The sequence below is a fragment of the Achromobacter sp. HZ01 genome (assembly GCF_003267925.1).
Taxonomy (GTDB): domain Bacteria; phylum Pseudomonadota; class Gammaproteobacteria; order Burkholderiales; family Burkholderiaceae_B; genus Achromobacter; species Achromobacter pulmonis_A.
Window position 1 is genome coordinate 114195 of record NZ_LWKV01000003.1, and the last position, 112009, is coordinate 226203.

Annotated in this window: 98 protein-coding genes (2 of these 98 only partly in view); 41 read left to right on the top strand and 57 right to left on the bottom strand. The window is 69.0% G+C overall.

From position 1 onward, the window contains the following. Together A6B37_RS16565 and A6B37_RS16570 are read left to right on the top strand one after the other, a co-directional pair. Positions 1-248, top strand: partial view of a crotonase/enoyl-CoA hydratase family protein gene (locus A6B37_RS16565; RefSeq protein WP_102775481.1) — the final stretch only. 520 nt of this gene lie to the left of the window's left edge; only the last 248 of its 768 coding nucleotides appear in the window; the start codon falls outside the window, past its left edge; its stop codon occupies positions 246-248. A gap of 159 nt (positions 249-407) precedes the next feature. After that, positions 408-1931: a fumarate hydratase gene (locus A6B37_RS16570; protein ID WP_111826394.1), complete on the top strand. Its 1524-nt coding sequence runs from the start codon at positions 408-410 to the stop codon at positions 1929-1931. Here the strand turns inward: A6B37_RS16570 and A6B37_RS16575 are convergent, their stop codons facing one another. From A6B37_RS16575 to A6B37_RS16585, 3 genes are read right to left on the bottom strand one after another with little or no spacing between them, the layout of a single operon-like run. Continuing rightward, positions 1932-3164 (bottom strand): CaiB/BaiF CoA-transferase family protein, encoded by a 1233-nt coding sequence (locus A6B37_RS16575; protein ID WP_111826395.1) that lies wholly within the window; start codon positions 3162-3164, stop codon positions 1932-1934. Beyond that, positions 3161-4021 (bottom strand): MaoC/PaaZ C-terminal domain-containing protein, encoded by an 861-nt coding sequence (locus A6B37_RS16580; RefSeq protein WP_111826396.1) that lies wholly within the window; start codon positions 4019-4021, stop codon positions 3161-3163. Before A6B37_RS16580 ends, A6B37_RS16575 begins: the two co-directional genes overlap by 4 nt. Before the next feature lie 7 nt (positions 4022-4028). After that, positions 4029-4943 carry an SDR family NAD(P)-dependent oxidoreductase gene (locus A6B37_RS16585; protein WP_102775485.1) on the bottom strand — a complete coding sequence of 305 codons (915 nt, stop codon included), beginning with the start codon at positions 4941-4943 and terminating at the stop codon, positions 4029-4031. A gap of 134 nt (positions 4944-5077) precedes the next feature. On the opposite strand from A6B37_RS16585, the gene A6B37_RS16590 reads away from it, so the two are divergent. Next, a complete protein-coding gene (locus A6B37_RS16590; RefSeq protein WP_102775486.1) occupies positions 5078-5974 on the top strand; it encodes a LysR substrate-binding domain-containing protein in 897 nt (298 codons plus the stop codon). On the opposite strand, the gene A6B37_RS16595 is transcribed toward A6B37_RS16590, so the two are convergent. The 5 genes from A6B37_RS16595 to A6B37_RS16615 are packed head-to-tail and all read right to left on the bottom strand — an operon-like array spanning position 5940 to position 11088. After that, positions 5940-6932: a nitronate monooxygenase family protein gene (locus tag A6B37_RS16595; protein ID WP_111826397.1), complete on the bottom strand. Its 993-nt coding sequence runs from the start codon at positions 6930-6932 to the stop codon at positions 5940-5942. The genes A6B37_RS16590 and A6B37_RS16595 overlap by 35 nt on opposite strands. After that, positions 6933-7910 (bottom strand): tripartite tricarboxylate transporter substrate binding protein, encoded by a 978-nt coding sequence (locus A6B37_RS16600; RefSeq protein ID WP_111826680.1) that lies wholly within the window; start codon positions 7908-7910, stop codon positions 6933-6935. Between the two features lie 54 nt (positions 7911-7964). Continuing rightward, positions 7965-9485, bottom strand: coding sequence for a class I adenylate-forming enzyme family protein (locus A6B37_RS16605; RefSeq protein WP_111826398.1), 1521 nt, complete (start codon positions 9483-9485; stop codon positions 7965-7967). A gap of 17 nt (positions 9486-9502) precedes the next feature. After that, positions 9503-10675 carry a thiolase gene (locus A6B37_RS16610; protein WP_102775490.1) on the bottom strand — a complete coding sequence of 391 codons (1173 nt, stop codon included), beginning with the start codon at positions 10673-10675 and terminating at the stop codon, positions 9503-9505. Then, complete coding sequence (locus A6B37_RS16615) at positions 10672-11088, bottom strand: Zn-ribbon domain-containing OB-fold protein (protein WP_102775647.1); 417 nt, start codon at positions 11086-11088, stop codon at positions 10672-10674. The genes A6B37_RS16610 and A6B37_RS16615 overlap by 4 nt, the downstream gene beginning before the upstream one ends. A 201-nt stretch (positions 11089-11289) precedes the next feature. Between A6B37_RS16615 and A6B37_RS16620 the strand changes: the two genes are divergently transcribed. Next, entirely contained in the window at positions 11290-12480 is a 1191-nt protein-coding gene (locus A6B37_RS16620; protein ID WP_111826399.1) for an acyl-CoA dehydrogenase family protein, read from the top strand. Between the two features lie 13 nt (positions 12481-12493). Beyond that, positions 12494-13606: an acyl-CoA dehydrogenase gene (locus tag A6B37_RS16625; RefSeq protein WP_111826400.1), complete on the top strand. Its 1113-nt coding sequence runs from the start codon at positions 12494-12496 to the stop codon at positions 13604-13606. Positions 13607-13625: 19 nt separating this feature from the next. Here the strand turns inward: A6B37_RS16625 and A6B37_RS16630 are convergent, their stop codons facing one another. After that, positions 13626-14519, bottom strand: a complete 894-nt coding sequence (locus A6B37_RS16630; protein ID WP_111826401.1) for a LysR family transcriptional regulator — start codon at positions 14517-14519, stop codon at positions 13626-13628. Between the two features lie 131 nt (positions 14520-14650). Here A6B37_RS16630 and A6B37_RS16635 point away from each other — a divergent pair, with 131 nt between their 5' ends. From A6B37_RS16635 to A6B37_RS16650, 4 genes are read left to right on the top strand one after another with little or no spacing between them, the layout of a single operon-like run. Beyond that, positions 14651-15481 (top strand): MaoC family dehydratase N-terminal domain-containing protein, encoded by an 831-nt coding sequence (locus A6B37_RS16635; protein WP_111826402.1) that lies wholly within the window; start codon positions 14651-14653, stop codon positions 15479-15481. Beyond that, positions 15478-16671, top strand: coding sequence for a CaiB/BaiF CoA-transferase family protein (locus A6B37_RS16640; RefSeq protein WP_111826403.1), 1194 nt, complete (start codon positions 15478-15480; stop codon positions 16669-16671). The genes A6B37_RS16635 and A6B37_RS16640 overlap by 4 nt, the downstream gene beginning before the upstream one ends. After that, on the top strand, positions 16668-17498 hold the full coding sequence (locus A6B37_RS16645) for a CoA ester lyase (RefSeq protein ID WP_111826404.1): 831 nt from the start codon (positions 16668-16670) through the stop codon (positions 17496-17498). The genes A6B37_RS16640 and A6B37_RS16645 overlap by 4 nt, the downstream gene beginning before the upstream one ends. 24 nt (positions 17499-17522) lie before the next feature. Further along, positions 17523-18419, top strand: coding sequence for a sugar kinase (locus A6B37_RS16650; RefSeq protein ID WP_102775496.1), 897 nt, complete (start codon positions 17523-17525; stop codon positions 18417-18419). 194 nt (positions 18420-18613) lie between these two features. Here A6B37_RS16650 and A6B37_RS16655 read toward each other — a convergent pair whose 3' ends face one another. Genes A6B37_RS16655 through hda form a run of 4 tightly spaced genes read right to left on the bottom strand, consistent with a single transcriptional unit; the run spans position 18614 to position 21856 of the window. Beyond that, positions 18614-19099, bottom strand: coding sequence for a 2-amino-4-hydroxy-6-hydroxymethyldihydropteridine diphosphokinase (locus A6B37_RS16655; RefSeq protein WP_111826405.1), 486 nt, complete (start codon positions 19097-19099; stop codon positions 18614-18616). A 1-nt stretch (position 19100) separates the two neighbouring features. Then, a complete protein-coding gene (pcnB, locus tag A6B37_RS16660; protein ID WP_102775498.1) occupies positions 19101-20459 on the bottom strand; it encodes a polynucleotide adenylyltransferase PcnB in 1359 nt (452 codons plus the stop codon). Continuing rightward, entirely contained in the window at positions 20460-21158 is a 699-nt protein-coding gene (locus A6B37_RS16665; protein WP_102775499.1) for an HAD family hydrolase, read from the bottom strand. It abuts the gene before it with no gap. Next, positions 21155-21856 carry a DnaA regulatory inactivator Hda gene (hda, locus tag A6B37_RS16670; RefSeq protein WP_102775500.1) on the bottom strand — a complete coding sequence of 234 codons (702 nt, stop codon included), beginning with the start codon at positions 21854-21856 and terminating at the stop codon, positions 21155-21157. The genes A6B37_RS16665 and hda overlap by 4 nt, the downstream gene beginning before the upstream one ends. A 290-nt stretch (positions 21857-22146) precedes the next feature. Here hda and purM point away from each other — a divergent pair, with 290 nt between their 5' ends. Next, the gene (gene purM / locus A6B37_RS16675) at positions 22147-23196 is read left to right on the top strand and encodes a phosphoribosylformylglycinamidine cyclo-ligase (RefSeq protein ID WP_111826406.1); all 1050 of its coding nucleotides are present in this window, start codon (positions 22147-22149) and stop codon (positions 23194-23196) included. Positions 23197-23270: 74 nt separating this feature from the next. Here the strand turns inward: purM and miaA are convergent, their stop codons facing one another. Together miaA and mutL are read right to left on the bottom strand one after the other, a co-directional pair. Next, the gene (gene miaA / locus A6B37_RS16680; RefSeq protein WP_168202232.1) at positions 23271-24233 is read right to left on the bottom strand and encodes a tRNA (adenosine(37)-N6)-dimethylallyltransferase MiaA; all 963 of its coding nucleotides are present in this window, start codon (positions 24231-24233) and stop codon (positions 23271-23273) included. A 2-nt stretch (positions 24234-24235) separates the two neighbouring features. Further along, positions 24236-26155: a DNA mismatch repair endonuclease MutL gene (gene mutL / locus A6B37_RS16685; RefSeq protein WP_102775503.1), complete on the bottom strand. Its 1920-nt coding sequence runs from the start codon at positions 26153-26155 to the stop codon at positions 24236-24238. 97 nt (positions 26156-26252) lie between these two features. On the opposite strand from mutL, the gene A6B37_RS16690 reads away from it, so the two are divergent. Beyond that, positions 26253-26891 carry a VTT domain-containing protein gene (locus tag A6B37_RS16690; protein WP_111826681.1) on the top strand — a complete coding sequence of 213 codons (639 nt, stop codon included), beginning with the start codon at positions 26253-26255 and terminating at the stop codon, positions 26889-26891. Here A6B37_RS16690 and A6B37_RS16695 read toward each other — a convergent pair. Both A6B37_RS16695 and tsaE read right to left on the bottom strand, forming a co-directional pair. Further along, positions 26888-28273 (bottom strand): N-acetylmuramoyl-L-alanine amidase, encoded by a 1386-nt coding sequence (locus A6B37_RS16695; RefSeq protein WP_146196949.1) that lies wholly within the window; start codon positions 28271-28273, stop codon positions 26888-26890. The genes A6B37_RS16690 and A6B37_RS16695 overlap by 4 nt on opposite strands. Further along, positions 28201-28740, bottom strand: coding sequence for a tRNA (adenosine(37)-N6)-threonylcarbamoyltransferase complex ATPase subunit type 1 TsaE (gene tsaE, locus A6B37_RS16700; protein ID WP_102775504.1), 540 nt, complete (start codon positions 28738-28740; stop codon positions 28201-28203). The genes A6B37_RS16695 and tsaE overlap by 73 nt, the downstream gene beginning before the upstream one ends. A gap of 162 nt (positions 28741-28902) precedes the next feature. On the opposite strand from tsaE, the gene fumC reads away from it, so the two are divergent. Then, entirely contained in the window at positions 28903-30288 is a 1386-nt protein-coding gene (fumC, locus tag A6B37_RS16705; protein WP_111826408.1) for a class II fumarate hydratase, read from the top strand. Between the two features lie 118 nt (positions 30289-30406). Here the strand turns inward: fumC and A6B37_RS16710 are convergent, their stop codons facing one another. Further along, positions 30407-31300, bottom strand: a complete 894-nt coding sequence (locus A6B37_RS16710; RefSeq protein WP_102775650.1) for an AEC family transporter — start codon at positions 31298-31300, stop codon at positions 30407-30409. A gap of 242 nt (positions 31301-31542) precedes the next feature. Here A6B37_RS16710 and A6B37_RS16715 point away from each other — a divergent pair, with 242 nt between their 5' ends. Beyond that, positions 31543-32526 carry a tripartite tricarboxylate transporter substrate binding protein BugE gene (locus A6B37_RS16715; protein WP_102775506.1) on the top strand — a complete coding sequence of 328 codons (984 nt, stop codon included), beginning with the start codon at positions 31543-31545 and terminating at the stop codon, positions 32524-32526. 89 nt (positions 32527-32615) lie between these two features. Here the strand turns inward: A6B37_RS16715 and A6B37_RS16720 are convergent, their stop codons facing one another. After that, a complete protein-coding gene (locus A6B37_RS16720) occupies positions 32616-33521 on the bottom strand; it encodes a LysR substrate-binding domain-containing protein (RefSeq protein WP_111826409.1) in 906 nt (301 codons plus the stop codon). Between the two features lie 110 nt (positions 33522-33631). Between A6B37_RS16720 and ggt the strand changes: the two genes are divergently transcribed. Next, a complete protein-coding gene (gene ggt, locus A6B37_RS16725) occupies positions 33632-35398 on the top strand; it encodes a gamma-glutamyltransferase (protein WP_111826410.1) in 1767 nt (588 codons plus the stop codon). Positions 35399-35579: 181 nt separating this feature from the next. Here the strand turns inward: ggt and A6B37_RS16730 are convergent, their stop codons facing one another. The 3 genes from A6B37_RS16730 to A6B37_RS16740 are packed head-to-tail and all read right to left on the bottom strand — an operon-like array spanning position 35580 to position 39457. Further along, entirely contained in the window at positions 35580-36716 is a 1137-nt protein-coding gene (locus tag A6B37_RS16730) for a CoA transferase (protein WP_111826411.1), read from the bottom strand. An 11-nt stretch (positions 36717-36727) separates the two neighbouring features. Continuing rightward, complete coding sequence (locus tag A6B37_RS16735; protein ID WP_111826412.1) at positions 36728-37708, bottom strand: tripartite tricarboxylate transporter substrate binding protein; 981 nt, start codon at positions 37706-37708, stop codon at positions 36728-36730. Between the two features lie 48 nt (positions 37709-37756). Further along, positions 37757-39457, bottom strand: coding sequence for an acyl-CoA dehydrogenase family protein (locus A6B37_RS16740; RefSeq protein WP_111826413.1), 1701 nt, complete (start codon positions 39455-39457; stop codon positions 37757-37759). A 124-nt stretch (positions 39458-39581) separates the two neighbouring features. On the opposite strand from A6B37_RS16740, the gene A6B37_RS16745 reads away from it, so the two are divergent. Both A6B37_RS16745 and A6B37_RS16750 read left to right on the top strand, forming a co-directional pair. Continuing rightward, positions 39582-40490, top strand: coding sequence for a LysR family transcriptional regulator (locus tag A6B37_RS16745; protein ID WP_102775511.1), 909 nt, complete (start codon positions 39582-39584; stop codon positions 40488-40490). Between the two features lie 136 nt (positions 40491-40626). Then, on the top strand, positions 40627-42303 hold the full coding sequence (locus tag A6B37_RS16750) for a SulP family inorganic anion transporter (RefSeq protein WP_111826414.1): 1677 nt from the start codon (positions 40627-40629) through the stop codon (positions 42301-42303). Here A6B37_RS16750 and purU read toward each other — a convergent pair. The 6 genes from purU to A6B37_RS16780 form a co-directional block, all read right to left on the bottom strand. Beyond that, complete coding sequence (gene purU / locus A6B37_RS16755) at positions 42300-43154, bottom strand: formyltetrahydrofolate deformylase (RefSeq protein ID WP_111826415.1); 855 nt, start codon at positions 43152-43154, stop codon at positions 42300-42302. The genes A6B37_RS16750 and purU overlap by 4 nt on opposite strands. Positions 43155-43190: 36 nt before the next feature. Continuing rightward, entirely contained in the window at positions 43191-44300 is a 1110-nt protein-coding gene (locus tag A6B37_RS16760; protein ID WP_111826416.1) for an NAD(P)/FAD-dependent oxidoreductase, read from the bottom strand. A 3-nt stretch (positions 44301-44303) separates the two neighbouring features. Continuing rightward, positions 44304-44825 carry a flavin reductase family protein gene (locus tag A6B37_RS16765; RefSeq protein ID WP_102775515.1) on the bottom strand — a complete coding sequence of 174 codons (522 nt, stop codon included), beginning with the start codon at positions 44823-44825 and terminating at the stop codon, positions 44304-44306. Positions 44826-44854: 29 nt separating this feature from the next. Beyond that, on the bottom strand, positions 44855-45484 hold the full coding sequence (pdxH, locus tag A6B37_RS16770; RefSeq protein WP_111826417.1) for a pyridoxamine 5'-phosphate oxidase: 630 nt from the start codon (positions 45482-45484) through the stop codon (positions 44855-44857). A 112-nt stretch (positions 45485-45596) separates the two neighbouring features. After that, positions 45597-46247: a gamma-glutamylcyclotransferase gene (locus A6B37_RS16775; RefSeq protein WP_111826418.1), complete on the bottom strand. Its 651-nt coding sequence runs from the start codon at positions 46245-46247 to the stop codon at positions 45597-45599. Next, positions 46244-47371, bottom strand: a complete 1128-nt coding sequence (locus A6B37_RS16780; RefSeq protein ID WP_168202233.1) for an MFS transporter — start codon at positions 47369-47371, stop codon at positions 46244-46246. Before A6B37_RS16780 ends, A6B37_RS16775 begins: the two co-directional genes overlap by 4 nt. Positions 47372-47855: 484 nt before the next feature. On the opposite strand from A6B37_RS16780, the gene macA reads away from it, so the two are divergent. From macA to A6B37_RS16800, 4 genes are all read left to right on the top strand, one after another. Further along, entirely contained in the window at positions 47856-49037 is a 1182-nt protein-coding gene (macA, locus tag A6B37_RS16785; protein WP_111826419.1) for a macrolide transporter subunit MacA, read from the top strand. A 1-nt stretch (position 49038) separates the two neighbouring features. Then, entirely contained in the window at positions 49039-50997 is a 1959-nt protein-coding gene (locus A6B37_RS16790; RefSeq protein WP_111826420.1) for a MacB family efflux pump subunit, read from the top strand. Continuing rightward, complete coding sequence (locus tag A6B37_RS16795; RefSeq protein ID WP_111826421.1) at positions 50994-52421, top strand: efflux transporter outer membrane subunit; 1428 nt, start codon at positions 50994-50996, stop codon at positions 52419-52421. Before A6B37_RS16790 ends, A6B37_RS16795 begins: the two co-directional genes overlap by 4 nt. Positions 52422-52508: 87 nt before the next feature. Beyond that, positions 52509-53339 carry a tRNA threonylcarbamoyladenosine dehydratase gene (locus A6B37_RS16800; RefSeq protein WP_102775521.1) on the top strand — a complete coding sequence of 277 codons (831 nt, stop codon included), beginning with the start codon at positions 52509-52511 and terminating at the stop codon, positions 53337-53339. A gap of 3 nt (positions 53340-53342) precedes the next feature. On the opposite strand, the gene A6B37_RS16805 is transcribed toward A6B37_RS16800, so the two are convergent. Genes A6B37_RS16805 through A6B37_RS16815 form a run of 3 tightly spaced genes read right to left on the bottom strand, consistent with a single transcriptional unit; the run spans position 53343 to position 55419 of the window. Beyond that, the gene (locus A6B37_RS16805; RefSeq protein WP_102775522.1) at positions 53343-53654 is read right to left on the bottom strand and encodes a non-heme iron oxygenase ferredoxin subunit; all 312 of its coding nucleotides are present in this window, start codon (positions 53652-53654) and stop codon (positions 53343-53345) included. Between the two features lie 12 nt (positions 53655-53666). After that, on the bottom strand, positions 53667-54140 hold the full coding sequence (locus A6B37_RS16810) for a nuclear transport factor 2 family protein (RefSeq protein WP_102775523.1): 474 nt from the start codon (positions 54138-54140) through the stop codon (positions 53667-53669). A gap of 1 nt (position 54141) precedes the next feature. After that, complete coding sequence (locus A6B37_RS16815) at positions 54142-55419, bottom strand: aromatic ring-hydroxylating dioxygenase subunit alpha (protein ID WP_111826422.1); 1278 nt, start codon at positions 55417-55419, stop codon at positions 54142-54144. A gap of 158 nt (positions 55420-55577) precedes the next feature. Here A6B37_RS16815 and A6B37_RS16820 point away from each other — a divergent pair, with 158 nt between their 5' ends. Next, positions 55578-56480 carry a LysR family transcriptional regulator gene (locus A6B37_RS16820; RefSeq protein WP_102775525.1) on the top strand — a complete coding sequence of 301 codons (903 nt, stop codon included), beginning with the start codon at positions 55578-55580 and terminating at the stop codon, positions 56478-56480. Between the two features lie 15 nt (positions 56481-56495). Here the strand turns inward: A6B37_RS16820 and A6B37_RS16825 are convergent, their stop codons facing one another. The 3 genes from A6B37_RS16825 to uvrA form a co-directional block, all read right to left on the bottom strand. Further along, complete coding sequence (locus A6B37_RS16825; RefSeq protein ID WP_111826423.1) at positions 56496-57128, bottom strand: aminotransferase class IV family protein; 633 nt, start codon at positions 57126-57128, stop codon at positions 56496-56498. A gap of 73 nt (positions 57129-57201) precedes the next feature. Then, entirely contained in the window at positions 57202-58338 is a 1137-nt protein-coding gene (locus tag A6B37_RS16830) for an aminodeoxychorismate synthase component I (RefSeq protein ID WP_102775527.1), read from the bottom strand. Positions 58339-58354: 16 nt separating this feature from the next. Next, on the bottom strand, positions 58355-64117 hold the full coding sequence (gene uvrA / locus A6B37_RS16835; RefSeq protein WP_111826424.1) for an excinuclease ABC subunit UvrA: 5763 nt from the start codon (positions 64115-64117) through the stop codon (positions 58355-58357). 240 nt (positions 64118-64357) lie between these two features. Between uvrA and A6B37_RS16840 the strand changes: the two genes are divergently transcribed. From A6B37_RS16840 to A6B37_RS26305, 4 genes are all read left to right on the top strand, one after another. Next, the gene (locus tag A6B37_RS16840) at positions 64358-65143 is read left to right on the top strand and encodes an IclR family transcriptional regulator (protein WP_246842503.1); all 786 of its coding nucleotides are present in this window, start codon (positions 64358-64360) and stop codon (positions 65141-65143) included. A 19-nt stretch (positions 65144-65162) separates the two neighbouring features. Beyond that, positions 65163-65804, top strand: coding sequence for a bifunctional 4-hydroxy-2-oxoglutarate aldolase/2-dehydro-3-deoxy-phosphogluconate aldolase (locus A6B37_RS16845; protein ID WP_111826426.1), 642 nt, complete (start codon positions 65163-65165; stop codon positions 65802-65804). Next, positions 65797-66729: a sugar kinase gene (locus tag A6B37_RS16850; RefSeq protein ID WP_111826427.1), complete on the top strand. Its 933-nt coding sequence runs from the start codon at positions 65797-65799 to the stop codon at positions 66727-66729. Before A6B37_RS16845 ends, A6B37_RS16850 begins: the two co-directional genes overlap by 8 nt. A gap of 158 nt (positions 66730-66887) precedes the next feature. After that, positions 66888-67016, top strand: a complete 129-nt coding sequence (locus tag A6B37_RS26305; protein WP_006226408.1) for a hypothetical protein — start codon at positions 66888-66890, stop codon at positions 67014-67016. A gap of 94 nt (positions 67017-67110) precedes the next feature. Here the strand turns inward: A6B37_RS26305 and A6B37_RS16855 are convergent, their stop codons facing one another. Then, complete coding sequence (locus tag A6B37_RS16855; protein ID WP_102775532.1) at positions 67111-68076, bottom strand: LysR family transcriptional regulator; 966 nt, start codon at positions 68074-68076, stop codon at positions 67111-67113. Between the two features lie 224 nt (positions 68077-68300). On the opposite strand from A6B37_RS16855, the gene A6B37_RS16860 reads away from it, so the two are divergent. Next, positions 68301-69236: a glycosyltransferase family A protein gene (locus A6B37_RS16860; RefSeq protein ID WP_102775533.1), complete on the top strand. Its 936-nt coding sequence runs from the start codon at positions 68301-68303 to the stop codon at positions 69234-69236. Positions 69237-69267: 31 nt separating this feature from the next. Here A6B37_RS16860 and A6B37_RS16865 read toward each other — a convergent pair whose 3' ends face one another. The 14 genes from A6B37_RS16865 to A6B37_RS16930 all read right to left on the bottom strand — a co-directional run bounded on the left by A6B37_RS16865 (position 69268) and on the right by A6B37_RS16930 (position 86579). Further along, the gene (locus A6B37_RS16865) at positions 69268-70002 is read right to left on the bottom strand and encodes an ABC transporter ATP-binding protein (protein ID WP_111826428.1); all 735 of its coding nucleotides are present in this window, start codon (positions 70000-70002) and stop codon (positions 69268-69270) included. After that, positions 70003-71796 (bottom strand): branched-chain amino acid ABC transporter ATP-binding protein/permease, encoded by a 1794-nt coding sequence (locus A6B37_RS16870; protein WP_111826429.1) that lies wholly within the window; start codon positions 71794-71796, stop codon positions 70003-70005. Next, positions 71793-72833, bottom strand: a complete 1041-nt coding sequence (locus A6B37_RS16875; RefSeq protein ID WP_111826430.1) for a branched-chain amino acid ABC transporter permease — start codon at positions 72831-72833, stop codon at positions 71793-71795. The genes A6B37_RS16870 and A6B37_RS16875 overlap by 4 nt, the downstream gene beginning before the upstream one ends. Positions 72834-72960: 127 nt before the next feature. After that, complete coding sequence (locus A6B37_RS16880) at positions 72961-74112, bottom strand: ABC transporter substrate-binding protein (RefSeq protein WP_111826431.1); 1152 nt, start codon at positions 74110-74112, stop codon at positions 72961-72963. Between the two features lie 171 nt (positions 74113-74283). After that, positions 74284-75012, bottom strand: coding sequence for an SDR family oxidoreductase (locus tag A6B37_RS16885; RefSeq protein ID WP_111826432.1), 729 nt, complete (start codon positions 75010-75012; stop codon positions 74284-74286). Between the two features lie 25 nt (positions 75013-75037). Further along, a complete protein-coding gene (locus A6B37_RS16890) occupies positions 75038-75823 on the bottom strand; it encodes a cyclase family protein (RefSeq protein ID WP_102775539.1) in 786 nt (261 codons plus the stop codon). Between the two features lie 38 nt (positions 75824-75861). Further along, a complete protein-coding gene (locus tag A6B37_RS26310) occupies positions 75862-77103 on the bottom strand; it encodes an SDR family NAD(P)-dependent oxidoreductase (protein ID WP_111826433.1) in 1242 nt (413 codons plus the stop codon). Next, complete coding sequence (locus A6B37_RS16900) at positions 77100-78272, bottom strand: thiolase family protein (RefSeq protein ID WP_102775541.1); 1173 nt, start codon at positions 78270-78272, stop codon at positions 77100-77102. Before A6B37_RS16900 ends, A6B37_RS26310 begins: the two co-directional genes overlap by 4 nt. Continuing rightward, the gene (locus A6B37_RS16905; protein ID WP_111826434.1) at positions 78269-79918 is read right to left on the bottom strand and encodes an AMP-binding protein; all 1650 of its coding nucleotides are present in this window, start codon (positions 79916-79918) and stop codon (positions 78269-78271) included. The genes A6B37_RS16900 and A6B37_RS16905 overlap by 4 nt, the downstream gene beginning before the upstream one ends. Positions 79919-79927: 9 nt before the next feature. Beyond that, positions 79928-80419, bottom strand: coding sequence for an aromatic-ring-hydroxylating dioxygenase subunit beta (locus A6B37_RS16910; protein ID WP_111826435.1), 492 nt, complete (start codon positions 80417-80419; stop codon positions 79928-79930). After that, the gene (locus tag A6B37_RS16915; RefSeq protein WP_111826436.1) at positions 80416-81735 is read right to left on the bottom strand and encodes an aromatic ring-hydroxylating dioxygenase subunit alpha; all 1320 of its coding nucleotides are present in this window, start codon (positions 81733-81735) and stop codon (positions 80416-80418) included. Before A6B37_RS16915 ends, A6B37_RS16910 begins: the two co-directional genes overlap by 4 nt. Positions 81736-81758: 23 nt before the next feature. Beyond that, entirely contained in the window at positions 81759-82736 is a 978-nt protein-coding gene (locus tag A6B37_RS16920; RefSeq protein WP_111826437.1) for a PDR/VanB family oxidoreductase, read from the bottom strand. 62 nt (positions 82737-82798) lie between these two features. After that, the gene (locus tag A6B37_RS16925) at positions 82799-84343 is read right to left on the bottom strand and encodes an indolepyruvate oxidoreductase subunit beta family protein (RefSeq protein WP_111826438.1); all 1545 of its coding nucleotides are present in this window, start codon (positions 84341-84343) and stop codon (positions 82799-82801) included. 13 nt (positions 84344-84356) lie between these two features. Next, on the bottom strand, positions 84357-86579 hold the full coding sequence (locus tag A6B37_RS16930) for an indolepyruvate ferredoxin oxidoreductase subunit alpha (protein WP_111826439.1): 2223 nt from the start codon (positions 86577-86579) through the stop codon (positions 84357-84359). A 303-nt stretch (positions 86580-86882) separates the two neighbouring features. Here A6B37_RS16930 and A6B37_RS16935 point away from each other — a divergent pair, with 303 nt between their 5' ends. From A6B37_RS16935 to A6B37_RS16960, 6 genes are all read left to right on the top strand, one after another. Beyond that, a complete protein-coding gene (locus tag A6B37_RS16935) occupies positions 86883-87383 on the top strand; it encodes a MarR family winged helix-turn-helix transcriptional regulator (protein WP_111826440.1) in 501 nt (166 codons plus the stop codon). Positions 87384-87557: 174 nt separating this feature from the next. After that, complete coding sequence (locus tag A6B37_RS16940) at positions 87558-89132, top strand: ABC transporter substrate-binding protein (RefSeq protein WP_111826441.1); 1575 nt, start codon at positions 87558-87560, stop codon at positions 89130-89132. A gap of 73 nt (positions 89133-89205) precedes the next feature. Next, positions 89206-90192 (top strand): ABC transporter permease, encoded by a 987-nt coding sequence (locus A6B37_RS16945; protein WP_102775550.1) that lies wholly within the window; start codon positions 89206-89208, stop codon positions 90190-90192. Further along, positions 90192-91106 carry an ABC transporter permease gene (locus A6B37_RS16950; RefSeq protein ID WP_102775551.1) on the top strand — a complete coding sequence of 305 codons (915 nt, stop codon included), beginning with the start codon at positions 90192-90194 and terminating at the stop codon, positions 91104-91106. The genes A6B37_RS16945 and A6B37_RS16950 overlap by 1 nt, the downstream gene beginning before the upstream one ends. Positions 91107-91116: 10 nt before the next feature. Further along, a complete protein-coding gene (locus A6B37_RS16955) occupies positions 91117-92097 on the top strand; it encodes an ABC transporter ATP-binding protein (RefSeq protein ID WP_111826682.1) in 981 nt (326 codons plus the stop codon). After that, entirely contained in the window at positions 92094-93089 is a 996-nt protein-coding gene (locus A6B37_RS16960; RefSeq protein ID WP_111826442.1) for a dipeptide ABC transporter ATP-binding protein, read from the top strand. Before A6B37_RS16955 ends, A6B37_RS16960 begins: the two co-directional genes overlap by 4 nt. A 14-nt stretch (positions 93090-93103) precedes the next feature. On the opposite strand, the gene A6B37_RS16965 is transcribed toward A6B37_RS16960, so the two are convergent. Then, positions 93104-93613, bottom strand: coding sequence for a hypothetical protein (locus A6B37_RS16965; RefSeq protein ID WP_102775553.1), 510 nt, complete (start codon positions 93611-93613; stop codon positions 93104-93106). A 116-nt stretch (positions 93614-93729) separates the two neighbouring features. Beyond that, a complete protein-coding gene (locus tag A6B37_RS16970; RefSeq protein ID WP_102775554.1) occupies positions 93730-94515 on the bottom strand; it encodes a helix-turn-helix transcriptional regulator in 786 nt (261 codons plus the stop codon). Between the two features lie 97 nt (positions 94516-94612). On the opposite strand from A6B37_RS16970, the gene A6B37_RS16975 reads away from it, so the two are divergent. The 4 genes from A6B37_RS16975 (at position 94613) to A6B37_RS16990 (ending at position 98472) form a co-directional block, all read left to right on the top strand. Beyond that, positions 94613-95533, top strand: coding sequence for a DMT family transporter (locus A6B37_RS16975; protein WP_102775555.1), 921 nt, complete (start codon positions 94613-94615; stop codon positions 95531-95533). Between the two features lie 74 nt (positions 95534-95607). Next, on the top strand, positions 95608-97281 hold the full coding sequence (gene ettA / locus A6B37_RS16980; RefSeq protein ID WP_102775556.1) for an energy-dependent translational throttle protein EttA: 1674 nt from the start codon (positions 95608-95610) through the stop codon (positions 97279-97281). A 238-nt stretch (positions 97282-97519) separates the two neighbouring features. Beyond that, positions 97520-98053, top strand: coding sequence for an isochorismatase family protein (locus A6B37_RS16985; RefSeq protein ID WP_102775557.1), 534 nt, complete (start codon positions 97520-97522; stop codon positions 98051-98053). Between the two features lie 191 nt (positions 98054-98244). Next, the gene (locus A6B37_RS16990; RefSeq protein ID WP_102775558.1) at positions 98245-98472 is read left to right on the top strand and encodes a glycine zipper 2TM domain-containing protein; all 228 of its coding nucleotides are present in this window, start codon (positions 98245-98247) and stop codon (positions 98470-98472) included. A 68-nt stretch (positions 98473-98540) separates the two neighbouring features. Here the strand turns inward: A6B37_RS16990 and minE are convergent, their stop codons facing one another. From minE to A6B37_RS17010, 4 genes are all read right to left on the bottom strand, one after another. Next, positions 98541-98798 (bottom strand): cell division topological specificity factor MinE, encoded by a 258-nt coding sequence (gene minE / locus A6B37_RS16995; RefSeq protein ID WP_102775559.1) that lies wholly within the window; start codon positions 98796-98798, stop codon positions 98541-98543. Between the two features lie 3 nt (positions 98799-98801). After that, positions 98802-99617: a septum site-determining protein MinD gene (minD, locus tag A6B37_RS17000; protein WP_102775560.1), complete on the bottom strand. Its 816-nt coding sequence runs from the start codon at positions 99615-99617 to the stop codon at positions 98802-98804. A 128-nt stretch (positions 99618-99745) separates the two neighbouring features. Next, a complete protein-coding gene (gene minC / locus A6B37_RS17005; protein ID WP_102775654.1) occupies positions 99746-100594 on the bottom strand; it encodes a septum site-determining protein MinC in 849 nt (282 codons plus the stop codon). 174 nt (positions 100595-100768) lie between these two features. Then, positions 100769-102535, bottom strand: a complete 1767-nt coding sequence (locus tag A6B37_RS17010; RefSeq protein WP_102775561.1) for a glutamine--tRNA ligase/YqeY domain fusion protein — start codon at positions 102533-102535, stop codon at positions 100769-100771. A gap of 136 nt (positions 102536-102671) precedes the next feature. Here A6B37_RS17010 and A6B37_RS17015 point away from each other — a divergent pair, with 136 nt between their 5' ends. Next, positions 102672-104015, top strand: coding sequence for a cytochrome ubiquinol oxidase subunit I (locus A6B37_RS17015; RefSeq protein ID WP_102775562.1), 1344 nt, complete (start codon positions 102672-102674; stop codon positions 104013-104015). Continuing rightward, entirely contained in the window at positions 104012-105064 is a 1053-nt protein-coding gene (locus A6B37_RS17020; RefSeq protein ID WP_102775563.1) for a cytochrome d ubiquinol oxidase subunit II, read from the top strand. Before A6B37_RS17015 ends, A6B37_RS17020 begins: the two co-directional genes overlap by 4 nt. 262 nt (positions 105065-105326) lie before the next feature. Here A6B37_RS17020 and recQ read toward each other — a convergent pair whose 3' ends face one another. Together recQ and A6B37_RS17030 are read right to left on the bottom strand one after the other, a co-directional pair. Next, positions 105327-107156: a DNA helicase RecQ gene (gene recQ, locus A6B37_RS17025; protein WP_102775564.1), complete on the bottom strand. Its 1830-nt coding sequence runs from the start codon at positions 107154-107156 to the stop codon at positions 105327-105329. 80 nt (positions 107157-107236) lie between these two features. Continuing rightward, complete coding sequence (locus A6B37_RS17030) at positions 107237-108544, bottom strand: fimbrial protein (RefSeq protein ID WP_111826443.1); 1308 nt, start codon at positions 108542-108544, stop codon at positions 107237-107239. Between the two features lie 199 nt (positions 108545-108743). Between A6B37_RS17030 and A6B37_RS17035 the strand changes: the two genes are divergently transcribed. The 3 genes in view from A6B37_RS17035 to ruvB are tightly spaced (at most 47 nt apart) and all read left to right on the top strand, a layout consistent with a single transcriptional unit that may run on beyond the window. Continuing rightward, a complete protein-coding gene (locus A6B37_RS17035; protein ID WP_102775566.1) occupies positions 108744-109445 on the top strand; it encodes a response regulator in 702 nt (233 codons plus the stop codon). Positions 109446-109457: 12 nt separating this feature from the next. Further along, positions 109458-110993, top strand: coding sequence for a HAMP domain-containing sensor histidine kinase (locus tag A6B37_RS17040; RefSeq protein WP_168202234.1), 1536 nt, complete (start codon positions 109458-109460; stop codon positions 110991-110993). Between the two features lie 47 nt (positions 110994-111040). Further along, positions 111041-112009, top strand: the 5' portion of a protein-coding gene (gene ruvB / locus A6B37_RS17045; protein WP_102775567.1) for a Holliday junction branch migration DNA helicase RuvB. Its footprint extends 105 nt past the window's final position; 969 of the gene's 1074 nt are visible here — the first part of the coding sequence; its start codon is at positions 111041-111043; the stop codon falls past the right edge of the window.

A 112009-nucleotide genomic window follows, 5' to 3' on the forward strand; every position in this document is an offset into this window, starting at 1 on the left:
TGAACCGCCTGACCGAGCCGGGCGGCGCCCTGGCCGGCGCGCTGGAACTGGCCCGCACCATCGTCGAGAACGGGCCCCTGTCGGTGCAGACCGCCAAGAGCATCGTGTCGCAGTCCGGCGACTGGACGCAGGAAGAAATGTTCGACCGCCAGCGTCCGCTGGCCGCCCACATCTTCACGTCGGCCGACGCGAAAGAGGGCGCCACCGCTTTCGCCGAAAAGCGCAAGCCGGTCTGGCAGGGGAAATGAGCCCCCACGCCGCGCACGCTATCGCGCGCTTGCTGCCCCCCGAGGGGGCGTTTTTTGCCTTGGGGCGGCCCGGCGGCAAAAAAGCTTTCTATTTCGCGTGTCTGACTGCTCCAGCTGGCCGCGCGTTCTTTTCGTTATTTCTTTAGATCGTATATAGCCATGTCCGTCATCATCAAAGAAGAAGACTTCATCCAGTCGATCGCCGACGGGATCCAGTTCATCAGCTACTACCATCCGGTGGACTACATCCGCCATCTGGCCCGCGCCTACGAGCGCGAGGAAAGCCCGGCCGCGCGCGACGCGATGGCCCAGATCCTGACCAACTCGCGCATGTGCGCCGAAGGCAAGCGTCCGCTGTGCCAGGACACCGGCATCGTCAACGTGTTCCTGAAGGTCGGCATGGACGTGCGCTTCGACACCAAGCGCACCCTGCAGGAACTGTGCGACGAAGGCGTGCGCCGCGGCTACCTGAACCCGGACAATCCGCTGCGCGCCTCCGTGCTGGAAGACCCGCTCTTCACGCGCAAGAACACCCGCGACAACACGCCCTGTATCCTGCACGTCGAACTGGTCCCGGGCGACAAGGTCGACGTGCAGCTGGCCTCCAAGGGCGGCGGCTCCGAGAACAAGTCCAAGTTCGCCATGCTCAACCCCAGCGACTCGCTGGTGGACTGGGTGCTCAAGACGGTCCCGACCATGGGCGCCGGCTGGTGCCCGCCGGGCATGCTGGGCATCGGCGTCGGCGGCACCGCCGAAAAAGCCATGCTGATGGCCAAGCAGTCGCTGATGGAAGACATCGACATGTACGAGCTGCTGGCGCGCGGCCCGCAGAGCAAGCTGGAAGAGCTGCGCATCGAGCTGTACGAAAAGGTCAACGCGCTGGGCATCGGCGCCCAGGGCCTGGGCGGCCTGACCACGGTGCTGGACGTCAAGATCAACACCTTCCCCACGCACGCGGCCTCCAAGCCCGTTGCCATGATCCCGAACTGCGCCGCCACCCGCCACGCGCATTTCGAGCTGGACGGCTCCGGCCCGGCGCGCCTCGACCCGCCGGCCCTGTCGGAATGGCCGGAAGTGCACTGGGCGCCCGACTACAACAAGTCCAGGCAGGTGGACCTGAACACGCTGACCAAGGAAGAAGTGGCCAGCTGGAAGCCGGGCCAGACCCTGCTGCTGTCGGGCAAGATGCTGACCGGCCGCGACGCCGCGCACAAGCGCATCCAGGACATGCTGGCCAAGGGCGAGCCGCTGCCGGTGGACTTCACCAACCGCGTCATCTACTACGTCGGCCCGGTCGATCCGGTGCGCGACGAAGTGGTCGGCCCGGCCGGCCCCACCACCGCCACCCGCATGGACAAGTTCACCGGCATGATGCTGGAGCAGACCGGCCTGATCGCCATGATCGGCAAGTCCGAGCGCGGCCCGGTCGCCATCGACGCCATCAAGAAGCACGGCTCGGCCTACCTGATGGCCGTGGGCGGCGCGGCCTACCTGGTGTCCAAGGCCATCCGCGGCGCCAAGGTGCTGGGCTTCGCCGACCTGGGCATGGAAGCCATCTACGAGTTCGACGTGAAGGACATGCCGGTGACGGTGGCGGTCGACGCCCAGGGTACCTCGGTCCACACGACGGGACCGAAGGAATGGCAGGCCCGGATCGGCAAGATTCCGGTCGCCGTGGCGTAATTACGGGGCCTTCAACCCGGCGCGGTATGCGGCGATGTCCCGCGGCGATTTGCCCAGGACGTCGCGCAGCACTTCCTCGGTGTGTTCGCCCAGCAGCGGCGGCGCATTGCGGTACCGCACCGGGGTTTCCGACAGGCGCAGCGGGCTGGCCGTCACGGCCGCCTGTCCGCCCGCGGGATGCGGCAGGTCGCGGCGCAGCTGCCGCGCCTCGGCCTGCGGATGCGCGAAAGCCTGCGCGATGTCGTTGATGGGGCCGCAGGGCACGCCCGCGGCTTCCAGTTTCGCGATCCACTCGTCGCGCCGTCCCTGGCGCATAATCGCGGCCAGCATGCCGACCAGCAGCTCGCGGTTGGCGATGCGCAATCGGTTGGTGGCGAAACGCGGATCGTCGCCCAGCTCCGCCGCGCCGATGGCGGCGCAATACGCGCGGTACTGCGATTCATTGCCGGTGGCCACGATCAGATGGCCGTCGCTGGCGGCGAACACCTGGTAGGGCACCACGTTCTGGTGCGCGTTGCCGGCGCGCGAGGGCGCCACGCCGGAGTTGAAGTAATTGGAGTTCTGGTTGGCCAGCATCGCCACGTGGCTGTCGAACAGCGCGATGTCCAGGTGCTGGCCCAGGCCGCTGCGATGGCGCTCGTTGAGCGCGGCCAGTATCGCCACCGTGGCGTACATGCCGGTGATGATGTCGGTCACCGCCACGCCGGCCTTTTGCGGCCCGCCGCCGGGCAGGTCGTCGCGTTCTCCGGTGATGCTCATCAGGCCGCCCAGGCCCTGGATCATGAAGTCATAGCCGGGACGGCCGGCATACGGGCCGTCCTGGCCGAAGCCGGTGACCGAGCAATAGATCAGGCGCGGGTTGATTTCCCTGAGGCTGGCGTAGTCCAGGCCGTACTTGGCCAGCCCGCCCACCTTGAAATTCTCGACCAGGATGTCGCTGGCCGTCGCCAGCTCGCGGATCAGCGCCGCGCCCGCGGGCGTGGCCATGTCGGCCTCGATCGAGCGCTTGTTGCGGTTGGCGCTGAGGTAATAGGCGGATTCCTCGGTGTCGCGGCCCTCGCCATCCTTCAGGAACGGCGGGCCCCAGGCGCGGGTGTCGTCGCCCACGCGCGGACGCTCGACCTTGATGACGTCGGCGCCCAGGTCGGCCAGGTTCTGCGTGCACCAGGGGCCGGCCAGGATGCGCGAAAGGTCCAGCACGCGGATGCCGTCCAGGGCGGGAGCGCGCGTCATGGCCGCAGCTCCGCGGTGCCGTTGCTCAGCACCACCACGTCGCGCTCGCGGGCGCGGGCCAGGAAGCGGATCTGCCCGTCCGGCATGCGCCAGATGTCGCACTGCAGGGTCTCGCCGGGATAGACCGGCGCCGAGAAGCGCGTGTTCAGGCTGACCAGGCGCGAGGCGTCGTAGTCGCAGCAGCTCCTGACGATGGCGTGCGCCGCCATGCCGTAGGTGCACAGCCCGTGCAGGATGGGGCGCGGATAGCCGGCGCGGCGCGCCACTTCCGGATCGGCATGCAGCGGATTGCGGTCGGCGTTCAGGCGATACAGCAGCGCGGCGTTGGGCGCGATGCGCAGCTCGCAGCGCAGGTCCGGATCGCCGTCCGGGGCGGCCGGAAGCGGCGGCGGGCCGGCGTCGCCCTGGCCGAAGCCGCCGTCGCCGCGGCAGAAAGTGCTTTGCTGCAAGGTCGCCAGGCAGGCGCCGTCCTCGCCGTGCAGCGTGCGTTCGGTGACGATGAGCGCGCCCTTGTCCGCGCCCTTGTCGATCACGTGGGTGTTGCGGCTCCTGCCGACGACCACGCCGCTTGCCGGCAGCGGCGCGTGCAGCGTCAGGCGCTGCTCGCCGTGCACCACCTTGACCCAGTCGATGCCGGCGCGCGGGTCCTGCACCCAGAAGCCGGGATAGCCCAGCACCACGCTCATGGTGGGAAAGGCCTGCAGGCCCTGTTCGTAGACGTAGCGCAGCTGGCCGGCGTCCTCGGGGTCCTGCCCCAGGCCGATGCCCAGCGCATAAAGCATGGCGTCTTTCTCGTCGTAGCGCTGGCGCACTTCGTCGAAGCGCCAGTTCTTCACGGTTGCATAGTCCAGGGGCATGGCGGCCTCAGATGGGGTCCCAGTCGATCACGTCGGGCGAACGCTCCAACGCATAGAAGTGCTTGCGCATCGCAGGCACGGCGATTTCGGCGATCAGTTCGGGCGTCCAGCCCTCGCCGTGGTGCACGCTGCGCAGCGGCCGCGGCTGGCTCATCAGCATGATCTCGTTGGCGCGCACCGCGAAGATCTGCGCCGTGACTTCGCGGGCCGCGTCGCTGGCCAGGTAGACCGCCAGCGGCGCGACCTTGCCGGCCTCCATTTTCTTGAGCTTCTCGACGCGCGCCTTCTCCGCGTCGGTTTCGGCGGGAATCGAGCTGGTCATGCGGCTCCAGGCGAACGGCGCGATGCAGTTCGAGCGCACGTTGTAGCGCGCCATGTCCAGCGCGATGGACTTCGACAGCGCGACGATGCCGAGCTTGGCCGCCGCGTAATTCGCCTGGCCGAAGTTGCCGATCAGGCCGGAGGTGGACGTCATGTGCACCAGCGCGCCGGACTCCTGTTCGCGGAAATAGGGGGCGGCGGCGCGGCTCATGTAGAACGAGCCGTTCAGGTGCACGTCCAGCACCTGGCGCCATTCCTCTTCGCTCATCTTGTGGAAGACGCGGTCGCGCAGGTTGCCGGCGTTGTTGACCACCGCGTCGATGCGTCCGTACGCGTCGATCGCGGTCTGCACGCAGCGGCTGGCGCTGTCGTAGGCGGCGACGCTGTCGGTGTTGGCCACCGCCTGGCCGCCGGCCGCCACGATCTCCCTGACCACCGCCTGCGCCGGACCTTCCGTGCCGCCTTCGCCCGTCAGCGATACGCCGATGTCGTTGACGACCACCTTGGCGCCGGCCTGCGCCATGGCCAGCGCGATGCTGCGGCCGATGCCGCCGCCCGCGCCGGTAACGATCACCACCTTGCCGGAAACGATACCGCTCATTGAAGCTGACTCCTGTGCCATGTGAAAACAGTTCCGCATCATCCCTTCTGGTTTGCGGGCATGGCCCATGGTAGATTCGTGACGGCATTCGCAGAATTCAAAATTAGAAATGCCCCCCTTCTGCGTGGTGGAACATGAGACATGACCTGACCGACCTGCGTTTGTTTCTGAACGTAGGCGAGACCCTCAACCTGACCCGCGCGGCCGAGCGCACCTTCCTGTCCCTGCCCGCCGCCAGCGCCCGGGTCAAGAACATGGAAGAAGCCTTCAAGGCCCGGCTGCTGGTGCGCATGGCCACGGGCGTGGCGCTGACCCCGGCCGGCGAAGTGCTGCTCAAGCACGCCAACGCCATCTTCCGCCAGCTCGAATGCCTGAACGCCGACCTGCAGCCCTACGCAAGCGGCCTCAAAGGGCGTCTGCGCCTGCTGGCCAACACCACCGCCACCAATTCCTTCCTGGCCGACGCGCTCTCCACGTTCCTGGCCGAGAACCCGGACGTGGACGTGGAGCTGGAAGAGAAGATCTCGGGCGACATCGTCATCGCGATCCGCGCGGGCGCCGGGGACCTGGGCCTGGTGGCCGGCAATATCGACGTCGAAGGGCTGGACGTCACGCCGCTGTTCCGCGACGAGCTCACCGTGGTGACGGCGCTGGACCATCCGCTGGCCGCGCAGGCGTCGGCGCATTTCGTGGACCTGGTGGACAACTACCAGTTCGTCGGCATCCATCCCAACAGCGCCATCCAGAGCTTTCTCGAAGACATCGCCAGCGGCCTGGGCAAACGCCTGTGCCAGCGCGTGCACGTGGGCAGCTTCGAGGCGGTGTGCCGCATGGTCGAAGCCGGCGCCGGCATCGCCGTGGTGCCGCGCGCCTGCGTCGCGCGCTACAGCCGCGCGGACGCGCTGCACGTGCTCCGGCTGGAGGACCCCTGGGCGCTGCGCGACCGCCTGCTATGCCGCCAGCGCGGCCGCGACCTGCCCAGTTTCGCGGAGCGCTTCATCGAGCATCTGCAGCGGGCGGCGCAGGCGTAGGCGCGCCAACCCGCAGCAAGGCCTCCCGGTACTCCGCCGCCAGCTGATCCACCAGCGTCTCCACCGGCAGAATCTCCTGCGCCGCGCCGACTCCCTGGCCCGCGCTCCACACGTCCTTCCAGGCCTTGGGCCGTGAGCTCTTGTCCAGGTTCGGCTCGCGGTCCGCGCCCGCGCCGGCAAGCGCGGCCGGGTCCAGACCCGTGGCCTGGATGCTGGCCGCCAGGTAGTTCGCCGGCACTCCGGAAAAATACGGCGTGTAGACCACGTCGGCGGCCTGCGCCTGCAGCACCATCTCGCGGTAGGCGTCGCCGGCCAGCGATTCCTGCGTGGCGATGAAGCGCGTTCCCATGTAGGCGAAATCGCAGCCCATCACCTGCGCGGCCAGGATGTCCTTGCCGTGGCTGATGCAGCCCGACAGCGCCAGCGGGCCGTCGTAGAAGGCGCGGATCTCGTTGACCAGCGCGATCGGGTTGACCTGGCCGGCATGGCCGCCGGCGCCGGCGGCCACCAGGATCAGGCCGTCCACGCCGGCGGCCAGCGCGCGCTTGGCATGGCGCACCGTGGTCACGTCATGGAACACCAGCCCGCCGTGAGCGTGCATGGCGCGCACCACGGCCTCGGGCGGATGCAGCGACGTGATCACCAGAGGCACCCTGCGCTCGGCGCAGATCGCCAGATCGCCTTCCCAGCGCGCATTGCTGGGATGGACGATCAGGTTCACGCCGTACGGCGCCACCCTGGCCGACGGGTCCGCGCGGCGCCGCGCGGCCAGCCCGTCCTCGATGCGGCTGATCCAGGCGTGCAGCTGTTCCTGGGGCCGGGCGTTGAGCGACGGAAACGTTCCGACGATGCCGGCGGCGCATTGCGCGATCACCAGCTCGGGGCCGGAGACCAGGAACATCGGCGCGCCGATGACCGGCAAACGGGTTTGGGCGTGCAGCGAGGAGGGATTCGTCATCTAGTTGGCCTGAATGTTGGCGGTCTTGATCACGTCGGACCACAAGGCGTACTCGCGGTCGATGCGAGCCTGCAATGCCTTGGAATCGCCGTTGTTGATGGTGTAGCCGCCGTCGGTCATGGCCTGGCGGAACGCGGGATCGGCGGATACCTCGGCCAGCGCGCGCGTCAGCCGCCCGGATACGGCCTCGGGCAGTTTCCTGGGCCCGACCAGCGCGTACCAGCCGACCACTTCGTAGTCCTTCATGCCGGCCTCCATCATCGTGGGCACGTCCGGCAGCTCGGGGTTGCGCGTGCGCGAGGTGACCGCCAGCGCGCGCGCCTTGCCGCTCTTGATGAACGGAATGGCGGTGCTGGTGATGTCGAACATAAAGGTCACCTTGCCGCTGACCACGTCCATCATGGCGGGCGAATTGCCGCGATAGGGCACGTGCAGCATCGGCGCCTGGGCCTGCGATTTCAGCAGCTCGGCCGACAGGTGGTTGGAGGCGCCGATGCCGGCCGACCCGAACGAGACCGCGTCCGGATGCGCGCGCGCATAGCTCACCAGTTCGCCCACGTTTTTGGCCGGGATCTGCGGCCCGATCAGCAGCACGTTGGCGTAGTCCACCACCAGTCCGATCAGCGTGAAGTCCTTGCGCGGGTCGAACAGCGTGCTGCGCTGGACCAGCGGCGACATGGTGAGCGTGGGGCTGGCGGCGAAGCCCAGCATGTAGCCGTCCGGCGCCGCCTTGGCGGTCGCGTCCGAGGCGATCATGCCGCTGGCGCCGGCGCGGTTCTCCACCACCACGGGCTGGCCCAGCTTGTCGCCCAGGTACTTGGCGAACACGCGCGCCGTGGTGTCGACGGGGCCGCCGGGGGAATAGCCCACCAGCAGGCGGACAGGGCGGTCGGGATAGGCGGACTGGGCCCAGGCCGCCTGGCCGGTGGCGATCGTCGCCGCGGCGGCGGCCGCGGCGAACAAGGTCTTGATGCGCATGCTCATGTCTCCTTGTGTGCGTGGCCGGTCGTGCCGCGTGGCGTAGCGCCCGCCTTACGCCAGCCTTTCTCTCAGCGGCTGCTTCAGGATCTTGCCGCTGACTGTGGTGGGAATCGTGTCGATCGGAATGATCTGCGCCGGCCGCTTGTACGGCGCCAGCTGGTTCTGCAGGTGCAGCGCCAGCAGCCGCAGGTCGAGCGCCGCGCCCGGCAGCGGCTCGACGAAGGCGATGACTTCCTCGTTGTGGTCGGCAGTGGCGCGGCCCACCACGGCGGACAGGCGCACGCCGGGAAAGGCGTTGATCACGGACTCGACTTCCAGCGGATAGACGTTGAAGCCGGAGCGGATGATCAGGTCCTTGGAGCGCCCGGAGATGAACAGCGCGCCGTCGGCGTCCACATAGCCGATGTCGCCGGTATGCAGCCAGCCGCCGGGCAGCAGCGCCTGGGCCGTCTGCGCCGGGTTGCGGTAGTAGCCCAGCATCACGCCGGGGCCGCGGATCAGGATGTCGCCGCGTTCGCCGGGCTGGGGCGCGCCGCTGTCGGGCGTGCCGATGCGCAGCTCCACGCCGTCGACGGCGTAGCCGGCGGAGCAGTCGGCGCGCGGCGCGTCGATCGGCGTGATGAACATGGAGCCGGCGTACTCGGTGATGCCGTAGCCGTGGTGCATGGGCACGCCGAAATAGCGTTCCACGTCGCGCTTCTGGGTCGGGTCCAGCGCCGCGCCGCCGGTGTACACGTAGCGCAGCGCGGGCGCGCGCAGCGCGGCCTTGGGTGGGGCCGCGGCCAGCATGCGGCTGAACATGGTGGGCACGCCCTGCAGGATGCTGATGCCCGGGGTGGCGAGCGCGCGGAACGCGTCCTCGGGATCGAAGCGGCTGCGCAGCACCAGGCTGGCGCCGGCCTGCACGGTGGCCATCAGCACCGTGGCGATGCCGAAGATATGCGACATGGGCAGCGCCGCGTAGCCGATGTCCTGCGGACTCAGGCGGCGCGAGGCCGCCGACACCCGGGCGAAGTGCAGCAGGCCCCGGTGCGGCACCATGACGCCCTTGGGCGCGCCGGTGGTGCCGGACGTGTAGATCAGGGTGGCCACGGCCTCGGCCTGCTCGCCCGTCTCCGGCTCGGTGGGCGCGGCGGCCCGCCGCGCCCGGATGCCGGGGCCCCAGACTTCAGGATCGGCCTGATCGGCGCCGGCGGCGTCGGCATGGTCGCGCGCGGCCGGGGAAATGCCGCTGGTGTAGAGCGTCAGTTCCGGCTGCGCGTGCCGGCCGATGGCGTCGATCTCGCGCGCCGACAGCCGGGCGTTCACGCCCACCGGCCAGGCGCCGGCCAGGCTGCAGCCGAACAGGGCCGCGATCATGGCGCTGCAGTTTTCGCCCACGACCATGACGCGGTGGCCGGGCCGCACGCCCTCGCGCGCCAGCCAGGCGGCGACGTCCTGCACGCGCCGCCAGCATTGCGCGTAGCTCAGGATGCCTCCGCCTTCCTCGTACAGCAGGACGGCGTCGGGCTGGCGGCTCGCCTGCTGCGCCAGCAATTGGTGGATGCGGGTGCGGGGAGAAGTCTGCGGCATGGGACGTATCGTTTCGTTCAAAGCGTGGCCTGGGTGCCCAGGATGGCGGTGGACTGGCTCGACAGCGTGCCGCCGTTGCCATGCACCAGCGCCAGCTGCGCGCCGCCGACCTGGCGCGCGCCGCATTCGCCGCGCAGCTGCCGCACCGCCTCGATCATGATGAACACGCCGTACATGCCGGGATGCACGCAGCACAGCCCGCCGCCGTTGGTGTTCACCGGCAGCCGCCCGCCCGGGGCGATGGCGCCGTCGGCGATGAAGTCCTTGCTTTCCCCCTTGGCGCAGAAGCCCAGGTCTTCCAGGAACAGCAGGGTGTTGATGGTGAAGGCGTCGTAGAGCTCGACCACGTCGATGTCGGCCGGCGCGAGCCGCGCCATCTCGAAGGCGCGCCGGCCCGATTCGGCGGCGGCCGTGACCGTCAGGTCCTCCATGGACGAGATCTGGCGGTTCCAGACCGCCGTGGCGTTGCCCAGCACGTAGACCGGCGGGCGCGGCAGGTCGCGCGCGCGGTCGGCGCGCACCAGCACGTAGGCGCCGGCGCCGTCGGTCACCAGGCAGCAGTCGCGCACGCTCAAGGGGTCGGACACCATGCGCGCGGCCAGGATCTGCTCCAGCGTGGCCGGCTCGCGCAGCTGCGCCTCCGGATTCAGCTGCGCCCATTGGTTGGCCGCCAGCGCCACCTGCGCCAGGTGCTCGCGGCGCGTGCCGTACTGGTGCATGTGGCGCGAGGCGGCCAGCGCATAGGAAGACAGCGGGCTGAGCGGGTCGTAGGGCGTCTCGTAGGGCTGCGGGTCGAACTGCTTGCGGACCCGGCCGATCTCGGCGCGGCTCAGCGTGGACGTGCGCTGGGTGCTGCCGTAGCAGACCAGCACCGCGTTGCACTGGCCCGAGGCCAGCGCGTGCAGCGCCGGCAGCAGGTGCGCGACGAAGCTGGAGCCGCCCAGCATGGTGCTGTCGATGAAGCTGGGCCGGATGCCCAGGTGCTCGATGACGGGCATGGCCCACATCGGCGCGGCCACGCTGGCGGTGCAGATGCCGTCGATGTCGCGCATCGAGAGCCCGGCGTCGGCCACCGCGCGCTGCGCGGCCTGCACCAGGATTTCCATTTCGGTGAAGCCGTTCGCCTGTCCCAGGCCGGCGTGGCCCACGCCGGCCACCGCCACGGCGCCGCGCAGATCGTCGAGTGTCATTGCGCCTCCCGATTGGCAGTGGATGCGGGTACGAACACCACCAGGCCGCGCCCGTCCTGCTGCGCCACCTGGGCGCGCACCGCCATGCCGATCCGCACGGCCTCGGGCGCCACGCCCTCCACCCGGCTCATCATCCGGACGCCTTCCTGCAGGTCCACCAGGGCCACGTTGTAGTCGCCGCCGGCTTCGGGCTTGCGCCGCACCACGGTGGTGGCGTAGACGGTGCCGCGCCCGTCGGGCGCGACCCAGTCCAGCGCGCCCGCGCCGCAATGCGGGCAGATCATGCGGGGATAGAACACTGCGCGCTCGCAGCCGGCGCAGCGCTGGATGAGGAAGCGGCCCTGGTCCAGCGCCTGGCGGTATTGCGCCTCGGCGCCCTGGGGCGCGGTTTCCGGGATATCGGCAACGGTCATGATGCGATGGGACTCTTCTGGTGTGGACAGGCCCATAGTGTCGGCACAGGCGCGGCGCAGGGCCATTCTTCATTGCTGAAGCTGGGCTTTTGCCGGCCCGTAGAGTCCGCCGCCCTACGTCCCGCCCGAAGCCGGGCTTCGGCACAGGCAGATTGCCGCCGTGGCCGGGCCGTGGCTAGATAGCGGCAAAGGAGGTAGACCATGAACCTGACCTGGACGCCGCAAGAGCGTCGATTCCGCGAGGAGGTGCGCGCCTTCGCCGAGGCCAAGCTGCCGGCGGACATCCGCGACAAGGTGCTGCGGCACCAACGGCTGGAACGCGACGATTACGTGCGCTGGCACAACATCCTGGCCGACCAGGGCTGGGGCGCGCCGAGCTGGCCCGTCGAACACGGCGGCACCGGCTGGAACGCCTTGCAGCGCCTGATTTTCGAGGTGGAGTGCTTCAAGGCGGGGGCGCCGCGCCTGCTGCCGTTCGGGCTGTCGATGATCGGTCCGGTGCTGATGAAGTACGGCAGCCCCGCGCTGCAGGCCCGCTTCCTGCCGCGCATCCCCCGAGTCGAGGACTGGTGGTGCCAGGGCTATTCGGAGCCGGGTTCGGGCTCCGACCTGGCCTCGCTGAAGACGCGCGCCGTGCGCGACGGCGACGATTACGTGGTCAACGGCCAGAAGACCTGGACCACGCTGGCGCAGTATGCGGACTGGATGTTCTGCCTGGTGCGCACCGATCCCGAGGCGCGCGCGCAGCGCGGCATTTCCATGCTGCTGCTGGACATGGGCTCCCCGGGCGTCACCGTGCGGCCGATCCGCACGCTGGACGGCGGCCACGACGTCAACGAAGTGTGGCTGGAGAACGTGCGCGTGCCCGCGGCCAACCTGGTGGGCGAGGAGAACCAGGGCTGGACCTACGCCAAATACCTGCTGGGCCATGAGCGCACCGGCATCGCCGGGCTGGGCCACTGCCACCGGGAACTGGGCGTGCTCAAGCGCATGGCGGAAAACGCCCGCTCCCATGGACGTCCGCTGCTGTCGGACAGCCGCATGCGCGACCGCATCTCGCGCATCGAGGTGGACATCATGGCGCTGGAGATGCTGCTGCTGCGGGTCGCCTCCAGCAACGACGGCTCGCCCGGCCCGGAGGCCTCGGTGCTGAAGATACGCGGCTCCGAAATCCAGCAGGACCTGGCCATGCTGCAAATGGAAGTGGCGGGGCCGGACGCCTGGCCCTACGACCCGGACTGGATGATCGCCGAATCGGAATATCACGGCCCCGGTCCCGAGATGGCCGCGGCGGCGGGCGCGGGCTATGCCGACATGCGCAAGACTTCCATCTACGGTGGCACCACCGAGGTGCAGAAAGGCATCATCGCCCGCCAGGTGCTGGGCCTCTAGAGGAACGCGACGCATGGACTTCATCTATACCGAAGAACAGCGCATGCTGGCCGACAGCCTGCGCCGCCTGGTGGACCAGGCATGGACCTTTCCCCAGCGCCGCGCCCGGCAGGCCGCCGGCGTGCTGGACCCGCAGGCCTGGGGCGCGCTGGCCGAGCTGGGCGTGCTGGGCCTGAACATTTCCCAGGATTTCGGCGGCTTCGGCGAAGTGCCGGCCAGCCTGCTGCCGGTGCACCTGGAGCTGGGGCGCGGGCTGGTGTCCGAACCCGTCATCCCCAGCGCCGTCATGGGCGCGGCGCTGATCGGGGCCTGCGGCGAGGCGGCGCAGGCGCGCTGGCTGCCGCCGATCGCGGCGGGCGAGGCCATCGTCAGCGTGGCCTACCAGGAGCCGGGCCGCCGCTACGACACCGATCCGCAGGACTGCCGCGCTGTCGAGGCCGCCGACGGCTGGCGGCTGGACGGCGCCAAGCACCTGGTCTGGCACGGCGCGGCCGCCTCGGCCTGGCTGGTGAGCGCGCGCGCCGCCGACGGAACGCCGCTGCTGCTGGCGGTGCCGGCCGATGCCGGCGGGGGGCGCGTCACGGACACGCCCACGCTGGACGGCGCGCGCTGCGCCCGGCTGGATATGGATGGCGTGCGGGTGCCGTCCGAGGCCCTGCTGGCGCGCGGCGAGGCGGCGCAGCAGGCCCTGGCGCTGGCGCTGCAATGGGGCACGGCGGCCTTGTGCGCCCATGCGGCGGGCGCCATGGAGCGGCTGCTGGAGATCACGGTCGATTACCTGAAGACCCGCAAGCAGTTCGGCCAGCCGCTGGCCTCGTTCCAGGCCCTGCAGCACCGCCTGGCCGAGATGCTGGTGGCCAAGGAACTGGCCCTGTCCATGGCCTACGTGGCGGTGGCGGCCCTGACCGAGCCCGACGCCGCGCAGCGCCGGCGCATGATCGCCTCGGCCAAGCTGGAGGCCGCGCGCGCCGGCCGCCAGGTGGCGCAGATGGCGGTGCAGCTGCACGGCGGCATGGGCATGACGGACGAGCTGGAGGTGGGCGACTACTTCAAGCGCCTGACGATGGTGGACCAGCTGCTGGGCGACACCGCCGAACAGCTGGCCGTGCTGGAGGCGCTGGCCTGATGCGCCGCCGGCGCGGCCTTCAGGCCGCGCGCGGCGCCTGGATCTGCTCGATCAGTTCGCGCGCGCAGCCGGGCAGGGCGTCGATGTCGCGCACCAGCAGCTTGCGCTCGCGCACGACCCAGGGCTCGTCCAGCTCCAGCACGCGCAGCTTCATGTCCGCGCCGTAACGGCGCGCGGCCGAGTCGGGGATGACGCCGATGCCCACGCCCGCCTGCACCATCCGGCAGATCGAATCGAAGCTGTAGAGCTGGATGCGCTGCGGCAGGCGCTGCCCGACCCGTTCGAGCTGGTCGCGCAGGAACGCCACCAGCGTGGAGCCTTCGTGCATGGTCACGAACGGATAGCGCACGGCGTCGACCAGCTTGATTTTTTCCTGGTCCTGCAGGGGATGGCCGTTGGGCACCACCACCACCAGCCGGTCGGTGCTGAAGTGGATGGTCTGCAGTTCGGGCGCGTCGACCGGCCCGGCCACGATGCCCAGGTCGGTGGTGCCGTCGAGCACGCCGCGCACGATGTCGCGCGTCAGCCGTTCCTGCAGGTCCACCGTAACCCCGGGGTGGACCGACAGGAATTGCGCCAGGATGTCCGGCATGAACTCGGTGACCGCCGTGGTATTGGCGAAGATGCGGATGTGGCCCGCGTCGCCGTCGGCCTGTTCCTGGAAGTCGTGCTTCAGGTGGTCCACCTGGCGCATGATGACCCGGGCGTGCTGCAGCAGCTTCTGGCCGGCGGGCGTGATTTCCACGCCGCGGCTGTCGCGGTACAGCAGCCGGGTATTCAGCTGGTTTTCAAGCGCCTTGATCCGCACGCTGACCGCCGCCAGGGACAGGTGCGCCCGCTTGGCGGCCTGGGTCAGGCTGGGGGATTCGGCGATGTGGATGAACAGGCGGAGGTCGGCGAGGTCGAAGTGCATGGGCCATATATTACGGCGGGCGGGGCCGATTCAGGCGCCGCAAACCCCGCCTTGAGGAAAAACGAATTCACAACGGGAACGGCTTGCGGGCATGCTTCAGGCTGTGAAAAAACCCACCAGAGGACATGGGAATGACGACTAATGATCCGACCGCCTGGATCGGCAGCGGCGAACGCATGGCGGACGCCATGGACCCCGGCCACGCCGCGCGCATCGCGGCCACCCTGGGCGCGCCCGCGCCGGGCCAGGGCGAGGCCTTGCCGCCGCTGTGGCAATGGGCGTTCTTCATCAGCACGGTAGGCATGGACGGATTGGGGACGGATGGACATCCGGCGCGCGGCGGCTTTCTGCCGCCGGCCCACGACCGCAACCGCATGTGGGCCGGCGGGCGCGTGGAATTCCGCCAGCCGCTGAAGGTCGGCGTGCCGGCCGAGCGGGTGTCGCGCGTCATCGACGTCAAGGAAAAGACCGGCCGCACCGGCGCGCTGCTGTTCGTGACGGTGAGCCACGACTACCACCAGGCCGGCGAGATCGCCATCCACGAAGAGCAGGACATCGTCTACCGCCAGCCCACGCCGCCCAAGCTGGCGGGCAGCGAGCCGGCGCCCGAGGCGCAATGGCGCGACACGGTCGAGCCGTCCTCGGTGCTGCTGTTCCGCTATTCGGCGGTGACCTTCAACGGCCATCGCATCCATTACGACCATCCCTACGTGACCGGCACGGAAGGCTATCCGGGCCTGGTCGTGCACGGCCCGCTCATCGCCACGGAAATGGTCGCGGCCTTCGTGCGCGCCCATCCCAAGGCGCGCTTGACCCATCTTTCGTACCGCGGCCTGCGCCCGCTGATCGCGCCCAGGCCCTTCCAGGCGGCCGGCCGCTTGACCGAGCCGGGCGTGGCCCAGCTCTGGGCCGAGCAGGACGGCACCCTGGCCCACCAAGCCGAACTGAGGTTTTCCGAATGAGCAATCAGGCTCCCCGTCCGCTGGACGGCATCACCGTCGTCAGCCTGGAACACGCCATCGCCGCGCCTTTCTGCACCCGCCAGCTGGCGGACATGGGCGCGCGCGTCATCAAGATCGAGCGCCCCGGCAGCGGCGACTTCGCGCGCGGCTACGACGAACGCGTGCGCGGCCTGTCCTCGCACTTCGTCTGGACCAACCGCTCCAAGGAAAGCCTGACGCTGGATCTCAAGCGCGAGGAAGCCGGCGGCATCATGGAGCGCCTGCTGGCCTCGGCCGACGTGCTGGTGCAGAACCTCGCGCCCGGCGCGGCCGCGCGCCTGGGGCTGTCGTTCGAAACCCTGCACCAGAAGTATCCGCGCCTGATCGTCTGCGACATTTCCGGCTACGGCGAAGGCGGCCCCTACCAGGACAAGAAGGCCTACGACCTGCTGATCCAGAGCGAAAGCGGTTTCCTGTCGGTGACCGGCACCCAGGAAGATCCGGTCAAGGCGGGCAGCTCCATCGCCGACATCGCCGCCGGCATGTATGCCTATTCGGCCATCCTGAATGCGCTGCTGCTGCGCCAGAAGACCGGCCTGGGCAGCCGCCTGGACGTGTCCATGCTGGAGAGCATGGTCGAGTGGATGGGCTTCCCGATGTACTACGCGTTCGAGGGCGGCTCGCCGCCGGTGCGCGCCGGCGCCTCACACGCCTCGATCTATCCCTACGGGCCGTTCCCGGTGGGCGGCGGCGCCACCATCATGCTGGGCGTGCAGAACGACCGCGAATGGCGCGTGTTCTGCGCCCAGGTGCTGCGCCAGGCCGAACTGGCGGAAGACCCGCGCTTTACCTCGAATTCGCTGCGCACCGCGAACCGCGCGGACCTGCGCGCGCTGATCGTGGCGGCCTTCGCCGACCTGTCCATCGAGCAGGTGACCCAGCGGCTGGAGGACGCGCAGATCGCCAACGCCCGCGTCAACGACATGGCCGGCGTCTGGGCCCATCCGCAGTTGCAGGCGCGCGCGCGCTGGAGCCGCGTCGACAGCCCGGCCGGCGAGCTGCCGGCGCTGCTGCCGCCGGCCAGCAGCAGCGCGTTCGCGCCGCGCATGGGCGCCGTGCCGGCGGTAGGCCAAAACACGGATGCGGTGCTAGCATCCTTGGGATACGCGCCCGAGCAAGTGGCGCAATTCCATGCCTCGGAGGTCGTGTGACCCATCCTGTCGTCCGTAGCGCGCTGTTCGTGCCCGCCTCGCGGGCCGAGCGCATTCCCAAGGCGCTGGCCGCAGGCGCCGATACCGTCATCGTCGACCTGGAAGACGCGGTCGAGCACCTGGCCAAGGACGCGGCCCGCGAAGCGCTGTGCGATTTCCTGGGCACGCATCCGGGCGTGCGGCTGTGGGTGCGGATCAACGACGCCTCCACGCCCTGGCACGACGACGATCTCAAGGCCTGCCGGGGCAAGGCCGGCGTGGCCGGCATCCTGCTGCCCAAGGCCGAAAGCCTGGCGCAGGTGCGCCACGTGGCCCAGACCGGGCTGCCGGTGATCCCGCTGCTGGAAACCGCCCAGGGCATACTCAACGCCGCCGAGGTCGCGGCCACGCCCGGCGTGGCGCGGCTGGCCTTCGGCAGCCTGGACTACGGGCTGGATCTGGGGCTGGCGCCCGACACGCCGGGCGCCGCGGCGGTGCTGGACCAGGCGCGCGTGCAGGTGCTGCTGCACACCCGCGCCGCCGGCCTGGCGCCGGCGCTGGACGGCGTGTTCCCCGGCGTGCAGGACCAGGCCGGGCTGGCCCAGGCCGCCGGCCGCGCACAGCAGATGGGGTTCGGCGGCATGCTGTGCATTCATCCGACGCAGGTCGGCATCATTCATGCGGCCTTCGTGCCGGCGCCCGATGAGCTGGACTGGGCGCGCCGCGTCGTCGCCGCGCACCGCGATACCGCGGCCGGCACCTTCATGCTGGATGGCAGGATGGTCGACGCCCCGGTCGTCGCGCGCGCCCGCGTGGTGCTGGCGCAGGCGGGGGAATCCGGCGCCTAGCCGGCAGCTCTTTCCGGCGGCCCCATGCGAGAAGCGCTCTTCATCGGACATACCTACATCGACGTCACCGTGCTGGCCGACCATTGGCCCAGCGGCGACGAGAAGAGCGTGGCGCGCGACTACGCCGTGTCCTTCGGCGGCAACGCCGTCACGGCCGCGTTCGCCTGCGCGCGCCTGGGCATGCCGCCCGACCTGATCTGCACGCTGGCACCCGACTGGCTGGGCCACATGTACAGCGACATGGCGGCGGCGCATGGCGTGTCGGTGCACGCGCGCCAGGTGCGGCGCTCGTCGCTGTCGTTCATCATGCCCAACGGCGGCAAGCGGGCCATCGTGCGCGCCCGCGACACGGAATACCTGAACGATTTTCCGCGCCTGGACATCGGCGGCTACCGCGCCCTGCACCTGGACGGCCACCAGCCCGATGCCGCGCTGCACTACGCGCGCGCCTGCCGCGAGGCGGGCGTGCTGACCTCGCTGGACGGCGGCGGCGTGCGCGAGAACACCGATGAACTGCTGCGCTACATCGACGTGGCGGTCTGCGCCGAGCGCATGTGCGAACAGCTCGGCCTGTCGCCGCAGGAAATGCTGGACCTGCTCAAGGCGCGCGGCTGCCGCATCGGCGCCGTGACGATGGGCGAACGCGGCATGCTCTGGTACGACGAGAGCGGCACGGTGGCCACGCTACCGTCGCTGGACGTGCCCGCCGCGCGCATCGTCGACACCTCGGGAGCGGGCGACGTGTTCCACGGCGCCTATGTCTGGTCCTATCTGAACCGGCCCGAACAGCCCTGGGCGGAACACTTCACCTTCGCGCGCGCCGCGTCCGCCCACAAGATCCAGCACCTGGGCAACGAGGCGGGCCTGCCGCGGGTCGAGGACGTGGAGCGGGCGATGATGCGTTTTGCGCCGAAGGCGTGAGGGTGTAGCGCGCGATTGTCTGAATAAGAACTCAAGTCTCGAGCGCGCGTAACCCATCGGCCGGCGCAAGCCGGCATTCTCCTGGTGAAAAGAACTGGCCTCTTGCCACGAAAATCGGCGGCTTGCGCCGCCTGATGGGTTACGCGCGGTTGAGATATGCGTTCTTGCTTAAGGATTCTCGCGCTGCACCCATCCTACGCAACCCGCGCTATCGCCTGGTCGTGGATTTCGCCGAGCCAGTCGTCCAGGCGCCTGCCTTGCAGCGTCAGGTCGGGGGCCAGGTCGCGCAGCGGCAGCAGCACGAAGGCGCGCTGGTGCATGCGGGGATGGGGCAGGGACAGGCGCTCGTGCGCCATGGCGGTGTCGCCGTACAGCAGCAGGTCCAGGTCCAGCGTGCGCGGCGCGTTCTTGTAGGGGCGCTGGCGGCCGTGGCGGTTTTCCAGCGCCTGCAGCGCATCCAGCAGCGCCAGCGGGGCCAGGCGCGTGTCCAGCGCCGCGACCGCGTTGACGAAGTCCGGGCCGGTCGCTTCCACCGGCGCGCTGCGGTAGAACGGCGAAGCCGTCACCGCCAGCACGCCTTCGGTGTCGCGCAGCTCGGCCAGCACCTGGCGCAGCGTGGCCGCGCCGTCGCCCAGGTTGGCGCCCAGGCCGACGTAGGCGCGCGCGGGGGCGGTCGCCATGTCAGCCGGCGCTGGGCGCGCTGCGCGGGCCGGAACGGCGCGGGCGGCGGCGCTTGCGCGGGGCCGGGGCGTCGCCGGCGTCGCGCGGCTGGCGCGCGACTTCTTCGATCATTTCGGCGCGGGCCACGTCGTCGGCGTTGGCCAGGTCCATCCACCATTGCGCCAGCACGCTGTCGAACTCGCCGGCGGCGGCGCGCAGCTGCAGGAAGTCGCAGGCCGCGCGGAAGCGCGGCTGCTCGATCATGCGGAAAATGCTCTTGCCCATGCGGCGCTCGAAACGCGGTTGCATGAACCAGATCTCGCGCATGTCCGAGGAAAAGCGGCGCTGGATCGCGAGCTTTTCGGTCTGTTCGTCGAGCACCGAGTCGGCCGCCTGCGACAGCGCCGGTATGGTGTGCTCGCCCTGGGCGCGCAGCTGCTTCCAGCGCACGTCCACCTGCTGCCACAGCAGCGCGGCGAACAGGAAGCTGGGGCTGATGGTCTTGCCCGCGCGCACGCGCGCGTCGGTGCGTTCCAGCGCCAGTTCCACGAAATGCTCGCCGCCGGGCTGCTCCAGCACCACGTCCAGCAGCGGCAGCAGGCCTTTGTGCAGGCCGTCGGCGCGCAGCTGGCGCAGGCAGTCCATGGCATGGCCGCAGGTCAGCAGCTTGAGCATTTCGTCGAACAGGCGCGAGGCCGGCACGTTCTCGATCAGGTCGGCCATCGTGCCGATGGGTTCGCGCGTGGCCGGGTCGATGGAGCCGTTGAGCTTGGCGGCGAAGCGCACCGCGCGCAGCATGCGCACCGGGTCTTCGCGGTAGCGCCGGGCCGGATCGCCGATGATGCGGATCTGGCGCTTCTTCAGGTCGGCCACGCCGTTGTGGTAGTCGATGACTTCCTCGGTATGCGGGTCGTAGTACAGCGCGTTCATGGTGAAGTCGCGGCGCTTGGCGTCTTCTTCCTGGGTGCCGAACACGTTGTCGCGCAGGATGCGGCCGTGCTCGTCGGTCTCCTGGTCTTCCGAGGCGGGCGCGCGGAAGGTGGAGGTCTCGATGATCTCCTGGCCGAACACCACGTGCACCAGCTGGAAGCGGCGGCCGATGATGCGGGCGCGGCGAAACAGCGGCCGGATCTGCTCGGGCGTGGCGTTGGTGGCGACGTCGAAGTCCTTGGGTTCCAGGCCCACGATCAGGTCGCGCACGGCGCCGCCGACGATATAGGCCTCATAGCCATGCTGGCGCAGGACCTCGCAGACCTTGATGGCGTGGCGCGACACGTTGCGGCGGTCGATGCCGTGCTTGTCGCGTGCGATGCGCTGGGGTCCCCGGGGAGCCGGCGCGAACAGTCGGCCGACGAATTTTTTTATGGTTTCTGTGATCATTTAGGACTTCGCATCTTCCATGTGGTCGAACAAGTCGATCACTTGCCAGCCGCGTTCCTGCGCGATCTTGCGCAGGGTGGGGCTGGGGTTGGCGGCGATCGGACGGGTGACTTTCTCGAGCAGCGGAACATCGTTTACCGAATCGCTATAGAAGAACGATTCGGAGAAATCCGCAAGTCCCAGGTCCATGCCGGCCAGCCAGTGGTTGACGCGCAGGACCTTGCCTTCCTTGAAACTGGGGATGCCGAGGATGCGGCCGGTGTAGCGCCCGTGCAGGTATTCCGCGTCGGTGGCCACCAGGTGGGGCACGCCGAAGGCGCGCGCGATGGGCGCGGTGACGAAGCTGTTGGTGGCGGTGACGACCGCGCACAGGTCGCCGGCTTCCAGGTGCGATTGCACCAGCTCGCGCGCCGCCGGCGTCATGGACGGGCGGATCACCTCGTTCATGAAGGACTCGTGCCAGGCGGCCAGGTCGTAGGGCGCGTGCGCGGCCAGCAACCCGAGCATGAACTCGGCGGCCTGTTCGGCGGTGAGTTCGCCGCGGTTGTAGCGGTCCATCAGGTCGTCGTTGCGGCGGCGGGCGGCGTCGGGATCGCCCGCGCGGCCCGTGCGTGCCAGATAGTCGGCCCATTGATAGTCGCTGTCGAGCGGCAACAGGGTGTGATCCAGGTCGAACAGGGCGAGACGTCGGGAGGTCATTTGGGTTGCGAATCAGGGTCTGCGAGCATGGCGCGCAGCAGGGGCAGGGTGATGGGACGGCCGGTGGCCAGGGAATAGCGGTCCAGCGCGTCGAGCAGCGCCGTCAGCTTGCGGATGTCGCGTTCGTGGTGCGTGAGCATCCAGTTGATGATTTCCGGCGCCAGCTGCATGCCGCGCTCGGCGGCCTTGGCCGACAGGGCCGCCAGCTTGTCGGCGTCGGAAAGCGGATCGAGGCGGAAGACCAGGTCCCAGCCCAGGCGCGTGCGCAGGTCCTCGCGCAGCGGCATGGACAGCGGAGCGCGGTCGCCGGCCAGCGCCAGCGCGAAGGCGCGGCCGGTGGCCGCGGATTCGCGCCAGCGGTTGTACAGCGCGAACAGCGCCGCCTGGCGGCTGTCGTCCATGCGGTGCACGTCGTCGACGGCCACGAACTTGGGCATGGGCGACTTGGAATCGGCCTCGGCCAGGCGGCGCAGCATGTTTTCGCCGGTGGGGGCGTCGATGTAGACGGCGTCGCGGCGCGCGGTCAGGGCGCGCAGCAGGTGGCTGCGGCCGCAGCCCGCGGCGCCCCAGATGTACAGGGCGCGGCCGGGCGCGAGCGCGCGCACGGCGGCGAGCGCTTCGCCGTTGGGGCCGGCAATATAGTTGTTCAGCGATGGCGCTGGCGCGGGAAGAACGTCGAGCAGCAGCTGGCGGTTCATGAGAGCTTATCAATCAGGCTTTTGCGAAAGCGGGCGGTCCACATGGCGGGATTTCCGCGAGCGACTGGCCGGGTAGCGCGTCACCGGGGCCGAAAAGCCAAAAAACGGGTCCGGCGAACCCTACACTTTAAACCACCTGGGGCAGCGGTGTCGCGCCGGCCGGAAAGGGCCTGCCGGCGCGCGTTCCCGGCGCCCCGGGCGGCTTATCCCTGCCCGGGCCCGCAACATCGTAAAATGCAGGGCGTTCCACCCAAATCCCAGCAATTGTTACATACCCCACGGCATTTCACATGACGAATCAACCTACCGCCCCTCTGACCTACCGCGACGCCGGTGTCGATATCGACGCAGGCGACGCCCTGGTCGACCGTATCAAACCGCTTGCGGCCCGCACCATGCGTGCCGGAGTGCTGGCCGGTATCGGCGGCTTCGGCGGCTTGTTCGAAGTGCCCAAGACCTTCAAGGAGCCGGTGCTGGTCTCGGGCACCGACGGCGTGGGCACCAAGCTGCGCCTGGCGTTCGACTGGAACCGCCACGACACCGTGGGCATCGACCTGGTCGCCATGAGCGTCAACGACATCCTGGTGCAGGGCGCCGAGCCGCTGTTCTTCCTGGATTACTTCGGCTGCGGCAAGCTCTCGGTGGACACGGCGGCGGCGGTGGTGGGCGGTATCGCCAAGGGCTGCGAACTGTCGGGCTGCGCGCTGATCGGCGGCGAGACCGCCGAAATGCCGGGCATGTACCCCGACGGCGAGTACGACCTGGCCGGCTTTGCCGTGGGCGCGGTCGAAAAATCGGCCATCATCACCGGCAAGGCCATCAAGGCCGGCGACGTGGTCCTGGGCCTGGCGTCCAGCGGCGCGCACTCCAACGGCTACTCGCTGCTGCGCAAGATCCTGGAACGCGCCAACGCCAAGCCCGACGACGATTTCCACGGCCAGCCGCTGGCCGACGTGGTCATGGCCCCGACCCGCATCTACGTCAAGCAGGTGCTGGCCGCGCTGGCCAAGCACGGCGCCGCCATCAAGGGCCTGGCCCACATCACCGGCGGCGGCCTGCTGGACAACGTGCCGCGCATCCTGCAGCCCGGCCTGTCGGCCAGGCTGCACCGCGCCAACTGGGAAATGCCCAAGCTGTTCCAGTGGCTGCAGCAGCAGGGCGGCGTCGAAGACACCGAGATGTACCGCGTGTTCAACTGCGGCATCGGCATGGTGCTGGTGGTGGACCCGGCCCAGGCCGAAGCCATCGCCGCCACGCTGCGCGAGCAGGGCGAAACCGTCAGCACGCTGGGCGAAATCGTCGAGCAGCAGGAAGGCATGGCGCAGACCTTCGTCGTCTGACCGCCGTTTTTCGCGGAAAGAAAACCGCAAGGCCCGATGAGGGGCTTGCGGTTTTTTTTCGTCCCGGCCGATCGTCAGTGCGGCAGGACGGCCGCCACCGCGTCTATGGTCCGCGCCACGGCGTCGGCCGCCAGGCAGTCCACGATGACGCGCCCGGGTTGGGCGCGCAGCCAGGTAATCTGGCGCTTGGCCAGCTGGCGCGTGGCGGCGATGCCCTGTTCGCGCGCGGCGTCCAGGTCGATCTCGCCGTCCAGGTGCGCCCACATCTGGCGGTATCCCACGCAGCGCACGGAAGGCAGGCCCGGATGCAGGTCGGCCCTGGCGTGCAGGCCGCGCACCTCGTCGAGCAGGCCCTGTTCCAGCATGGCGTCGAAGCGCTGCGCGATGCGCGCATGCAGCGCGGCGCGGTCCGAGGGTTCCAGGCTGATGGTGAGATAGCGGTGGGCGCCCTCATCGGGCTGGCGCTGGCCGCGCAGCAGCAGGGCGGACATGGGCTGGCCCGAAAGCATGCAGACCTCGAGCGCGCGCTGGATGCGCTGGCTGTCGTTGGGCGCCAGCCGCGCCGCGGTGGCCGGGTCGAGCCGCGCCAGTTCGGCATGCAGCGCCGGCCAGCCTTGCTGCGCCGCGCGCGCCTCGAGTTCGGCGCGCAGCGCCGGATCGGCCTGGGGCAGGTCGTCCAGGCCGTCGCGCAGGGCCTTGTAGTACATCATGGTGCCGCCGGCCAGAAGCGGAATGCGGCCGCGCGCGCGGACCTCGTCGATCAGGCGCAGCGCGTCGGCCACGAACTCCGCCGCCGAGTACGACTGGGCCGGATCGCGGATGTCCAGCAGGTGCTGCGGCACCAAGGCCTGTTCGGCCGGCGAGGGCTTGGCCGTGCCGATGTCCATGCCGCGATAGATGGTGGCCGAGTCCACGTTGACGATTTCCAGCGGCCAGCGCCGCGCCAGCGCCAGCGTGGACGCGCTCTTGCCGGCCGCGGTGGGGCCGGCCAGGCAGATCACCGGCGGCGCCGGATGGGATAGGGAAGCGGAAGACAAGGCTATTGCCCGCGCAGGAAGAGTTTGTCCAGGTCGGACACCGACCACTGCACCCAGGTCGGGCGGCCGTGGTTGCACTGGTCTGCGCGTTCGGTCGCTTCCATCTGGCGCAGCAGCGCGTTCATTTCTTCGAGCGTGAGCTTGCGGTTGGCGCGCACCGAGCCGTGGCAGGCCATGGTGGCCAGCAGTTCGTTGCGCTGTTCGGTCAGCAGGCGCGACACGCCCACCGCGCCCAGGTCGCGCAGCACGGCGCGCGCCAGGGTTTCGATGTCGCCGCGCGCCAGCAGCGCCGGCACGCTGCGCACCGCGATCGAGGTGGGGCCCGACGGACGCAGTTCGAAGCCGAGTTCATCGAGCTGCGCTTCGAACTCCTCGACCAGCGCCACGTCCTTTTCCTGGGCGTGGAACACCACCGGCACCAGCAGGTCCTGGCGCGGCAGGCTGCGCGCGTCCAGGGCCTGCTTGAGCTGTTCGTAGACCACCCGTTCGTGGGCGGCGTGCATGTCCACCAGCACCATGCCGCGGCGGTTCTGCGCCAGGATGTAGATGCCGTGCAGCTGCCCCAGCGCCATGCCCAGCGGATGCTCTTCGTCGGCGGGCAGGGGCGCGGCCGGCGCCGCCGCTGCCGGAGCGGGCTCGCGCAGGGTCTGGGCCTTGGGAGCCATGCCGTCGTCCAGCGGGCGGTAGAGCGATTTCCAGTCAGCCGCCGGTATGCCGGCGGGCTCGGCGTGCAGCCGGAACGGGACCTGGGTGTGCGGGCGTTGCGGCGCGGGCGAGGGCCGCAGGCCGTAGGATGCCGCGGCGCCGCCGTCGTGGGACGGCCTGGCGGGCTCGGCGGGACGGGGCGCGGGGGCCGGGGTCGAAGCCGGCGGCGCAACGGCCTGCGTCTCGAAGCCGGCGTCGTCCGGTTCGTTTGGCGTCACCGCCGACGAGCCGCCGGTCTGCGCCAGCGTCTGGCCGACGGCATGGGACACGAAGCGATGCACCGCGCCGCTGTCGCGGAAGCGCACCTCGTGCTTGGCGGGGTGGACGTTGACGTCGACCGCGGCCGGATCGATGTCCAGGAACAGCACGTAGGCCGGCTGGCGGTCGCCGTGCAGCACGTCCGCGTAGGCCGCGCGCAGCGCGTGGCTGACGGTGCGGTCGCGCACGTAGCGGCCGTTGACGTACAGGTACTGGCGGTCGGCCCGGGCGCGCGCGGCGGTGGGGCGGGTGATCATGCCGGCCAGGCTGACATTGCCCACCGAGTGCGACAGCAGCAGGCCGTGCTCGGCGAACTCGGCGCCCAGCACGTCGCGGATGCGCTGCGGCGGCTCGGCCGGCAGCCATTGGCGCTGCGCGCGGTCGTGGTGGAACAGGCGGAACGCGATCTGCGGGTGCGCCAGCGCGATGCGCTCCATCGCGTCGACGCAATGGCCGAACTCCGTGGCCTCGGAACGCAGGAACTTGCGGCGGGCCGGCACGGCGTCGAACAGCTGGCGCACGTCCACCGTGGTGCCGGGCGGGCCCGAGGCGGGGCTGACCTGCATGCTGCCGGCGTCGATCTGCCAGGCATGCTCGCCGTCGCGGGTGCGGGAAATGATGCTTACCTGCGCCACCGACGCGATCGAGGCCAGGGCCTCGCCGCGAAACCCCATGGAAGCCACCGACTCCAGCTCGTCGAGCGAGCGGATCTTGCTGGTGGCGTGGCGCGCCAGCGCCAGCGGCAGTTCCTCGGGCGGGATGCCGCCGCCGTCGTCCGTGACGGCGATGCGGCGGATGCCGCCGCCTTCGAGCCGCACTTCGATCGCGCGCCCGCCCGCGTCGATCGCGTTCTCGAGGATTTCCTTGAGCACGGAAGCGGGCCGCTCGATGACCTCGCCGGCAGCGATCTGGCTGATCAGCAGGTCGGGAAGCGCAAGAATGGAACGGCGGTCGGTCATGTGGCTGGATATTTCTGGCATGGCTATGCGGACGATTTTAGCGTCATGGATGCCTGGGCTATAGTCGCTGACACGTTCCCACCTCAAGGTTGGCTTGATGCTCGAATTTTTCAATATGGTGCTCCACATCGACCAGACGCTGGGCGTCTGGGTCGAGCAATACGGCATGTGGGTGTACCTGGTGCTGTTCCTGATCGTCTTCGCGGAGACGGGGCTGGTGGTCCTGCCCTTCCTGCCCGGGGATTCGCTGCTCTTCATCGCCGGGGCGTTCGGCGCCACCGGCCACATCGATCCCTTCCTGATGGCGGCGCTGCTGATCGCCGCGGCCATCATCGGCAATACCGTCAACTACACGATCGGCCGCTATATCGGGCCGAGAGTATTCTCGATGAACCTGCGGTTCCTGGACCGCGGCGCGCTGATGCGCACGCACGCGTTCTATGAAAAGCACGGCGGCAAGACCATCGTGATGTCGCGCTTCATCCCGGTCGTGCGCACCTTCGCGCCCTTCGTGGCCGGCGTGGCCGACATGTCGCTGGCGCGCTTCCAGATGTTCAACATCCTGGGCGCGCTGCTGTGGGTGGTGAGCCTGGTGGCCGCGGGCTATTTCTTCGGCAACATCCCGCTGGTGCGCGAGCACCTGAACACCATCGTGCTGATCGGGCTGGCCGCGGCCATCGTGCCGGTGGTGGGCGCCGGGCTGTTCAAGCTGATCAAGGCCCGGCGGGGCAGCTAGCTCACATCCCCCAGCCGCGCCAGCGGCGGGTTGGCGGTGAAATACCGCTGGATGCCGGTCATCATGGCCTGCGCCAGCTTGTCCTGGTGCGAGGCGCTGCGCAGCAGCGCTTCTTCCTGCGGGTTGCTGATGAAGGCGGTCTCGACCAGCACCGAGGGGATGTCCGGCGCCTTCAGCACCGCGAAGCCGGCCTGTTCGACGCTGTTCTTGTGCAGCCGGTTGATCTTCTTGATTTCGTCCAGGAAGGCGCTGCCGACCTTGAGCGAATCGTTGATCTGCGCGGTGGTGGACAGGTCCAGCAGCACCTTGGCGACCTGGCGGTCGTGGCCGCCCAGGTTGACGCCGCCGATCAGGTCGGCCGCGTTTTCCTTGTCGGCCATCCAGCGCGCCTGGGCGCTGGTGGCGCCGCGCTGCGACAGCGCGAACACCGAGGAGCCGTTGGCCGAGGGCTTGACCCAGGCGTCGGCGTGGATCGAAATGAACAGGTCGGCGCGCACGCGCCGCGCCTTCTGCACGCGCACGTGCAGCGGCACGAAATAATCGTCGTCGCGCGTCAGGTAGGCGCGCATGTAGGGCTGGCTGTCGATCAGCGCCTTCAGGCGCCGGGCGATGCGCAGCACCACGTCTTTCTCGCGCAGGCCGCTGCGGCCGATGGCGCCGGGGTCCTCGCCGCCGTGGCCCGGGTCCAGCGCGATGGTCAGCATGCGCTGCTTGCCGCGGCTGGCGGTGGCCGGCGGCGGCTTGGGCGTGGAGGGCAGGGGCGCGGCGGGCTGCTGGCCCGGCACGCGCGGCGGTTCGGGCGGATCGGCGCGGGTCACCGGATTGCGCTGGATGTCTTCGAGGATGCGCGCCAGCGGGTCGTCCACGTCGGGGCCGCTCTGCTTGTTCAGGATGGCGATCAGCGGGTCCTGGGCGATCTTCGGGTACAGGTCCAGCACCAGCCGGTACTGGTAGTCGGCCACGGGCTTGAGGGTGAACACCTGCGGCGCCACGGGCTGCTTCAGGTCGAACACCAGGCGCACCACGTTGGGGCGGTTCTGCGCCACGCGCAGGCTCTGGATGTAGGGATCGTCCGGCCGCACCTTGGAGATCAGGTCGTTCAGCGCGGCGCTGATGGTCAGCCCTTCGATGTCCACCACCAGGCGGTGGGGGTTTTCCAGTGTGAATTGTTCGGCCTTGAGCTCGCTGTCGAGTTCGAGCGTGACCCGGGTGTATTCGTCGGCCGGCCAGGTCCGCACGGCGAGGATGGTCGCGGCCTGGGCCAGGCGCGGCAGGACCGGCAGGACGAGCAGGGTGGCTGCGACGCTGATCAGGCGGCGCCGGGTGGCGCCTGCCGAGGGGAGGGCGCCGCTGGGGGCGGGGGGACAATCGCGTTCAACCATGTTTGTCCTCGGGCGGTGTACGCGGTCAGGGTGGCGTCGCGTCCCTCGCCGGCGTAGGCCAGGGAAATCAGCAGGTCGGGCGGGGGTAAAAGACCCTCCGCCCGTTCAGGCCATTCGATCAAAACGACCGCGTCGTCACGCAGCAAATCCCGGAATCCTGCGTCCAACCATTCGCGCGAATCACTAAATCTATAAAAATCAAGGTGATAGAAGTATAAGTTAGAAACTTTATAGGATTCAAGTAGGGCGTAGCTCGGACTTTTGATTCGGCCGGTGATGCCGCATTCGCGCAACAATGCCCGTGTGAACGCCGTTTTTCCGGCTCCGAGGTCTCCGCGCAGGTGGATATGGGCGCCCGCCGGTCCGCCCTGGCGGCCGGACACCATGGGGGCGAGCTGGCGCGCCAGCGACTCGGTGGCGGCCTCGGAGGGCAGGTGCAAGGTCAGGCTGCAGAGAGGGGCGGACATGGCGCGGGGCGAGTGGTAAAAACAGTGAAGAAAGCTCGAAGGTACGCGCAATTATAGGAATGCGGGTTTCTGCTAACCTAGTATTGATTGTCATTCTCAATTTTCCGTGGCCGGCGCGCCGCAGCCGGCCGCGATCGACGTAGCCACGGAGTTGCAAGCGCCATGAAGACCCGCATCGAAAAAGACACGTTCGGCCCCATCGAGGTGCCCGAAGACCATCTCTGGGGCGCCCAGACGCAGCGCTCGCTGCATTTCTTCGCGATTTCCACCGAAAAAATGCCGGCCCCGCTGGTCGAGGCCATGGCGCGCCTGAAGCGCGCGGCCGCCAAGGTCAACGCGGACCTGGGCGAACTCGATCCCAAGATCGCCGACGGCATCGTCCGCGCGGCCGACGAGGTGATCGCGGGCAAATGGCCCAACGAATTCCCGCTGTCGGTCTGGCAGACCGGCTCGGGCACGCAGAGCAACATGAACATGAACGAGGTGCTGGCCAACCGCGCCTCCGAGCTGCTGGGCGGCGTGCGCGGCGAAGAGCGCAAGGTCCACCCCAACGACCACGTCAACCGCGGGCAGTCGTCCAACGACACCTTCCCCACCGCCATGCACGTGGCGGCCGCCGTGCAGGTCGAGCACCACCTGCTGCCCGCGCTGAAGGCCCTGCGCGCCACGCTGGCCGCCAAGAGCGCGGCCTTCTACGACATCGTCAAGATCGGCCGCACCCACCTGCAGGACGCCACGCCGCTGACCCTGGGCCAGGAACTGTCGGGCTACGTCGCCCAGCTCGACCTGGCCGAGCAGCAGATCCGCGCCACGCTGCCGGGGCTGCACCAGCTCGCCATCGGCGGCACCGCGGTCGGCACCGGCCTGAACGCGCATCCGCAGTTCAGCGCCAAGGTGGCCGCCGAACTGGCGCACGCCACCGGCACGGCCTTCGTGTCGGCCCCCAACAAATTCCAGGCGCTGGCCTCGCACGAAGCGCTGCTGTTCGCGCACGGCGCGCTCAAGGCGTTGGCGGCCGGCCTGATGAAGATCGCCAACGACGTGCGCTGGCTGGCCAGTGGCCCGCGTTCCGGCCTGGGCGAGATCAGCATTCCCGAGAACGAGCCGGGCAGCTCCATCATGCCGGGCAAGGTCAATCCCACGCAGTGCGAGGCCGTCACGATGCTCGCCGCGCAGGTGATGGGCAACGACGTGGCGATCAACATCGGCGGGGCCAGCGGCAATTTCGAACTCAACGTGTACAAGCCGCTGGTGATCCACAACTTCCTGCAGTCGGTGCGCCTGCTGACCGACGGCATGGCCAGCTTCGACCAGCATTGCGCGGCCGGCATCGAGCCCAACCGCGAGCGCATCGCCGAACTGGTGGACCGTTCGCTGATGCTGGTGACGGCGCTCAACCCGCACATCGGCTACGACAAGGCCGCGCAGATCGCCAAGAAGGCCCACAAGGAAGGCCTGTCCTTGAAGGAGTCGGCGCTGGCGCTGGGTTATCTGACCGAGGCGCAGTTCGCGGAATGGGTCGTTCCGGCGGCTATGACTAATAAATAGGTCCCCCCCCCGAAGCGCTGCGCGCTTCCCCCCCGGGGGGGCGTCGCTGCGGACCGGCGGAGCCGGATCCGCGCGACCCGGGTCGGGGGAGGGCGGCTGTTCAGGGGCGTGCTTTTTTCTAGCCTGTGAGCATCAGCCACAACGGGATCGACAGCGCCGAGAACAGCGTTCCCAGCGAAATCAGCACCGCGACCATGCGGCCGTCGCCGCCCATGCGCATGGCCAGCACGTAGGCCGCGGAGGCCGTGGGCAGCGCCGCGAACAGCAGCAGCATGCGGGCTTCGAGCGGCGGCAGGCCCAGCAGGCGCGCCACCAGCCACGCAATCGCGGGCAGCGCCAGCAGCTTGACCGACAGCATCCAGCCGATCAGCGCGCCATAACCCTTGCCGCCTTCCCAGGACAGGCTGGCGCCCACGCAGATGATGCCCAGCGCGATGGCGGCCGCGCCCAGCCTGGCCAGCACCGTGTCCACCGGGCCGGGCAGTTGCAGCCCGGCCAGATTACAGGCCAGTCCCAGCAGGGTGGAGACCAGCAGCGGATTGCGCGCCAGTTCGCGCAGCAGGCTGCCGCCGCTGTGGCGCGCCAGTCCGTAGACCGCGGCGAGGTTGGCCATGGGCACCGCGAAGCCCACGATCAGCGCCATGACGGTCTGGCCCTGCGTGCCGCCCAGGCTGGCCGACAGCGCCAGGCCGATATAGGTATTGAAGCGATAGCCGCATTGCGCCGACGAGGCCAGCGCCAGCGACGAGGGCCGCAGCACCAGCCCGGCCAGCCACGACAGCGCCACGCCCGAGCCGATGACGGCGGCCGTGGCCTGCAGCAGCATGGCGGCGTTGCCGGCCGTGATGGGCGTGCGGATGATGGATTGGAACAGCAGCGCGGGGAACAGCACGAAGTAGACCAGCCGTTCCGTTCCGGCAAAGAATTCGCGCGAAAAACCGAGTTTGTGACGCAGCGCCCAACCTAGCGCAACCAGCATGAAATCAGGGAAAACCAGGAGGGCTACCGACATGGGCGAGTACGATTTGATGGGCGTCAAGCGCGCCGCGGCGCGCTATGCGACTGTAAGCATTTGCTGCTATTCTCCGACATTCTGGCGGCCGCGTGTGCCACAAGCAACCAACAAAAGCAGTGCGATTCGACCAGCACCCTAGCCGCGCGCCGTCTAAGTCAATGGCTGACCCGTCTACAGGCGGGCACATCACGCAGGGTCCCGTTCACATACGGGCTCGCATTATTGGAGGAAACACTTCTATGAACAACGTCCGCTCCCTGGCTGCGGCCATCGCTCTGGCCGCCGGCGCCCTCGGCGTTTCAGCCGCCCACGCCGCCGACGCATACCCGAGCAAGCCGATCCGCGTCATCGTTCCGTTCGCGCCTGGCGGTTCCACCGACATCATCGCGCGCCTGGTGACGCAGCGCATGAGCCAGGAACTGGGCCAGCCCATGGTCGTGGAAAACAAGGGCGGCGCCGGCGGCGCCATCGGCGCTTCGGAAGCCGCGCGCGCCGATGCCGACGGCTACACGCTGTCGATCGCCACCGTGTCGACGATGGCCGTCAACCCCGCCTGCCGCCCCAATGACCTGCCCTACGATCCGATCAAGGATTTCCAGCCGGTCACCAACTTCGCCAACACCGCCAACGTGGTGGCCGTGAACCCGAAGTTCCCCGCCAAGGACTTCAAGGGCTTCCTGGAAGAGCTGAAGAAGAACCCGGGCAAGTACTCCTACGGCAGCTCGGGCACCTGCGGCGTGCTGCACCTGATGGGCGAATCGTTCAAGATGGCCACCGGCACGGACATCGTGCACGTGCCGTACAAGGGTTCGGGCCCGGCCGTGGCCGACGCCGTCGGCGGCCAGATCGAAATCATCTTCGACAACCTGCCGTCGTCGATGCCGCAGATCCAGGCCGGCAAGCTGCGCGCCATGGCCATCGCGTGGCCGGACCGCATCGCCGCCATCAAGGACGTGCCGACCTTCAAGGACGCCGGCTTCCCGGTGCTGAACCAGCCGGTCTGGTACGGCCTGCTGGCGCCCAAGGGCACGCCGATGGACGTCGTGAACAAGCTGCGCGACGCCGCCGTGGTGGCCCTGAAGGACCCCAAGGTCATCAAGGCGCTGGACGACCAGGGCTCGGCCCCGTCGGGCAACACGCCCGAGGAATTCGCCAAGGAAATCAAAGAGCAGTACGACTGGGCGAAGGACGTCGTGAAGAAGCAGAACATCAAGCTGGACTGATGGCGCGCGGGGCGGCGCTGTCCGCCCCGGCTGCATGAACCACGGGCGCCTTCGGGCGCCCGTTGCATTTTGCGCGCGGCCCGCCCGCGTCAGGCGATATCGTCGAGCGCGGCCAGGCGCGCGGCGCAGCCGGCCTTGAGCCGGTCGATCAGATCGCGGTGCAGCGCCGACAAGGGGTCCTGGTTGCGCACCATGATGCTGATGGGCAGGCGCAGCGGCGGGTCCAGCCGGCGCAGGTGCATGCCGGGGCGCAGCATGGCCTGCGCGGTGATCGCGTCCACGATGGCGTCGCCGCAGCCGGCGTCCACCAGCGCGCAGCCCACGTAATGGGTCTGCACCTGGATGGCGACCTGCGGGTCCAGGCCCTGCGCGTCCAGCGCCATCTGCAGCAGCGCGCCGGAGGCGTCGCACGCGTCCAGCACGATCAGCGTATTGCCCGCCATGTCGGACAGCTCGGCCAGCCGCAACGGCCCGCGGCCGGGCTTGCGGCTCAGGTGCACCAGCTCGGTGTGGCCCAGGCCCATGCGGGTCAGGCCGGGATAGTCGTTGGTGTCGAAGGTGATGGCCAGGTCCAGTTCGCGCGTGAGCAGGCCCTGCACCAGCTCGGCGCTGTGATGAGTGTGGATGTCGAAGGTGATGCCGGGTTGCGCGTCGCGGCTGTCGCGCACCACGCCGGGCAGCAGCCCCAGGCCCAGCGCGGGCGCGCAGCCCAGGCGCAGATGGCCGTGGGGGCGGTCGCGCAGACTGGCGGCCAGCCGGCGCACGCTGTTGAGGTCCTGGTTCAGGCGCGCGACCTCGGGGGTGAGGATCTCGGCCTCGCGCGTGGCCACCAGCCGGCCCTTGACGCGTTCGAACAGCTTGAAGCCCAGCTGGGCCTCGGCGTGCGCCAGCAGCTTGCTGGCCGCGGGCTGCGAAATGTGCAGCGCGGCGGCGGCCTCGGTCAGCGAACCGGTGCGGCGGATCGCTTCGAAAATCTCGATGTGGCGCAGGCGCATGGCACGGGCGGGAAAGTCGATGAAAAACCGGATTCTATGCCGGATACGGCGGCGCGGCGCGTTGCTATGATGGACGCCTGCCGCCATGCCGGCGAACCAAGGAGCTTCCCATGCGCGCACCCGGTCCCGCCGCAGCGATCCTGCTGGCCGCCGTCCTGGCCCTTCCGGCCGCCATGTCCTCCGCCTGGGCGCGCACGCCCCTGGCGGCCGAAGACCTCAATCCCGAAGCCGCCAGCGGCACGCAGGCGCGCCAGCTGGCCCGCGCAAAGCATTTCATGATGGCCTCGGCCAATCCGCTGGCCACGCGCGCCGGCGACGAGATGCTGCGCCGCGGCGGCAGCGCGGTGGACGCGGCCATCGCGGCCCAGCTGGTGCTGAACCTGGTCGAGCCTCAATCGTCCGGCATCGGCGGCGGCGCCTTCATGGTGCTGTATACGGCCGGCGGCGGCGCCATCCAGACCTACGACAGCCGCGAGACCGCGCCCGCGGCCGCCCGCCGCGACCGCTTCCTCGACGCCGCGGGCAAGCCGCTGCCGTTCGCGCAGTCGGTCAACAACGGCATGGCGGTGGCCGTGCCGGGCCTGCTGCGCGGCCTGGAACTGGCGCACCGGGAGCACGGCGTGCTGCCCTGGGCCGAGCTGTTCCAGCCGGCGATCCGGCTGGCCGAGCAGGGCTTCGCCGTATCGCCGCGCCTGCACAAGCTGCTGGCCGGCAACAAGGAACTGCCCAGGCAGCAGGCCGCCGCGGCCTATTTCTACGCGCCCGACGGCTCGCCCTGGCCGGTCGGGCACATGCTGAAGAATCCCGAATTCGCGCGCACGCTGCGCGCGGTGGCTCAGCAGGGCGCGGACGCGTTCTACCAGGGCGAGATCGCGCGCGACATCGTCGCCGCGGTGCAGGGCCATGCCGTGCCCGGCGACCTCACCGAGGCCGACCTGGCCGCCTACCGCGCCGTCAAGCGCGATCCCGTCTGCGGCGCCTATCGCGGCTATCGGCTGTGCGGCATGGGGCCGCCCAGCAGCGGCCCGCTGGCCGTGCTGCAGATGCTGGGCGAACTCGAGCAATACCCCATCGGCCGCTACGCGCCGGGCAGCGTGGAGGCGGTGCATTACTTCTCCGAGGCCGGCCGGCTGGCGTTCGCCGACCGCGATTTCTACGTGGCCGACCCGTCCTTCGTGCAGGTGCCCGTGAACGCCTTGCTGGACCCCGCCTACCTGCGCGCGCGCGGCGCGCTGATACGGCCGGACCGCAGCATGAAGGTCGCCTTGCCCGGCGACCCCGAAGGCAAGCTGCTGTCGCTGGGCAAGGACGACGCGCTGGAGCTGCCGTCCACCAGCCATCTGGTGGCGGTCGACGCCAAGGGCAACGCGCTCAGCATGACGACCACCATCGAAAGCGAATTCGGCAGCAAGATCTTTGTGCGCGGCTTTCTGCTGAACAACGAGATGACGGACTTTTCCTCGTCCTACCAGGACCCCGAAGGCCGGCTCGTGGCCAACCGCATCGAACCCGGCAAGCGCCCGCGCAGCTCGATGGCGCCCATGATCGTGCTGCGCGACGGCAAGCCGTACCTGCTGGTGGGCTCGCCCGGCGGCAGCGCCATCATCAATTACGTCGCCAAGACGGTGGTGGGCGTGCTGGACTGGGGCCTGGACATCCAGGCCGCCATCGACCTGCCCAACATGGGCAGCCGCAACAAGGACACCGAACTCGAAAAAGGCACGCCGCTGGAGGCGCTGGCGCCCGAGCTCGAACGCATGGGGCATCCCGTGCGCATCACCGAGTTTCCCAGCGGCATCCACGGCATCGTGATCGGGCCCGAGGGGCTGCAGGGCGGGGCGGACCCGCGGCGCGAAGGCGTGGCGTCGGGAGGGTAGGATGGGTGTAGCGCGAGACTATATGAATAAAAATTCGAATTCCGAGCGCGCGTAACCCATCGGGCGGCGCGAGCCGCCATTTTTTATGCTTGCCACGAAAATCGGCGGCTTTCGCCGCCCGATGGGTTGCGCGCGCTCGATACCTGAGTTCTTGCTTAAGGATTCTCGCGCTCCACCCCTCCTACGACCCGTCTCCCCGCGCTCCCTCGGCCTCGAGATCCGGCGGCAATCTCCGCAGCGTCGCCGGCGTGCGCGACAGCTTGATCGGGGAGCCGACCCCGCGGTAGTCGCCCTGTTCCAGCACCATGCCGCGATGCCGGGTATGCGGGTGCGCCAGCGCCTGGTCCACGGTGAGCACGGCGGCGGCGGGCACGCCGTTGCGCAGCAGGCGGTCGGCCAGTTCGGCGGCGTCGAATCCCGCCAGCAGCGCCGACAGGTCGGCGCGCAGCGCCTGGCGGTTCCGCAGGCGGTCGGCGTTGGCGGCGTAGCGCGGGTCTTCGGCCAGCGCGGGCGCTTCCAGCGTCTGCGCCAGCAGCGCGAACTGGCGGTTGTTGCCCACCGCCAGGAAGATCGGGCCGCTGGCCGTGGGCAGGGTTTCGTAGGGCGCGATGTTGGGATGCGCGTTGCCGCTGCGCGCCGGCACCTTGCCGCTGTAGAAGTAGTTGGGCGCGTGCGGATGCAACAGCGACAGGGCGCAGTCGTACAGCGTGATATCGAGGAACTGGCCCAGGCCGCTGCGCACGCGCTCGTTGAGCGCGAGCAGGATGGCCACCGCCGCGTTCAGGCCCGTCACCATGTCCACCACCGGCAGGCCGACGCGGGTGGCTTCGCCGTCGGCCTCGCCGTTGACGCTCATCAGCCCGCACATGGCCTGGGCGCAGGCGTCGTAGCCCGGCAGGCCGCCCAGCGGCCCGTCGGCGCCGAAGCCGCTGACCCGGCAATGGATCAGCGCGGGGAATTCCTGTTTCAGCGTCTCGTATCCCAAGCCCCATTTCTCCAGCGTGCCGGGCTTGAAGTTCTCCACCAGCACGTCGGCGTCGGCCAGCAGCCGGCGCAGCAGCTCCTGGCCCGCAGGCTGCGACAGGTCCAGCGTCATGCCTTCCTTGTTGCGGTTCACGCCGACGAAGTAGGAGGCCGTGGCGCCCAGGAAGGGCGGCCCCCAGCCGCGCGTCTCGTCGCCGCCGGGCGGCTCGATCTTGAGCACGTCGGCGCCGTGGTCGGCCAGGATCTGCGTGCAATAGGGGCCGCCCAGCACGCGCGACAGGTCGATGACCTTGCAGCCGGCCAGGGCGCCGGCATTGGGGAGGGTTGCTGCCATGGAAAAGTCCTTCAGTCGATGGAGACGTGGGCGCTGGCGATGACGTCGCGCCACTTGGGCACTTCGGCCGTGATGAAGGCGGACAGGCCTTGCGGCGTCTTGTCCTGCGCCTCGACGATGCCCTGGCTGCGCAGCGTGTTGGCCACCTCGGGGTCGGCCAGCGCGCTCTGGAAGGCTTTGTTCAGGGTCTCCACGACCGGCGCCGGGGTATTTTTGGGCGCGACGATGCCGAAGAACACGCTGACGTCATAGCCCTTGAGGCCCTGTTCGGACAGCGTGGGCAGGTCGGGCAGGGCGTCGGAACGCTGCGCGCTGGCCAGGCCGATGGCGCGCAGCTTGCCGGCCTTGACGTAGGGCAGCGCGGTCAGGATGTCGGTGAACGACATGGACACCTGCCCGCCCAGCAGGTCGTTCAGCGCCGGGCCGGTGCCCTTGTAGGGAATGTGCATGATCTGGGTGCCGGCCATGCGGTTGAACAGAATGCCGGCCAGGTGCGAGGACGCGCCGTTGCCCGACGAGGCGTAGCTCAGCGCGTCCGGGTTTTTCTTGGCGTAGGCGATCAGTTCCTGCACGTTGGTGGCCGGCACCGACGGGTTCACCACCAGGATGTTGGGCAGGTGGCCGATACGGATGATGGGGGCGAAGCTGGTCTGCGGATCGTAGCCCTGCTTCTTGTACAGGCTGACGTTGATGGCCAGCGGCCCGGAAGTGCCGAACAGCAGCGTGTAGCCGTCGGGCTTGGCGTTGGCCACGTATTCCGAGCCGATATTGCCGCCCGCGCCGCTGCGGTTCTCGACGATGACGTTCTGCTTCAGCGGCTGCCTGAGCTTGTCGGCCAGGCGGCGCGCCAGGGCGTCGGTGGGGCCGCCGGGCGGGAAGGGCACGACCAGGGTGACCGGGCGTTCCGCGGGGAAGGCCTCGGCCGCCAGCGCGGGCGCCGCGGGCAGGGCCGCGGCGGCGGCCAGCAGCAAGGGGGCGAAGTAGCGGTTCATGTTTGTCTCCAGTGGTGGATGCGCGCCGGCTGTGCCGCCGGCGTCGGTTTACAGCGCGTATTGCAGGATTTCCCGGCAGGCGGCGCTTTCGTCGGGCGGGATGGCGTAGGGATCGCGCGGGCCCAGGCGATGCAGCAGCACCTGGTCGGCCAGCCTGGCGCGAGCGGCCAGCGCCGGGTCCGCGGCTTCCCAGCGCAGCGCGGCCAGGGACACCGCGTGGTACAGCAGCGACGCGGCCTGGCGCGCCAGCTCGGCGCGGTTTTCCCGCGCGGCGTGTTCGGCCAGCGCGTAGGTCTGTTCCAGCGCGCGGGCCTGCATGTCGGCCAGTTCGGGCGGGCAGGGCGCGCCCTCGGCCAGCAGGCGCTCGATGTGGGCGCGCAGCGCCGGCAGCGATTGTTCGCGCGTGATGGCGCGCAGCACGTCCAGCGCCACGATGTTGCTGGTGCCTTCCCAGATCGAGCCCAGATGCGCGTCGCGCACCAGGCGCGGTTCGGTCCACTCCTCGATATAGCCGCAGCCGCCGCGCACCTCCATGGCGTCGCCGGTCACTTTGCGGGCGTCGCGGCAGGCGCGGAACTTGATGAGCGGGGTCAGGATGCGCGCCAGCGCCGGATCGCCGCCGCCCTGGTCGGCCTCGGCCAGCGCGCACGCGGTCTGGAACATGACGCTGCGCGCCTGTTCGGCCCAGACCGTCATCTTGACCAGCTGGCGCTGCATCAGCGGCATGTCGATGAGCCGCTTGCCGAAGGCGCGGCGGTGCTGCGAGAAATACACCGCCTCGGTGACGGCGCGGCGCATCAGGCCGGCCGCGCGCATGCCGTTGGACAGGCGCGAGTTGTTGATCATGTCGGCCATCTGCTTGAAGCCGCGGCCGCGTTCGCCCACCAGCCAGGCCACGGCGCCTTCCAGGCGGATTTCGCCGCTGGCCATGGAGCGCGTGCCCAGCTTGTCCTTCAGGCGCAGGATGCGGTAGTGATTGTGGCCGCCGCCGGGCAGGTCGCGCGGCAGCAGGAACAGCGACACCCCCTTCAGGCCGGGCTGCGGCTCGCTGCGGGCCAGCACCATGGCGTAGCCCGCGTCGGGGTTGGAGCAGAACCACTTGTCGCCCGACAGGCGCCAGCTGCCGTCGTCCTGCCGTTCGGCCGTGACCTCCGTGGCGCTGACGTCCGAACCCGCGCCTTGCTCCGTCATGAACATGGCGCCCTGGCGCAGCGCGTCGAAATCCTGCGTCGTCACCTGCGGCAGCACGCGCGCCACGAGGTCGGCGTCGCCGAACTTGCGCAGCGTGCGGGCCAGCGAATCGGTCATGCTGACCGGGCAGCACAGGCCGAACTCGGCCTGCACGAACAAATGGCTCAGCGCGTATTTGGCGGCGGCCGGCATGGGCTCGGGCCAGCCCAGCACCCCGCCGCGGTGCGACAGCGCGGCCAGGCCGAACTCGCTGTAGGCCAGGCGTTCCAGTTCCACATAGGCCGGGTGCTTGTCGATGCGGGATTCGTCCTGGCCGGCGCGGCTGCGCACCGACAGCGTGGGCGGATGCTTGTCGGCCGTGGCGGCCAGCTCGTCCATCAGGCCGCCGGCCAGCTCGCCCAGCCGCTCCAGGTGCGGCAGCAGGTGCGCGTGGAGCGCCGGCGGCAGGTAGCGCCGGCACAGCGCCGCGGCATAGGGGTCGGCGTGGAACAGGTTCAGGCCGCGCGCATCCGGAATCGGGGTGGCGGCGGGCGTGGCGGTCTTGACGGGGGCATCCATGGCGGCATCCTGCGCAAAACGGGGGGATGCCTCATGGTGCTTGCCTGGATTAATCTATACAAATACTGTTTTGATTTAGAACAATCCAAAAAAAGTATAGATAGGCAAATCAAAGGGAACGCGCATGGATCTGGACCCGCGCCTGCTGCGGTATTTCATCGCCGTGGCCGAAGAGCGCCATTTCAGCCGGGCCGCCGTGCGGCTGCACATCTCGCAGCCGCCGCTGAGCTACGCCATCCGGCAGCTGGAGGAAAACGTCGGCGCGCGCCTGCTCAACCGCAGCAGCCGCCACGTGGAACTGACCGACGCGGGCCAGGTGCTGTACCGCGAGGCCCAGACCCTGCTGCGCCAGGCCGAGGACGTGCGCACGCTGGTGCAGCGGGTGGACGCCGGCCTGCGCGGCAGGCTGCGCATCGGTTTCGTGGGGTCGATGCTGTACCGCGGCCTGCCCGCGCTGCTCAATGCGATGCGGGCCGAGCTGCCCGACGTCGAGCATGTGCTGACCGAGCTGAACTCGCACGACCAGATCGAGGCGGTGCGCCGCGGCGAGCAGGATCTGGGCTTCATCCACGCCAACCCCCTGCCGCCGGGCGTGCAGGCGCGCGACCTGGTGGCCGAGCCTTTCGTGGTGTGCCTGCCGCAGGACCACCGGCTGGCCGGCCGCGAATCGCTGCGGCTGGACGAACTGGCGGGGGACGATTTCGTGTTCTTCGCCCGCGCGGCCTCGCCCAGCTACTACGAGACGGTGCTGGCCATGTGCGTATCGGCCGGCTTCATGCCCGTGATCCGCCACGAGGTGCGGCACTGGCTGAGCGTGGCCTCGCTGGTTTCGCAAGGGCTGGGCGTGTCCATCGTGCCCGCCTGCCTGTCGCGCAGCGGCCTGGCGGGCACGCGCTTCATCGCCTTCGAGCACGCCGCGCGCTCGGTCAGCCAGGCGATCTGGCCGCAGGCCATGCGCACGCCGCTGCAGGAAAAAGCCCTGGAACTGGTGGCGCGGCACTATGCCGGGGCCGGGACATTGGGGGTACACTGACCCGGCCATGTCCTACCGATCGATCCAGCCGCTGACGCGCCGCAAGCGTTTCATTACCCGGCTGCGCCACTGCGGCCCTCCGGCGAAGCACTGAAACCCGTTCCAGGGCTTTTCGGTTTCTTCTCCGGAGTCGATCGTGGATCTTCCCTTTTCGTTTCGTCCGCGCCTCTTGAGCGCGTTGCGCGGTTACGACCGCATCCGTTTCGTGCAGGACCTGGGCGCCGGCCTCACGGTCGCCGTGGTCGCGCTGCCGCTGGCCATGGCCTTCGCCATCGGCTCGGGCCTCAAGCCGGAAGCGGGCCTGTTCACCTCCATCATCGCGGGCTTCCTGGTCGCGCTGCTCGGCGGCAGCCGGGTGCAGATCGGCGGGCCGGCGGGCGCGTTCATCGTCATCGTCTACGACATCGTGCAGCAGTACGGCGTGGCCAACCTGATCATCGCCACTGCGCTGTCCGGCGTGCTGCTGTTCGTGATGGGGCTGCTCCGGCTGGGTACGCTGGTGCGCTTCATCCCGGTGGCCGTCATCATCGGTTTCACCAACGGGATCGCGGTGCTGATCGCGCTGTCGCAGGTCAAGGACTTCCTGGGCCTGGCGATCCCCGAGATGCCGGGCGATTTCTTCGGCATCCTGGGCGCGCTGGGCAGCCACCTGTCCTCCTTCAATCCCTGGGCCGCGGGCGTGGCGGTGGCGTCGCTGGCGCTCATCGTGGCCTGGCAGCGCTGGCTGCCGAAATGGGGCGGACCCAGGGCCGCGCCGCTGGCGCGGGTGCCGGGCTCCATCGTCGCGCTGGTGCTGGCCACGGCCGCGGTGGCCCTGTTCGGCCTGCCGGTGGAGACCATAGGCAGCCGCTTCGGCGGCATACCGGCGGCGCTGCCGGACTTCACGCTGCCGGCGTTCAGCTGGGAATCGGCCCGCTACCTGCTGATGCCCACGATCACGCTGGCGCTGCTGGGCGCGATCGAATCGCTGCTGTGCGCGCGGGTGGCCGACGGCATGATCGGCGACCGCCACGACCCCAACCAGGAACTGATGGCGCAGGGCATCGCCAACTTCGCCACGCCGTTCTTCGGCGGCATGCCGGCCACCGGCACCATCGCCCGCACCGTGACCAACGTGAAAAGCGGCGCCACCAGCCCGATCGCGGGCATGACGCACGCCGTGGTGCTGCTGCTGGTGATCCTGGTGGCCGCGCCGCTGGCGTCTTCCATCCCGCTGGCCACGCTGGCGGCCATCCTGATGTTCGTGGCCTGGAACATGGGCGAGTGGCGCGAATTCGCGCGCCTCAAGACCTACCGGCTGCCTTACCGCGTGACCCTGCTGTCGGTGTTCCTGCTGACGGTGGTGTTCGACCTGACGGTGGCGGTGCAGTTCGGCATCTTCGCCGCCTGCCTGACCTTCATCTACCGCATTTCCAGCCTGTCGCGCGCCGAACGCCTGACGCCGGCCGAGCAGCCGGCGCTGGCCGGGCTGGAGGCGCAGGTGGCGGTATGGCGGCTGTACGGCACCGTGTTCTTCGGCGCGACCAAGCTGGTGGAGTCGCTCGAGGACCATTTGCCGGCGCGCGCGCTGGTGCTGGACCTGAAGAACGTGATCTACGTGGACTCGACCGGGGCCGAGGCGCTGGAAAGCCTGAGCCGGGCCTGCGAGGCGCGCGGCGTGCGGCTGATGGTCTCGGGCCTGCTGGGCCAGCCGCTGGACATCGTGCGCCGCGTCGGCCTGTACCAGCGGCTGCTGGGCGACCTGCGGCCGGACGTGGCCGGCGCCACGGCGGCGGCCGTGGCGCTGGCCCGGGGGGAGCGGCAGGATTCCTAGCGGAACACCACCGTCTTGTTGCGGTTCAGCAGGATGCGGTGTTCGACGTGGCTGCGCACGGCGCGCGACAGCACCAGGGATTCGATGTCGCTGCCGACTTGGGTCAGGTCCTGGGCGGTCATCGTATGGTCCACGCGCTCGATGTCCTGGTCGATGATGGGGCCTTCGTCCAGGTCCGAGGTCACGTAGTGGGCGGTGGCGCCGATGATCTTGACGCCGCGGGCGTGCGCCTGGTGATAGGGGCGGGCGCCCTTGAAGCTGGGCAGGAAGCTGTGGTGGATGTTGATGGCGCGGCCGTTGAGCGCGCGGCACATGTCCTCCGACAGGATCTGCATGTAGCGGGCCAGCACCACCAGGTCGATGTTTTCCTGCTCGACCAGGGCCAGCACCTGGCGCTCCTGCTCGGCCTTGGTGTCGGGCGTGACCGGCAGGTGGTGGAACGGGATGCCGTAGGAGGCCGCCAGGCCGGCGTAGTCGTTGTGGTTCGACACGATGGCCGCCACTTCGGCGTGCAGGTGCCCGCTGTGCACGCGGAACAGCAGGTCGTTCAGGCAGTGGCCCTGCCTGCTGACCATGATGAGCAGGCGTTCCTTGCGGCGCGCGTCGTGCAGCTTCAGCTCCATGCCGTATTCCTCGGACATGGGCGCCAGGCGGGCGCGCAGGTCGGCGGCGGCCACGCCGGCCGGCGCGTCGAAGTGCACGCGCAGGAAGAAGCGGCCGGTTTCCTCGTCGCCGAACTGCTGCGAATCCAGGATGTTGCAGCCCAATTCGAACAACAGGCCGCTGACGCGGTACACGATGCCCGTGCGGTCGGGGCAGGACAGGGTCAGGATGTAGTCGTTGTGCTGCATGTGCGTAAGAAAGGGCTGAATGGAAAGTCGTGGAGGTCAGGCGGCCAGGCGGGCCAGGGTTTCTTCGGCCAGGGCCAGGCTGGCCGTCAGGCCGGGAGATTCGATGCCGAACAGGTTCACCAGGCCGGGCACGCCGTGCGCGGCCGGGCCGGCGACGACGAAGTCGGCCGCCGGTTCGTGCGGGCCGGAGATCTTGGGCCGGATGCCGGTGTAGCCGGGCGCCAGCGCGCCGTCGGGCAGGGCCGGCCAGTAGCTGCGCACGGCCGCGTAGAACACGTCGGCGCGGGCCGGATCGAGCGTGTAGTCCTCGACGCCGATCCATTCGGTGTCGGGACCGAACTTGGCCTGCCCGCCCATGTCCAGCGTCAGGTGCACGCCCAGGCCGGCATGCTGCGGCACCGGGTAGATCAGGCGCGAAAAGGGCGCGCGGCCGGACAGCGTGAAATAGCTGCCCTTGCACAGGTAGTCGGCCGGGATGCTGGCGGGCGGCACGCCGTCGATGCGGCGCGCCAGCGCCGGCGCATGCAGGCCGGCCGAATTGATCAGCACATTGCAGCTCAGGCTCATGGCCTCGTCGCCGCCGAACTGCAGCTCGAAGCCGCCCTCGGGGCGCACGCGGCCCGACACCAGCGGCGTGTGGAACACGCACTGGGCGCCCGCGTTCTCGGCGTCGCCCTGGTACGACAGCATCAGCGCGTGGCTGTCCACGATGCCGGTGGACGGCGAGGACAGCGCGGCCGCGCATTGCAGCGCCGGCTCCAGGCGCATGGCGTCTTCGCCCGACAGGAACTGCAGGTCGTCCACGCCGTTGGCGCGGGCGCGCTGCGCGATGCTTTCCAGCTGCGCGGCCTGTTCGGCGTCCGCGGCGACGATGAGTTTGCCCAGGCGCTTGTGCGGCACGCCGCGTTCGGCGCAATAGGCGTACAGCAGGTGCTTGCCGCGCACGCACAGGCGGGCCTTGAGGCTGTCCGCCGGATAGTAGATGCCCGCGTGGATGACTTCGGAGTTGCGCGAGCTGGTGCCGGTGCCGATGGCCTCGGTGGCCTCGGCCACCAGCACTTCGCGCCCGGAGCGGGCCAGCGCCCGCGCGATCGCCAGGCCCACCACGCCCGCGCCGATGACGACGCAATCGATATCTGCGCTCATGGGCTACCCCTTTTTTTCCGCGCGGTCGCCGGCCGGCGTCAGGTCGAAGCCGCCGGCATGGAAGACCAGCGGCGGCTCCGCGCTATGGCCGCAGCGCTCCACCTCGCCCACCATGATGATGTGATCGCCTTCGACGTAGCGGCTGCGGTTGTGGCATTCGAACCAGGCCGCGCAGTGGCCGTCCAGCATGGGCGTGCCGCCGGGCGCGCGGTGCACCGGCAGCCCGGCGTAGCGGTCCGGGGTCTTGCCGGTGGCGAAGCGGCGCGCCAGCGCGATCTGCTCGGCGCCCAGCACGTTGACGACGTAGCGCTCGCACTGCTCGAAGGCCGCCAGCGAGGACGAGCCGCGCGACAGGCTCCACAGCACCAGCGGCGGGTCCAGCGACACGGAGTTGAAAGAGCTCACCGTCAGCCCGATGGGCGCGCCGTCCAGGCCGGCGGTCGTCACGACGGTCACGCCCGTGGCGTAGCGGCCCAGCGCGGTGCGGAAAAAAGCAGCGTCAAAATCAGGGGAGGAGGCGGTCATGCAATCATGGATAGGGGGCGCGCCCGGCATCAGGGCGACAGGCGTTCGATCTTCCAGGCCGGGCCGTCGGCGACGTAGCGCAGGCGGTCGTGCAGCCGCGAAGGCCGGCCCTGCCAGAATTCGAAGGCGGTGGGCTTCAGGCGGTAACCGCCCCAGTGCGGCGGGCGCGGCGGCGCGTCGCCGTAGCGTTCGCGGAATTCCTGTTCACGGGCTTCCAGCTCTTCGCGGGTGATCGGCTGGCTCTGGCGCGAGGCCCAGGCGCCGATGCGCGAGCCGGCGGGCCGGCTGTGATAGTAGGCGTCCGACTCTTCGGTGGGGACTTTTTCGACCACGCCTTCGATGCGGACCTGGCGCTCCAGCGGCTGCCAGAAAAACAGCAGGCTGGCGCGCGGCTCGGCCTGCAGGTCCAGGCCCTTGCGCGATTCGTAGTTGGTGAAGAAGGTGAAGCCGCGCTCGTCGAATCCCTTGACCAGCACGATGCGCGCGCTGGGCTGGCCGTGGGCGTCCACCGTGGCCAGGGTCATGGCGTTGGGCTCGGGCACCTTGGCGGCCAGGGCCTCGTCGAACCAGAGCGCGAATTGCGCGAACGGCGAAGCCAGGGCCTGGCTTTCGAGCAGGACATGCTTCTCGTAGCTTTGACGCAGATCAGAGACGGACATGGGAGTAAGGGTCAGCGTTGATAACAGGAAGTTTATACCGCTTGGGCGACTGTCCCTATATTGACCCTGCTCAGGCCGCCGGCAAGCGCCGTCCGGCGGCGCGGCGGCGGCTTCAGGCGCCTTCCGGCAACGGGTGCCCTTCCTGCTCGAGCCGGCGCGCGATGGCGTCCAGGCGGGCGTCGTGGATGCCCGCGGCGCGCAGCGCCTGGGCGGTCTGCACCACGTAGTCGGTGCAGGGGCCGTAGCGGCCGGCGGCGCGGCGCACGATGGCCAGCAGTTCCGGTTCGGGCAGCGCCCGGATGTAGGCCGGATTGTCGCGGTTCATGATGAAGACCAGCGCCCGGACGTTGCCGACGTCGGTGGTGCAGTTGATCCAGCGCGGCAGATAGGCGCCGGTGGACATTTCGCGCTCCCAGAGCGCCGGGAAGTAATTGGGCACCTGGCTGCCGGCGAGCCGGTAGACCACGCCGCGGCAGGAGCCGCCCCGGTCCAGGCCGAACACCAGGCCCGGGCATTCCGGCGTGCCGCGGTTGACGCGCGACCACAGGCACAGCGCCCGGTGATGGCCGCGCAGCGTGGCCAGCCGGCGCTCCACGAAGTCGAAGTCGGGGCGCCAGATCAGCGATCCGTACCCATATACCCATACGTCCTCGCCCGACTGCCAGTGGCGCAAGGCCTCGTCCAGGGAGGCCTGCCGCTCTTCGGGGGTCCAGAGGCGAAACGGCAGGCTGGCGCCGGAGGGAATGGGGGATGGGGTATTCACGGCTTACGGTCGGATTCGATCGGGGGATTGCGATTGGCCCAGCCGCCGGCCATCAGCGCCAGCGAATAGGCCCAGAACAGCGGGGCCACGCCAATTACCGCACCGAGCGCGCCGAAGGTCAACGGCAGGGAAACCTGGGAACCGTTGATCAAGGCCATGCGCAGGCCCACGGCCTCGGCCGCGCGCCCCGGGGGCGAGTGCTGGTGCAGCAGAGACAGCATGCTCGGCTGGCAACAGCCCAGGGCCAGCCCCAGGATGAAAGACAGCACGATCAGCACGGTAACGTCGGTGAACAGCGGGTAAAGCATGAAGTCGATGGCGGCCGTGGCCATGGCCGCGCGGACCAGCGTCCAGGAACGGACCCGGCGCTGGATCAAGGGCAATACCAGGCGAATGACGAAAGTTGCCGCCGCAAACGAAGCAAGAATGACCCCGATGGTGGTGGCCGACAGGCCGATGGCCACGCCGAAGATGGGCACGACGAACAAGTGGGTGTCCCAGGCGCCGGACAAGATGGTGTTCACCATCAGGATGCGGCGCAGCGCCGGCACGGCCAGCAATTCGGTGACGCGGCGGCGTTCGGCCTCTTTTGCGCCGGAAAGCAGCGCATCTGCCGCCTTCAATTGGTGACGCAGCATGTAAAGCCCGCCCGCCGACAGCAGCGGGCCCAGGGCCAGCAGCCCGAAGGCCAGGCGCGTGCCCAGGTGGTCGATGGCCAGGCCGGCGATCAGCGGGCCGGAGAAGCCCGAACCGGCCAGCGCCAGCGACATGAAGGAGAAATTGCGCAGGCGCTGCGCGGGTTCGGCATGGCCGAGCAGGTCCTGGGTGGCCACCTGGTGCAGCATGAAGCCGATGCCGATACAGCACGAGGCGATGAGCAGCGCCAGCTGCGTCTGGAAGACAAAGGGCAGCAGGGTGCCGACGGCGACCAGCGAGGTGCCCAGCACCAGCGGGCGGACGATGCCGACCCGGTCCACCCAGCGCCCGGCGCGCACCGAGAACAGCATGGGCAGGACGGCGAAGACCGCCACCAGCGTGCCGACCTTGAAGGTGGACAGCCCCATCTGCAGCGCCGTCAGCGAGACAGTAATGCGTCCCCCTGTCAGCGCCACGTGATTCATCATGGCCAGCACGCACAAGAGCGCCGCCCCGGAAAACTCCGGGGAACCTGGGGAAGAAGAGGGGGATCTAGGGGAACTGGACACGGCCACGACGTAACTGCAGCCATTCTGTCCCCAACGTCTACCAATGTCGAGGCAAGCTTGTTTTGCGCTGCCGCAAACGGTGGCGTGTAGGGGTTTCACGATAGGCATCATGTAGAGGCAAACTCCGGGGCTTATGGTGCAAGATGCCGGCGTGTTCGGCGCTTCTGGGCGCATTCAGCATGAGTATCCGCCGAAGCCGAACGCTGTATCGTTCTCACAACGGAACAATCAGACTGGTCCGGCCGCATCTTGCGGCTTTACGGTTTTTCACGGTTTCGACACAGATTGGCCATGGTTTGGGCCGGCCATGCGTTTAGGATGCACACATCGCGCCGGGGCCCGTCCCCGGCCCGCAACGCAATACCGGCACGGGCGCCGTCCCTTGCCCCATCCGACAGGTTCAATGAAAAAGTCCCGCAGCAAATTCAAACGCAACCTTCTGATCGTCGTTCTGGTCCTGCTCGCCGGCTTCGCGGTGCGGGCCGCATTTTTCTCGGCGCCGCCGCCGCCCACCTTCGGGGTGGCCGAAGTGACCCGCGCCAATATGGAAGACAGCGTGCTGGCCAGCGGCACCATAGACGCGATCGAGCGGGTCAGCGTGGGCGCCCAGGTCTCCGGCCAGCTGAAATCCCTCAAGGTGGCGCTGGGCGACCGGGTCAAGAAGGGGCAGCTGGTGGCCGAGATCGACGACCTGACCCAGCAGAACGAACTGCGCAACGCCGAAGCCGCCCTGCAGACGCGGCGCGCCGAAAGGGCCGCCAAGGTCGCTATGCTGAAGCAGGCCGAGCTGGCCTTCCGCCGCCAGCGCCAGATGCTGGCCGCGGACGCCAGTTCGCGCGAAGCCTACGAGAACGCCGAGGCCACGCTGGGCGTGACCCGCGCCGAGATCGCGTCGCTGGACGCCCAGATCGCGCAGGCCGAGATCCAGGTGGACACGGCCCGGGTCAACCTGGGCTACACCCGCATCGTCTCGCCCATCGACGGCGTGGTGGTGGCGGTCGTCACCAAAGAGGGCCAGACGGTCAACTCGATCCAGAGCGCGCCCACCATCATCAAGGTGGCGCAGGTGGATACCATGACGGTCAAGGCCCAGATCTCGGAAGCCGACGTGACCCGCGTCAAGCCCGGCCTGCCGGTCTACTTCACCATCCTCGGCGAGCCGGACGAGCGCTACCACGCCACGCTGCGCGCGGTGGAGCCGGCGCCGGACTCCATCCAGAAGGAAGACGCGGCCTCGTCGCTGACCGGCTCGTCCAACGGCAATTCCACCAGCGCCGCCGTCTACTACAACGGCCTGTTCGACGTGCCCAATCCCGACGAGAAGCTGCGCATCTCGATGACGGCGCAGGTCTTCATCGTGCTGGGCGAGGCCAAGAACACCGTGGTGGTGCCGTCCTCGGCCCTGGGCAAGCGCGGCGAGGACGGCCGCTACGTCGTGCGCGTGGTGCTGAAGGACAACAAGACGGAAGAGCGCCAGGTCCGCATCGGCATGAACAACAACGTCCAGGCGCAGGTGCTGGAGGGGCTGGAGGTGGGCGAGCGCGTGGTGTCGGCCGAAGCCGCCCCGGCCGTCCCGGGGGCCTGAGATGAGCGGTCCTCTCATCGAGCTGGCCGGCGTGCGCCGCGAATTCCCCGCGGGCGAGCAGACCATCGCCGTGCTGAAGGACGTGGACCTGTCCATCGAGGCCGGCGAAATGGTGGCCATCGTCGGCGCATCCGGCTCGGGCAAGTCCACGCTCATGAACATCCTGGGATGCCTGGACCGGCCCACCCGCGGCGAATACCGGGTGGGCGGGCGCAGCACCGGGGCGCTGGACCCGGACGAACTGGCCGAACTGCGCCGCGAGCACTTCGGCTTCATTTTCCAGCGCTATCACCTGCTCTCGGACCTGAGCGCGCTGGGCAACGTGGAAGTGCCGGCCGTCTATGCCGGCAAGCGGCGCGAGGCGCGCCTGGCGCGCGCCGAGACGCTGCTGGAACGCCTGGGGCTGGGCGAGCGCGCCGGGCATCGTCCCGGCCAGCTGTCCGGCGGCCAGCAGCAGCGCGTCAGCATTGCGCGGGCGCTGATGAACGGCGGCGACATCATCCTGGCCGACGAGCCGACCGGCGCGCTGGACACGCACACCGGCCAGGAGGTGCTGCGCATCCTGGAAGAGCTGAACGCCGCGGGGCACACCATCATCATCGTGACCCACGACATGAACGTGGCGCGCCATGCCCAGCGTATCATCGAGATCAGCGACGGCGAGATCGTGTCCGACCGGCGCAATCCCGACGCCGCGCGCCCGCAGGCCGCCCGCGACGAGCCGCCGGCGCTGGCGCAGCGGCCCGCGTGGCAGGCCTATCTGGACCGCTGCGGCGAAGCCCTGCGCATGGCGCTGCTGGCCATGAACGCGCACCGGCTGCGCACGTCGCTGACCATGCTGGGCATCATCATCGGCATCGCGGCGGTGGTTTCGGTGGTCGCGCTGGGCGAGGGCTCGCGCCGCAAGATCCTGGACGACATCAGCGAGATCGGCACCAACACCGTGGAGATCTTCCCGGGCAAGGACTTCGGCGACGAGAAGGCGGTCAACATCCGCACGCTGGTGGCGGCCGACGCCGACGCGCTGGCGCGCGAGTCCTATGTGGACAGCGTGACGCCGGAGGTCTCCACCAGCAGCACGCTGCGCTACCGCAACGTGTCGGTCAACGGCTCCATCCAGGGCGTGGGCGAACAGTACTTCAGGGTGCGCGCCATCAAGCTGGCGCAGGGCAAGTTCTTCGACGGCGTCAGCGTGACGCGGCGCGCCCAGGAAGTGGTGATCGACGACGGCACGCGCCGCAAGCTGTTCGGCTCGCACACCGATCCGATCGGCCAGGTGGTGTTCCTGGGCTCCATGCCGGCGCGCGTGATCGGCGTGACCGAGAAGAAGGACACCGTGTTCGGCAGCAACGACACGCTCAACGTCTGGATACCCTACACCACGGCGCTGTCGCGGGTGCTGGGCCAGCAGCATCTCAAGAGCATCACGGTGCGGGTCAACGACGCCACGCCGCCGGCCGCCGCCGAGCAGGCCATCGTGCGCCTGCTGACGCGGCGCCACGTGACCAAGGATTTCTTCGTGTTCAACACGGACGCGATCCGCAAGACCATCGAACGCACCACGGCCACCATGACGCTGCTGGTGTCGATGATCGCGCTGATTTCGCTGATGGTGGGCGGCATCGGCGTCATGAACATCATGCTGGTGTCGGTCACCGAGCGCACCCGCGAGATCGGCGTGCGCATGGCGGTGGGCGCGCGGCGCAGCGACATCATGCAGCAGTTCCTGATCGAGGCGGTGCTGGTGTGCCTGATCGGCGGGGCGATCGGCATCCTGCTGTCGCTGGGCCTGGGCGTGCTCGTGTCCAAGGCCACGGGCGGCTCGTTCCAGATGATCTATTCGACGGCGGCGATGGTGGCGGCGTTCACCTGCTCGACGCTGATCGGCGTGCTGTTCGGCTATCTGCCGGCGCGCAATGCGGCGCGCCTGGACCCCGTTGAGGCCCTGGCGCGCGAATGAGGATGACGATGGCGGTTTCTTTCCTACGCAAACCCGCGGCCCTGGCGCTGCTGCTCGCGCTGGCCGGCTGCGGCAGCCTGCTGCGCAGCGACTACGAAACGCCGGCGGTCAGGCTGCCCGCAGCGTGGTCCCATGACGGCCTGGCGCCCGGCGCCGGGACCGTGGCGCAGTCCCAGGGCGGCGCCTGGTGGCGCAATTTCAACGACCCGGTGCTGACCGGTCTGGTCGAGGGCGCGCTGGCGCGCAACAACGACCTGGCCGCCGCCGCCATCCGCGTGCGCCGGGCGCAATACCAGGCGGGCCTGTCCGAAACCCAGCTGTGGCCGCAGCTGGGCGGCAGCGCCAACGTCACCCGCACCCGCACGCTGAGCGGGGACCGCATGACCACGCGCAGCAACGCGGCCGAGCTGACCGTCAGCTACGAAGCCGACCTGTGGGGCAAGCTGTCGCGCCAGCGCGACGCCGCGCAATGGGCGGCCGAGGCGACCGAGCAGGACCGCCAGAGCGCGGCGCTGTCGCTGGTGGGCACCACCGCCACGCTGTACTGGCAGACCGCGTTCATCAACCAGCGCATCGCCAGCAGCGAACAGAGCATCGCCTACGCCCGCAAGACCCAGGACCTGGTGCGCGCGCAATACGCCGCCGGCGGCGCGTCCGCGCTGGAACTGGCCGAAGCCGAACAGACCGTGGCCAGCCAGCAGGCCGCGCACGCGCTGCTGGTGCAGGCGCGGGTCGAGTACGCGAACGCGCTGGCGATCCTGTTCGACGGCCCTCCCGACCGCAGCATGGCCAACCCGGCCCGCCTGCCGCAGTACCCGCTGCCCGAGGCCCGCGCCGGCGTCCCCGCCGACCTGCTGGGCCGCCGCCCCGACCTGCGCGCCGCCGAACTCCGCCTGCGTCAGGCCCTGGCCACCGCCGACGCCACCCGCGCCAGCTTCTATCCCCCCTTGACCCTGACCGGCGCCCTGGGCAGCGCCAGCCCGACGCTGTCCAACCTCCTGCAAAATCCGATAGGCACCCTGGGCGCGGGCCTGACGCTGCCGTTCCTGCAATGGAACCAGATGCAGCTCAACATCAAGATCTCCCAGGCCGACTACGAGGAACGCGTGGTCACGTTCCGCCAGTCGCTCTACCAGGCGATGGCGGACGTCGAAAACGCGCTGTCCAACCGCACCCAACTGGCGCTTCAGGCCGAACAGCTCGACGCTTCGCTGCAGGCGGCGCGCCAGGCCGAATCCCTGTACGAAATCCGTTACCGGGCGGGGGCGGTGTCGCTCAAGGACTGGCTGGACGCGCAGGAAAAACGCCGAATCGCGGAAGTGGCGCGGGACGAGAACATGCTGAACCGGCTGGTGAATCAGGTGACTGTTTATCAGGCGCTTGGTGGGGATGATGTGGTTGCAGCGGACGCTGCTGGTTCTTGATCCGCCGCCGTGCCGGGCGTCTAAAGAACCCACCCGCAAAGAACCAACGCACAACCTCCACCCCGACAAACTATAAAATCCTCCCCCATGAACTCCCTGGATTCCCCCCCCGATCTGGCCCGCCGCTTCGGAAGTCTGTCGCGTTTGTATGGCCCCGAAGCCCCGGCCCGCCTCCAGAACTCGCATGTGGCGGTGGCGGGGTTGGGCGGCGTCGGCTCCTGGACCGTCGAGGCCCTGGCGCGCTGCGGCGTCGGCGCGCTCACCCTGATCGACCTCGACCACATCGCCGAATCCAACGTCAACCGGCAGATCCACGCGCTCACCTCCACCCTGGGACAATCCAAGGTCGAGGCCATGGCCGAACGCGTACTGGCCATCAACCCCGAATGCCGCATCACCCGCGTCGACGACTTCGTCTCGCCCGACAACGTGGCCGACGTCCTGCCCGGCCCCTACAGCGTCATCGTCGACTGCACCGACCAGGCCGCCGCCAAGATCGCCATGATCCTGCACGCGCGCGCGCTCGGCGTGCCCATGCTGCTGTGCGGCGGGGCCGGCGGCAAGACCGATCCGCTGGCCTTGCGCGCCGGCGATCTGTCGGCGGCCGTCAACGACGCGCTGCTCGCCAAGCTGCGCAACAAGCTGCGCCGGGAGCACGGGTTCGCGCGCGCCAGCGACCGGCATGGGCGCGCCCTGAAGCGCGTGCCCAAGATGGGCATCCACGCCTTGTGGTTCGACCAGCCGGCCATCCTGCCCGACGCCTGGACCCGTCCCACCGAGGGCGAGGACGACATGGGCGCGGCCGGCCAGGCGCCGGCCCCGCAAGGGCTGTCCTGCGCCGGCTACGGTTCGGTCGTGACGGTCACCGCGGCGATGGGCATGGCCGCGGCCAACGAGGCCTTGCGCCTCGCGCTCTGATCTTCAAAGCGCCACGAACACCACGCCGTCCTCGATCCTGACGGGATAGGTCGCGAGGTTGTCGCGCAGCGGCGAGCACAGCGCCCGGCCGTCGCGCACGTCGAAGCGGCCCTGGTGCAGCGGGCACTCGATTTCGTGCCCGGTCAGGAAACCGTCGCACAGCCGCGCGCTGCCGTGCGTACAGAGGTTGTCGGTGGCGTAGACCTCGCCGTCCACGCCGTACAGCGCGATCTCGCGCCCGCCGGCCTCCACGGCGATCACGTCTTCCTGCGGCACGTCGGCCAGCGCGATGGCCTTGATCCATTGCATGCTCATTGTGGCGTCCTGTCAGATGGGATAGATAAGTGAATTCGGCACCAGCTCGCTGTCGAAGATGCACAGCCTGGATTCGAACTTCAGGCCGTCGGGGCCGCGCCGCACCACGTCCAGGTAGCGGCCCACGTTGAACACCGTGGTCAGCTGGCTGGGCTTGGTGCGGAACACGGCGTAGTTGGCTTCCGATTCGATGCGGTCGCCCTGCACCGACAGCACGCGCGGCGCGCCCACCACGTGGCGCTGGTAGTAGGGATCGTGGAAGATCGTGTCGGTGGCGCCGTAGATGCGGTCCTTGAGCATGCCGCGGCTTTCGAACGCCATGGTCGCCAGCGGATAGCCGCGCTCGTGGTTCTCGCGCGGCAGCACCTTGTAGACGCATTCCTCCAGGAAGAAATCGGGCCACTTCTCCCATTCCTCGGCGTCCAGCGCGGCGGCGTAGTCGTTGTACAGGCAGGTCAGTTGGTAATAGAGCGGAAAGTCCAGCATCTCAGGCCTCCATGACGCGGCGCCAGTACGCGTACATGCCGCGGATCAGCGTCTCGGTCACCATGTGGTCGGTGTTCTCGGCCGTCTTGCCGCCCAGCTCCGCCACGCTGCGATGCCAGGGCTTCTGCTCGAAGCCGGCCTGCGAGAATTCGATGACCTCGCCGTCATCGGCCGACACGAAGCCCGCGGGGCCGAACAGATTGGCTTGGCGCAGCCGGCGGCGCGTCATCTCGGGGCTGTCGTCGGCGAAGCCGAAATGCGTCCAGACGAAATCGAAGGCGTCGTGGCCCACCGGCTGGATGTGGCGGGTGGACAGCGAATTGACCTGCTGCTGGATGATGACGCTGGGAAACAGCGTCATCAGCACGGCGGTGGGGCCGTTCCACCACGACTCGGGCACGATGTCCAGGAAGCGGTCGTCGTTCAGCGACATCTGCTCCTTGAAGCTGGAGACGCCGCTGGTCACGCTGCCCTTGCCGCCCTGGCCGCGCGTGGAGATCATGGCGGCGTGGCGGAAATGGCCGTCCATCGTCAGTTCGGAGCGGTTGTCCGCCCGCCACAGGCCGAAGGTGACGAACCAGGTGTGCAGCAGCCCCGGATGGTAGGGGTCCTTGATGTTCTCCTGCATCAGCTTCCAGTTGCCCGGGATGCGCTGGCGGCTGTAGCCGTGGATCACCAGTTCGCGGCCGTCGAAGACGCGGTCGAAGTAGTGCAGGATGTCCGGCCCCAAGTAGTCCTCCAGCGGCTCCACGTCGTGGTCGAAGGAGGCGAACACCACGCCGTTGCGGCAGGCCACGGCCAGCTTGGTCAGGCCGTGCTCCTCGGGCTTGAAGTCCGGCGGCATGCCGCCGTTGACGCGGCCGTCCTGCTTGACGCCGCGGCGAAACGGCACGCCGATCAGGTTGCCCTGCAGGTCGTAGTTCCATTGGTGGTAGGGGCAGACGAATTCGCTGCGGTTGCCGGCGCGCTCGCGGCAGAACTGCACGCCGCGATGGGCGCAGACGTTCTCCACCACGCGCACCTGGCCGTCGTTGTCGCGCAGCAGGATGACCGAGCGTTCGCCCACGGCGGTGCGCTTGAAGTCGCCCGGCCGCGGGATCTCGGCCTCCAGGCCCACGTAGCACCAGTGCGAACGGTAGAAGAAGCGCTCCATCTCGCGCTGGTGCAGCGCGGCGTCGGTATAGACGCCGAAGGGGATGCGGTGGGAGCCGTCGCCCTGCCAGGGCGGCACGAATTCGAGCGGGCTTTCGGCGGCGGTTGTGCTCGTACAGGACTGCATGGCGGGTCTCCTTGGTTCGGCGGGCCAGTGCGGCCCGGCAGAGCCGGCGCGGCATGGGCGCAGGCGTTTGCTGCATGATCGGGCAGCATGCGAAATAAATAAATAGAATCTGCTTGATGAGATAAATCACCAGAATCAATATTGGTGGAGACAAGCGCATGAACCTGCAAGACGTGGACCTGAATCTGCTGGTCGTCTTCAACGAGCTGCGCAGGCACGGCCGGGTCGCGGCCGTGGCCGACAGCCTGGGCATTTCGCAGCCGGGGGTCAGCAACGCGCTGGGCCGGTTGCGCAAGCTGCTGGGAGACGAGCTGTTCCTGCGGACTTCGCGCGGCATGGTGCCCACGCCCTATGCCGAGTCGCTGGCGCGGCCGATCGCCGACGCCCTGGACGCGCTGCACAGCACGCTGAACGCGCGCGCGGCCTTCGATCCCGGCCATAGCGAACGCGCCTTCGTGATCGGCGTGAACGACGTGGGCGAGACTTACTTCCTGCCCAGGCTGATGCGCGCGCTGGAACGCGCGGCGCCGGGCGTGACCGTGCGCACGGTGCGCACGACCTCGATCGACGTGAAGGACGAGATGGAGCGCGGCCGGATCGACCTGGCCATGGGCTTTCTGCCTGCGCTGAAAAGCGGTTTCTTCCAGCGGCTGCTGTTTCGCCAGCCGTATGTGTGCATCTTCCGGCGCGACCATCCGCTGGCCCGCACCGGGGTTTCGGCCCGCCAGTTCCGCGCGGCCGAACAGGTGGCCATCGTGTCGGAGGGTACCGGCCACGGGGTGGTGGACGAGGTGATCGCGCGCGCCGGCATCCGTCGGCGCGTGCGCCTGACGGTGCCGCATTTCATGGCGGTGGGGCCGGTGCTGGCCGCCACCGACATGATCGCGGTGGTGCCGCGGCGTTTCGCGGACTGCGCCTGCGGGCCGTTCGGCCTGGCCACCGCGGCCTGTCCGGTGAAGATTCCGGAGTCGGTGATCAACGTGTTCTGGCACGCCCGCAACCACCGCGATCCGGCCAATCAATGGCTGCGGCAGGTGGTGGTGGACGAGTTCGCCGACTGAGGCGCGGCGCGGACCTCAGCGGCTGCGCAGGGCGACCGGGAACCAGCCGCGCAAGGCGTTGGACAGACGGATTTCCTCGGCGGCGTGCAAGTCGGCCAGGGACAGCACGCGCTCTTCGACGCGGCCCGTGTCCAGCAGTTCGGCGCGCTGCACGCCGGGCAGGCAGCCGCAGTCCACCGGCGGCGTGTACCAGTCGCCGTCCAGCCGCAGGTAGACGTTGCTGCGGCTGCCTTCGCACAGCTCGCCGCGCTCGTTCAGGTAGAGCAGGTCGAATATGTGCGGATGCGAGGGCAGCCATTCTATGGTCTTGGTGTACCAGGGCCGGTAGGTGGTCTTGTAGCGCAGCAGCGGTTCGGAGGCGCGCAGCGCCTCGGGCGCCAGCATGGCTTCCTGGGCGGGCGCCAGCGGGGGCAGGGGAGCGGTCTGGATGCTGCGGCTGCCGTCGCGCGCCACCAGCAGGCGCAGGCGGTGCGGTCCCGGCGTGGACAGGCCCAGCGCGGTGATCATGATGTCGCCCTCGACCGCGCGCCCGCCCCAGGCGTAGCCCAGCGCCTGGCATGAGGCTTCGAGCCGGGCGAGATGGCGGGCCAGCAGCGGCACGCGGCGTTCGGCGTCGACCAGGATGGTCTCGATCAGTTCGGGTTGCATGGGACTCCCCTGGTGCACATGAGCGGCCGATGGCCGCGCTCTATCCTACTACCGCCGCGTCCGTCCCGGGCGTTCAGGCCCGCAAAATCCGGGCTTTCCAGTGGCATTCCTGCCATTCCTCGGCGGGGTCCGAATCCTGCACGATGCCGCCGCCCACGCTGTAGACGCCGCGGCCGTCGGCCTGCAGCACCAGGGTGCGGATCGCCACGTTCAGCGAGAAATCGCCGTCCGGGGCCAGCCAGCCGATGCTGCCGCAGTACAGGCCGCGCGGCGCCGCCTCCATCTGGCGGATGCGGCGCATGGCCGCGACCTTGGGCGCGCCGGTGATGGAGCCGCAGGGAAACAGCGCGCGCAGCACGTCCTCCAGGCCGGCGCGCGGGGCCAGCGCGGAAACGGTGGAGGTCATGGTCCAGACGGTGGGATAGCGTTCCAGCGAAAACAGCGCGTCCACCCGCACCGAGCCCGGTTCGGCCAGCCGGCCCAGGTCGTTGCGCAGCAGGTCCACGATCATCAGGTTCTCGGCGCGGTTTTTTTCGCTGGCCAGCAGCGCCTGGCCGAGCCGTTCGTCCTCGGCCGGGTCGGCGTGGCGCGGGGCCGTGCCCTTCATGGGCCGCGTGGTCAGGCGCGGGCCGTCGCGGCGCACGAACAGCTCGGGCGAAAACGACAGCACCGTGCGCGCGCCGTCCTGGATGAAAGCGCCGTGCGCCACCGGGTTGCGCGCCGCGATGCGCCGGTACAGCGTGGCGGGATCGCCCTGGTGGCGCAGGTCCAGCGGCTGGGTGAAATTCAGCTGGTACAGCTCGCCGGCGCCGATCAGTTCGCGCACCGCTTCGATCCGGCGCGCGTAGTCGGGCTCGGTCATGCGCGGCGCGGGCAGGCTGATGGACGCGGCGGGGCTGCCGGCGTCCGGGGCGTCCCAGGGCGCCTCGTCGATGGCGCGTTCGAACACCAGCGCGGTCAGGCGCGCCTGGCCGTCGTCGCGCGGCGCAGTCCAGGGGCCGGAGGGCGGGGCCTGCGTGGCTTCCGGCAGCAGCCATTCGCCCAGTTCGTAGTCCAGCAGCAGCGCCACCCAGCGGCCCTGGCGCCGCGCCGCCTCGATGGCGGCCAGCGCCGGCCCTACCTCGGCGGCGGCGCGCGCCTCGATGCGGGCGCAGTAGCCCTCGAATCGCAACGCGCGGCCGGCCAGCCGGTCTTCAAAACGACATTCCATGCTTTTACTGCTCGGGTTACTGCTGTTGATGCGCCAGGAATTCCTTCAGGACCCGGCCCGTGTGGGAATGGTCGCTCAGGGTCATCACGTGCTCGGGCGAGCCTTCGGCCACCAGCTTGCCGCCGCCGGTGCCGCCTTCGGGGCCCAGGTCCAGCAGCCAGTCGGCTTCGGCGATCACGTCCAGGTTGTGCTCGATCACCACCACCGTGTTGCCGGCTTCCACCAGGCGATGCAGCACGTGGATCAGCTTTTCCACGTCGGCCATGGACAGGCCGACGGTGGGCTCGTCCAGCACGTACAGCGTGTGCGGGATGCGCGAGGCGCGGCCGGTCTTGATCAGGCCGTCGGTCAGCCTGGCCTTGGACAGCTCGGTCACCAGCTTGATGCGCTGGGCTTCGCCGCCGGACAGGGTGGGCGAGGGCTGGCCCAGGGTCAGGTAGCCCAGGCCCACGTCCTGCATCAGCTGCAGGGGGCGGTGGATCTTGGGGTGCGCCGCGAAATAGCCGATGGCGTCGTCCACTTCCATGGCCAGCAGCTCGCCGGCGTTCTTGCCGCGCATCTGCACGCCCAGCGTGTCGCTGTTGAAGCGCGCGCCGTTGCAGGCGTCGCACGGCACCTTCACGTCGGGCAGGAAGTTCATTTCGATGGTGCGCATGCCCTGGCCTTCGCAGATCGGGCAGCGGCCGTCGCCGGTGTTGAACGAGAAACGCGCCGCGGTCCAGCCGCGCATGCGGGCTTCGCGCGTGTCGGCGAACTGCTTGCGCACGTCGTCCCAGAAGCCCACGTAGGTGGCCGGGCACGAGCGCGGCGTCTTGCCGATGGGCGTCTGGTCCACTTCCAGCACGCGGTCTATGGCCTGCCAGCCCGTGATCTCTTCGCAGCCGGCCCAGGCGGGCGCCTTGCCCTTGGACACGGCCTGCATCAGGTTGTCCAGCAGCACTTCGCGCGCCAGGGTCGACTTGCCCGAGCCGGACACGCCGGTGACCACGCTCAGGCGCCCGACCGGGATGCGCGCGTCCACGCTGCGCAGGTTGTGCAGGCGCGTGCCCCTGATCGAGATCATGGGCGTGTCGGCCTCGACCGCGCGGCGGCCCTGCAGCGGGTGCGCCAGCGGCTTGGCCAGATAGCGGCCGGTGACCGATTCGGGCGCGTCCACCAGGTCCTGCGCCGTGCCCTGCGCCACCACGCGGCCGCCGCGGATGCCCGCGCCCGGACCGATGTCGATGATGTGCGAGGCGCGGCGGATGGTGTCGTCGTCGTGCTCCACCACCACCAGCGTATTGCCGTTGCCTTCCAGGCGCGCCAGCGCGTCCAGCAGGATGCGGTTGTCGCGCGGGTGCAGGCCGATGGTGGGCTCGTCCAGCACGTAGCAGACGCCCTGCAGGTTCGAGCCCAGCTGCGCGGCCAGGCGGATGCGCTGCGCCTCGCCGCCGGACAGCGTGGGCGCGGCGCGGTCCAGCGCCAGGTAGTTCAGGCCCACTTCCTGCATGAAGTTCAGGCGGCCGCGGATTTCCGTCAGGATGTCGCGGGCGATCTCGCCTTCGCGGCCGCGCGCCACCAGTCCGGTGAAGAAGGTGTGCGCGTCCGACACCGGCAGCGCGGCCAGCTCGGCGATGGACTTGTCGCGCCAGCGCACGGCGCGGGCCACGCGGTTCAGGCGCTCGCCGTTGCACTGGGTGCAGACCTTGGCCTCGCCCTCGTACCAGGCGTTCCAGGCGGTTTCCTCGCCGGTCTGCGCTTCGTCGAAGCCTTGCAGCTGCAGGCCGGTGCCGTAGCAGCCGGTGCACCAGCCATGCTTGGAGTTGTACGAGAACAGGCGCGGATCGGGCTCGGGGAAGCTGGTGCCGCACGAAGGGCAGGCGCGCTTGACCGAGAAGTGCTGCTGCTGCAGTTCGCTGTCCAGCGCCTCGTGCAGCCTGTTCACCGGCCAGACCACCGACATGACGCCCTGGCCGTTCTCCAGCGCGCTCTTGACCGCCGCGCGCAGCTCGGCCTCGTTGGCGGGGTCCACGACCACGTCGGCGATCGGCAGTTCGATGGTGTGTTCCTTGTAGCGGTCCAGGCGCGGCCAGGGCGCCACGGGGATGAACTCGCCGTCCACGCGCAGGTGCGTGTGGCCCTTGGAGCCGGCCCACTTCGCCAGGTCGGTGTAATAGCCCTTGCGCGCGGTGACCAGCGGCGACAGCAGGCCGATGTGCTCGCCCTTGTGCTCGCGCAGCAGCCGCGCCACGATCTGGTCGGCGTTCTGCGGCTCCACCGCCACGTTGCAGTCGGGGCAGTACTGCGTGCCCAGCTTGACGTACAGCAGGCGCAGGAAGTGGTGGATCTCGGTCATCGTGGCCACGGTGGACTTGCGGCCGCCGCGGCTGGTGCGCTGCTCGATGGCGACCGTGGGCGGAATGCCGAAGATGGCGTCCACGTCCGGCTTGCCGGCCGGCTGCACGATGGCGCGGGCGTAGGCGTTGAGCGACTCCAGGTAGCGGCGCTGGCCCTCGTTGAACAGGATGTCGAAGGCCAGCGTGGACTTGCCCGAGCCGGACACGCCGGTGATGACCGTGAACTTGTCGCGCGGGATTTCCACGCTGACGTTCTTCAGGTTGTGCTCGCGCGCGTTGCGGATCTCGATGGCCATGCTGGCCTGGCGGCGCTCGCGCACCAGCGACTGCAGCGGGCGGCCCACGTCCGCGGCGTAGGTTTCGCCGGGCTCGGCGATGCGCGCGGTCAGGCCGGCCTGCTCGGCCTCCTGGGCGTCGGCGTCGCTGCTCACCACCACGTCGGCCGGCAGGATGCTGACCTCGTAGTCGCGCAGCGCCGCGCCGGTATGCGATGCCGGGTTGTCCATCAGGTCCTGCGGCGTGCCCGTGCCCACGACCTGGCCGCCGGCGTCGCCGCCTTCGGGGCCCAGGTCGATCAGCCAGTCGGCCGCGCGGATCACGTCCAGGTTGTGCTCGATGACTAGCAGCGTGTGGCCGGCGGCCAGCAGCTTGCGGAAGGCGCGCATCAGGCGCGCCACGTCGTCGAAGTGCAGGCCGGTGGTGGGTTCGTCGAACAGGAACAGGCTGCCTTTCTTGGCCACCTTGGCGGTCGAGATGCCGCTGCGCGCGGCCTCGGCCAGGTGGCCGGCGAGCTTGAGCCGCTGCGCCTCGCCGCCCGACAACGTGGGCACCGGCTGGCCCAGCCGCACGTACTCCAGGCCCACGTCGGCCAGCGGCGCCAGGCCCGTCTGCACGTCGCGCAGGCCCTTGAAGAAGTCCAGCGCCTCGCTGACCGTCATCTCCAGCACTTCGTCGATGGACGCGCTCTTGCCCAGGTGTTCGACGCGCACTTCCAGCACTTCGGGGCGGAAACGCTTGCCGTCGCAATCGGGGCAGCGCAGGTATACGTCGGACAGGAACTGCATCTCCACGTGCTCGAAACCGGTGCCGCCGCAGGTCGGGCAGCGGCCGTCGCCGCCGTTGAAGCTGAAGGTGCCGGCGGTATAGGCGCGCTCGCGCGCCAGCGGCGCCTGCGCGAACAGCTTGCGGATCGCGTCGAACGCGCCCACGTAGCTGGCCGGGTTGGAGCGGGTGGTCTTGCCGATGGGCGTCTGGTCCACCATGACCACGTCGGCGATCTGCTCGGCGCCCAGCAGGCGCTCGAACGCGCCCGGGGCCTCCGAGGGACGGCCCTTCTGCTTCAGCAGCGCGGGGTAGAGCACGTCCTGCACCAGCGTGGACTTGCCCGAGCCGGACACGCCGGTCACGCAGACCAGGCGGCCCAGCGGCAGTTCGACCGACACGTTCTTCAGGTTGTGCGCGGTCACGCCTTCGAGCAGCAGGCGCGGGGTGTTGGCCGCCACCGGCATGGGGCGCGGCGCTTCCACGCGCTGGCGTCCGCCGAGATAGTCGCCGGTCAGGGTGGGGGCCGCGCGCAGCTGCGCCGGCGTGCCGTCGAACACGATGCGTCCGCCGCGCTCGCCCGGGCCGGGGCCGATGTCGATGATGCGGTCGGCGGCCACCATGACCTGCGGGTCGTGCTCCACCACCACCAGCGTGTTGCCGGCGTTGCGCAGCCGGTGCATGACCTCGACCACGCGGTGCATGTCGCGCGGGTGCAGGCCGATGGACGGCTCGTCCAGCACGAACAGCGTGTTTACCAGCGAGGTGCCCAGCGCCGTGGTCAGGTTGATGCGTTGCACTTCGCCGCCCGACAGCGTGCGGCTCTGGCGGTCCAGCGTCAGGTAGCCCAGGCCCACGTCGCACAGGAACTTCAGGCGCGCGCGCACTTCGGTCATGAGCAGGTCGGTGGCGGCGTCCAGCGCGCCCGAAAACGACAGCGTGTCGAAGAACAGCCGCACCCGCTCGATGGGCAGCAGCATCACGTCATGGATGGACAGCCCGCCCAGCCCGTTGAGCTGCTCGCGGCTCCAGTTGGCGCCGACCGGCATGAAGCGCTGGTAGCGGCCTTCCTGCGGCGGCAGCACGGTGTCGGCTTCTTCCTTGGTGCCCAGGCGCCAGAGCAGCGCGTCGGGCTTGAGGCGCGCGCCGTTGCACGTGGGGCAGGGCGTGTAGCTGCGGTACTTCGACAGCAGCACGCGCACGTGCATCTTGTAAGCCCGCGTTTCGAGCCAGTCGAAGAAGCGCTGCACCCCGTACCACTGGTGCTTCCAGGCGTCGTTGCCGCCCTTCCAGTCGGGCGCGCCGTACAGCACCCAGCGCTTGTGCTCCTCGCTCATCTTTTTCCAGGGCACGCCCAGCGGCACGCCGGCCTTGGGCGCGTATTTCTGCAGGTCGTCCTGGCATTCCTTGTACGAGGGCGTGGTCCAGGGCTTGATCGCGCCTTCCAGCAGGGTCTTGTTCTCGTCCGGGATGACCAGCCCGAAGTCGATGCCGATCACGCGGCCGAACCCGCGGCAGGCCTCGCACGCGCCCAATGGCGAGTTGAACGAGAAGCTGCTGGGCAGCGGGTCGGTGTATTCGATGTCGCAGTCGGCGCAGTGCAGGCGGTCGCTGTACTTCCACACATGGGCGTTGCCGCCTTCGGCGTCCATGGCGTAGACGGCCAGGTGGCCGGCGCCCATGCGCAGCGCGGTGTCCAGCGCCTCCATCACGCGTTCGCGCTCGGTGTTGGCGTAGCGGAAGCGGTCCTGGATCACGTGCAGGATGCGGCGCGCTTCGGTGGCGGGCCTGGCGCTCTTGCCTTTCTTGGCGCCCTTGGCCGCGGCGGCCGCGCGCGGCTCGGCGTTTTCTTCGGCGTGCACGCGGGTGTAGCCCTGCTGCTCCAGAAAGCCGCGCACTTCCTCTTCGGTGAAATTGGCCGGCACGGCGATCGGGAAAGTCACCACCAGCCGCGGGTCGCCGGCGGCCGCGGCGCGCTCGGCCAGCGAGTGGCAGATCGAGTCCGGCGTGTCGCGCCGCACCACCTTGCCGCAGCCGCGGCAGTACAGCCGCGCGCCGCGCGCGAACAGTAGCTTGAGGTGGTCGTTCAGTTCGGTCATCGTGCCGACCGTGCTGCGCGAGCTGCGCACCGGGTTGGTCTGGTCGATGGCGATGGCGGGCAGGATGCCCTCGATACGGTCCACCTGGGGCTTGTCCATGCGGTCCAGGAACTGGCGCGCATAGGGCGAAAAGGTTTCCACGTAGCGGCGCTGTCCCTCGGCGTACAGGGTGTCGAAGGCCAGCGAACTCTTGCCGGACCCCGATACGCCGGTCACGACGACCAGTTCGCCCGTGGCGATGGTCAGGTCCAGGTTCTTGAGATTGTTCTGGCGGGCGCCAACGATGCGAATTTGAGAGCTCATGGACGGTATCGTAGCCTGACGGAAGAGGCCGGCCCGAACGACGATCCGTCGCTGGTTCCGGACGCGGCGATATGGAATAATTGACTATATTGTGAGGCGTGTGTCCATAATATGGACAACCCAAGCATCACTAGCTGTACAAATAAACAGTATCGCAGATTCGTCCGAAATTCGCGCTATCGGCCTTGCAATTTGTCAGCCTGGCGCCCTGGGATGATTCGCATACGCTGGAGACCCACTTTGCCGGAAACCAAGGTCGCGGGCGCCGCGGCGTTCGCCAAGTTCATGACGGTGCTGCAGGCGGTGGCCGACGCGCCGCAGCCGCCCACCGCCGCGGCCCTGGCGCGCAGCTGCGGCTTTCCCCGGCCCACCGTCTACCGCATCGTCGCGGCGCTGGCCGAGCAGGGCATGCTGGCCGACGCCGGCGGCGCCTACCGGCTGGGGCCGCGCCTGATGTCGCTGGCCAGCCGCGCCTGGTCGCAGTTCGACCTGCGCGCCGCGCTGGCGCCCGAACTGCAGGCCCTGCGCGACGCCACCGGCGAAACCGTGCACCTGGCGGTGCCGGCCGGGCGCGAAATGACCTATATCGACAAGCTCGAAAGCCCCGGCCCGGTGCGCATGGCCTCGCGCGTGGGCGCGTCGGTGGCGCTGCATTCCAGCGCGGTCGGCAAGGCCTACCTGGCGGCGCTGGACGAGGCCTCGCGCGAGCGCCTGCTGCGCGAACTGCCGCTGGCCGCGCGCATGCCCGGCACCGCCACCAGCCTGCCCGCGCTGCGCGCCCTGCTGCAAGAAACCGCGGCGCGCGGCTACGCCACCGACAACGAGGAAAACGAAGCCGGCATCGTCTGCTACGGCGTGGCCCTGTGCGACGCCACCGGCCGTCCGGTGGCCGGCGTCAGCGTCAGCACGCTGCTGTTCCGCCGGCGCGAAGATCCCCAAACCGCCTATATCGAACCCCTGCTGCGGCTGCGCGACGCCGCCGCGGCCAAACTGGCCGTGCTGCCGGCATCGCCCGGCGGCGCCTGACGCCTCCACAAGGAATCCCATGACCGCTCCTACCGCCTCCAAACTTGCCGCCCTGATGGCCGCGCGGGTCGTGCCCGTGTTGCGCTACACCGATGCGGCCGCCGCCGCCTACGCGGCCGAAGTGGCCGTGGCCGCCGGCTGCACCACCCTGGAACTGACCTGGACCATCCCCAACGTCACCGACCTGCTGCGGGCGCTGCGCGACAAGCACGGCAGCGCGCTGCAGCTGGGCGTGGGCACCGTGCTGGACGAGCAGCAGGCGCGCGAGGCGCTGGTGGCGGGGGCCGACTTCCTGGTCTCGCCCGCGCTGGCCACCGACATCGTCGACCTGGCCCACGCCGCCGACGCGCTGTGCCTGCTGGGCGCCTTCACGCCCAGCGAAGTGCTGGCGGCGCGCCGGGCCGGCGCCGACATCGTCAAGATCTTCCCGGCGGACACCGGCGGCCCCCGGCACCTGGCCGCGCTCAAGTCCGTCTATCCGGACACGCCGCTGTGCCCCACCGGCGGCGTGACCGAGGAAAACATGGGCGCATACTTCGCCGCCGGCGCGGCGCTGGTGGGCATAGGCAGCAACCTCTACGACAAGGCGGCCTTCGCCGCCCGCGACACCGCCGCGCTGGTGGCGCAGATCGTCCGCACCCGCGAGGCCGCCCATGGCTGACTTCGACATCGTCGCGCTGGGCGAGCCCCTGGTCGAGCTCAACCAGACCCACAAGGACCAGCGCCAATACCTGCAGGGCTACGGCGGCGACACCTCCAACGCCGTCATCGCCGCGGCGCGCCAGGGCGCGCGCTGCGCCTACCTGACCCGCGTCGGCGACGATGCCTTCGGCCGGCAGTTCCTGGATCTCTGGCAGGCCGAAGGCGTGGACACCTCGGGCGTGCGCGTCGACGGCGAGGCCCACACCGGCCTGTACTTCGTGCAGCACGGCCCCCAGGGACACGCCTTCAGCTACCTGCGCCGCGACTCCGCCGCCAGCCGCATGACCCCGGCCGACCTGGACTGCGGGCTGGTCGAACGCGCGCGCTTCCTGCACGTCTCGGGCATCAGCCTGGCGATCAGCACCAGCGCCTGCGACACCGTATTCGCCGCCATCGAGCGGGCGCGCGCGGCCGGCGCGCAGGTCAGCCTGGACTCGAACCTGCGGCTGCGCCTGTGGCCGGTGGACCGCGCCCGCGCGGTGCTGCGCGAGACCATGCGCGCCGCCGACCTGTTCCTGCCCAGCATGGACGACATGCAGCACCTGACCGGCAACGACGACCCCGAACGCACCCTGGACTGGATCCGCGACGGCGGCGCCGCGGGCGTGGTGGTGCTCAAGCTGGGCAAGGACGGCTCCATCATCGACGACGGCGCCCGGCGCACCGCCATGCCGGCGCTGCGGGTGCAGGCCGTGGACGCCACCGGCGCCGGCGACTGCTTCGCCGGCAGCCTGTTGGCGCGCCGCTGCCAGGGCGATTCCTGGGAAGACGCCGTGCGCTACGCCAACGTCGCGGCGGCGCTGTCCACCCAGGGCTACGGCGCGGTCGACCCCCTGCCGCGCGCCGCCGAGGTGCTGGCCCGCATGAAGCAGCCCGCCGGCTGAGCGCCGGTTTTCCGCCGATTGGCGCGTTCGGGTAATTTCAGGCTAAAATGCCAAGTTACCCGAATTTTCCGCCAGCCCAGAGTACTCGGTTGTGCGGTTCTCGTTTACTGCCGTAGTACCAAACTACCTACCGCACAATCTTCATCAGGAGAATAAACATGGCCGAACGCAAACGCGTGCGTCGTAACACCCTGGAACGCCGTTGCCTGGGCAAGGCTTTCAAGCGCCTCTTCGTCAAGTCGCCGAAGGGCGTCTTCAAGATGCTGGAAAAGATCAAGCGCGTCTAAGCCGCGCGCCAGGCCGAGCCGCCTGGCCTCGATCGAAAAAACCCGCTGGCCTGGCGCCATGCGGGTTTTTTATCGTCTGGCCGGAAGCCGATGGCTAACCGGCTTTCGAAGCGTCGTCGCGGGGCGGTCCCAGCTTGGGCAGGATGAAATCCATGAAAGCGCGGGTCTTGGCCGGCTGGATGCTGGACGGATACACCACATAGATGGAGATCGGGTCGACCGACCATTCGGGCAGCACGCGCCTGAGCGAATTGCGCTTGATGATGGGCTCCAGCGCCTGGCAGTGCGGCATGCGCGTGATCGCCAGGTCCAGGCCCGCCAGCGTGCCGGCGATGCTCATGTTGTTGGCCGCCAGGTGCCCCCGCACCGGCACGCGCACCGTCACCGCGCCCTGGCGCAGCGTCCAGTACGAATGCGCGTCGTCGATGGTGGTGCGCAGGCATTGATGCTGCGTCAGGTCGCCCGGCGTCTTGGGCTCGCCGTAGCGCTCCAGATAGCGGTCGGACGCATACAGGTGGTTGTCCAGCGAGACCAGTTCCTTCGCCACCGAGCCGTTCTGCGCCGCGTTGCTGCCGGAGTCCATGATGGACAGCGGGTGCAGGTCGTTGCTGAAGCGCAGCACCACGTCGAACGGCGTGCCCTGGGCGTCCGACGCGGTCAGCATGCTCAGGTCGAATTCGCACTCCACGTCGGGATAGCGCTGCATGAAATCGTTGATGGTTTCCGGCAGCAGCCAGATCGCCAGGCTGTAGGGCATGGACACGCGCAGCGTGCCGGACGGCCCGCCCGACAGCATCTGCAGCTGCTCGTGGGCCAGCCGGGCCTCGTCGATCAGGCCCTGGCAGCGGCTCATGTAGGCCGCGCCCGCCTCGGTCAGGTCCAGCCGCCGCGTGTTGCGGTTGATCAGGCGCAGCCCGATGGCCCGTTCCAGTTCATTGATGCGACGCGACAAGGTCGAGGTCGGCATGTTCAGCGCGCGCGCCGCCATGCTGAAGCTCTTGCGCTTGGCAACCTCCACGAACAAGGCGATGTCATTGAGCTGGACAGTCGAAGCTTCCATAGGCATTCCGAATTGGGCCGCCCGAGTTTACGCCACTCGCGCGCGCCGTCCCAAGCCTTGCGCGCCCGCGGCGGCGGCAAGTCCGGCCGGTTTTGTCAGATTTGATTGCAAATTCGAAAGACGCGGCCTCTGTACGCCCAGGCATATCCCCTAAACTTCAGGCGAATACATATAAATACCAAGACCGCAGCGGTTGATCGAAATCGCAAAGGGGCACAGTGGGCATGAATGACACGCCAACATTTTTTACCGTTCTAACGCCCACCTACAACAGGGCGGGAACGCTGCACCGGGTCTATGAATCCCTTTCCCGGCAGACTTTCCGGGGTTTCGAATGGGTGGTGGTGGACGACGGCTCCACCGACAATACCCACGAATCGATTCTGGACTGGCAGGCGCGCGCAGATTTCCCGATCCGTTATTTCTGGCAGAACAACCAGCACAAGAAAACCGCCTTCAACCGCGGCGTGCGCGAAGCGCGCGGCCAGCTCATCGTCGCCCTGGACAGCGACGACGAAATGCCGCCCGACGCCCTGGCCATCTTCAAAGCGGCCTGGGAAAGCATCCCGCCGGCGCGGCGCGACTCCTACGTGGCCGTCACCGGCCTGTGCGCGCGCCCCGACGGCAGCGTCGTGGGCGACCGTTATCCGCAGGACGTTTTCGACAGCACCGCGGTCGACGTCTATTTCCGCTACCGCATCAAGGGCGAAAAATTCGGCTGCATGCGCACCGACATCCTCAGGGCCTATCCCTTCCCCGAGGACGTGGCCGGCTTCGTGCCGGAAAGCCTGGTGTGGTGGGCCATCGCGCGCGCCGGCTACCTGAGCCGCTTCATCAACCGCGTCGTGCGCACCTACCACGACACGCCCGGCGGCCTGAGCCAGGCCGCGGTATCGGCCGCCAACAACGCCCAGGGCCTGTACCTGCTGGCCTGGGACATGCTGCAGCATCACCTGGAATTCTTCCGCTACCGCCCGCGCGAATTCATCATGGCGGCGGCGCGCTACACGCGATTTCGCCTGCACCTGAAGCATTCCGGCGTGCCCACCGCGGTCCAGGCCTACCGGCTCACCAACCCCGTCGCCCGCTTCATGGTGGCGGCGATGTGGCCGCTGGGCTATGCGCTATACCGCCGGGATCGCCGCAGGGGGGTGGCGTAGGTGGCGTACGCAATAGAGCGGCGATCACACATCAAGTCGCCCCATGCCCCAGCCCCAGATAAACCTCCACCACCCGCGGGTCCTGCGCCACCTGCGCGGCCGGCCCGGCCAGCGTGACCGCGCCGGTCTCCAGCACATAGGCATAATCCGCCACTTTCAGCGCGGCCCGGGCGTTCTGTTCGATGAGCAGGATGGACACGCCCATCTCGCGCAGCCGCGCGACGATGCGGAACACTTCCTGCACGATGCGCGGCGCCAGTCCCAGGCTGGGTTCGTCCAGCATCAGCAGCCGCGGCTTGGCCATCAGCGCGCGGCCCACCGCCAGCATCTGGCGTTCGCCGCCCGACAGCGTGCCGGCCAGCTGCGCGCGGCGCTCCTGCAGCCGCGGAAACAGGTCGTAGACTTCGCCCAGGGTCTGGTCGCGGTCGCGCAGTCCGCTGCGCCAGCGGTGGAACGCGCCCAGCATCAGGTTGTCCTCCACGGTCATCTCGGCGAACAGTTCGCGCTTTTCCGGCACCAGGTTCATGCCGGCGGCCACCATCTCCTCGATCTCGGCATGCCGCTGCGGCTTGCCGCCGAAGACGATCTCCCCGGCCGAGGGCAGCACGCCCATGATGGCCGACAGCAGCGTGGTCTTGCCCGCGCCATTGGGGCCGATCACGGTGACGATCTGGCCTTCGCCCACCTCCAGGCTCACGCCCGAGACGGCCTCGACCTTGTCGTAGGCCACGCGCAGCTCGCGCACTTCCAGCAGTTTCGCGCTCATCTATTCCACTCCGCCCAGATAGGCTTCCAGCACCGCGGGGTTGTGCTGCACTTCGGCCGGCAGGCCCTCGGCGATCTTTTCGCCGAAGTCCATGACGACCACGCGGTCCACCAGGCCCATCACGAAGTCCATGTCGTGCTCGACCAGCAGAATGGCCATGCCTTCGGCGCGCAGCTTCTTCAGCAGTTCCGCGAGCTCGCATTTCTCCTGGTAGCGCAGCCCGGCCGCGGGTTCGTCCAGCAGCAGGATGCACGGATCGGACGCCAGCGCCCGCGCGATTTCCAGGATGCGCTGCTGGCCCAGGGCCAGCGAGCCGGCTTCGTCGTGCAGGTGGCGGCCCAGGCCGACGCGTTCGATCTGCCGCGCGGCCTCGGCCAGCAGGCGCGCCTCTTCGGCGCGGTCCAGCCGCCAGGCCGCCGGCAGCACGCCGCGGTGGCCGCGCAGGTGGGCGCCGATGGCGACGTTCTCCAGCACGCTCATGCGGCCCAGCAGGCGCACGTGCTGGAAGGTGCGCGACAGGCCCAGCCGCGCGATCCGGCGCGCGCCGGCGCCGGCCACGGCATGGCCCAGCAGCGTGACCTGGCCGGAGGTCGGCGTGTCCACGCCGGAGATCTGGTTGAACATGGTGCTTTTGCCGGCGCCGTTGGGCCCGATCAGGGCCAGGATCTCGCCGGCGCGGACTTCCAGGTTCATGGCGTTGTTGGCCACCAGGCCCCCGAACTTGCGCGTCACGTCCACGGCCTTGAGCACCACTTCGCCGCGGGGCGGCATGGGCTTGCGCGGCAGCGGCTCGGCGTTCATGTCCAGTTCGCGGACCTTTTTCTTCAGCGGCACGCAGCGCACCAGCACCGGCCACAGGCCGCTGCGCGCGCGGTGCAGCAGCAGCACCATGCCGAAGCCGAAGACGATCACCTCGAAGTTGCCGGTCTGACCCAGCAGTCGGGGCATCCAGTCCTGCAGCCACTGCTTGAGCACCGTGAACACGCCCGCGCCGACCAGCGCGCCCCACACCTGTCCGGCGCCGCCGATGACGGTCATGAACAGGTATTCGATGCCCATCTGCAGGCCGAAGGGATTGGGATTGACGAAGCGCTGCATGTGCGCGTAGAGCCAGCCCGAGGCGCAGGCCTGCAGCGCGGCGATGATGAAGATCACCATGCGCGAGCGCGCCGTGTCCACGCCCATGGATTCCGCCATTACGCGCCCGCCCTTGAGCGCGCGGATGGCGCGGCCCTCGCGCGAATCCAGCAGGTTCTGCGTGGACCAGACCGCCACCAGCAGGAAGGCCCAGATCAGGTAATAGATGTTGTCGCCCTGGTTCAGCGTCCAGCCGAACAGCTCGATGGCGGGAATGTCGGGAATGCCGGTGTGGCCGCCCAGGCCTTCGACCGAGCCGAACACGAAGTACAGCGACAGGCCCCAGGCGATGGTGCCCAGCGGCAGGAAGTGGCCGGACAGCTTGAGCGTGATGGCGCCCAGCAGATAGGCCACCGCCAGCGTCAGCGCCAGCCCGGCCAGCAGGGTCAGCCAGGGCGAGGCGCCCAGCCATGCCAGCCAGGCGGGCAGGGCCTCGGCGCGCGTGGTCAGCAGCGCCGTGGTGTAGGCGCCCACGCCCACGAAGGCGGCCTGGCCGAAGCTGGTCAGCCCGCCGACGCCGGTCAGCAGCACCAGGCCCAGCGCCACCAGCGCGTACAGGCCGATGTAGTTCAGCAGCGTCACGTAGAAAGGCGGCAGGGCCAGCGGCGCCAACGCCAGCAGCGCCAGGAATGCGTAGAGGATGTGGCGCGGATTCATTCGTCTTCTTCCTCGACGTGATGGCTTTTCAGCGAGCGCCAGAGCAGCACGGGGATGATCAGCGTGAACACGATGATTTCTTTGTAGGCGCTGGCCCAGAACGAGGAGAAGGCCTCGATCAGCCCGACCAGCACCGCGCCGGCGGCCGCCAGCGGATAGCTCACCAGGCCGCCGATGATGGCGCCCACGAAGCCCTTGAGGCTCACCATGAAGCCGGAATCGAAGTACATGGTGGTGATGGGGGCGATGAGAATGCCCGACACCGTGCCGATCAGCGCGGCCAGGAAAAACGTGGCCTTGCCGGCGAAGATCGGCGAGATGCCCATGAGCCGCGCGCCCAGGCGGTTGAAGGCGGCCGCGCGCAGCGCCTTGCCGTACATGGAGCGTTCGAAGAACTGGTAGAGCACCACGATGAGCAGCGCCGACACCGCCAGCACCCACAGCGCCTGGCTGTTGACGTTGAGCGGCCCCAGCGTCAGGCTGGCGTCGCTGAACGGCGCGGTGCGCGCGCCCTCGGCGCCGAAGGCCAGCAGCCCCAGCCCGACCAGCGCCAGGTGCACCGCGATGGACACGATCAGCAGCACCAGCGTCGAGGCCGACGCGATCGGCTGGTAGAACAGGCGATACAGCTGCGGCCCCATCGGCACCACCAGCAGCAGCGTCAGCAGCGCCTGCGCGGCCATCGGCAGCTGCGCCAGCGGCAGCTTGTAGAACAGCGCGGCCAGCGCCAGCGGATAGGCCAGCTTGGCCGCCATGCGCCACGCGCCGCGGCCGCGGCCCGGCCGCTTGCGCCGCGCCAGCAGGTCGGCGCCGACCTCGGCCAGCGCGAAGGCGAACAGCAGCCAGACCAGCAGCACCGGCTTGCCGGCCTGCAGCGCGGCCATGGTCAGCGCGCCGAAGGCCACGAACTCTCCCTGCGGGATGAACAGCACGCGGGTAACGGTAAACACCAGCAGGATGGACAAGGCCAGCAGCGCATAGATCGCGCCGTTGGTGATGCCATCCTGCCCGAGTATCAGGGCAATCTGAGCATTCATGCAGAATTCCGACTAGTACAGCGCCGCACAGGCGCCAGCGGGATGCCGCGGAGCCGGCTTTGCCGGTCCGCAGGCATGCCCCCCTGGGGGGGAAGCGCGCAGCGCTTCGGGGGGGGGGGACCGACTACTACTTCACCAGAGTCCAGCCCCCGTCCTTCACCGTAATCAGCTCGCGCCCGCGCTCGTCGAACCCGCTATGGTCGGCGGCCGTCATGTTGTAGACGCCCTGGGTGCCGACCAGCTCCTTGGTCTGTTCCAGCGCGTCGCGCAGCGCGCTGCGGAACTCCTTGGTGCCCGGCTTGCCGGCTTTTTCGGCCAGCGGCACGGCCTGCTGCAGCAGCAGGCCGGCGTCGAATACGTTGGCGCCGAAGGTGGCCGGACGCGAGCCGTTGAGCTTTTCGTAGGCCGCGATGTAGTCGGAAGCGACCTTCTTGGAGGGGTTGCTGTCCGGCATTTCCGGCAGCACCAGCATCAGGCTGGCGGCCAGCACCGTGCCCTCGACCTTCTTGCCGCCCAGCTTGAGGAAGTCGGGCAGGGCCGCGCCGTGGGTCTGGTAGAACTTGCCCTTGTAGCCCTGGTCGTACAGCGTGGTCTGCGGCAGCACGCTGGCCGCGCCGGGGGCGGCCACCAGCACCGCGTCGGGCTTGGCGGCCAGGATCTTCAGGGCCTGGCCGGTGACCGAGCTGTCGAAGCGCAGATAGCGTTCGTTGGCGGTGATCTTCAGGCCCTTCTCGGCGGCCATGCCGGAGAAGACCTTGTACCAGTTCTCGCCATACGGATCGTTCAGGCCGATGAAGCCGACCGTCTTGATGCCGGACTTGACCATGTGGTCCACCAGCGCGCGCGCGATGATGTCGTCGTTCTGGGTGGTCTTGAAGACCCACTTCTTCTGTTCGTTCATGGGCAGCACCACGGCGGCCGTGCCCACCGGCGCCAGCATCGGCACGCCGGCCTCGGCGGCGAACTGGATCACGCCCATGGCGTTGGGCGAACCCGACGGGCCGATCAGCGCGTCCACGTTCTGCTCCGAGATCAGCTTCTTGAAGGCCGTGACCGAGTTGGTGGAATCGCTGGCGTCGTCCAGCGAAATGTATTCCACCGTCAGGCCGCCGATCTGCTTGGGCAGCAGCGGCACGGTGTTCTTCTGCGGGATGCCGACCAGCGCGGTGGGGCCGGTGGACGAGGTGACGACGCCGACCTTCATCTGCGCCAGGGCGGGCAGTGCGAACAGCGCGGCGACCGCAGCGGCGGCGGCCAGGGGGATTTTCTTCGACAGCATGGCAAGACCTCCGGATAGGGAGCAGGGTGGGAGTGCGGCTGGAAAACGGAGAAAACGGGAACTGCGAAAAATGCTTGTTACTTAAAATTTCTGTTGCGCAGGCTCTGCACTGTAGACCCGGGCGTCGCGCTTACCTATCGGTCAAAACCCGAAGCGCGGCGCCGGCGCGGTTCAGATGGTGATGGAGCTGACGCTCGCGCCGCCGCACACGAACAGGGTCTGGCCGGTGACGAAGCTGTTGGCCGGATCGGCGAAGAACATCACGGCGCGCGCCACGTCGTCGGCGCGGCCCAGGCGCTTGACCGGAATGCCGGCGGCCAGCTGCTTTTCGCGCTCGCTGCCGGGGTCGATCACTTCATAGAACATGTCCGTCTGGATCGGGCCGGGCGCCACCACGTTGACCGTGATGCCGTGGGGCGCCAGCTCCAGCGACCAGGTGCGCGCCATGCCCACCATGCCGGCCTTGGTGGCCGAATACGCGGTGCGCGTGGGCAAGCCCAGCGCGCCGCGCGAGGACATCAGCACGATGCGGCCGAACCTGCGCTCCTGCATGCCGGGCAGGGCCGACTGCACCAGGCTGATGGCCGCGCCCAGGTGGATCTGGGTCAGGCCGTGCAGTTCTTCCTGGGTGACCTGCGGCAGCAGGTTGGGCCAGATCACGCCGGCGTTGTGGATCACGTGGCTGATCGGAAACCGGGCCGCGGCCTCGGCCCCGGCCTGCGCGGTGGCCTCGGCGTCCAGCAGGTCGACCTGGATGTTGTGCAGGCGCGGATGGCTGAAGTCGGCGGCGCGGCGCGCCATGGAGACGACCTCGTAGCCGGCCTCCAGCATGCTGCGGCAGATTTCGGCGCCGATGCCGGCGCTGCCGCCGGTCACCAGCGCGACGTGGTTTTGCGTCATGGTTTCCCCCTTTTCTTGTCGTCGTTCAGGCCTTGGGCGCCAGCGCCAGCACGCGCAAGGGGCTGCCCGAGCCGCTGCGGATCTTGAGCGGCGCCGAGAAGATCACCGCGCCGGTGGGGGGCAGCTGGTCCAGATTGGTCAGGCACTGCAGGCCGTAGCGGTTATTGCCGTGCATGTAGTAATGGCAGGGATAGGGCGGGTCCAGGTGCTGGGCCTGGCCGGCGTCGGTGCCCACCGATTCGGTGCCGAAGCCGTGCACGTCGCGCTCCTTGATGAGCCAGGGCACGACCTCGGCGTCCGGGCCGGGCGAGTGCGCGCCGTCGTCCTGCATGTTGAGGTATTCGGCCGGCTTGGCGCGCTTGGACCAGTCGGTGCGCATCAGCACCCAGGAGCGCGCGGGTATGCGGCCGTGGCGCTCCTCCCACCGCTGCACGAAGTCGACGGTCAGCAGGAAGTCCGGATTGTCGCGGGCCTCGGCCGAGCAGTCGATGACGCAGGCGTTGGCGATGAAGGCCTCGATCGGGATGGTGTCGACGGTATTGTCGGGCTGGTCCTTGCCGGTGATCCAGTGCACCGGCGCGTCGAAGTGCGTGCCGGTGTGCTCCGAGCAAGAGAAGTTATTCCAGTACCAGCCCGGGCCGCGCTCGTCATAGCGCGAGATCTCTTCGATGCGGAAGGGCCAGGCCTGGCCGAATTCCGGCGGCAGCACGATGGTGGGAAATTCCGGCGTCAGCGTCTCGGTCAGGTCCACCACGCGGATGCGGCCCGAAACCAGTTCGGCCATGAATTGGGCGAGTATGGGTTGGCTCACTGTTTGCTCCTGTCGTTCGTATCGTCGGGGCGGCGGCCTCAGGCCCCCAGTTCCCGCTCCAGTCCCTTGGGGTTCTGCGCCAGGCGCGCGCGAAACTCCTGCGCCACGTCGCCGACGTAGACGTCCTCGGTGCCTTCCTTCAGGGCGCGCACGATGGCGGCGGCCAGCGCGGCCGGCGCCACGCGCGGCGGCGGCGTGCGCTGCTCCCATTCGTGGTCCACCGGCCCGGGGAACACGTTCACCACCCGCACGCCCGCGCCGCGCATTTCGGCGCGCAGGCACTGCGCCAGCGACAGCGCGGCCGCCTTGGACGCCGACCACATGCCGCGCGAGGGCAGGTTCATGTGGGCATAGATCGACAGCACATTGACCCAGGCCGCGGCGTTGTTCACGCCGTCGGCCGCGCGGCCGCACAGCGCCGGGCCGAAGCCCTGGGCCAGGCGCATCAGTCCCAGCACGTTCACGTCCATGGCGTCGCGCGCGGTGTTCACGTCCTTGCGCCCGAGCAGGCCGCCTTCGCGTTCCAGGTCGGCGGTGTTCACCAGGATCTCCACCTTGCCGCCGATCGACGCGGCCACGCGCTCGACCGAGTCGGTATCGGTCACGTTCAGGTCCACCGCCTGCACCCGCGGGTCGGACGCCAGCGCGTCGAACGCGGCGTCGCGGCGCCAGGGCTGCGGATCGCCCAGGAACACCATGGGGCTGCCGGCATCGAGCAGGGCGCGCGCCACGGCCTGGCCCACCGCCGACTTGCCGTCGGTGACGAGCGCGCGGCGGAACTTCGGATCGCACGAGGTCTCGCGCAGGGTCTTGTCGTCTTCCATGTTGGGCGTGTTCCTTTCGGGCAGGGCGATCATCACGGCCTGGCCGCTGCGGTCGAGCTTGAGCGCCAGCCGCACGCGGTCGCCGTCGGCGCAATCCTGGTGCACGTGGGCCACCACCGAGGGGCCGGCGGCCATGCGCACCGTGCCCACGCGCCAGGGCAGGCGCTCGCGGAAATACAGGTCGTTGCTGTGGTGCAGGACGGTGCTCGCCAGCAGCACGCCGGCGGGATCGACCGCAAGCCACGGCAGGCGTTCGGACAGGCAATGGCCGCAGACCTCGCGCGGCGGGTACTGCACCGTCCCGCAGTCGGCGCAGGTCTGCAGTTCGAAGCGGCCTTCGGCGGCGGCCGCGGTCAGCCCGAGCGCGGCGCGGCTGCGCGAGCCGGGCGGCAGCGTCGGCTGGCGCGTGCGCGCGACGGGATTCTTGCGGGGCGGCCTGGCCAGCGGTTCCGTCATGCCTCGCTCCTTGCCAGGATGGCCGCGGCGGTGCACAGCCCGCGGTCGTAATTGATCATGCCGAAGCCGCTGACCATGCCCAGGCGCGCGTCGGCCACCTGCGTGCCGCCGGCCGTGCCGGTCAGCTGGCGCAGGGCCTCGACCAGCCCCAGGTAGCCGCCGGCCGCGCCGGCCTGGCCCACCGACAGCTGCCCGCCGTTGGTATTGAAGGGAAAGCTGCCGTCCACGGTGAAGCTGTGGCGGCGCACGAAGTCCGGCGCCGCGCCTTTTTCGCAGAAGCCCAGGTCTTCGATCTGCATCATGTTGATGACCGGGTAGTCGTCGTAGGCCTGCAGGAAATCCATGTCGGCCGGCGCGACGCCGGCCTGTCCGTACAGTTCGTCCACGTCCATGGTCCAGCCGCCGCGCGTCTGGATGGGATCTTCGATCCAGGCGTTGTGGCGCTCGATGGTGGAGAGGATGCGCACATGCGGCAGGCCCAGCGCGCGCGCCCGGTCCTCGCTCATGACCAGGAAGGCGTCGGCGCCGGCGCAGGGCATGACGCAGTCGAACAGGTGGATGGGGTCGGTGATGACGCGCGCGTCCAGGTACTGGGCCAGCGTCAGCGGCTTTTTCATCAGCGCGTGCGGAAAGCGCAGCGCGTTGTCGCGCTGCGCCACGCACAGCTTGCCGAAATCGGCGCGCGTGGCGCCGGTGGCGCGCATGTAGTTGGCCGTCAGCAGCGCGAAGCTGGCGTTGGGGCCGCCCGCGCCGTACGGATACACCGCGTCCTGCGCGAAGCGCGAGAACTGGCTGACCGTGTTGCGAAACGAGTCCACGTGGTTGGTGTCGCCCGCCAGGCAGGCCACGATGCCGGCGTCGCCGGCCTGCACGGCGCGGGCGGCGCGGCGCAGGGCCGCCACGCCGCTGGCCCCGCCCATGGGGATGTGGTCCAGCCAGCGCGGGCTCATGCCCAGATGCTGCACCAGGCCGACCGCGGTGTCGGGCGCCAGCGTGAAGCTGGACACGCAAAGCCCGTCCACCTCGGCCTTGGCGATGCCGGCCTGGCGGATCAGCGCGCCCAGCGCGCGTCCCAGCCACCAGTGGGCGGCATGGGTGGAATAGCGCTCGTACGGGATGGTGACGGGCAGGGCCGCCACCACGCCGTCATACCCCAGGCGCGCGCTCATCGAAGCGGCTCCTGCGGCTGCGCGGCGGGCCGCTTCTTCATCGAGCAGGTATCCACGCAGCGGGCCGTGCCGGGCAGGGTGGGCGCCAGCGCCTTCATCTCGCCGCGCTGGATCTTGTTGGTGGTGGTGAGCGGCAGGGCGTCCACGAAGGCCACATAGCCCGGCGCCTTGTAGTACGCCAGCTGTTCCAGGCTCCATTGCACGATGCTGCGCGCGGCCTCGGCCAGCTCGGCGTCGGAGGCGGGCTGGGTCTCGGGCACCACGCAGGCCAGCACCTCGTCGCCGCGCACGGTGTCGGGCACGGCGGCCACCGCCACCGCCTTGACCAGCGGATGCTGCATCAGCACGCTTTCGACTTCCACGGCCGAGATGTTCTCGCCGCTTCTGCGGATCACGTTCTTCTTGCGGTCCACGAAGCGCAGCGCGCCGTCGGCCTCGCGGCGCACGATGTCGCCGGTATGGAACCAGCCGCCTTCCCAGGCCTGGGCCGTGGCGGCCTCGTCCTTCAGGTAGCCGGCGAAAAAGCCGTAGCGCGGGTCGTCGCCGGCATGGCGCACCAGCAGCTCGCCGGGCTCGCCGATGGCGGCCTCGGCGCCGGCGTCGTCGACGATGCGCACCTGCACGTCGTCTTCCTCGCGGCCGAAGCAGCTGCTGCCGATGTGACGCGGCTCGCGGTTGGCGATGATGACGGCGCCCGCGCCGGTCTCGGTCATGGCCCAGGCCTCCAGCAGCGGAAAGCCGAAGCGCGCCTCGAAAGGCTGGTGCAGCTTGCGGTCCACGCCGGCGCCGAAGCCGAAGCGGATGGCGGGCTGCAGATCGCGCGGCGACGCCTCGGCCTTCATCAGGATGGCGGGCATGACGCCCAGGTAGTGCAGCACCGTGGCGCGCGATTCGCGCACGCTGTCCCACCAGGTGCTGGGATGGAAGCGGTCCAGCGGGATCAGGCAGCCGCCGGTCAGCAGCATGGCCATGGCCGAATACGCCATCGCGTTCATGTGCACCAGCGGCAGCGGCGTCAGCATGCGTTCCTCGCCGGGCCGCAGGGCGGCCAGGCCGCCGATGCGCGCATACCAGCCGCCGGCATGCAGGAAGTAGCGGTTGGGCAGGATGCAGCCCTTGGGGCGGCCGGTGGTGCCGGACGTGTAGAGCAGGGCGCATTCGGTCAGGACATCCGGCTCGCTGCCTGCCAGCGGCGCGCCAAAGGGCGCGGGCGGGGGCGCGTCGTCCGGGCCCATCACGCGCAGCTCGCGGCCAGCGCGCCGGGCGGCCGCGATCAGGTCGTCGTGGCGTTCGGGCAGGGCCACCGCCAGCGCGATCTCGGAGTGCCCCGTCAGGTATTCGAGTTCCGCGGCGCGCAGGTCCGGGTTGATCGGCACCACCGACACGCCCAGCGCGTTCAGCGCGAACCAGTGCAGGAAGAACGCGGGGCGGTTCTCCAGCAGCAGCCCGGCGCGGTGGCCGTGGCCGTAGCCGGCGCGGGCGTAGGCCGCGCGCAGCGTCTCGACGGCGCTGGCGGCCTGGGCGTAGCTCAGCTCGCCGGCGCCGACGCCATAGGCCTGCGCCGTCTCCGGCAGTATGCACAGAAAGGGCCGGGCGCCGTGGCGCGCGGCGGTGTCGAGCAGTGCCTGATGGACCGTGGTGTTCACGAGCCGCTCCTACATGAACAGTTGGATATTGCCGAAGGCCGCGTCGCAGTTGACGAGGTCCACGCGCTTGAGCTGGATGCGCAGGCCGCCGTCCTGCTCCACCAGGTGGTGGGTGGCCCAGCCGGCGTACAGCGTCTGCGTGTCGAGCCGGGTCTCCACGTAATGAAAGGCGGTGCGCACCACGTGGCGGCCTTCGGCCGGCGCGGCTTCGGGGTGGCCGTGCTCGACGGTGGGCGCCTGCAGCAGGTGGTGGCAGCGGCTCCTGGGCTGCTGCGAGTAGGTGCGCTGGCCGGCCAGCCGTTGCACGCGCACGCGCAAGAGCAGCTTGTCTTCGTACATCAGCGAGGCGTGCAGCCTGGGGTCGGTCTGGCCGTGGGCCAGCGGCATCCAGTAGCGGCCGTCCTCGGTGTACAGGTCCAGCCATTGCTCGAAGCGCTGCTCGTCCAGCATGCGCGCCTCGGCGTAGACGAAATCGATCAGTTCACGGTCGCTCGCGCTCATACCGGCTCCGTTGCGGTCATGTAGCGGCCCCATGCGCGGTACTGGTTGCGCATCTGCCATTCGTTGGTGCCGTTGGTGGTGACGTTCTTGCGGCCGGCCTCGTCGGGCGAGTAGAGCCGGCCGACGTTCACCCATTCGCGCGCGCGCGAATGCAGGCCGTCCTGCGCGCGCTCGTACATTTCCAGGTCGTCATGGCCGACCACCGAGGTCGGCGCGTTGATCAGCCGGTTGTACATGAGGGTGCGCTCCAGCAGCAGGTCGGGCGCGCCCACCAGGCGGAAGGTCCAGGACTCCACCAGCGTCCGGTCGGCCGCGATCGGCTTGAACACGCGCAGCGTCTGGATCGGGCCCTTGACCATGATGTTGGGGAAGTACACGGTGTTGTGGCGCACGTCGCCCAGGATCTGGCCGGCGCGTTCCTCGCCGTAGGCCGCCACCATGGCGTCCCAGTAGCCCGGGATGCCGGAATAGGAAGCGTGGATGGAGTCGGCCACGCCGGTGTGGCCGTGGCCGTTTTCCCATACGCGTATGCCCATGTTCTCGAAGAACTCGTAGGGCGAGATGAACGGCGCGAACAGTTCCACGGCCATGGGCTTGGGCGTGCCGGCGGGCGCCTGCTCCCAGACCTTGACCGCGGTGCCCGCCGACGATTCGTGCGCCACCATCGGGTGGCAGGTGTCGGTCTGGTTGTCGACCAGCATCTTCCAGTTGCAGCGGTGCATGTAGCGCATCACGCCGCCGGCGACTTCCAGCCGGCCTTCGGGCGAGCGGTCGACCATGTTGTCCAGGGTCGACAGCGAATCGCCGAAGAATTCCTCGAACGACTGGCCCTGCGGATTGAGGCGGCAGAACACGAAGCCGCGGTGGTTGCGCACGTCCTGCACGGCGGCCATGCCCTTGCTGGCCTCGCAGTGCTCCAGGCCGGTGTTTTCGTAGCCTTTCTTGAGCGGGATGGACAGCAGGCTGCCGTCGGTCTTGAAGGTCCAGGCGTGATAGGGGCAGCGGAAGAACTTGCCGGTGTTGCCGCAGGCGTCGCCGGCGACCATCGTGCCCTTGTGCGGGCAGCGGTTGTGCAGCACGCGCACGCTGCGGTCGCTGTGGCGCACCATCACCACCGGCTGGTCGCCCACCGTGGTGGTGATGTAGTCGCCCGGGTTCGGCACCTGGCTGTCGTGGCCCACGTAGACCCAGGTGTTGGCGTACAGGCGCTCCATTTCCAGCTCGAACAGTTCCTGGTCGACGAACAGGTCCTTGTGCACTTCGGTCTCGCGCAGCAGGGCGCGGATGGCGTCGGGGTTGTCGCGGTATTTGCTCATGATGGCGCTTCCTTGCGTCGTGCCTACAGATCCAGCACCAGGCGCGCGGATTTCGCGCGCGAGATGCAGATCTGGATGATCTTGCCGCTGGCCTTCTCGGTGTCCGAGAGGTAGTAGTCGCGGTGGTCGGGCTCGCCCTCCAGCACCGTGGCCTGGCAGACCCCGCATTCGCCGCGCTTGCAGTCGTACATCGGATCGCAGCCGGCTTCCTCCATGACCTCGATGATGGTCTTGTCCGCGGGGATGGTCAGCACCTGGCCGGACTGGCGCAGCTCGACCTCGAAAGCCTGGTCGCCGGCCTGCGGCGCGGCCGTGGTGAACAGTTCGAAATGGATGTGGGCGTCGGGCCAGTGGCGGGCGCGGGCTTCGTGGATGACGGCGTCGATCAGGCCCTTGGGGCCGCACACGTACAGGTGCTGGCGCGGCGAGGCCGAATCCAGCAGCGCGCGCAGGTCGAAGCAGCAGTCGGGCTCGTCGTCGGCGTGCAGGCTCAGGTCGGCGCCGGCCAGCGCCTGCAGCTCGGGCAGGAAGGCCAGCTGGCCGCGGCTGCGGCCGCAATAGTCTAGATGGAAGGCGCGGCCGGCGGACTTGAGCGCGGCGGCCATGGAGGCGATGGGCGTGATGCCGATGCCGCCCGCGATCAGCAGCACGGGTTCGTCGCCGGCGGGCGCTTCGTGCAGCGGAAAATCGTTGCGCGGGCCTTCGGCCGTGACCAGGTCGCCCTCGGACAGCGCGTGCATGTAGCGCGAACCGCCCTGGCTGGCTTCTTCGAGGCGCACGCCCAAGCGGTATTCGAGGGGCTGGGCGTAGCGGCCGGCGTCGGGCGCGAGCTGCACCAGCGAGTAGCAGCGCGGCTCGCGCTGGCCCGGCACCGACACCTTCAGATGCGCGCCCGGCCCGAAGGCGGGAAGGGGGCCGCCGTCTTCGCGGGCCAGCCGGAAAGAGCGGATCAAGGGCGATTCCTGGCGGACTTCGCGAACGATGAGTTTCAATGTTTGCACGGCGTCTGTCTCTCTCTTTGTGCGGATTCGCCGGGGCCGCCGCGCTGGCGGCGGTCCGTCGCTCAGGCCGCCAGCTTTTCGGCCAGCTGGCGCTCCATGGGCTCGCATTTTTCGTGGGCCAGGGCGGTGTCGCGCAGTTCGCGCAGCGTCGCCGCGGCGTTGGGCTGGCCGGCCAGCCGTTCGGCGGCGGCGATGAGCTGGCGGTACTTGCCGCCGCCGCGTACGTGGGTGTCGCTATAGCCCTTGACCAGGCGGCGGCAGTTGACGGTTTCGACGGCCAGCGCGTAGTCGCGCGGCGCCAGCCTGGCGATCAGGTCCAGCCATTGCCGCAGGCCCGCGGCCTCGGTCTGGTGGCGCAGCGTGCCGCGGCGGAACCGCCGCATGCCAGCCAGCGCGTACAGCATCAGAAAGCCGCCCAGCGTGCTGCTCTGCATGCGGCGCCCGCGGCCCAGACGGCGCGCGACGAAACCGCCGAAGGCCTTGGAGCCCTCCAGCCAGCGGCCCAGCCCGGCCGGCAGCGTGCCGCAGATTTCCTCCAGCCGCGGGTGCATGAATTCGGTGGTGTAGACCAGCTGGTCCGGGCGCGCGCCCACTTCCTGGCGCACGCGCTCGAAGCGCGTGCCGCGGGTTTTCAGGTCGGCGACGCGGATCACGTCGTCGTAGGCCATGGCCGTGGCCACGTAGCGCGCCGCTGCGCAGGTCAGCGCCCACTGGCGCGCGTCGCCGCCGTGCGCGGCGTCCAGGTCGCGGATGGCTTTCATGTGGCGCAGATAGTCGCCGGCGTAGGCCAGGTCCTGGAACTCGATCTGGCGGCGCACGCCGGCCACCAGCATGGGCTGCGCACAGGCGGGGAAATCGCGCTTGATGGCGTCCAGCAGGGCCTGAGCGCGCGGGCTGGCGGCGGTCTCGGGCAGCGCCGGCAGCGGCCGTTCCAGGTCGATGGCGGCGGGCTGCGCGGGGGCCTGGTCGGCTGCTTCGAAACCCAGCGCGAAGGCGCGCAGGCTGGCCTCCACGCCCAGGCCGGCGCGCCGCACCGTGGCCTCGAAATCGTCGCGCGCGAACGGCAGCGCGCCGCTGCCCGCCACCGCGCCGAACAGGCTGGCGCTGATGACGCTGCCGGCCCGGTCGGCCAGGTCCTGCAGGTCGAAGCAGAGAAAGCGACGGGCCGCCGCGCGGCCGGCTTCCAGCACTTTGTTGGGATCGGCGATGCCGTTGCCGGGCGCGGATTTTTCGCTGACGGCGTAGCTGCGGTGCGACGAGGCCAGCAGCACCGTGCGCTCGGGCGTGACCAGGCCGCGCTGGATCGCGCGCCCGCCTTCCATCAGCTCGGCCGCCACCACCAGGTCCACGTCGCCGGGCGTGGGCATCAGCGCCAGCGCCGGCTGCCTGCCGGCGCGCCGCACTTCGGCCTCGGGCATCAGCTCCACGTAATAGATGGTGGCGCCGGTGCGCTGGGCCACGCCGGGCACCGAAGTGGTCTGGGCCCACCAGCCGGCGTGCTCGGCCATGTCGACGATCCAGTCGGCCAGCACGCCGCCGCCCTGGCCGCCCATGGCCAGGATGGCGATCTTGATCGGATTGGCTTGCTGCATAGCGGCCGCGTTCATGGAGCAGGGTTCCTCAAAGGGCGTCGTGGGTCAGGCGCGCGGCGCGGCGCCGTTGCAGAAAGCCGATCACGGCGCCGCGCATGCGCGCCATGAAGCGGTCCCGGCCGGTCGGGTTGTGGACGATGTCGGCGCGGTAGAACGACGGGCACAGCACCGCGGCATGGGCCACTTCGCCGCAGTTGCCGCAGCCCACGCAGCTGCTTTCGACGTGCGCGACCGGATCTTCCTTGAGCGGATCGCCGCTGTCCTTGACCGTCAGCGACGGACAGCCCGACAGGCGGATACAGGCGTGGTCGCCGGTACAGACGTCGGGGTCCACGCCGAAGCGTTCCTTGACCGCGCGCTTGCCCGCCTTCACCGCCTGGTTGAACAGCGGCTTGACGCGGCGCTGCTTGTTCAGCATGCATTCGGACTGCGCGATGATGACCTTGGGGCCCTTGACGTCGGTGGTCAGCGCCTCTTCGAGGGTGGCGCGCACCTTGGCCACGTCGTAGGTGCGGTCCAGCGTGCGCACCCATTTCACGCCGACGCCGCGCACGGCCTCGTCGATGGGGTTGTTGGTCGAGCGGTCCGGGTTGTCGGCGCGCGAGGACAGGATGTCCTGGCCGCCGGTGGCCGAGGAGTAGTAGTTGTCGACGATGACGATCACGCCGTCGTACTTGTTGAACACCGCGTTGCCGATGCCCGAGGCCAGCCCGTTGTGCCAGAAGCCGCCGTCGCCCATGATGGAAATGGGCCGCTTGGCCGCCGGCACGTTGAACGCCGCCGCGCTGGAGGCGCCCAGGCCGTAGCCCATGGTGGTGGCGCCCAGGTTGAAGGGCGGCAGGATGGAGAACAGGTGGCAGCCGATGTCGCACGAAATGTGGTGCTGGCCCAGCTTCTCCTGCGCCAGGGTCAGCGCCGAGAAGATCGGCCGCTCCGGACAGCCGGTACAGAAGCCCGCCGGCCGCGGCGGCACCACCGCCGCCAGGCCTTCGACGTGCTTGTGGAAGGTGATGGGCTGCTCGGCCGGCTGGGCCGGCCTGGGCCGCGCCAGTTCGGTGATTTCGAGCTGGCGTTCGGCGGCCTGGGCGTCGGCCGCCACGGCAGGGTGCGTCTGCAGCGATTGCGGGCGGTTGCGCTTGAGGAATTCGCGCAGACCGTCGCGCATGACCTGGGTGGTGTACTCGCCGGCCATGGGCAGCACGTCCTTGCCGGACAGCCGCGTCTGGACGCCGGCGCGGCGCAGCACCGCGTGCAGGTTCTGCTCGATATAGTCGGGCTGGCCTTCTTCCAGCAGCAGCACGGCGCGCTTGCCCCGGCAGAACTCGACGACCTCGTCCTCGATCACGGGATAGGTCACGTTCATGACGTACAGCGGAATGCGGCTGTTTCCGAAGTGGTCGGCCAGGCCCAGCAGCTGCAGCGCGCGGATGACGCCGTTGTAGAGGCCGCCCTGCAGGATCAGGCCCACGTCGTCCTGCTCGCCGTCGAAGAACTCGTTGAGCCTGTGTTCCTTGATGTAGCGGATGGCGGCGGGCCAGCGCTCCTTGATCTTTTCCTGCTCGTGCAGGAACGAGGCCGGCGGCAGCACGATGCGGCTGGTGTCGCGCTCGGGGCTTTCCAGCGCCTGGGCCAGCGAAAACGCAGGACGCTTGTTTTCCTTGGCGATGAAGCGGCCATGCACGTGGCAGCCGCGGATGCGCAGCTGCAGCATCACCGGCGTCTTGCTGGCCTCGGACAATTCGAACCCGTCCTCGACCGCCTTGACCATGCTTTCCAGGTTGGGACGCGGGTCCAGCAGCCAGATCTGGGACTTCATGGCGAACGCGTGCGAGCGTTCCTGCATGATGGACGAGCCTTCGCCGTAGTCCTCGCCCACGATCACCAGCGCGCCGCCGGTGACGCCGCCCGAGGCCAGGTTGGCCAGCGCGTCGGAGGCGACGTTGGTGCCCACGGTGGATTTCCAGGTGACCGCGCCGCGGATCGGATACATGACCGAGGCCGCCAGCGTGGCGGCCGCGGTGGCTTCCGAGGCGCTGGCCTCGAAGTGCACGCCGAGTTCCTGCAGGATGTCGTTGGCGTCGGCCAGCACGTCCATCAGGTGCGAGATCGGCGAACCCTGGTAGCCGGCGACGTAGCCCACGCCGGATTGCAGCAGGGCCTTGGTGACCGCAAGAATCCCCTCGCCGCGGAACTCTTCGCCCGCGCCGATTCGCAGTTGCTGGACTTCTTTCTTGAAAGACCTTTCTGCCATCAGGAACTCCTTGCGGGCCCGGTCGTCGGGTCCTCAGCCGTTGCTGCTGCGCAGCATCGCCACGTCATGGAAAATTCATCTAAAAAATACTTTAGGAGTCAACGTTTTAGCTGTCAACAAAAAAGATGAAATTTCATGGAAAGAAAAAAATATCGCAATAAAACAAGGATGTATATACTCGTTGATCACTAGTTTGGGGCACGCCGCGCGCCCCGCCAGAGTGCAAAAACGGGTTGCGATTCCGGGTATACCCTGTGTTGCGCAACAGCATGCGCCCGGGCGCGGGCATCGGAGCAGAACAGCATGGAATTGCAGAAGCAGCGGGACACTTCCACGGCGGCGCGCGGCGCTCCCCGTTTCGTCGACGGCTACCTCGCCTATCTGCTGGCGCAGGCCAGCCAGCGCATTTCGGCGGAGTTCCACCTGCAGGTCAGGGCGGCCGGCCTGTCGGTGACCCAGTGGCGGGTGCTGGCCAGCCTGCAGGGCAGCGAGGGCGAAACCATAGGCTCGCTGGCGGTGCTGGCCATCACCAAACAGCCCACGCTGAGCAAGGTGGTGCAGCGCATGGAGGCCGAAGGCCTGGTGGCGCGCAACGGCGTGCGGGCGGACCGGCGCCAGACGCGCGTGCGCATCACGGCCAAGGGATCGAACCTGATCGCCTCGCTGTGCGAGCAGGCCTTGCAGCACCAGAAGGCGGTGCTGGCGCCCTTCGGCGAGGAAAAGGCCGCGCAGCTGATCGAGATGCTGGAGGTGCTGATGACCGAGCACGTGCCGCTGGAACTGCCGATCGCGGAAGAGGAATAGGGCGGCGCGAAACCGAACAGCGTTCGTCCGATTTTTTTGTTACAAGCATATGCGTCCCTAATAGTTTTCTCTCTGAGAAAACCTGTTCCGGTACGCATAAACCCTGAATTGACGGGGGTTCCGCGGGTAGGCAATATCGCGCCGGTATTCAGACTACTGTCAGGAGTTGATCCTATGCGCCGCACTTTGATTGCTATCGCGATCGCCGCAGCCGCCGTGGCCGCGCCCTCGATCGGGCAGGCCAAAACCTTCCGCTGGGCCGCCCAGGGCGACATCCTCACCTTCGACCCGCACTCGCAGAACGAAGGCATGACGATCGCCGCCAACAGCTATATCTACGAACCGCTGGTGGACTACGACAAGTCCTTCAAGCTGACCCCGCGCCTGGCCACCGAATGGCAGCAGGTCTCGCCCACGCTGTACCGCTTCAAGCTGCGCCCGAACGTGAAGTTCCACGACGGCGCCGCCTTCACCGCCGACGACGTGGTGTTCTCGATCCACCGCGCGATGGCCCCGACCTCGAACTACAAGGCCTACACCACCGGCATCAAGGAAGCGCGCAAGGTCGACGACCTGACGGTCGAGGTGGAGACCTCGGCGCCCAATCCCGTGCTGCTGCGCCAGCTGACCAATGTGTTCATCATGAACAAGGCCTGGGCCGAGAAGCACAACATCGCCAAGCCGCAGGACTTCGTCAACAAGGAAGAAACCTACGGCGCGCGCAATACCAACGGCACCGGCCCCTACAAGCTGAAGTCGCGTGAAGTGGACGTGCGCACCGTGTTCGAGGAGAACAAGGACTGGTGGAACAAGGCCGGCAAGGTCGGCAACGTGACCGAAGTCGTGTTCACGCCGATCAAGCAGAACGCCACCCGCACCGCGGCGCTGCTGTCGGGCGAGATCGACTTCGTGCTGGACCCGGCGGCCCAGGACCTGGACCGCCTGCGCCAGTCGGCCAAGGTGGTCGAGGGCAACGAATACCGCACCATCTACCTGGGCCTGGACCAGAAGCGTCCCGAGCTGCAGTACTCCACCATCAAGGGCAAGAACCCGTTCCAGGACGTGCGCGTGCGCGAGGCGCTGTACCGCGCCATCGACGTGGACGCGATCAAGCGCGCCGTGATGCGCGGCCTGTCCGCGCCCACCGGCACCATGATCGCGCCGCAGGTGCACGGCTGGGCCGAGTCGCTGCACAAGCGCGTGCCCTACGACGCCGACAAGGCGCGCGCGCTGCTCAAGGAAGCCGGCTACGACGGCACGCTCAACTTCACGCTGGACTGCCCCAACAACCGCTACATCAACGACGAGGCCATCTGCCAGGCCGTCATCGGCATGTGGGCCAAGGTGGGCGTGAAGGCCACCATGAACGCCATGCCGCGCGCCACCTACTTCCCCAAGGTGCAGTCGTACGACACCAGCGCCTACCTGTTCGGCTGGGGCGTGCCCACCTTCGACGCCATGTACACGCTGCAGAACCTGATCCGCACCAAGGGCGAAGGCGCGGACGGCATGTACAACCTGGGCAACTACAGCAACAAGGAACTGGACGCCATCATCGACCGGATCAAGACCGAGACCGATCCGGCCAAGCGCGACGCCGACATCATCAAGGTGCTGGAAGGGCACGCCAAGGACTTCGGCCACATCCCGCTGCACGACCAGGTCATTCCCTGGGCCATGCGCAAGAACGTGACGGTGGTGCACCGCGCCGACAACCGTCTGGTCGCCGACTGGGTCAAGGTCGACTGATCCCGTCCAGGGTTGAAAGACCCTAATCCAGGGCGGGGCCCTTCCGGGGCTCCGCCAATTCGCCTTTTCTCCTATGTTTGCTTTCATACTGCGCCGCCTGCTGCAGGCCGTGGCGGTGATGCTCACCGTCGCGCTGCTGGCATTCGTGCTTTTCCAATACGTCGGCGATCCCGTCACCATCATGCTGGGGCAGGACGCCACCGACGCCGAACGCATGGCACTGCGTGAACGCCTGGGCCTGAACGAGCCGGCCATCGTCCAGTTCGGCCACTTCGTGGCCAACGCCGTGCAGGGCAATTTCGGCATCTCCCTGCGCCAGAGCGAACCCGTATCCGCGCTGCTGAAGTCGCGCCTGCCGGCCACGCTGGAGCTGTCCGTCGTGGCCGCGCTGCTGGCGCTGCTGCTGGGCGTGCCGCTGGGCGTCTACACCGCGCTCAAGCGCAACAGCCTGCTGTCGCAGCTGCTGCTGGCCGGCTCGCTGCTGGGGGTGTCGCTGCCGACCTTCCTGATCGGCATCCTGCTGATCCTGGTGTTTTCCGTGCAACTGGGCTGGCTGCCCAGCTACGGGCGCGGCGATACCGTCGGCATCGGCTGGTGGACGTCGGGGCTGTTCACCGTCACGGGGTGGAAGCACCTGATCCTGCCGTCCATCACGCTGTCGCTGTTCCAGATGACGCTGGTGCTGCGGCTGGTGCGCTCCGAAATGCTGGAGGTGCTGCGTTCGGACTACATCAAGTTCGCGCGCGCCCGCGGCCTGAAGCGCCGCGCCATCCACTTCGGCCACGCGCTGAAGAACACGATGGTGCCGGTCATCACCATCACCGGCCTGCAGCTCGGCGGCATCATCGCCTTCGCCATCGTGACCGAGACGGTGTTCCAGTGGCCGGGCATGGGCCTGCTGTTCATCCAGGCGGTGCAATTCGCCGACGTGCCGGTCATGGCCGCGTACCTGTGCCTGATCGCGCTGGTGTTCGTGGTCATCAACCTGGTCGTCGATCTTCTGTATTTCGTCGTGGACCCGCGCCTGCGCTCCGGGCTGACACGCGGGGGGGCTCACTGATGCGCGCCGTACTCAAACGCTGGTGGGACAGCGACATCGCCTGGGCCTGGCGCCGGGCTCCCGTGGCCATCGCCGCCACCGTGCTGCTGGCGCTGCTGCTCGTCTGTTCCTTCGGGGCCGGCTGGGTGGCGCCGCACAACCCCTTCGACCTGACCAAGGTGGAGCTGCTGGACGCGCTGCTGCCGCCGGTCTGGGAGGCCAACGGGCAGTCCACCTATCTGCTGGGCACGGACAGCCAGGGGCGCGACCTGTTTTCGGCCATTCTGTACGGCACGCGCGTGTCGCTGCTGATCGGCCTGGCCTCGGTGCTGCTGTCCATGCTGATCGGCATCGTGCTGGGCCTGGTGTCGGGATACGCGGGCGGGCGGATCGACGCCTTCATCATGCGCGTGGCCGACGTGCAGCTGTCGTTTCCCGCCATCCTGATCGCGCTGCTGATCGACGGCGTGGCGCGCGCCGCCGTGCCGCGCGAAATGCACGAGCTGATCGCCTTTCCCGTGCTGATCGGCTCGATCGCGCTGGCGGGCTGGCCGCAATACGCGCGCACGGTGCGCGGCTCCACGCTGGTGGAGAAGAACCGCGAATACGTGCAGGCGGCGCGGGTCATCGGCGTGGCCTCGCCGGTCATCATGTTCCGCCACGTGCTGCCCAACGTGCTGGGGCCGGTGCTGGTGCTGGCCACCGTGCACCTGGCCACCGCCATCATCACCGAGGCGACGCTGTCGTTCCTGGGCGTGGGAGTGCCGCCGACGGCGCCTTCGCTGGGCACGCTGATCCGCATCGGCAATGACTTCCTGTTTTCCGGAGAGTGGTGGATCACCATTTTCCCGGGCGCGGCGCTGGTGCTGCTGGTGTTGTCCGTCAATCTGCTGGGCGACTGGCTGCGCGACGCGCTCAACCCCAAACTGAATTGAGGTGTCGCGCATGAGCGCTTTACTTGAAGTCCGCAACCTGCGGGTGGAATTTCCCACCCGCCGCGGCACGCTGCGCGCGCTGGACGACGTGTCGTTCTCCATCCAGGAAGGCGAAGTGCTGGGCGTGGTGGGCGAGTCCGGGGCCGGCAAGTCGCTGACCGGCGCGTCCATCATCGGGCTGCTGGAGCCGCCGGGGCGCGTGGCCGCGGGCGAGATCCTGCTGGCCGGCCGCCGCATCGACAACCTGCCCGACGAGCAGATGCGCCGCGTGCGCGGCCGCGAAATCGGCGCGGTGTTCCAGGACCCGCTGACCTCGCTGAATCCGCTGTACACCGTGGGCCGGCAGCTGGCCGAGACCATCGTCACGCATCTGGACATGAGCTGGTCGCAGGCGCGCAACCGCGCCGTCGAGCTGCTGGCGGCCACCGGCATTCCGGCGGCGCGCGAGCGCATCGACCACTATCCGCACCAGTTCTCGGGCGGCATGCGCCAGCGCGTGGTGATCGCGCTGGCCCTGGCGGCCGAGCCCAAGCTGGTGGTGGCCGACGAGCCGACCACGGCGCTGGACGTATCGATCCAGGCGCAGATCATCGAACTGCTCAAGCGCCTGTGCCGAGAGCACGGCACGGCGGTGATGCTGATCACGCACGACATGGGCGTGATCGCCGAAACCGCCGACCGCGTGGCGGTGATGTACGCCGGGCGCGTGGCCGAGATCGGCCCGGTGGCCGACGTCATCCACAAGCCGCGCCATCCTTACACGGCGGGGCTGATGGGCTCCATTCCCACACTGGACGCGCATGCCGACAGGCTGGTGCAGATCGACGGCAGCATGCCGCGGCTGAACGCGATTCCGCCCGGCTGCGCCTTCAATCCGCGTTGCGGGCAGCGCCTGCCGCGCTGCGAGCGCGACCGGCCCGAACTAATGCCCGCAGGCACTTCACAAGCGGCCTGCTGGCTCCATGAAAACAAAGCGGAGGTGGCGGCATGAGCACCCCCCTGGTTGAAGTCAAGGACGCGGCCCGCTGGTTCGACGTGTCGCCGCCCTGGCTGGAACGCAAGCTGGCGCGCAAGCCGCAGGTGATGCTGCGCGCCGTGGACGGCGTGTCGTTCGAGATCGCGCGCGGCGAGACCCTGGCGCTGGTGGGCGAATCGGGCTGCGGCAAGTCGACCGTGGCGCGCATGCTGGTCGGCCTGTACGAGCTGACGCGCGGCGACATCCGCTTCGACGGCCAGCCCCTGTCGCGCATGTCGGAGCCGGGCGGACGGGCGCTGCGCAAGCGCCTGCAGATGATTTTCCAGGACCCCTATGCCAGCCTGAATCCGCGCTGGCGGGTCGGACGCATCATCGCCGAGCCCATGCTGACCCATACGCGGATGACGCCCGCCGAGCGCAGCGCCCGCGTCGGCGAGCTGCTGCGGCAGGTCGGTCTGGACCCGGCGGACCAGGGACGCTATCCGCACCAGTTCTCGGGCGGCCAGCGCCAGCGCATCTCGATTGCGCGGGCGCTGGCGGTCAATCCGGAATTCCTGGTGTGCGACGAGCCGACCTCGGCGCTCGACGTGTCGGTGCAGGCCCAGGTGCTGAACCTGATGAAGGACCTGCAGCGCGAGCTGGGGCTGACCTATCTGTTCATTTCCCACAACCTGGCGGTGGTGCACCACGTGGCCGACCGGGTGGGAGTGATGTACCTGGGTCGCATGGTGGAAGTGGCGCCGCGCGACGAGCTGTTCGCGCGGCCGCGGCATCCGTACACGCGGATGCTGCTGCAGGCCATTCCCGACATCAACGGCGCGGGCAAGCCGCGCACGGCGGTGGCGGGCGAGGTGCCGAATCCGCTCAATCCGCCGTCGGGCTGCACGTTCCATCCTCGCTGTCCGCACGCCAATGACCGCTGCAAGCGCGAAGCGCCGGCCGCGCTGGCCTCGGGCGTGTCGGTGGTGGCCTGTCACGCGGTGCAGGAGGGGCGGATCACGGTGTGATCCGCGCGGGGCGTTCAGTGGCGGCGGGCGTCGCCGTCCGCTTCTTCGCCCTCGTCCTCGTCTTCGTCGTCTTCATCGTCGTCTTCGTCCGGATCTTCCGGCATGGGCTCTTCGGTGAGCGCGAACGGCAGCACGTCTTCCAGGCTGTCTGACCAGGCGGATTCTTCGCCGTCCTGGTCGAGCTTGACGAAGCGCTCGCCTTCGTTGAGCGAGATTTCGATGGCCCAGAGATACAGGCAATCGTAGCTATCGTCGTCGGACGGCGGCAGCCCGCCGCGGTTGCCCAGCAGACGCGCGCCGGGGCCGCCGAGCTGGACGTGGGTCTGCTCGTCGTCGGGCTTGGCGTTCTCGTCCACGGGCACGCCATAGGTCACCCATTCGGTGCCTTCGTCGCCCAGCACCACCTCGGCCAGCACCGGCTTGCCCAGATAGGCGCTCAGGGCGTCGGCGGTCTTGGCCAGCATGTCCAGTTCGGCGGCGTTGAAATGGGTCAGGGAAGCTGGGGGAGTGGCGGAGGCGGACATGAGAGGTTCCTGGGCGCGATGAAGCCGCGACGGCACGGCAATACGAAAGTAAACCGTATTGTCTCGCGATCGGCCCGCGCTTGCATCCGACGCTTGGCCGACGCGATTTTCCCGGGTCAGGGCAGGACGTCGCGGCGGCGCGCGCTGTCGGGCGACGTGCCGGTCAGCCGCTGGAACATGGCGATGAAGGCCGACGGCGTGCTGTAGCCCAGCTCATGCGCCACCGACTGGACCGATCTGCCCGCGTCCAGCAGGCCCAGCGCGCTCACGACCCGCAGCCGCTGGCGCCATTCGTTGAAGGACATGCCCAGGTGCTGCTGGCAGCGGCGCAGCAGCGTGCGCTCCGTGACGCCGGCGCTGGCGGCCCAGTGCGCGGCGCCGCGCTTGTCGCCCGGATGCCGCTGCAGCGCCGCCAGGATGGGCGCGAGCAGCGGGTCGCCGGTGGACGGCAGATAGCTGGCGTAGGCGCGCGCCTGGCGCGCCTGGTCGATGACGATCTGCGCCATCCGCCGGTCTTCGGGCGTATCCGGATAGGTGACCGCCCGCCGTTCGAAGTCGGCCAGAATCGCCCGCATCACCGGACTGATCTCCAGCGTGCAGGGCTGTTCGGGCAGGCCGGCGCATGCCGCCGCCGGAATGTCGATGCAGGCGTAATGCACTTCGTCCTGGTTCTGGCAGCAGTGTTCGACGTGCGGCGGTATCCAGATGGCGTACTGCGGCGGAGACAGGTAGCTGACGCCGCCTATGCCGATTTCCATGATGCCGGAGATCGCGAAATTCAGTTCCGCCCATGGCGAGGCATGGCGGCGCATGCGCGAACGGGGCGTGAAATGCAGGATGCGGCAGGCCAGCGGATAGGGCAGGTGGCCGGCAAGCTGCGGCGCGGAATCGGCGGACGGCATGTCGGAACTTCGCAGGATTTGTCTGTTTTTCATTATATACATCGGGTCAGACACGTCCTACACTTGCTCGCTCCCGCTCTGTTTCGATGTCCCCGCCATGCCCACCCCCGCCGCCGCGCACCCGCCCGCCCGTTATCTGCTGTTTCCCCTGCTGGCGGCCCTGATCTGGTCGGTCAACATGATCGTGACCAAGATGGCCGCCGGCGTGATCGCGCCCGCCGCCATCGGGTTCTACCGCTGGGCGCTGGCCGGCGTGATCCTGACCCCGTTCGCGCTGCCCGGCGTATGGGCGCAGCGCCGCCAGATCCGGCCCAACCTGCTGAAGTTCGCGGTGCTGGGCGGGCTGGGCATGGCGCTGTACCAGGGCCTGGCCTATGTGGCGGCCGCCAGCACCACGGCCACCAACATGGGCATCATCACCGCCATGATTCCGCTGATGACCATCGCCGTGGTGGCGGTGGTGCTGCGCGAGCGGCCTTCGGCGATGGCGATGCTGGGCGGCCTGCTGTCGCTGGCCGGCCTGGCGCTGCTGATCGGCGAGGGCGATCCGGCCCGCCTGCTGGCGGTGGGCGCCAATCGCGGCGACGTGCTGATGGGCATAGGCGCGCTGGCGTACGCGCTGTACGGCGTGCTGCTGCGCCGCTGGGCGCTGCCCGTGGGGCCGTGGCAGTCGCTGTACGTGCAGGTCGGCTTCGGCGTGCTGTTCCAGCTGCCGGCCTTCCTGCTGGCGCCGGCCTCGCCGCTCAACGGCGAGAACCTGCCGCTGGTGCTGTACGCCGCGCTGTTTCCGTCGCTGTTCGCGCCTTTCCTGTGGATGCAGGGCGTCAAGCACCTGGGGCCGAACCGCGCCAGTATCTTCCTGAACGTGATGCCGGTGGCCACGGTCGCCATCGCCGCGCTGTTCCTGGACGAAAAACCGCACGTGTTCCACATCGTCGGCGGCGCGATGGCGCTGGCCGGCGTGATGCTGGCGCAGATGCGCGTCGGCCGCGCGGCGCAGCAGCCCCGCGCGGCCTGACGGCGCGCGCGCCCGCGGGCCGGGGTTCCGGCCTACAATCAGCGGTTTATCAGCTATATCTCCGATACGAGCCCATGGCCCAATACGTCTACACCATGAACCGCGTCGGCAAGATCGTGCCGCCCAAGCGGCAGATCCTGCGCGACATCTCGCTTTCGTTTTTTCCTGGCGCCAAGATCGGCGTGCTGGGCCTGAACGGCTCGGGCAAGTCGACGCTGCTGAAGATCATGGCCGGCGTCGATAAGGAAATCGAGGGCGAAGCCATCCCCATGCCGGGCCTGAACATCGGCTACCTGCCGCAGGAACCGCAGCTGAACCCCGAGCACACCGTGCGCCAGGCGGTCGAGGAAGGCCTGGGCGCCGTCGTCACCGCCAAGAAGCGCCTCGACGAGGTCTATGCCGCCTATGCCGAGCCGGACGCCGATTTCGACGCGCTGGCCGCCGAACAGGCCGAGCTCGAAGCCATCATCGCCGCCGCGGCCTCCAGCGGCGCCGACGACATCGAGCACCAGATGGAAATCGCCGCCGACGCGCTGCGCCTGCCGCCCTGGGACGCCGTGATCGGCAACCTGTCGGGCGGCGAGAAGCGCCGCGTCGCGCTGTGCCGCCTGCTGCTGTCCAAGCCCGACATGCTGCTGCTGGACGAGCCCACCAACCACCTGGACGCCGAAAGCGTGGAATGGCTGGAGCAGTTCCTGCACAAGTTCCCGGGCACCGTGGTGGGCGTGACCCACGACCGCTACTTCCTGGACAACGCGGCCGAATGGATCCTCGAACTGGACCGCGGCCACGGCATTCCCTGGAAGGGCAACTACAGCTCGTGGCTGGAGCAGAAGGAAGACCGCCTCAAGCAGGAAGAGGCCTCGGAATCCGCGCGCCAGAAGACCATCAAGAAAGAACTGGAATGGGTGCGCCAGAACCCCAAGGGCCGCCAGGCCAAGGCCAAGGCGCGTCTGGCCCGCTTCGAGGAACTGTCGTCCTACGAATACCAGAAACGCAACGAAACCCAGGAAATCTTCATTCCCGTGGGCGAGCGCCTGGGCAACGAGGTCATCGAATTCAATAACGTCAGCAAGGCCTACGGCGACCGCCTGCTGATCGACAACCTCAGCTTCAAGGTGCCGCCGGGCGCCATCGTCGGCATCATCGGCGCCAACGGCGCCGGCAAGTCGACGCTGTTCCGCATGATCGCCGGCCGCGAGCAGCCGGACTCGGGCGAGGTCAAGATCGGCCAGACCGTGAAGCTGGCCTACGTGGACCAGTCGCGCGACGCGCTGGAAGACAAGAAGACCGTGTTCGACGCCGTGGCCGACGGCGCCGACCTGCTGACGGTGGGCAAGTTCGAGATGTCCTCGCGCGCCTACCTGGGCCGCTTCAACTTCAAGGGCGGCGACCAGAACAAGCTGGTGGGCCAGCTGTCCGGCGGCGAACGCGGCCGCCTGCACATGGCCAAGACGCTGATCGCCGGCGGCAACGTGCTGTTGCTGGACGAACCGTCCAACGACCTCGACGTCGAAACGCTGCGCGCGCTGGAAGACGCGTTGCTGGAGTTCCCCGGCAGCGTCATGGTGATCAGCCACGACCGCTGGTTCCTGGACCGTATCGCCACTCACATCCTGGCTTTCGAAGGCGATTCGCAAGTGGTGTTCTTCGACGGCAACTACCAGGAATACGAAGCGGACAAGAAGCGCCGCCTGGGCGAAGAGGGCGCCAAGCCCAAGCGCCTGCGGTACAAGGCCTTGAAGTAGGATGGGTGCAGCGCGAGAATCCTTAGGCAAGAACCCAGGTATCGAACGCGCGTAACCCATCAGGCGGCGCCAGCCGCCGCCTTTCGTGGCAAGAGATGAATGCCGGCTTTCGCCGGCCGATGGGTTACGCGCGCTCGATACCGGAATTCTTGTCCACGTGTCCGCGCGCTGCACCCATCCTACAATCGCAATCACGCCCGCAACCGCAACCCGGCGCCTTCCTTCAGGAGTCCAGACCATGCTGCTTTCCGCCGCCGATTCCACCTTGCTGATCGTCGACATGCAGGGACGGCTGATGCCGGTGATCCACGAAGGCCAGGCCGTGCTCGACGCCGCGCACAAGCTGGCGCAGGCCGCGCGGCTGCTGGACGTGCCGGTGGCCGCCACCGAGCATCACGCCAAGATGCTGGGCGCGACGGTCGAGCCGCTGCGCGCGCAGGTGCAGACCACTTTCCAGAAAATGCATTTCTCTTCGGCGCTCGAACCCGGTTTCGAGGCCTGGCTGCCGGCGGGACGCAAGACGGTGCTGGTGGCGGGTTGCGAGGCGCACATCTGCGTGCTGCAGACCGTGATCGGCCTGCTCGACCTGGGCTATCACGCGGCCCTGGTCAGCGATGCCGCGGGTTCGCGCAAGCCGTCCGACCATCACGCCGCGCTGCGCCGCGCGCGCGCCCACGGCGCTGAAATCGTCACGTCGGAAATGGCGATTTTCGAGTGGATGCGCACTTGCGAGCACCCGCGCTTCCGCGAGGTGTTACGTCTGGTCAAATAGCGCCGGCCGCCTGCAACACAGTCCCCGGGGGATGCAAAGATTCTCTCGCCCTTTGACACAATTCATGGGCAAACCTAACAGCCAGCGCAAGAATATTTTGCGATCCTGAAGGTTCCAAACCCGCAAGGGAACCGCGTGCTCGCGTCCTGTTTCATAGGCGCGGTCCCGGGTATGAGAATAGGAACCACACCATGAAAATCGCATCTCTCTCCAAAATCTGTGTCGCGCTGGCGATGACCGCCGCCATGGCCGGCTGCTCTTCCTGGGACGGCATGAGCCATCGCCAGAAAAGCGCCGTCGGCGGCGCTGCGTTGGGCGGCGTGGCCGGCGCCGTGATCACCAACGGCGGCGTCCTCGGTACGGTGGGCGGAGCGGCGATCGGCGGCGTGATCGGCGATCAGGTCGGCAAGCGGCGCTAAGCGCGGCCCGTCCCATGCAAAACGCCCGGCATCGCCGGGCGTTTTTTTGTGGCCGCGCAGGGGCGGTCTCAGGTTTCGTTCTGCGGCATTTCGATCTTCACCTCCAGCACTTCCAGCGTGTCCTGGCGTTCCAGGTGCACCTTGATGTCGTTGGGGTTGATCTTCACGTATTTCGAGATGACGGCGATCAGTTCCTGCTGCAGCTGCGGCAGGTAGTCGGGCGAGTCGCCGCGGCCGCGCTCGTGGGCCAGAATGATCTGCAACCGCTCCTTGGCGACGGAAGCGGAGGTCTTCTTTTGACCGAGTAGAAACGACAGGAAGGACATTGCTTACTTGCCTCCGAACAGGCGTTTCAGGAAACCGGGCTTTTCATAATCGGTAAAGCGCAGGGCCTTGTCTTCGCCAAGGTAACGGGCCACGACGTCCTTGTAGGCTTCGGAGACGTCGGAGTCTTTCAGGTGGATGGCCGGCAGGCCCTGGTTCGACGCCTGCAGCACCGATTCCGATTCGGGGATGACGCCGATCAGCTTGATGCGCAGGATGTCTTCGATATCGGTCAGCGACAGCATTTCGCCGTCGACCACGCGCTTGGGGCTGTAGCGCGTCAGCAGCAGGTATTCCTTGACCGGCTCGTCGCCCTCGACCGCGCGCTTGGACTTGGCCGACAGGATGCCCAGGATGCGGTCGGAGTCGCGCACGGACGAGACTTCCGGGTTGGTCACGACCAGCGCGTCGTCGGCGAAGTAGGCGGCCATCAGCGCGCCCGTCTCGATGCCGGCGGGCGAGTCGCAGACGATGTACTCGAAGCCCATGCCCTTGAGGTCGTTGATGACCTTTTCCACGCCTTCCTGCGTCAGCGCGTCCTTGTCGCGCGTTTGCGAGGCCGGCAGGATGAACAGGTTCTCGAGCTGCTTGTCCTTGATGAGCGCCTGGTTGAGCGTGGCTTCGCCCTGGATCACATTGACGAAGTCGTACACCACGCGGCGCTCGCAGCCCATGATCAGGTCGAGGTTGCGCAGGCCGACGTCGAAGTCGATGACCGCGGTTTTGTGGCCCCGCATCGCGAGTCCCGCAGAAAAACTGGCGCTGGTCGTGGTCTTGCCCACGCCGCCTTTGCCGGAAGTCACCACAACAATGCGTGTCATGACGATCAAACCCTTATGTTCGAATAAATCGCGTTATCGTAAAGCAAAAAGCCTTTGTAAGGCTTCTTACAGGATGTGTTGAAAGTTGCGCAGTCGCAATGCCGGCGCCGGTTCCAGGCCCGCGCGGCTCACGCCTTCAAGGCCTCGATGCGCAGCGTGTCGCCGTCCAGCCGCACCAGCGCCGGCTGGTTCTGCAGGCTGCGGTCCAGCTTGTCCTCGACCACCCGGTAGACGCCGGCCACGGCCAGCAGCTCGGCATCCAGATGCGTGGTGAAGACGCGCGCCGACGTGTCGCCGCGCGCGCCGGCCATGGCCTTGCCGCGCAGGGGGCCGTAGACGTGCACGTTGCCGTCGGCGATGACTTCGGCGCCCTGGCTCACCATGCCGATCACCACCAGGTCGGTGTGCCGCGCATAGACGCGCTGGCCGGAACGCAGGGGCCGGGTGATGACCAGCGCCGACGACGAATGCGGCACGGCGGGCGTGGGGCTGGCGGCCGCGGTGGCGCCGCTGGCTTCGCGCTCGGGCAGGGGCTCGCTGTCGGGCTTGGCCGCGGCCGGTTCGGCCGGCGCGGGCGCGGTTTCGATGGCGGCGGCCGGCACCGAAGGCACGGGCGTGGCGACGTCGTTGGGCGGCGCGGTGTCGATGACCGGGGCCGGACGGGCCGCGGGCGTGGACAGCTCCACCGGGGTCAGCCCGGCGGCGCGGGCGGCCTCCAGGTTGGCGCCTTCGGCCACGACGCCGATGGGGGGCAGGTTATGGCCCCGCAGCGCCGCCAGCAGGGCGGTCCAGTCGATGGTCTCTTCGACGCGGCTGGCGTCGATGACCACCGGTTCGTTCTCGAAGAAGCTGCCGGCGTCCGTCATGCGCTTGGCCAGGGCGGCTTCCAGGCGTTCGGGATCGGCGCTGTGCAGAACCACCCTGATCGCATACAGAGTGGCGCTTTTGAAGTCCAGGGCTAGGGATTCAGTGTTCATCTTGGTCGTGGCTGCTGGCGGTCCGGGCGTCTGAAACGGCAGGCGCGCGGCCGGCTGCGGGATGTCGGGCATGATAACCCGCCGTACGTCCCAGGGGAGTGTTTCCGCAGGGGGAGCGGGCAAGGAAAAGGCGCCTTGCGGCGCCTTTCGCGGACAGTGCGGATCCGGGGCGCCTCAGCCCTGGGCCCAGGAGTCGCGCAGGGTCACGATGCGGTTGAGCACCGGCGCCTCGGGCGTGGAATCCTTGGCGTCGGCCACGAAGTAGCCCAGGCGCTCGAACTGCCAGGTCGCGCCCGGCGAGGCCACGGTGCCCGGTTCCAGCCAGGCCGTGACGGTCTGCTTGGAATTCGGGTTCAGGCAGGTCAGGAAGTCCTTATCGCCGGCGTCGGGACGCGGGTCGGCGAACAGCCGGTCGTACAGGTGGATCTGGGCCGGCACCGCGTGGGCCGCGCTGACCCAGGTGATGTTGCCCTTGACCTTGACGCTGTCGGCGCCCGGCGTGCCGCTCTTGGTGTCGGGCAGGTACTCGGCATGGACCTCGACGACCTCGCCCGCTTCGTTCTTGACGAAGCCGGTGCAACGCACCACGTAGCCGTACTTCAGGCGCACGGTGTTGCCCGGGAACAGGCGGAAGTACTTCTTGGGCGCTTCCTCGCGGAAATCGTCGCGTTCGATCCAGAGCTCGCGCGACAGCGGGAACTCGCGCTGGCCGGCCTGCGGATCGTGCGGGTTGCGCGGCGCGGTACAGATCTCGCTCTGGCCTTCCGGATAGTTGGTGAGGACCAGCTTGATCGGGTCCAGCACCGCCACCGAACGGGCGGCCACCGGGTCCAGGTCGTCGCGCACGGCCTGTTCGAGCAGGCTGTAGTCGATGCGCGAGTCGGACTTGGAAACCGCGGTGCGGTCGCAGAACAGGCGGATCGACGACGGCGTGTAGCCGCGGCGGCGCAGGCCGAAGATAGTGGGCATGCGCGGGTCGTCCCAGCCGTCCACGTAGCCTTCGCGCACCAGCTGCAGCAGCTTGCGCTTGCTGGTGACGACGTAGCTGAGATTCAGGCGCGCGAATTCATACTGGTGCGGCAGCGGGCGGGCCAGCTTGCCCAGCTCGGCCAGGCGTTCCAGGATCCAGTCGTAGAACGGACGCTGGTCTTCGAACTCCAGCGTGCAGACGCTGTGCGTGATGCCTTCGAGCGCGTCTTCGACCGGATGCGCCCAGCTGTACATCGGATAGATGCACCACTGGTCGCCGGTGCGGTGGTGGGTGGCGTGGCGCACGCGGTACATGACCGGGTCGCGCAGGTTGATGTTGGGCGAAGCCATGTTGATCTTCGCGCGCAGCACCAGGCTGCCGTCGGGATGCTTGCCATCGCGCATTTCGCGCAGCAGGGCCAGCGATTCCGCGGCCGGGCGGTCGCGCCAGGGCGAGTTGACGCCGGGCTCGGTCAGCGTGCCGCGGTTGGCGCGGATCTCGTCGGCGCTCTGTTCGTCGACGTAGGCGTGGCCGGCCTCGATCAGCGCTTCGGCGAACTCGTACATGTAGCCGAAGTAGTCGCTCGCGAAATACAGGTTGTCGTTGCCGTCGGCCTTCCAGTCGAAGCCCAGCCAGTGCACGGCCTCGATGATGGCGTCGACGTATTCCTGGTCTTCCTTTTCGGGATTGGTGTCGTCGAAGCGCAGGTGGCAGACGCCGCCGAAGTCGCGCGCCAGCCCGAAGTTCACGCAGATGCTTTTGGCGTGGCCGATGTGCAGGTAGCCGTTGGGCTCCGGCGGAAAGCGCGTGCGGATGCGGGCCGGATCCAGGCCGCCCTGCTGTTGCTGCGCCGCCGGGCCAGGCTTGCCGGCCCAACGCTTGCCAGCGTAGCGGTTGGCGTCGAGATCGTCCTGGACGATGTTCAGCAGGAAGTTTGAGGCGGCGGGGGTCGGCGTCGTGGCGGAGGTCATTCTTGAAAGAATAGGAAAAAGCGGCGACAAAGCGTCAATTTTGCCATGTTCCGCCGCAGATCCCTTTTCAGGGCTGGCGCAACCGGTTTCAAACTGTCCCCACAGTCTTGTAACTGGCTCTACACTACGGCCCATCATGGACATATCCACCTTATCCCTGGCCCGCGCGCAGTTCGTGGCCAGCCTGAGTTTCCTGGCGCTGTTCCTGGCTGTTTCCCTGGCGCTCGCCTGGGTGCTGCTGTTTTTCAAGGTCCGGGCGCGCTGGTCCGGCCTGCCCGGCTGGACGGCCGCCTACCGCTTCTGGGTGCGCATCTTCGCGCTCGCCTTCGTGCTGACGCTGGCGGCCAGCGTGCCCGTGCTGATCCAGCTGGGCAGCCTGTGGGCCGGGCTGATGGACAAGGTCGGCAACGTGGCCGGCCCCTTGCTCGGCTACGGCATTCTTTCCGTGTTCATCCTGAAATCGTGTTTCCTGGGCGTGATGCTGTTCGGCCAGCGGCGCGTGTCCGACGGCGCCCACACGCTGGCCGTGCTGATGGTGGCGGTGGGGCAGCTGGTGGCGGTGTTCTGGGTGCTGGCCCTGCAATCCTGGATGCAGACGCCCGACGGCGCGCTGCTGGTCGACGGCCGCTACCAGGTCTACGACTGGGTGGCCGTGGTGCTGAACCCCTCGGTGGGGTGGCGCATGGCCGTGGTGGCGGTGGGCGCGGCGCTGGCCGCCTCGTTCCTGATGATGGGCGTGACCGCCTTGCAGGCGCTGCGCCGCCCGCTGGGCGACGGCGAGCGCAACGCGTTCAAGACCGCGCTGGTGGTCGCGCTGGTGGCCGCCTTCCTGCAGATCCCGGTCGCGACCGGCGCCGGCCAGCTGGTCGCCAAGCTGCAGCCGGCCAAGGCGGCCGCGGCGGCCGGCTACTGGGAAAGCGGCGCCGAGCCGGAGCTGGTGCTGTTCGGCTGGCCCGACGCCCGCAACCATCGCAACCTGGCCGACGTGACCGTGCGCAATGCGGGCGGGATGTGGCTGCACCGCAATCCTGACGGCACCTACCAGGGGCTGGACAAGTATTCGGGCATGCTGCCGCCGGTCGCGCTCACCTTCCTGTCGCTGCGCGTGGCGGCCGGGCTGGGCCTCTTGATGCTGGCCGTGGCCTGCGTGACCTTTCTGTGGACGTTCCGGCGCGGGCTGGACCTGTCCACACTGCCGCGCTGGTGGCAGCGGGTGGTGTGCGGCATGATGTTCTCGGGCGGCATCGCCGTGGTGGCGGGCTGGTGGGTGTCGGTGATCGGGCTGCAGCCCTTCGTGGTCAACGGCACCGTCACCCAATCGGAAGTGCTGGGTTCGGTTTCGTCCAACACCGTGCTGTACGGCCTGATCGGCTACGGCGTGCTGTACGCCGTGCTGCTGGCCGCATTCGCCGGCATGCTGTTCCACGCGGCGCGCTACGGCGTGGTGCCGGTGCGCAAGCTGGCCGGAGGTGCGCCATGATCGCCATGCTGGCCGCTTCGCAAGGCCTCAATCCCGACGACCCCTCGTTCTGGATGCCGCTGGCGTTCATGGCGCTGCTGTTCGTGGTGATCGCCGCGGGCATGGTGCTCGATGGCTTCGACCTGGGCGTGGGCATCCTGCTGCAGCTCGCGCCCGAGCACGAGCGCGGCCGCATGATGAGCCTGCTGAGTCCGTGGCGCGACGCCAACGAGTTCTGGCTGCTGCTGGGCATGGGGCTGTTCGCCTCGGCCTTTCCGTTCGCCTGGGGCGCGGTGCTGGGCAAGCTCTACGGGCCGCTCACCTGCATGGTGCTGGGCGTGGTGCTGCGCAGCGTGGCGTTCGAATTCCGCATCCGCGCGCGCAACGAAATGAAGCCGCGCTGGATCTTCGGCTTCTGGGCCGGCTCGCTCATCACCGCCTTCGGCCAGGGCATGCTGCTGGGCCGCATCGCCACCGGCTACCAGTCCGACGCCGGCTACGGCTGGTTCTCGGTGTTCGTGGGCCTGTGCGCGGTGGCGGCCTATATCCTGCTGGGCGCGGCCTGGCTGGTCATGCGGGTCGACGGCGACCTGCAGCGGCGCGCGGCCAACTGGGCGCGCCACGCCATCCGCTGGACGGCGGTGGGCATGGTGTCGATCGCGGTGACGCTGGGGCTGGCCAACGCCGGCATCTTCTACAAATGGAGCAACATCGCCCACCTGAGCGTGGCCGCCACGGTCTGGGTGCTGATGCTGGCCGGCTTCGTCGCGGCCGAAATGCTGCTGGCGCGGCTGCCTGGCAAGGCGGACCGTTTCAGCTGGCTGCCCTTCGTGCTGTGCGTGGCCCTGTTCCTGCTGATGCTGAGCGGCCTGGCCTACAGCCTGTTCCCCTATCTGATCCTGGACGACATGACGATCTGGGACGGCGCGGGCGCGCTGGGCTCGATGCGGCTGGTCCTGGCCGGCGCGGTCGTGGGCGTGCCGGTGGTGCTGGTGTTCAACATCCTGGCCTACCGCTCGGTGTTCGGCAAGGAACGCCCGCCAGTGCCGCTGCTGCCGCCGCCGGCGTGAGGGGTGGGGGCGGCAGTGATGCCGACTGGGATGCCGGCCGTGATGCTTGCGTAGAATGGATGCAGCGCAAGGGGATTTGGAAAAGGATGCGGGCCTCCAGCGCGCGGAACCCATCGGCCGGCGCAAGCCGGCATTTGTTTCTTGCCTCGAAAAGCGGCGGCTTGCGCCGCCTGATGGGTTACGCGCGCTCGACAGCTGAGTTCTTGCTTAAGAATTCTCGCGCTGCACCCATCCTACGGCCCCCCCGCCAACCACACCCTCATCAAACGATCGGCCTGGACACTCGCTGCAGGATTTCCTCCCCGTAGGCTTCCAGCTTGCGCGCGCCGACGCCGCTGATGTGGCTCAGCGCGTCCATGGAGTCGGGCTGGGCCAGCGCGATTTCGCGCAGCGTGGCGTCGTGAAAGATGACGTAGGCCGGCACGCCGTGGCTCTTGGCCACTTCGCCGCGCCAGGCGCGCAAGGCTTCGAAGACGGGCTGCAGTTCGGGCGGCAGGTCGATGGCGGCGGCCTTGGGGCGGCCGCTGCCGGTCTTGCCCGAGCGCGGTTTCTTTTCCGATTCGCGGCGCAGCATCAGCTGGCGCTCGCCCTTGAGCACGGCGCGGCTGCCTTCGGTCAGGGCCAGCGTGCCGTAGCCTTCGTTGTCCACGGTCAGCAGGCCCTGCGCCAGCAGCTGGCGCAGCACGCCGCGCCATGCCGTGTCGCTGAGGTCGGCGCCCACGCCGAAGACGCTCAGGGTTTCATGGCCATGCTGCCTGGTGCGGTCGGTGACCTTGCCGCGCAGGATGTCGATGATGTGGCCGGCGCCGTAGCGCTGGCCGCGTTCCTTCCATAGCCGGTAGACGGCCGACAGCACTTTCTGCGCCGCGACGGTGCCGTCCCAGGCCTGGGGCGGGTCGAGGCAGACGTCGCAGTTGCCGCAGGCCGTGATCTGCTGGCCGAAGTAGGCCAGCAGCCGCACGCGCCGGCATTCCACGGTTTCGCACAGCCCCAGCATGGCGTCGAGCTGCTGGCCCAGGCGCCGGCGGTAGGCGTCGTCGCCGGGCGATTCGTCGATCATGCGGCGCTGCTGCACCACGTCCTGCAGGCCGTAGGCCAGCCAGGCGGTGGCGGGCAGGCCGTCGCGACCGGCGCGGCCGGTTTCCTGGTAATAGCCTTCCACGGACTTGGGCAGGTCGATGTGCGCGACGAAGCGCACGTCGGGCTTGTCGATGCCCATGCCGAAGGCGATGGTGGCCACCATGACCACGCCGTCCTCGCGCAGGAAGCGCGCCTGGTTGGCCGCGCGCACCTGTGCGCTGAGCCCGGCGTGGTAGGGCATGGCGTCTATGCCCTGGTTGCACAGGAATTCGGCGGTCTCTTCCACCCGCGCGCGCGACAGGCAGTAGACCACGCCGGATTCGCCCTCGTGTTCGGTGCGGATCAGGTCCAGCAGCTGCTTGCGTACCTCGTTTTTCTCGACGATGCGGTAGCGGATGTTGGGGCGGTCGAAGCTGGCGACGAAGTGGCGCGCCTCGTCCAGCGACAGGCGCTGCGCGATTTCGCGGCGGGTGGCGTCGGTGGCGGTCGCGGTAAGCGCGATGCGCGGCACGTCGGGCCAGCGCTCGTGCAGCATCGACAGGCCCAGGTATTCCGGCCGGAAGTCGTGGCCCCATTGGGACACGCAGTGGGCCTCGTCGATGGCGAACAGCGCGATGCGGCCGCGTTCCAGCAATTGCAGGCAGCGGTCGGTCAGCAGGCGTTCGGGCGCCACGTAGAGCAGATCCAGCTCGCCGGCCAGGAAGGCCTGTTCGACCTCGCGGGCCACGCGCCATTCCTGGGTGGAGTTCAGGTAGGCGGCGCGCACGCCCAGTTCGGTCAGGGCGTCGACCTGGTCCTGCATCAGGGCGATGAGCGGCGACACCACGATGCCGGTGCCTTCGCGCACCAGCGAGGGCACCTGGTAGCAGAGCGATTTGCCGCCGCCGGTGGGCATGAGCACCAGCGCGTCGCCGCCGCCGATCACCTGATCGACAATGGCTTGCTGGTCGCCGCGGAAGGATTCGTAACCGAAAACGCGCTGCAATACGCTGAGGGCGCGCGCGTCAGACATGGGGGTAGGCCGGAAGCATCATGGCAGGGATTTTAAGCCCCAAATCCCGCGGCCCGTCGCGCCAGGGAGATTTCCGTCCGCTACCAGTTCAGCCAGGTGCCGCGCATGAAGGTGTCGACCGGCATGCTGAGGTTGGCGCGCCACTCGTAGTCGCCCGACAGGATGTCGCGGTCGGCGCCGACGGCCAGCTGGACCTTGGGCGCCACGAACATGCTGTGCGACAGCCCGACGCGCTGTTCGGCCTGGGTCGAGCCTTCGCGCAGGCCCGAATAGGTGCCGCTGAAGGTGCCCCAGCCCGAAATGGGGACGCCCGCCGACAGCGTGTTGCGGGTCTGGCCCGTGGCGGCCGCGCCGTCGGCATACATGGACAGGTCGCCGAAACCCGCGCCCACCTGTTCGGCCGTATAGCCCAGGTGGACCAGGTTGGCCACCTCCACGTTGTAGCCGAAGCGGTAGCGCCAGGCGTTGACCGCGTCGAACGAGCTTTGCGTGGCCCCGGCCTGGAAGGTGCCGTATTCGCCGGCGGCGTAGGTGGTGCCCATGCCGCGGGTGGTGAGCGAAGGCGCACTCTGCATCTGGCCTTCCAGGGTGAGGGCCGGCGTGAGGCCGTAGCGCACGCTGCCGCTGCCTGCCGAGGCCCCGTAGTCGACGGCGCCCGAGCGCGCCGCCGGGTCCATGTTGTTGAGCAGGCCCACGGACGAGGAATAGCCGAAGGCGCCTTCGGCGATGGTGGGGCCCGTCCCGGCCCAGTTCGAGATCTGCAGCCCGCCCACGGGGGCGCCGCTGCCCCAGGCCGGGGCGGCGGCGGTGACGTTGCCGACCGCGATGGAGGGGCCGGCCGTGTTGCGGTAGACCCAGTTGCGGCTGCCGCCATAGCGCAGGCCGTCCTGGCCGCTGACCGAGGCGAACCAGGGCCGGGACGGGCGCGCCACACCCGAGATCACGACCACGGGAATGTCGCCTTCCTCCAGCGCGAAGGAGTAGTCGGGCGCGGCCTCCTCGGGGGCGGTGAGGGCGCGGCAGTCGACCGCCGGCGGCCGGACGTCGCCCGACAGCTCGGCCCCGGTGCCGGGAATGCTCAGTTCCGGCGTCTGGCCGTCGCCGCCGCCGTGCACGCGGGTGTCGATGGCGGGTTCCAGGGTCTGCAGGTCGCAGGGGGAGGGGTCCAGCGGCACCGCGCGCGCGCCGATGGCGGGCGCGGGACGCACGGGGATGGTCTGGACCGGCGCCAGCGCGCCGATGCCGCGCACCCAGCCGGCCGGCGTGCCGGACGCGGGCAGCAGGGCGTCCGCCGCGCTGCCGGCCGCGGCCGGCAGCGGGCCCAGCGCGGCTGCGGCCAGGATTGCGCGCAGCAGCCAGTTTCGCCGGAAGAATGCAGGGGCGGGCATAGAAACCAGTGTAGAAAGGGAGCGCCGCGGATGCTGTGAACGTTCATGGGCTGTCCGCGGCTGGGCAGGATTTATTTTATCGCCTCGATCGGCTTCCGATAAAAGCGCCGGAAACGGCGTTCTACATCGTGCAACAGGTATATTTCAGTTGATTTCCTGCCTCTTGCGGCCCGACGCGCCGCGCCCCACTATGGCATCCATGGACAATCCCCACACCAAGCTGCTGGTCGTCGACGACGATCCGGCCCTGCGGCAGCTGCTTGCCGACTACCTGAACCGGCACGGCTACGACACGCTGCTGGCGCCCGACGCCACCGACCTGTCGGCCCGCATCACCCGTTACGCGCCCGACCTGCTGGTGCTCGACCGCATGCTGCCCGGCGGCGACGGCGCCGACGCCTGTCGCCGCCTGCGCGAACAGGGCGAGGACATCCCCGTCATCCTGCTGACCGCCCGCGACGAGGCGGTGGACCGCATCATCGGCCTGGAGGCCGGCGCCGACGATTACGTCGGCAAGCCTTTCGATCCGCGCGAACTGCTGGCCCGCATCGAGGCCGTGCTGCGCCGCAAGCGCGGCCCGTCCGCCCTGACCAAGGACGCGCCGGTCTCGTTCGGCCCGTTCCTGTTCGATCCGTCCACGCGCCAGCTCTCGCGCGACGGCACCGTGGTCAAGCTGACGGGCGGCGAGATCAACCTGCTCGAAGCGCTGGTGCGCAATGCCGGCAAGCCCTTGTCGCGCGAACGCCTGCTGGCCCTGGCGCGCGACGACGACGCCGGCGAACGCAACGACCGCGCCATCGACATCGCCATCCTGCGCCTGCGCCGCGTGATCGAGGACGATCCCAAGCAGCCGCGCTGGATCCAGACGGTCTGGGGCATCGGCTACCGGTTTTCGCCCTAGAGCCCCGTCCCGATGCGCTTTTCTCCCGGTTTCCTGATGCCGCGCTCGCTACGGGCGAGGCTGATCCTGCTGATCCTGGGCGCGGTGCTGCTGACGCAGGCGGCCACGCTGGTGACGGTGTCCTACTTCCGCCACAAGTTCATGGAAGAGGTGGCGATCGGCTACATCGTCACCACCATCCGCACGCTGCGGGCCGCCGTGTCGCAGGTGCCGGCCGACGAACGCGCCGATTTCGTGCGCACGGCCTCGCAGAACCAGTGGCGCCTGTGGTCGCGCGTGCTGCCGGCCGAAGCCAAGCTGCAGCGTTTCAACGGCCGCCGCGCCAAGCCGCCGCCCAAGCCCGCGCCCACGCCGCCCTCGCCGCCGTCGGCCGATCCGCAGCTGCACGGCCCGCCGGCGCCGCCGCCGCCCGAAGTGCGCGACGACGACCGCGAAGAACGCCGCGCGGAGCAGGAGTTCAGGCGGCGCCACAAGCCCGAGCCGGACGACATCCGCCAGGACCTGCGCGGGCTGGTGCAGCAGCTCAACGAGCGGCTCAACGACGGCACGCGCGTGGCCCTGTCGCGCGGGCCCACGCCGGAAATCTTCATTTCGCTGGCCCCCAATTCCAACACCGAGGACGTGCCGCGCCTGCGCGAGTGGCTGGTGATCCCGCTGGACCGGCTCGACCCGCCCGTGACCACGCCCTTCATCGCCGCCTGGCTGGGCGGGCTGGGCCTGCTGCTGCTCCTGGCCGTGGGTTTTTCCTGGCACATCACGCGCCCGATCACGCGGCTGGCCGACGCCGCCGACCGGCTGGCCGCGGGGCAGCCGCAGCGCGTCGACCCCTCGGGGCCGCACGAGACGCGGGTGCTGGGCGAGCGCTTCAACGCCATGCTGGACGCGCTGGCCGAATCCGATTCGGTGCGCCGCACGCTGCTGTCCGGCCTGCCGCACGACCTCAAGGGGCCGCTGTCGCGGATGTGGCTGCGCATCGAGCTGGCCGACGATTCCAAGCTCAAGGAAGGCCTGCGCGCCGACCTGCAGGACATGCAGCACATGGTCGACCAGTTCATCGGCTTCGTGCGCGGAACCGACCCGGCCGCCTACCGCTACGCCTCGATGGTGCTGGGCGACTGGCTGATCGAGCGCGTGGGCGCCTGGCAGGGGGCGGGCACCGACATCCGCCTGCGCAACGGCGCCGACGACGACGCGGCGCTGGTGGTGCAGGCCGACGCGGTGGCGCTGGGCCGGCTGCTGGACAACCTGATCGGCAACGCCCTGAACCACGGCGCGCCGCCGGTCGACGTGACGCTGAGCCGCGAAGGGCGCTACGCGGTGCTGGACGTGGCCGACCACGGGGCCGGCATCGCGCCGGAGCGCCGCCGCGAGGCGCTGCGCCCGTTCAGCCGGCTCGACGACGCGCGCACGCGCACCGGCAGCGTCGGGCTGGGCCTGGCCCTGGCCGAGGCCATCGCGCGCGCCCACGGCGGCTCGCTGGAGCTGCGCGCGGCCGATTCCGGCGGCCTGTGCGTGCGGGTGCGGCTGCCCCTGTCGGAAACCGCCTAGGGTTACGGTACGATGCATCCTGCTTCGTCCTTTGCCGTTTCCGCACCATGGCCATCCAGTCCGATTCGCTTTCCTCCCGCCCCGACGCCCCCCGTATCGTGGCGCCGCAGCCGGTATCTCCCAACGAGGAGTCGATCGAACGCGCGCTGCGGCCCAAGGCCCTGGACGAGTACGTGGGGCAGCAGCGCGCCCGCGAACAGCTCGAAATCTTCATCGCCGCCGCCAGAAAGCGCGGCGAGGCGCTGGACCACGTGCTGCTGTTCGGCCCGCCGGGCCTGGGCAAGACCACGCTGGCCCACATCATCGCCCATGAAATGGGCGTGCAGCTGCGCCAGACCTCCGGCCCGGTGCTGGAGCGCCCGGGAGACCTGGCCGCGCTGCTGACCAATCTCGAAAAGAACGACGTCCTCTTCATCGACGAGATCCACCGCCTGTCGCCCGTGGTCGAGGAAATCCTCTATCCGGCGCTGGAGGACTTCCAGATCGACATCCTGATCGGCGAAGGGCCGGCCGCGCGCAGCGTCAAGCTGGACCTGCAGCCCTTCACGCTGGTGGGCGCGACCACGCGCGCCGGCATGCTGACCAATCCGCTGCGCGACCGCTTCGGCATCGTCTCGCGGCTGGAGTTCTACGACGCCGCCGACCTGGGCCGCATCGTCACGCGCAGCGCCGGCCTGCTCAACGCCGGCATCACGCCGGAAGGCGCGGCCGAGGTGGCGCGCCGCGCCCGCGGCACGCCGCGCATCGCCAACCGGCTGCTGCGCCGCGTGCGCGACTACGCCGAGGTCAAGGCCGGCGGCATCATCGACGCGGACGTGGCCGGCCGCGCGCTGGCCATGCTGGAAGTCGACCCGCAGGGGCTGGACCTGATGGACCGCAAGCTGCTCGAAGCCATCGTCCACAAGTTCGACGGCGGCCCCGTGGGCGTGGACAGCCTGGCCGCGGCCATCGGCGAAGAGCGCGACACCATCGAGGACGTGATCGAACCCTACCTGATCCAGCACGGCTACCTGCAG

Coding starts and splice junctions, on each gene's coding strand:
- A6B37_RS16790 (WP_111826420.1), top strand. CDS start 49,039: ATGAGCGGTCCTCTCATCGAGCTGGCCGGCGTGCGCCGCGAATTCCCC.
- A6B37_RS16950 (WP_102775551.1), top strand. CDS start 90,192: ATGCGCGCCGTACTCAAACGCTGGTGGGACAGCGACATCGCCTGGGCC.
- A6B37_RS16825 (WP_111826423.1), bottom strand. CDS start 57,128: ATGCAACCCGAACTGATCGAGACCATCCTGGTCGACGCCGAACGCCGC.
- A6B37_RS16740 (WP_111826413.1), bottom strand. CDS start 39,457: ATGGATGCCCCCGTCAAGACCGCCACGCCCGCCGCCACCCCGATTCCG.
- A6B37_RS16810 (WP_102775523.1), bottom strand. CDS start 54,140: ATGCTGGACTTTCCGCTCTATTACCAACTGACCTGCCTGTACAACGAC.
- A6B37_RS16610 (WP_102775490.1), bottom strand. CDS start 10,675: ATGACACTCGACGATCTGCGCGGCGCCGTGGCGGTGGCCGGCGTGGGC.
- A6B37_RS16780 (WP_168202233.1), bottom strand. CDS start 47,371: ATGATGAATCACGTGGCGCTGACAGGGGGACGCATTACTGTCTCGCTG.
- A6B37_RS16875 (WP_111826430.1), bottom strand. CDS start 72,833: ATGAATGCTCAGATTGCCCTGATACTCGGGCAGGATGGCATCACCAAC.
- uvrA (WP_111826424.1), bottom strand. CDS start 64,117: ATGAGCTCTCAAATTCGCATCGTTGGCGCCCGCCAGAACAATCTCAAG.
- A6B37_RS16595 (WP_111826397.1), bottom strand. CDS start 6,932: ATGACGAATCCCTCCTCGCTGCACGCCCAAACCCGTTTGCCGGTCATC.
- A6B37_RS16735 (WP_111826412.1), bottom strand. CDS start 37,708: ATGAACCGCTACTTCGCCCCCTTGCTGCTGGCCGCCGCCGCGGCCCTG.
- A6B37_RS16625 (WP_111826400.1), top strand. CDS start 12,494: ATGGACTTCATCTATACCGAAGAACAGCGCATGCTGGCCGACAGCCTG.
- A6B37_RS17030 (WP_111826443.1), bottom strand. CDS start 108,544: ATGCCCGCCCCTGCATTCTTCCGGCGAAACTGGCTGCTGCGCGCAATC.
- A6B37_RS16765 (WP_102775515.1), bottom strand. CDS start 44,825: ATGACCGCCTCCTCCCCTGATTTTGACGCTGCTTTTTTCCGCACCGCG.
- A6B37_RS17040 (WP_168202234.1), top strand. CDS start 109,458: ATGCGCTTTTCTCCCGGTTTCCTGATGCCGCGCTCGCTACGGGCGAGG.
- A6B37_RS16910 (WP_111826435.1), bottom strand. CDS start 80,419: ATGAGCGCGAGCGACCGTGAACTGATCGATTTCGTCTACGCCGAGGCG.
- A6B37_RS16605 (WP_111826398.1), bottom strand. CDS start 9,485: ATGCCGCAGACTTCTCCCCGCACCCGCATCCACCAATTGCTGGCGCAG.
- A6B37_RS26305 (WP_006226408.1), top strand. CDS start 66,888: ATGGCCGAACGCAAACGCGTGCGTCGTAACACCCTGGAACGCCGTTGC.
- A6B37_RS16620 (WP_111826399.1), top strand. CDS start 11,290: ATGAACCTGACCTGGACGCCGCAAGAGCGTCGATTCCGCGAGGAGGTG.
- A6B37_RS16630 (WP_111826401.1), bottom strand. CDS start 14,519: ATGCACTTCGACCTCGCCGACCTCCGCCTGTTCATCCACATCGCCGAA.
- A6B37_RS16830 (WP_102775527.1), bottom strand. CDS start 58,338: ATGGAATGTCGTTTTGAAGACCGGCTGGCCGGCCGCGCGTTGCGATTC.
- purU (WP_111826415.1), bottom strand. CDS start 43,154: ATGCAGCACAACGACTACATCCTGACCCTGTCCTGCCCCGACCGCACG.
- A6B37_RS16915 (WP_111826436.1), bottom strand. CDS start 81,735: ATGAGCAAATACCGCGACAACCCCGACGCCATCCGCGCCCTGCTGCGC.
- A6B37_RS16570 (WP_111826394.1), top strand. CDS start 408: ATGTCCGTCATCATCAAAGAAGAAGACTTCATCCAGTCGATCGCCGAC.
- A6B37_RS16805 (WP_102775522.1), bottom strand. CDS start 53,654: ATGAGCATGCAATGGATCAAGGCCATCGCGCTGGCCGACGTGCCGCAG.
- A6B37_RS16710 (WP_102775650.1), bottom strand. CDS start 31,300: ATGTCGGTAGCCCTCCTGGTTTTCCCTGATTTCATGCTGGTTGCGCTA.
- macA (WP_111826419.1), top strand. CDS start 47,856: ATGAAAAAGTCCCGCAGCAAATTCAAACGCAACCTTCTGATCGTCGTT.
- ggt (WP_111826410.1), top strand. CDS start 33,632: ATGCGCGCACCCGGTCCCGCCGCAGCGATCCTGCTGGCCGCCGTCCTG.
- hda (WP_102775500.1), bottom strand. CDS start 21,856: ATGAACCGCCAGCTGCTGCTCGACGTTCTTCCCGCGCCAGCGCCATCG.
- A6B37_RS26310 (WP_111826433.1), bottom strand. CDS start 77,103: ATGACGGAACCGCTGGCCAGGCCGCCCCGCAAGAATCCCGTCGCGCGC.
- purM (WP_111826406.1), top strand. CDS start 22,147: ATGACGAATCAACCTACCGCCCCTCTGACCTACCGCGACGCCGGTGTC.
- A6B37_RS16935 (WP_111826440.1), top strand. CDS start 86,883: ATGGAATTGCAGAAGCAGCGGGACACTTCCACGGCGGCGCGCGGCGCT.
- A6B37_RS17035 (WP_102775566.1), top strand. CDS start 108,744: ATGGACAATCCCCACACCAAGCTGCTGGTCGTCGACGACGATCCGGCC.
- A6B37_RS16590 (WP_102775486.1), top strand. CDS start 5,078: ATGAGACATGACCTGACCGACCTGCGTTTGTTTCTGAACGTAGGCGAG.
- A6B37_RS16870 (WP_111826429.1), bottom strand. CDS start 71,796: ATGAATCCGCGCCACATCCTCTACGCATTCCTGGCGCTGCTGGCGTTG.
- A6B37_RS16635 (WP_111826402.1), top strand. CDS start 14,651: ATGACGACTAATGATCCGACCGCCTGGATCGGCAGCGGCGAACGCATG.
- minE (WP_102775559.1), bottom strand. CDS start 98,798: ATGTCCTTCCTGTCGTTTCTACTCGGTCAAAAGAAGACCTCCGCTTCC.
- A6B37_RS16930 (WP_111826439.1), bottom strand. CDS start 86,579: ATGGCAGAAAGGTCTTTCAAGAAAGAAGTCCAGCAACTGCGAATCGGC.
- A6B37_RS17020 (WP_102775563.1), top strand. CDS start 104,012: ATGATCGCCATGCTGGCCGCTTCGCAAGGCCTCAATCCCGACGACCCC.
- A6B37_RS16745 (WP_102775511.1), top strand. CDS start 39,582: ATGGATCTGGACCCGCGCCTGCTGCGGTATTTCATCGCCGTGGCCGAA.
- A6B37_RS17015 (WP_102775562.1), top strand. CDS start 102,672: ATGGACATATCCACCTTATCCCTGGCCCGCGCGCAGTTCGTGGCCAGC.
- A6B37_RS16730 (WP_111826411.1), bottom strand. CDS start 36,716: ATGGCAGCAACCCTCCCCAATGCCGGCGCCCTGGCCGGCTGCAAGGTC.
- A6B37_RS16860 (WP_102775533.1), top strand. CDS start 68,301: ATGAATGACACGCCAACATTTTTTACCGTTCTAACGCCCACCTACAAC.
- mutL (WP_102775503.1), bottom strand. CDS start 26,155: ATGACCGACCGCCGTTCCATTCTTGCGCTTCCCGACCTGCTGATCAGC.
- A6B37_RS16655 (WP_111826405.1), bottom strand. CDS start 19,099: ATGGCGACCGCCCCCGCGCGCGCCTACGTCGGCCTGGGCGCCAACCTG.
- A6B37_RS16585 (WP_102775485.1), bottom strand. CDS start 4,943: ATGAGCGGTATCGTTTCCGGCAAGGTGGTGATCGTTACCGGCGCGGGC.
- A6B37_RS16615 (WP_102775647.1), bottom strand. CDS start 11,088: ATGACCGTTGCCGATATCCCGGAAACCGCGCCCCAGGGCGCCGAGGCG.
- minD (WP_102775560.1), bottom strand. CDS start 99,617: ATGACACGCATTGTTGTGGTGACTTCCGGCAAAGGCGGCGTGGGCAAG.
- A6B37_RS16940 (WP_111826441.1), top strand. CDS start 87,558: ATGCGCCGCACTTTGATTGCTATCGCGATCGCCGCAGCCGCCGTGGCC.
- A6B37_RS16925 (WP_111826438.1), bottom strand. CDS start 84,343: ATGAACGCGGCCGCTATGCAGCAAGCCAATCCGATCAAGATCGCCATC.
- tsaE (WP_102775504.1), bottom strand. CDS start 28,740: ATGTCCGCCCCTCTCTGCAGCCTGACCTTGCACCTGCCCTCCGAGGCC.
- A6B37_RS16690 (WP_111826681.1), top strand. CDS start 26,253: ATGCTCGAATTTTTCAATATGGTGCTCCACATCGACCAGACGCTGGGC.
- fumC (WP_111826408.1), top strand. CDS start 28,903: ATGAAGACCCGCATCGAAAAAGACACGTTCGGCCCCATCGAGGTGCCC.
- A6B37_RS16800 (WP_102775521.1), top strand. CDS start 52,509: ATGAACTCCCTGGATTCCCCCCCCGATCTGGCCCGCCGCTTCGGAAGT.
- A6B37_RS16955 (WP_111826682.1), top strand. CDS start 91,117: ATGAGCGCTTTACTTGAAGTCCGCAACCTGCGGGTGGAATTTCCCACC.
- A6B37_RS16845 (WP_111826426.1), top strand. CDS start 65,163: ATGACCGCTCCTACCGCCTCCAAACTTGCCGCCCTGATGGCCGCGCGG.
- A6B37_RS16715 (WP_102775506.1), top strand. CDS start 31,543: ATGAACAACGTCCGCTCCCTGGCTGCGGCCATCGCTCTGGCCGCCGGC.
- A6B37_RS16965 (WP_102775553.1), bottom strand. CDS start 93,613: ATGTCCGCCTCCGCCACTCCCCCAGCTTCCCTGACCCATTTCAACGCC.
- A6B37_RS16855 (WP_102775532.1), bottom strand. CDS start 68,076: ATGGAAGCTTCGACTGTCCAGCTCAATGACATCGCCTTGTTCGTGGAG.
- minC (WP_102775654.1), bottom strand. CDS start 100,594: ATGAACACTGAATCCCTAGCCCTGGACTTCAAAAGCGCCACTCTGTAT.
- A6B37_RS16985 (WP_102775557.1), top strand. CDS start 97,520: ATGCTGCTTTCCGCCGCCGATTCCACCTTGCTGATCGTCGACATGCAG.
- A6B37_RS16575 (WP_111826395.1), bottom strand. CDS start 3,164: ATGACGCGCGCTCCCGCCCTGGACGGCATCCGCGTGCTGGACCTTTCG.
- A6B37_RS16695 (WP_146196949.1), bottom strand. CDS start 28,273: ATGGTTGAACGCGATTGTCCCCCCGCCCCCAGCGGCGCCCTCCCCTCG.
- A6B37_RS16865 (WP_111826428.1), bottom strand. CDS start 70,002: ATGAGCGCGAAACTGCTGGAAGTGCGCGAGCTGCGCGTGGCCTACGAC.
- A6B37_RS16820 (WP_102775525.1), top strand. CDS start 55,578: ATGAACCTGCAAGACGTGGACCTGAATCTGCTGGTCGTCTTCAACGAG.
- A6B37_RS16580 (WP_111826396.1), bottom strand. CDS start 4,021: ATGCCCCTGGACTATGCAACCGTGAAGAACTGGCGCTTCGACGAAGTG.
- A6B37_RS16885 (WP_111826432.1), bottom strand. CDS start 75,012: ATGACGCAAAACCACGTCGCGCTGGTGACCGGCGGCAGCGCCGGCATC.
- A6B37_RS16650 (WP_102775496.1), top strand. CDS start 17,523: ATGCGAGAAGCGCTCTTCATCGGACATACCTACATCGACGTCACCGTG.
- A6B37_RS16970 (WP_102775554.1), bottom strand. CDS start 94,515: ATGCCGTCCGCCGATTCCGCGCCGCAGCTTGCCGGCCACCTGCCCTAT.
- pdxH (WP_111826417.1), bottom strand. CDS start 45,484: ATGTCCGTCTCTGATCTGCGTCAAAGCTACGAGAAGCATGTCCTGCTC.
- recQ (WP_102775564.1), bottom strand. CDS start 107,156: ATGTCTGACGCGCGCGCCCTCAGCGTATTGCAGCGCGTTTTCGGTTAC.
- ettA (WP_102775556.1), top strand. CDS start 95,608: ATGGCCCAATACGTCTACACCATGAACCGCGTCGGCAAGATCGTGCCG.
- A6B37_RS16945 (WP_102775550.1), top strand. CDS start 89,206: ATGTTTGCTTTCATACTGCGCCGCCTGCTGCAGGCCGTGGCGGTGATG.
- A6B37_RS16640 (WP_111826403.1), top strand. CDS start 15,478: ATGAGCAATCAGGCTCCCCGTCCGCTGGACGGCATCACCGTCGTCAGC.
- A6B37_RS16900 (WP_102775541.1), bottom strand. CDS start 78,272: ATGAGCGCGCGCCTGGGGTATGACGGCGTGGTGGCGGCCCTGCCCGTC.
- A6B37_RS16880 (WP_111826431.1), bottom strand. CDS start 74,112: ATGCTGTCGAAGAAAATCCCCCTGGCCGCCGCCGCTGCGGTCGCCGCG.
- A6B37_RS16975 (WP_102775555.1), top strand. CDS start 94,613: ATGCCCACCCCCGCCGCCGCGCACCCGCCCGCCCGTTATCTGCTGTTT.
- A6B37_RS16600 (WP_111826680.1), bottom strand. CDS start 7,910: ATGCGCATCAAGACCTTGTTCGCCGCGGCCGCCGCCGCGGCGACGATC.
- A6B37_RS16665 (WP_102775499.1), bottom strand. CDS start 21,158: ATGACCTCCCGACGTCTCGCCCTGTTCGACCTGGATCACACCCTGTTG.
- A6B37_RS16815 (WP_111826422.1), bottom strand. CDS start 55,419: ATGCAGTCCTGTACGAGCACAACCGCCGCCGAAAGCCCGCTCGAATTC.
- A6B37_RS16960 (WP_111826442.1), top strand. CDS start 92,094: ATGAGCACCCCCCTGGTTGAAGTCAAGGACGCGGCCCGCTGGTTCGAC.
- A6B37_RS17010 (WP_102775561.1), bottom strand. CDS start 102,535: ATGACCTCCGCCACGACGCCGACCCCCGCCGCCTCAAACTTCCTGCTG.
- pcnB (WP_102775498.1), bottom strand. CDS start 20,459: ATGATCACAGAAACCATAAAAAAATTCGTCGGCCGACTGTTCGCGCCG.
- A6B37_RS16850 (WP_111826427.1), top strand. CDS start 65,797: ATGGCTGACTTCGACATCGTCGCGCTGGGCGAGCCCCTGGTCGAGCTC.
- A6B37_RS16720 (WP_111826409.1), bottom strand. CDS start 33,521: ATGCGCCTGCGCCACATCGAGATTTTCGAAGCGATCCGCCGCACCGGT.
- A6B37_RS16760 (WP_111826416.1), bottom strand. CDS start 44,300: ATGAGCGCAGATATCGATTGCGTCGTCATCGGCGCGGGCGTGGTGGGC.
- A6B37_RS16990 (WP_102775558.1), top strand. CDS start 98,245: ATGAAAATCGCATCTCTCTCCAAAATCTGTGTCGCGCTGGCGATGACC.
- A6B37_RS16795 (WP_111826421.1), top strand. CDS start 50,994: ATGAGGATGACGATGGCGGTTTCTTTCCTACGCAAACCCGCGGCCCTG.